Genomic DNA, 115,343 nt, shown 5'->3' with positions numbered 1-115,343 from the left:
TCTGATTCGTAATCAATATAATAGACAGCTTCTTTAACAGCTGTCTCTGTAAGAACAAAGGTTAAAGCATGTCCTTGTTCTCGCCATACAAATGACTCAGAAACAGATAGCTCTGCTATCCTTTCTTCTCCGTAGGAAATCAAGAGCCGGCCGTTCTTTTCAGATGACAGCGTCATTTGCCCCTTCTCAAACGGATAGGAAAACGTGAAAGTTTGATGCTGAGTGTTTCCTACCGTTGCTTGGCGAAAGGTTTTAAAATCTACAGGCAGCTGCTGATACGTTTGCCCACTAACTACCCAAAGCATATTCATACAACTACCTCCCTACTTCGATTGATCTTCCTGCTGTTTTTTCTGCTCTTCTTGTTTCTTTTTCTCGGCTTCTGCAGCTTTCTGTTCTTCTTCCTGCTGCTTGGCCGCCTGGGCCTCCTCAGCTTGTTTCTCTTCTTGCTGCTTGGCTGCTTCCGCTTCTTGCTGATCATTTTCTTTCTTAAATTCTTCAAGTTCGTTTGCTACTTTATCAAGCTCTTCTTGCTTTTTATCAGCCGCTAAATCGTTGTCTGTCTTTAGCTGACCTTCGTATTTCATTAGTGCATAGATAATTAACGAACGTTCTTCTAACAACCTGCTGACTTCTAGCGCTTTTTTGTTGTCTCCTCGGCCAATGTAAAACCAATAGGCAAAATACTGAGGATCTGACTGAAGCGTAATAGTCTTTAAAGCATTTGCTTTTTGCTCCTCCCCTAACTTTTCATTAACAAGATAGGAAGTTGCTATTTCGTATTGCACAATTTTAGGCATGCTCTCAATGTCATAATCTTCAAGTGTGTCGACTACTTTGCTGTAGTTTTTTTCAAGAAAGTATTCGTTGCTTTCTACAAATGCTTCTTGTTTCGGCTGAGCAAAAAAGTAAGAGTAAAAAGTATAAATAAGAGCTGGAATTAATAAGACAAGCATACCCACAGATGAAAATTTAAAAATGGTCCAGCGTTTTTGAGGAAGTTGAACGAGTGTCTTTTGATGCTTTTCAATTTGGGTTAGCTTATGCTGAACAAATTGACTCAACTCTTCCTCATTGCTGATATGCATTATTTTTTTAGCGTCTTCTTTTAATTGCAAGGTCTCATATAACTTAAAGTACTGTTCAAATGTATGCGATGAGTCAACGGCCGCTGCTATCGTAGCCTTTAACTCTTGAAAGCTTTGTTCCTCGTTAGACTCATAAGGAGGTAAACTTTCTTTCACTCCATAATGTAAAAAAGCCGGACTTAAACTTTTATCAAAAATGATATTTTCTGGACAAATCAACAAATGCAGCCTTGAAAAAGAATGCTGCTTTACTTGTTTGATAAGCTGATCTGCAAACAGCCACTTTTGCTGTTCTTCTTTTCCTCTTAATGCTGTAAAAGGTTGAAATTCAGAGGTAGGCTTAATTGTTATTTTAAGTTCATCATCGCTCATCATGATTTCTTTTTGAAAAGCCGTGTTTACATCCTTTAACATTTCAATTTCAACAGAACGATTAAGTCGAATTTTTTCTTTTTGAAAAACAAATGTATATTCATTATTATGACGTGTCATTACAGCTTCGAGCTGTTCTTCTAAGTAAGTCGGTTTCTTCTCTGACATTCTAATAGACTCCTTTAGAGAATTTCGATACAATCACCTGTGGTAATTCCGCAGTTAATCATCGTCTCATTTCCCGAGAAAATAAGATTTTTATTTGAAACACGTATCCACGCACCGTCCTTTGGTGATTGAGTAATCTTTTTAGCTTGCCAAACGATCTCGACTACTTTTTTGAGTGAATGATAGTTTGATAGTCGCAAATCGAACCGATCACCTGTATAGTGCTTTAAGTCTACTGTTACTTCTATATACATAGGGTTTCATCACCTCAAAACATAGAAAAAGCGCCTTCATCTTTTGAGAATAGGGCGCTCCTTTTATTACTTCACTTAGATTATTAGATGAAGTTAACCGCGGATTTGGCTAGCGATTTGGTTATCTGTATCTTCAAGAACATTTGCAGAATCATCTAATTGCTTAGCAATCTTTGTAAGTAGGTTAGACATTTCAACGAAAGAAGGCTTTAATTCTTCGTATTGAGCAGCAAACGCTTCGCTTGAAGCACCTTCCCACATGTCTTGAAGTTGATTTTTCATTGTATCAAGACGGCTTACTAATTCTTGGACTTGACCGCTTTCGTTAGTATATCGACCTGCCATGTCGCGAAGCTCTGCTGGTGTTACGCGAATAATTCCTGACATAGATATCTCTCCTTCGGTTTATATATTTACTATTATTGTAAGAAACTCTAGTGATAAGGTCAAAGGTTACTTGCAAAAGCCTCCAAAAATGAGAATATGTATCTACAAATACCCCTAAAAAATGCAAATAAAACCTAAACAACCAAGATTTTGTTCTCATTTAAACCTTTTCCATCTAATCTATAGGTACCTATTTAAAGGAAAATAAAAACTCTAAGACTATTAAATTACATTTTTGTTCATTATCTATAGAACTATTTACTAGTAATAAAAAAGCAGGAGCCTATTTAAGGCCCTGCCTCTTTATATATCTTCTATTTATTTAAGATTCAGACATGCTTTGAAAAAGCACATGCGCTTTTTATTGCTTTGGCTACTGCTTAAAATAATTTTGATCTTCTTTTAACATCCTTATTTCTTCGGGGATGAATAATTTTGAGAGAGGCGTGTCAGGGTTAAGTAATATCGCTATTTCTTCATTTAATACAGGCAGCATATCCTTAAATGATACGCATACGGTCTTTTCATCTTTCAGCATCTGTTCAATCGGATATTTTGACGAAAAAACAGGTAAATATCGGTACGCTGCGCTTTTCATCGTCTGAACGTAGTGCTCTGCAATTAATATATCTGATGCTCCATGCTCTGAACTAACAACTAGCCATAAATTGCTATTCATTAAAGTTTTATAAAATTGAGCAATTTTCTTATTATCTTTCATTGCTTCAATTAACGATTTTTCTAATAAGTTAAATGTATATTTCATTGCTGAGACAACCCTGTAAGGAACTGTACCATTTCGCTTCCAGCGCCATCATATACTTCATTCATTCTCTCTTCACTTCCTCTGTGCTGTCACTAAACGTAATGTTTGAAGGATTCATTTCCTGACTTAAAATGCCCAACCCCATTTGAATAACGCCATAAGTAAAAAATTCCGTTCGACTGCATGTAGAACCATTCACTACTTTTTCTTCCCAAGACATAGAAAGCGAATTCCACATAACATTAAGAGTACCTAAAGGTTTTTCAATTGTTCTATGCATATTGTCATACGTATTCCATTCTTTTAAGTTCTTTATATCATTCCACGTATCTTGTGAATGGGTGCTCCCATCGCTCCAGACGCTCGACCAAAACTCCGTCCAGCCTGAAGAGCCTTCTAGCTCTCCATCTGCTTTTCTCATTTGTTCTGCAGTGTCTTTTACTAATAAATGTGCGTTTTCCGTTAGCGAATCAAGTTTGCGAATCATATGCTGTAACTCTTCCTGCAAGTCCAGCACTTTATCAATATCTGCAACAGACAAGAAATGTAGATTTGTAGCTTCCCAGCTTAGTTTTTGAAGTGCATCAGCCGTCTGTGAATGAGACTGATGAATTCGCTCTGCAAATGTCTGCAGCACCTCTGGATTTACTTTTATCTCCATGTATGTCCGTCCCCCTATCTCTTGTAAGCCTTCAGTCATCATCCAAACATTTTTTAAGCCTATACGGAAAGACTCACTTTCTAAAGGAGTGAGTCGATAATGTTATTTATTACGCCGATGCTAACTCTCTTAATCGTGAAATTTCTAAGCGTAAAGTTTGAAACAATTCATCCCTTACGTCGTACAGATGAAAAGTAGATTGCGTAATATCATTATAAATATCCTCATATGAGCTCTTAGAACGCCCTGACCAATCTGACGCATATTGTTGGTGCGAATTTTGAAACAGATAGATACCCTCTTCAAGAAATTCCATGATACGTTGAACTTCATGTAAATATGATTCTAATTGATCTGCATCTCGACTATATTCTTTACTTTTTCTTCTTCGCTCTATGTCGTCAAAGAGATCATCAATTGCATCCATAAAATGTCCCCACGTCCTTCTTCCTCTTTTATTAGAAGTCTCTTAAAGTAATGTTAAAATAAGGTTACAAAAAACAAAATCCATCATTCAAACTATTTTCATACCTAGGAAAAAATATCTACATTTCTCTTTTTTTACTTATTTATACAGAGAAAATAGAGAAAATAAACAACGCCAGGCTGCTGTAATAAAGCAGTAGACGTTGCTTTTTAGGTTGTGACACTGCTGTTATAAAAAGGCAGAATACCTAGTTTACATTCAACCTTTTTGTTTCTTTTTCTTGTTAAATGGCTTTTTTGAAGGTTTTTTAGCTGTACGGGACTGCTCTTTTGTTCCTTCATCCACGATTTCACCCATATAAAGTTCTTTTTTCGCTAATGAAAGTTGAAGTTCACGTGCAATTTGTTTTAAATTTCGCTCTTCACGTTCAGTCACAAGAGAAATGACTGTACCTTCTGCTCCCGATCTGCCTGTTCTACCTGAGCGATGTACGTATTGATCTGCATCTTGAGGAACATCGATGTGAATTACATGCGTCAATCCCTTAATGTCTAATCCTCTAGCTGCGACATCCGTTGCTAATAAGACAGGGAAATCTCCTTTTCGAAACCCTTTAATCGTCGTAGCACGATCTTCTTTTTTCGTTTCACTGTGTAAAGAGCCTGCTTCTACACGCTTAAATGTTAATTTTTCTTCAAACTCGATGAGAGTATCAATCCCTTTAAAAAAGGCTAAAGCTTTCATTTGTTCTTGACGAACTAGTTTTCTAAGCACGTCCACTTTATCTCTAGCTTCACTTTTGATGTATACATGCTCTACCTTCGAAGCTGGAAGTTCGTCTCTTCCTACCTCTATTTCAAGAGGGTGGTTCATCATATCTTTCGCTAGGGATTTGGTACGTTCTGATACAGTAGCTGAGAAGACTAGGATTTGACGATCACTTAACGCCATTTTTACAATCTGTTGAACCGTTTGAACATGCTCAGGTACAAACAATTGATCCGCTTCATCAATCACAATTGTTTTGACTTCGTGCATTTTTAATTTCTTCATTTTAATTAACTCGTTCAAACGGCCTGGGGTACCAACAATGATATTAGGACGTTTTTTGAGTTTTTCTAATTGCCGTTTCATATTTGCTCCGCCAATAAACGCAGCGCTTGAAATACCGCTTCCCTGCGACCAAGTTTGAATTTCACCGTGAATTTGCATAACCAATTCATGGGAAGATGCTAAAATAACCGCTTGAATATGAGATGGTCCCGGCTGAATGCGATGTAAGACAGGCAACAAATATGCCAGCGTCTTTCCTGTTCCCGTTGGGGATTCTCCTATTACATCTTTATTAGCTAAAATCTCTGAAATAGCTTTCGTTTGAATGGCAGTAGGCTCATTGAACCCTGCTTTTTTCCACGCCTCTTGTAAAAAAGGCTGTAAAGTCTCTATAAATTGACTCATATCTATCTCCTTTTCCATGCTTTTCTCGATATTATAAACGATTTTTTCATTTCAATTAAACGAATGTATCAGTGGCCATGTGCGTTAATACTGACCTTAATTTCTATTTATAAATAAACCTTTCTTATCCCAAGGGACCCTGTCAATCCGTCAGTAGAAAAATCGGTTGTTGCCTTAACTTTTCTACATCAATATACATAGCTTCAACTATGATACACTATTGCTTCTATAGAAAACAATATGATCCTCTTTATTATGGGCGAAAACTTGTATAAGAAGGAGGTTTTATGTCCTATATGGATCCACACGCAAAGGGCTCAGCTGCTTACTTCCTCTTTTTCAAGAAAACAGCCGCCTCTCTGAACTATGAGAGGCGGCTGTTTCGTTCTATAATTGGCATATCAATAGTAACCGTTGTCCCTTTTCCTTTACCACTTTTAAAATGCATGGTACCTTGATGACGCTCCATGATTTTGTAACACACGGCCAGCCCTAAGCCAGTGCCAGCTTCTTTGGTAGAATAAAACGGGGTTCCTACTTGTTCAATCCTCTCTTGACTCATTCCGATTCCATTGTCTTCAAAGTGAATCAATGCTCGTGTATCTTTTTCTTCAACTGTTATTGTAATATGACCTTTCTCCATAATAGCTTCTACACCGTTTTTGATCACATTGATGAACACTTGTTTCAACTGATTTGCGTCAGCCGAAACATAAATAGGCCTTTTTGCTGTTTCTTTCAATAAAATAGAAACATTATTTAAATTGGCCTGCGCTTCCATTAGCGTAATAACTTGTTTTAAAATCTCGCATAAATCGGTCTTTTCAAAAGATACATGCTGCTTTTTTCCAAGAATGAGCATTTCACTGGAGATTAAGTTGATGCGGTCGATTTCAGACATCATGATATCTAAATATGTGTCATTTGTTTCCTTAGAGGCTTGCATAACCTGTACAAAACCTTTTAAAGAAGTAAGTGGGTTTCTAATTTCATGTGCGACGGCACCTGCCATTTGTCCAATAACCGACATTTTTTCCGAGGTTATCATAAGCTCTTCATCTTGACGGTATGTAGTAATATCGCGTGCAATCATAAATACACCTACTACCTGCTTATGAACGATGATAGGAAGCAAAGAACACCTAAGCACCCGTCTTTCTCGCTTTCTATTGATCACATTCATTTCGAACTTAGCACCTTTTCCATTCAGTACTTCTTTAAAATACTCTTTACACATATCAAACTCTTCAGCTGCGATAAGAGCTGAAGGTTTCATCTTTTGCAATTCTTCACTGGAGTATCCAACGATTGCTTCACCTTCTGGATTAGCAAGAAGAACTTCACCCGTTTTACTTATTTCAAAAACGCCATCGGGATTATGTTTGAATAAAGATTGATAGTGCTGATTGCTCGTTTGAAGTTCATGTTCTTTCACTACGAGCTCTTGCTGGGACTCCACTAGTTTATAAGCTCTCCTATATACCAACCCATACAAAATAATCCCCGTAGCTAAAATAAAAAACCAACCTTTGTATTGTTGAAAAAAAATATATACTTCAAAACGACCTTGCGCTAATGTTCTAGATATATTATCAGATATCAAGATCCATACAGCGCCAATAATGATATATATAATTGAAATTCTTAAAGCTACTTTACGCGCGTGTTTCACCAAATTTTAATCACCTGTTTATCAATATTGATCCCCTGTCTTATTGTCTTTATATGAAGTGTTCACTTTTTGTAGCCATTTCATGCCGTTGTAAAAAATTGATGAATGGCCTGACCTAAGTTACTAATAGATTTTACATTTGCTTGAAAATGATACTGGTGAAGCCATTGACTATGATCGGGTGTCACACCTGTTAAATAAATCTGTACACCCATTAGCTGAAATTCCCATATTAAATATTCTAGGGCTGCAACACCTCGTTCATCAATTTGACCTATTCCATTAAAGTCAATGATAACTCGATCAACCGTTTCCTCATCTATTTGTCTGAGCAGCCGATGTTCATTTTTCATGATGACTTCCTCAAATAAATCGCCAAACAGAGGTATAAGCACCATGTTGTTCGATAAATGAATAAACGGTCCCGACAGTTCTATAACTCGGTTCATTGCTTTTTCTAATCGTTCTTTTTGCAGCAGCAGTTCTAAGTCTGTTTCAGATAAACGCGCTGTATGTTGTTCGATTTTTTCTGAAAGAATTCTAATTTGAGAATCTTCCTCTACACATATTACATGCGCCTTATCTTGCTCCCATTTGCAATTCACGGTATAAAGAGACATCTTAGCTTTGCGCGAATGCATGACTAATTCTGTTTTTATTTTTTTCTTCTGCCCTAATCGTTTTCTAGCTTTGTTCTGACTATCTTCGTCAACAATTTCTAAAAAATGTTGAACCTCTCCAAATAAAGCGGCTGCTTCATCAGATTGCGCTAGAATATTCATTTCCTCATCCATAATAAAAACAGGAAGCGGAGCATATTTAATAGTCGACAACCTTAATCCCCCTAATTGATTGATAATGAAAAAACTCTTTCAACTCCTCTAACTGTGCAATAAATCGAACTTGATTTGTTTGAACAAGAGGAAACTTATAGTTTGAAACTACTCGGCCTCCAACTAAAATAAGCGGCTGATGTTTTGTCTTTTGTAATCCTTCTATATATGCGTTTGCTTTTTCTATATGATGAGTTAAACTGAACGAGATTCCTACTAAATCAGGTTTCCATTGTTCAACAGCGTGCGTTGCATGTAAAAGCGGAGAATCTGCTCCTAAAAGTTTCGTCTGCCATCCGTGCTCTTCAAAGAGAATGGAAATCATTTTTAAACCTAAAAAATGCTGTTCATTTTCTATACACAAAAACAGACCTTTTTTTTTCATTTTTAATAACTTCTTGTCTTATACACAATTGATAGCGTGACAAAACATAGTCACAGGTAGTAGTAGCTAAATGTTCATCAGCCACTGAAATTTCATCTTCTTCCCACATCATACCGATTTGAGCCATTGACACTGAAATGAATTGCTGAAAAATATAAAATGTATCGAAACCCTGCTGTCTTTTTTTCCACACAATATTCCAAGCTTCATCTTGATTCCCTGATAACAGTAATTCAGTCAAGCGTTCTAAGCTTCCAATCAAGAAACCACCTCTTTTTCAGTCAAACGACTTGTTTTTTTCCTTTGTTATTATCAACCATACCACTTAACTCGCCGGCACTCTACAGTAAAATATTCTCACACCGACAAAACAGCACCGGACGTCTCTGACAGGTCAATCTCTTTATTTTTCAAAGTCAACGAGGTAGTGATGCAGCAAGTGACGGTTTTGTTCATTGTATAAGTACGCATACACAGGACGTCCTATTGTGCCGTAAGTCATTCTTTCTCCAAGAAGACCTACATCTGTTAGAAATTTTAAATATTTCCGAATAGACACTCTTGAAATTCCCGTTTTTTCAGCTACATCATCGGTCGAAAAAGGGTGATCTTTAAGATACTCAATGGCTTCTACGATAACTTCTAATGTTCCTGTCGTTAAACCCTTAGGCAACGGCTCTACCGGAGCTTCTTTTATTTTTTTATTAGACAACAGCCCGTCCAATTCCTGTTGATTAAGCTGAGGTTGCTGTTTTAACGTACGAAATGTTTGTTTGTAAGCCGAAAGTGCTTGATAAAAGCGTTCAAATGTAAAAGGCTTAATCAAATAATCAATCGCTCCGTAGCGTAAAGCTTGCTGAATCGTTTGGGCATCCGAAGCAGCGGTGATAAAAATGACATCTATTTCCTCTTGTTTTGTTCGAATCTCTTGTAAAACTCTCAAACCATTTTGCCCGGGCATAAAGATATCAAGCAGCACTAAATCAACTTGATATTCATTTACCTTCACCAAGGCTTCATGACCCGAATGAGCAACAGCGACTACTGTAAACCCCTCTATCTCTTCAATGTACTTTTGATTAAACTGAGCAACCATGGGGTCATCTTCAACAATTAATACTTTAATCAACTTGATCTCTCCTTGTTTCGTACGGAATATCAATATAGAATGTGGTACCGCTATTTATAAATGAGTCAATGACGATTTGGCCACCTAGTTCATCAATCGTTTGCTTCACTAAATGCAGCCCAAACCCTCTGCTCGTTCCTTTTGTAGAAAAACCTTTCTTGAAAATCTGATTCATTGTATCGGAAGGAATGCCGCAGCCTGTATCCGTGACTTGAATCGTAAGTTTATTGTTTTTATACACAAGCATAACGGACACTTTTTTAGAGGCTTGATGACAAACTGAATCAATTGCATTATCAATTAAATTTCCAATAATGGTAATGAGATGATGAGTAACGTGTGGATCTGAAGGTTCTGGAATAACTTCATCAGCGGAAAACGTCAGTTCTACGCTTTCCTCTCTAGCATAACTCATTTTGCCCATGAGGAACCCTGCCAACGCATGATCTTTAATGGATTTAGTCACTGAACTAGATTCATCGACACGGTGATTAACAAGCTGATGAATATACGTTTTTAGCTCATCATAATAATTCATCTGCACCATTCCTAAAATCACATGAAGTTTATTCATAAATTCATGCGATTGTGCTCGAAGCGCTTCCACATACATTTTAACACCTGTTAGCTGTTCTGCTAAGATATTAACTTCTGTTTTATCCCGAAACGTAGAAAGTGCCCCTACAATCTCTTCGTTTACTACTAGCGGAACCCTATTAACCACAATGGCTACTCCATTTATGACTTGCTCTTCATCATAATGAGATTCCCCCGTAGACAAAACGTCGTCTAACCTGGAGGTTGGCATATATTCTCGAATAGACAAACCGATTGGCTCTGGTGCTAACCCTGCTTTAACAAATAAGCGGCGTGCAGAACGATTAGCAAGTGTAATATTACCTTCCTTATCAACAGCTATCACTCCTTCACGAACCGACTGCAGCATGGTGCTTCTCTCTTCTAGAATTTTAGCAATTTCAAAAGGTTCCAAGCCAAATAAAATTTTCTTTATGTAATTCGCTAATAAAATAGCACCAAGAACGCCTACAAGCAAACCAATTAATGAACCTAAAACAATTCGACGATGCCCATCTCTAATTGCTTCATTTACATTATTCAAAGAAATCCCCACAGCTACTGCACCAATTTGTTGATTTTTTTCATTATAAATAGGTGCAAAAGCGCGCAGAGATTTATCAAGCGTTCCTTTTGATACAGATACATAAGATTTCCCGTGCAATGATTTTTGCTCATCGCCTCCGGCAAACCTCTTTCCTATCTTTTTAGGATCTGGGTGAGATTGGCGAATTCCGTTCATATCCATAACAACGATAAACAAGACACTTGATTTTCCACGAATTCGTTTAGTAAATTCTTGAATTGACTGAGGTGTTTTTGTCTCTAGTCCTTCTTTCACGTTCGTTGATTCTGAAATAATCGTAGCAATAGTCCGAGCTTTTTCAGCCTGTTGATCTCGAATATTTTTTCCAATTGAACTGCTAACTAATAAATCCGTTAACAATAGCGATAGAATCACCACCATGCATACAAGCAGCACCGTGATGCTTCGCAGCCCCATTCTTCCGTGTTTCACATTCTTCCCTCGCTTCCCTGCTTTTCTTGTTTATAGCACAAGAAAAAGATCTTATCTAGAGCCAGATAAGATCTTCGCTTATTTAATTTCATTTTTACTGAGTTGATTAACATTTATACAGGAAGGTTAAAAATCCACTTTATAGTTTAGGTCCTTTTCGGTATTTGAACCATCCCATTTTATAAAAGGCGAATACCATCACGCCTACAAGCCCAATCATAATGCCCAGTACAATAAAATAATTATACTTTCCCGTAAGTTCCGGCATGTATGAAAAGTTCATGCCATAAAGACCAGCAATGAAGGTCAACGGTAAGAAAATAGCTGACATAAGCGTTAGCGTAAACATGATTGAATTCATACGGTCTGAGTTAATAGACATAAAACTTTCTCGAATATCATTTGACAAGTCTCTGCTTGCTTGCATAATTTCAATCATATTTAATAAATGGTCATAAATATCATTAAAATAGCGAACCTGCTCTTTTGCTTTTAACGCATTCGTTGACATAATACGATACATTAAATCTCTCATCGGATTCAAAATGCGGCGCATTCGTGACAAATCGCTTCGGATGTCATAAAGCTGCCTCATTAATTCGTCCATCGGCTCGTCTTTTGCATTGTCTTCAATGTCATCTATATGATCTTCAAATTTATAAAGCACAGGGAAGTATTCGTCAACCGTATGATCTAAGAGTTCATACATAATATCCCACGTTCCATCTTCGGTAGCCTCAGGGTCTTTTTTGATAAGCTCCCACACCCTAGCCACGCTCGTTAGCTTATCGAGGTGGTAAGTGACTAAAAAGTTATCTCCTACAAATGCAGACACTTCTAAGTGCTCAAGCTCTTCTTTATGAAGGGCATAATAGACTAAAAAATAATGCTCATCATACAACTCAAATTTAGCCCGCTGACCTTGATTTAAACAGTCCTCAACTGCTAAGGGATGAAAATTGAATTGTTCAAGCTGCTTTTTTCTTCCTCAGTGGGATTGTAAAAATCAACCCAATACCATTGAAAGTTATGGCTTGAACGAATCTCATTCATTTCTATTTCTTTAATAGCTCCTTCTTTGGTTTTAGCTAAAATTTTAATCATAAGATAACCTCTGTCTTTTTTGATACTATTCTCTGCACGTACCCTTTTTACCATTTTGTTAAACTTTTTTCTTTTAATGTACGCCTTTTCTTGTCTATACATACAATGATGGTGACGACAAGAGAACAAAACGGTGAGGAGGTATATCCATATGTACGAATTTTACTCCCGGCATGAAGAATATTGGGAAGATGATACAAGACTAGACGAACAGCTTCTAAGAGATATAAACAAAGCTGTAAACGATGAGTTTTCCGCTATTCACTACTATACACGCTTAGCAGAACTGGCTCCTAATAATCAGTTTCAACAAGCTATATTAGGTATTCGGCAGGATGAAATTAAACACTTTGACTGGTTTTCTAAAGCCTATTATGATTTATCAGGCAGCTACCCACAGATTTCATTAAACATAAAACTGCCAAATACTTTTCAAGAAGGGGTCTCTGAATCCCTTAAAGATGAAGTAGAAACCGTTCCATTTTATCAATCAATCGCTAGAAGAATCACAAATGCTCGAATTCAAAGCCGCATTGTTCGAGCTGCGAGCGATGAACAGCGCCACGGTCAAATTTTCCAAACCATTCAGTCCCACTTCTCATACTAAATAATACGCTTGCAGTCACAAGCGTATTATTTGGTATGGTTTTATCATTACCTCTTACTTTGTAGCATTAAATTCTTCTTTGATTTTTTGGAGCAACGCTTGATTTGTTAATACGTCATACCCTGTTAATGCCATTGTTTGTGCCCCGAGTATCATTGCTTCTCTTCCTTGCTCACTTAAAGCTGCTTCTCTAAATTCATGCGTATGACAAACAAAATAATCATCACAAATTTGAATATACGGATGAATAGCCGGAACAACCTGACTTACATTTCCCATATCTAAAGATCCATGATCGCCTTGGTCTTCCGTAATGCTTTGCTCGCTCACGCCTAATGAGATGAGATTATTTGTATAGACATCGGATAATGTTTGATTCGTTTGCATATCATCATAAGAAAACTCATAGTTTGATATTTTTAATTTTGTTCCCGTGGCTAAAGCAGCACCATTTGCACATGCCTTTACTTTCTCTGTCACTTCATCTACATATGCACGAGTTGAAGCGCGGACATAAAATTGCGCTACTGCATAATCCGGTACAACGTTGGCCGCCTTGCCCCCTCTGTAATGACTCCATGAATTCGTACATCCGGCTTCACATGCTGGCGAAGCGCATTAATGCTGTTGAACGTTTGTAATACGCCGTCTAACGCGTTGATTCCTTCATGAGGAGCTGCAGCTGCGTGCGCGGATTTTCCGAAGAACTCAAACTGAATAGCATCCATCGCAAGAGAACGTCCGCTTTTTTGGTGACAGTAATAAGGGTGTACCATCATAGCTACGTCTAAATGATTAAAAATGCCTTGCTCGGCCATCGTTACTTTGCCGCCTCGTGTTTCCTCTGCAGGCGTTCCGTATACGTATACTTTACCGCCTGTTTCTGCAACCGCTTTACTAAGACCAATACCAGCTGCAATCGACATGGTTCCAATTAAGTTATGTCCGCATGCATGTCCGAGATCCGGCAAAGCATCGTACTCAGCCATAAACCCAATCGACGGACCTGGCTTTTGACTGTCATAAACAGCAGTAAAAGCCGTTGGCAAGTCACATGTACCAATTTCAACTGTGAACCCTTGTTCTTTTAAAACATCCGTTAATGCTTTGCACGCTTTGAATTCTTCGTGACCAAGCTCAGGGTTTTGCCCAATATATTTGCTTACATCATAAAATGTATCCTGTAAGTTATTAATTGTTTCATTTATTAATTGTTTCATTAGTTGTACTCCTCATTTAAATATTCAAACAAATTATAGTATATTTATTCGTTTTTTAAAAGCTAGTTTTTAAGACGGGTTTTCCTATCACCTTAATATGCCTTATAATTAAATTACTAACTGTTTTAAAGAAGGTATGCATAATGATTAACATAAAAAAATTCAATTTTTTAGGTGGTCGTATTATTAAAACAGGCATTGCCGTTTTTTTAACTGCGCTCATTTGTCAGTCCATTGACTGGCCGTATATGCTCGCTGTTATTACAGCTATTGTTACGATTGAACCAACCGCTGCCGATTCTATTAAAAAAGCTTTAATCCGCTTTCCTGCTTCAGCAATCGGAGCTGCTTTTGCCATGCTTTACACATTTCTATTAGGAGTGACGCCGCTTACCTATATGCTTGTTGCTGTTTCTACTATTATATCCTGTTCTAAATTGCGTTTGCATGCAGGAACACTCGTTGCCACGCTAACAGGAGTGGCTATGCTGACGATTGTGCACGATCATTATTTCATCTCGTTTTTAATTCGCTTAGCGACCACCAGTATTGGGCTGCTTACTTCTTCACTTGTGAATATTATCGTTCTTCCTCCTAATTATACACCGATTATTACGAGGAAAATTCAAAATCTCTCAAAACAAATGAGCAGCGTTTTACAGCAAAGAGGAAGCGAACTTTCCCAAGTACATGCTTGTCATAAACAAACAAAGCTTCAATTTCAGCAGATTTCCGCTGAAATTGAAAAAATTGAGACGCTTTGTGAGTATCAGCGAAAAGAATGGAAGTTTCATCATTTCACTCGTCCAGCTATGAGAAAATTCCACTATGAATATAAGAAACTTTCTCTTATGAGGCAGCTTGTCTACCATATTGGTAATTTAATTTACTTGCCTGCTCATCAGCTGCAAAGTGCAAGGCATCAAGTAATATGGGATACATTCACTTCCTTTCATAACGTCTTACAAAATGAACAATATAAAAGCTCTTTGCAGCATCAAACGCTTGTTTTGACTTTAAAACAAAGGTTTTGGGCACATAAGCAGGAAGAAAACAGAGGAGATCAGCCTTTTTCAACAGAAACAACAATGCTTTACGAACTGCTTGCAATTCACCATCTGCTTGAAGAACTACACCGTATTCATTGTTTGAAGGATCGATATAACTTAAATAACTCATCTGTCTCACTTTCTTCATAAAAAAATCCTCACATATGTGAGGATTTTCTTGTTTACGAAACTTGTGACTCATCTTTCTTATATTCTTTCTCCCAGTAGTCTGCATTTTTAATTCCTAGCTTAACAGGATCAAACACAGGGTCTACCCCTTGTTTTTTCTGAGCTTCATAGTCTTTTAATGCAACTAACGCAGGCTTAGCTAAAATTAAGATAGCAATTAAATTTAGCCATACCATGATACCAAGTCCAGCATCACCTAACGCCCAAGCTAGTGATGCTTGTTTAACTGACCCGTAGAACGTAGCTCCTAGAAGGACAAGCTTTAATGCAAACATAGCCCACTTTCCGTTCTTTCCGCGAGTTAGGTAAGCAATATTTGTTTCAGCAATGTAATAATAAGCCATGATCGTTGTAAACGCGAAAAAGAATAGGGCTACTGCCACGAAGCCAGCCCCGAACCCCGGCAACACTGTTTCAATAGCAGCTTGTGTAAATCCAGGCCCTGCTTCTACACCTGGTAAATTTGAAATAATAAATGAACCGCCTGGTCCTTCCGTGTTGTACATACCTGTGAATAAAATCATAAACGCTGTTGCTGAACAAACGAACAGTGTGTCAATATAAACCGAAAAAGCTTGTACAAGGCCTTGTTTCGCCGGATGTGAAACTTCTGCTGCAGCTGCTGCGTGCGGTCCTGTTCCTTGTCCTGCTTCATTTGAATAAATGCCGCGCTTAACTCCCCAAGAAACAGCTAAACCAACGATTCCTCCAAAAGCAGAATCTAATGCAAAAGCACTTTTAAAAATAAGAGCGATAACTCCCGGCAACTCGGAAATGTTCATGGCAATAATAATAAGAGCTAAAATAATATACCCAAGTGCCATAAAAGGTACAACGAATTGGGCCACCCCTGCAATACGCTTAACGCCTCCAAAGATAATAAAAGCAAGAATAATAACTAATCCTACTGCTGTAACCGTTGGACTAACGCCAAATGCGTTGTCGATGCCAAGCGCGATGGAGTTAGACTGAACGCCCGGCATTAAGATACTCATCGCAACAAGTGCTGCAATAGCAAATAAAATGCCATACCATTTCATACCTGTTCCTTTTTCAATGTAGTACGCTGGACCACCTCGATATTGTCCATCTTGTTTAACTTTATAAATTTGAGCAAGTGTTGATTCGATGAATGCACTAGAAGCACCAATAAAAGCAACTGCCCACATCCAAAATACAGCTCCTGGACCTCCAAAAGCGATAGCTGTTGCAACTCCAGCAATGTTTCCTGTTCCGACTCGTCCCGACAGCGCTAAAGACAGGGCTTGGAAGGAAGAAACTCCTGCTTCTGAGCTTTTACCCTGAAACATCAGCATAACCATGTCTTTTAAGTGTCTTACCTGCAAAAACCTCGTTAAAATTGAGAAAAACAGGCCGATCGCAAGACACCCATAAATAACAGGTGTGCTCCATAGCACATTATTCAAACTCGTTACAAATTGCTCCAAACGATAACCCCCTTATTTTTTAATTCAGACTATTTTAAATTATAAGTTAAATTATAAATTTTAACAATAAAACTCTAAATTAAAACTCGTTTTTAGTTAAAATACACAAAAAACTTATAAAATTCTCAAAAACATCCAACGATAAACCGTTTACATTCCGTAATTATCGCTTTCAAAAGAGAGATATCTGCACCTTTCTTCTCAGGAATACATAGGCTATAGGAGTTATTTTCTATTAGAAGGTGTGAAAACAATGATGAGAATAGAGCCTTTATTTGATCGACCCTTAGCTTTAAACCTTCTTTATGCGTGCGTCTTAGCTTATAAGCAATATATACAGGGAGGCACATTTGATGTACCTGAAGACTACAGGCTTATTAAATCGTTTAAAGCTTCTGCCGTAGGGGTGCAAGAGTGGTTTGGTTTTATTTTAGAATCCGATGAAGCCATTGTGATTGCCTTTCGAGGAACTCAATCCGAGGCAGACTGGATTGCTGATGCTCGCATTCGGCAGCGCCCTTATCCATACAATCAACAAGCTGGTCTCGTCCACGAAGGTTTTTTAGCCGTTTACGAATCATGCCGCGATGAAATTTTTAAAACGTATCAGTCTCTCACCCCCAAGCCGCTTTATATAACGGGGCATAGCCTAGGTGGCGCACTCGCTGCTCTTCATGCCTTAGATGTCGCCACAAACGCATCTTTTCCGGAAGTTACAATGTACAACTACGGAGCTCCTCGAGTAGGTGATCCTCAATTCGTTCAAACATACACAAATCTTGTTTCAAATAGCCGCTGTTTTGTTAACACGACGGATACGGTTCCTAAAATCCCTCCGAAGCGACTTTATTCCCCTTCCACTAAGCAAACAATTTATTACGATCAAGATCCTCTCCAACTCTCGTTTACGATTCAAACGGGCTCTACCGTAGGAAACCATAATCCCCAAACATACAGTGTTGGTATTTGGATGATGTCGGACTATCCTATTTTGGTCCAAAAATAAAAAAACAGGCGGACTGCCTGTTTTTTATGCACCAATTGCCGTTTGGATTTCTTCTATTTGTTCTTGATGACGCTTTTCGGGATAGCCAATAAAATCAATCCATTGCTTTAAATCCATTAACCCAAATACAGGATGCGGAAACGATTTTTGCTTTAGCTTATCTTCACTCGCTGTCTCTTCTAGTTCTATTAAAGCAGCTCTTGACTCTGCCAGCTTACTCTTCATTTCTTCTAACGTTTGGTTTTCATTAGAAGGCGTAACTTGAGCCGGTGCATCTACTTTTCGTGAACGATCTACTGCTAAATGAAACGGCTTATCTTCAGTCGGCTGATCTACACCGTTTTCTAACTGATCTTTTACACGTGAAACAATCATGCGTTCCATCAAATATAAATGTTCTAATACTTGCATAACGCTCCATGTATTAGATGCTGGCTGTTGATTTAATTGTTCATATGTTAATGATTCTACACTGCTCAATACTTCGTTTCGAAACTGTTCATTTTTATTCATATTTAATCCTCCTCTAGGATTCCTCTAACTTATCGTACCAAAAAATTCTTCCCCATAAAAAAGATATCCCTTTGCTTAACTATATTTTAGCTGCAATTGTTTCACGTGAAAAAATCATATTTTCTATTTGACATAGATTAAATTAGGTGTTATATTTGTATTTCTGGCTTTTCTTTAAGAGCTAGACATAGTGAAAGTAACTTGAAAGGATGTATCGTACAATGCAAGGTAAAAATACTGGCATTCGACACATGTCTTTGAACAAAACTTATTCACACTGGATCGGCTTCGGAGCCGTAAGGATGCAAGAGAGGTAGGGCTTGCGTCGTTTAGGTTAATCGATCATGTGGAAAAACAAACCGCGGCAATGGATGAAATCCATGCAAGCACAATCAATGCTAATTGTGCCCTAACAACAACGAAACATACAAAAACCGTAATCATGGATTTTATAAAGAAAGTAATCATTTTGTTTTTACACTTGCAAAAAGCAAGTTACTGATAAGAAACACGAACAAAAGCGAGCAGATGCATCTGCTCGCTTTTTTAATAATTATTTTTTATTTACTTTATCATTTCTTTTTTTAGCGGATCTTATAAAAAAGCCAAAACCAATGTGGTTTCGGCTTTTTTCTTATTGCTCTGCTAGTACATCAGCAAATGCTTTTGCATAAGGAGGAAGGTCTGGCGGACGGCGGCTTGAAATGATGTGGCCGTCGATTACGACTGCTTCATCATGCCAAATAGCTCCCGCATTTTCCATATCATCTTTGATTCCTGGCGTACTTGTTACGTTTCGGCCATCTAAGATTTTTGCAGAGATTAATACCCATCCTGCATGGCAGATTTGGCCGATTGGCTTTTGCTGTTCATCCATATGACGAACCATTTCAATTACTTCAGGGTAGCGGCGCAGTTTATCCGGCGCCCAGCCTCCAGGTACTAAAATAGCGTCATATTCAGCTGGATCAACATCTTTAAACGCGTAGTCCGATAGAGCTGGAACACCGTATTTCCCCATGTACGTTTCGTTTGCTTTTTCTCCAACTAAATGTACTTCTGCTCCTTCTTCTCGAAGACGCATCACTGGATACCATAGTTCTAGATCTTCAAAGTCTGCACTAACAAGCGCAATAACTCTTTTATTTTCTAAGCGCATCATAACACCTCCGCCATCAGTATAGCATGTTGGTGAATAAGATTGAAAATAAGGTACTAACTTGTACATAATTAAAGGATTTTTCAAGTGCCCTTCAGAAAATTTTTGTATGCCAAATGGTCTAATTTTATATTTTTACTTGACTGGGGACAAACATCACACTACAATGTGTAGTGTGATGTTCATAATGTTGTAAAATTATCCAAATCAAAAAAACTTTCTGATTTAATTGCTAAATTTATTTTTTTGGGCTTTTACACTACATAACGTAGTGTTTTTCAAATACATTTAAAGGAGGAAGTAAAGTGAATAAAAACGTCGAAATTGGTTCACTTATTATTCGTTTAGTATTAGGTTTTACATTTTTAGTACACGGCTTTCAAAAATGGCAAGGCGGGATTGAAAATACAGTAGGGTTCTTCGATAGCTTAGGAATCCCTGGTTTCATGGCATATATTGTTGCAACCATTGAACTTGTAGGTGGGGTTATTATTATTCTTGGTCTAGCAACAAGAGTCGTAGCTGCTTTATTTGTGGCAGTTATGCTTGGCGCTATTTTTACAGCCAAGCTTAAAAGCGGATTTGTTGGCGGGTTTGAGTTTGATATTGCCTTAATTGCCATGTCTGCTCACCTATTCCTTGCAGGGAGCCAGTTCCTTGCTCTTGATGGAGTGGTATTCAAAAAGAAAGAAACTGCCTTTTCTCTTCAAGAAGAAAGCAGTAAATAAAAAAAGAACGCTTATACTCTCCCAATATAAGCTTTCAAATTCGTCCCCGCCGTTTGAGGCGGGCTTTTTTTTATATTTGCAGCAGCAAATTCGCAAATAAAGAAGAACGCTCGGATAATGTATCAATTTGAATATGTTCATATTCCGCATGTATTCCTTTTCCGCATGCTCCTAACCCATCCAACGTGGGAACGCCAATGGCTGCTGTAAAATTGCCATCACTTCCGCCTCCAACAGCTGCTTCTTCTAATTTCATACCCAGTTTGGCCGCGATTGACTGAGCGCATTCAAATAACTCTTCCGTTTGTTTAGACTTGACCATCGGAGGACGATTCATGCCTCCCGTTACTTCGAGCTTAATCCCTTTTAAAATGGGTGTTAAATTCAAAATAATATCCGTCATACGTTTTGCTTCTTCTGCTGTAGAAACACGTAAATCCACGTGCGCTTCTGCATATTCCGGCACTACATTTGTACCGCTGCCTCCCGTAAATGTCCCAACGTTCACCGTTGTACCTTTTTCATAATCTGTTAAGCCCTGCAAGAAAATCACTTGGCGCGCCAGCTCTTCAATAGCATTGATTCCTTCTTTGTGGTGATTACCCGCGTGTGCTGCTCGTCCCCATACTTTTACGGTGAAAATTCCCGCTCCTTTGCGCGACGTTTTTAACGCACCTGAACCCGCCACCGCCGGTTCCGCTACTAGCACTGCTTCACTTCTTTGTGCTTCTTCTTCTATATATTTTTTAGAAGAAATTGACCCAATCTCTTCATCCGAATTGCAGAAAAACACAATTTTTTTATCGAGCGATAAGCCAAGCTCTTGAATCGCTTTAATCGCCCATATAGATTGTACAATGCCGCCTTTCATGTCTAAAATTCCCGGACCGTACAGCTTGTTTCCCTCTGTTCTTAGACTCAGCCTTCCCTTTTCCCATACCGTGTCAAAGTGACCGATGATTAAAAGCTGCTTTTCTCCTTCTCCAATCGTAAATTTCAAGTGGTTTCCTACTTCTTTTTCTTCTATGATTTCGTATCCTACCCCTAAACGCTTTTGAAACAGCTGCGTTAAATACATTCCACACTGATCTACTAACTCTTTACTGTAGGACGGTGATTCTTTTTTCACAAATCCAACTAAATCTTCAAGCATCTCTTGTTCGTGTTCTTTTAAATAACTAAACACGCTTTGTTCTACCATTACCTGACTCAAATCAATTCCTCCTCCAAACAACCCCTGCTGCTTGCATTAAATGCTTTTATTTATCGCACGTATAACTATGTTCTACGTTTCACATAACGACCTTAAATTATCCTTAATTATAATGGTTTTCAGACAATTTTCCATCCTTTAAATACAGATAATACTTTAACTTATTCATAACCGCCCGAAAATAGCCATAAACTTCAACAAATTTATACAAAAAAGCTTCAATCTTCAACAGATTAAAGCTTTCGTTTGACTAATTGACATTTATTTTAATATTTTTCCCTTTTGACTTCACACTCACAAAAACAAACATAGACACTAAAAAAATAAACAGAATAATGCCAACCATTTCAAAGTTTACTTCGGCCCATGGGTTAAAGAAAGTGAATGCTAAATAGAATGACACACCATACGCGAGGACAACAATAACCCAGCCCATCAAGCGGGAAGCAGATTGTCCAAATTTACTCGATTCATTCACCATTTTATGTACAATCATCGAATCGATTGTATCTGTAAGCATCATACCAAACATAAACACTAGTCCTAACAAAAACGGCGTATACTTGCCTGCGTTCCCTACAGCTAGAGACCACACGGCCGTTTGACTGACCGTTTCGGCTGCTAAAGCGAACAATGCTCCCACAAGAATAATTAAAAAAGGATTAGTTGTTCCTTTTGCGATTTTCGGAATAAACTTCCCTTTTAACCCGCTCAGCTGAAACTCTTCCTCTTTATTTTTGGTTCGAAGCAAATGATATGTGTTTAGTGTCCCAATCAGAAAGAGAGAGATAATGGATACCCAAGATGCAAAATTATCGAAATATGATGGAAACGTAAAATTCTTCATCACCACGCCCAGCACCCCAGCCGTGACGGCCACCATTCCTCCATGACCTAGTGAAAACAGCGTTCCGACCCACGGGGCAAAACGGCTCCCCATTCGCCAATTATATCGAGTCTGGCCGTCAATAAAAGCTAAGTGATCTGCATCCAATCCATGCCTGATTCCTAATAAAAAGACAAGTAAAAAAACTGATAAACCTTCCATTTCCTACACTCCTTTTTTTTAAAATAAAATGTAAAAAAGCCTCAATTCTATAGAAATTGAGGATGTGTCGGCATATGAAAATAAACAGCAATTGCTCACTGCGTACCTTGATACACCGCCTCTTTCCTAGAAGAGTCAAGTGTACAGAATAGGTAGGTCTCCTGGCTTGAGATCATCATTTTCTACCGCCTTCCCCATTTTGAGTGACGATATGATAGAAAACTCCCTGCTTACAGTGGCTGGACCGCTCGAGACTTGCACTCGATTCCCTGTTACCTCTTACGCTATGTAAGAGCACCTAAACTGTGCGAATGATTCATTTTCTTCCTCATTATACTAGTACTGCCTACAAATGAATAGAGAAAATTCAAATAAAAAAGCCCTGCTAAGCTTTAGGGACTGACCCCCTATAGTGAGACAAATAAAAAACACCTTTAAGTTAAAAAACGGGTATATACTACCTAACAATCACTTGGAGGTGTTTTTTCTATGGGGACAAGAGTTAGTTATCCAGCAGAGGTAAAGATAAAAGCTATTGAGATGAGATTAGCTGGTGTACCTGTCAAAGAAGTGCTTTCCCAATTAAATATTCGCAGTTACACCCAATTAAAAAGGTGGATGAGATGGTATAAAAATGGAGAAATGCATCGATTTGAACAGCCTGTAGGCAAGCAATATTCATATGGAAAGGGACCTGGCTTTAAAGACGAAATATCCAAATTGAAAGCAGAAAACCGGTATTTAACACAACAGATTGAGGTCTTAAAAAAGTACAAGGAATTGGAGAGGAAGTGGTCCCAGAAATCGTAGTGAACGTAGTGGAAGAGTTAAAAGATAAGATACCAGTCTATCAAATCTGTCAGTACCTTGATATCCCTCGATCGACTTATTATCGCTGGAGGCAACAGGAACAATCAGAACGGACAAAGAAAAAGAAATGGATGGAACAACAGATTGGTAAGCAGTGTCGTAAACACAAGTTCCGATATGGCTATCGAAAAATTACAGCATTACTCAATCGAACGATGAAGATTAACCATAAATTTGTACAACGTGTCATGCAGAAATACGGTTGGCAATGTCGCGTAAAACGAAAAAAACGAAAGCAAACAGGGCAACCTTATCAGGTTGCAGAGAATGTATTAAATCGTGAGTTTCAAGCTGATCGTCCTCTTCAGAAATTAGTAACTGATATAACCTACTTGCCTTTTGGACCTAAACAGTTGTATCTTTCAAGTATTCAAGATTTATTTAATGGGGAAATCATTGCGTATTCGATTGGTGATTATCAAAACGTAGAATTTGTCTTAGATACGTTAAGCCAACTTCCTTCTTTACCTAAAGGATGTACGTTGCATAGTGACCAAGGCTCTGTGTACACATCGCATCTCTATCAACAAAAAATCAAAGAAAGAGGCATTACTATGAGTATGTCCCGTAAAGGGACACCCGCAGATAATGCCTCCATTGAATCGTTTCATTCCTCGCTAAAGTCTGAAACGTTCTACCTCGACGAGTTAACATATACGACGACCACCATCGTCGAACAAATCGTCGAAAACTATATTACCTATTACAACAATGCCCGTATTCAAACGAAACTAAACAACCAGTCACCAGTACAATACCGGCAAATGGTTGTTTAAAAGGTGCTTTGATTCCTGTCTCACAAACAGGGTGCAGTCCCTTACATGCTTAGCAGGGCTTTTTAAAGCAATTAAACTACTTCTACCGTTACGTCTACGTTGCCGCTGATCGCTTTTGAATACGGGCAGTATGAATGAGCTAGGTCTACGTATTTTTTAGCTGTTTCTAAATCTAAGCCTTCGATATGAGCTTCAAGCGCTACTCCAATTTTCACTCCTTGATCAGCTTTATCAGGAAGCAGCTGAACAGTAGCTTTTACTTCACTGCTTTTGATTTCTACGTTATGTTTTTTCAACATAAATTCTAACGCGCTGTTGAAACAAGCACTGTATCCAGCTGCAAATAGTTGCTCTGGGTTTGTTGCTGTTGTTGCTTCTCCACCAAGCGCTGGAGGTGTTGCAACGTCTAAGTTAAAGATGTTATCTAAAGAGTGAACTTCTCCTGTTCTTCCACCTGTGTTAACGACTGTTGTTTCATATAAAGCTTTCATGTATAAACCTCTCCTCTTTTTCGTTAATTTTATTAAAGGTTTTTTATTTCTCGTTTCTGTAATTTAATTGTACACAATCAAATTTTAAAAAACAAGTATTAAATACATTAAAAATTCCCCAATAAAAAAAGCCGCGTATTTGCGACTTTTTCTTAATAATATTGAGACTGTTCGTCATAAGCTGATTTTCGAAAAATAGACAAGTTGGTAATAGCCCTCATCAGTTTCGTATTAAAAATAACATAATGAATAAACAGCGCCAGCACGCAGCCTAAAACGGCTCCTGTTAACACATCGAATGGATAATGAACGCCAACCCATACGCGTGAAAAGGCAATGAGTATGCCCATGACAACCCACATGCGCCCTGAACGTTTGAAATGCAGCCAAATGGTAAAAGTGATAACTAATGCAGATGTAGCATGATCGCTTGGAAATGAAGAATTTGCGGCGTGATCAATAAGTTGATTCACGTGGTGAGAGATAAACGGACGATCTCGATAAGCAAATAAACTAATCACTTTATTGATAATGACTCCTGTGGCACAAGCACATAAAGCTTGAAATGCTACAACACGGCTGCCGTTTTTATTAATAAGTAAAAACAAGCCGAGTAAAACGATAAGTACATACTGGGCATAATCTGCAAAGAATACCATCAGCGAATCTAGAGGCTTTACGTGTGAGGCATACTGATTCACCGCGTGGAAAATGGTATAATCTACTGAATTAATAGCTGATAACATAATCGAAATCCTTTCTTATTTTTAAATGTCATTAGCTATCTTATCAGTTTCTTGAGAAAATGAACATGTTTTTGTCAGAAGCTTCCTAACTGGTATTTATAAATAATGTATTCAGGCTGAGTAGTAAACCAACGATCTTTCGCCCATTAACTCACCTGTGAGTGATCCACAATATTTTTTTGCAAAAAGATTTCTTCTAAAGAAGGTTCTTCGACGTGAACTTGATAAATGTCGATGCCGCATTGAATCAATTCGCGAATAATAAGAGGAATATTTCTTTCTTTTTGAAGCATCACTTTTGTGTACATGTGATGGTATTCAACTTCGGGACTCAACGTACGGAAAAACTGTTGAATGTATTCTTTGTGACTGTTTGGATAAGGATCATGTTTGATCATCACCGTTTTTTTCGCTTGATATTGAAAGCGCAGCTCTTCCATTGTACCTTCTATTAAAATGACCCCATTTTTCATAATTGCTACACGTGTACAAATCTTCTCGACTTCATTTAAATTATGAGACGTCATAAAAATCGTCTTGCCTTGATTTTGAAGTTCTCTTATTAATTCATGAATGCGAAGAGCAGATTCAATATCTACTCCAGAAGTTGGTTCATCTAAAAAGATAAGATCTGGGTCTGTTACAATTGCTTGAGCAATTCCTAACTTCTTTTTCATTCCAAATGAAAACTTTCCAACTTTCTGATGGTCATGTCCTTCTAATCCTACTTTCTTCAGTACATTACTACAGTGTTCTTTCGAAAAACGATGGCCGTTTATCTTTAAAAAATAGCGCAAATGATTGAGCGCTGTCATCTCATCATAAAAGTTAGCATAGTCAGGAAGCACACCTATTTTCTTCTGAAGCTCTAAATCAATATCACTCTGTCCCAGCAGCGTAAATTCTCCCGCTGAAGGAAATGAAACGCCGGTAAGCATATTAATAAAGGTAGACTTTCCTGCTCCGTTTCTCCCTAAAAATCCGTAAATTTCTCCTTGTGGTACCTGTAAATTAATACCGTTAACAACTATTGTAGATCCATATTTTTTAGTTAATTCACTTGTTTCAATAGCATACATATTATACTTCTCTCCTTTTAAAACTCCAAAGTGCCGTACATAAACAAAGTGCTGCAAAAATAAGAAGAACTGTTAGATAGCCTTTCTCCAACTTTAAATAGTAGTAGGGTGTCACATACTTAAACCATGCAATGTACGCTTTTGATGAAAATATGCTCCATCCACTCAGTACCGGTAGAACAAACGATAAAATAATCGATAAAAACATAGTATGAGTTGGGTTTGGCATTAAGGCTGAAAGCATTAAAACAAATGAAATGATACAAACGGTGAATAGTAGGCACTCTAAAAATATATAAAAAGAAAAATGATGCGAAATAAACGCAATCAGTAGAAATGAAATAGAGATACAAACAAGCCAGAAACAACAAATCCCTAAGAATTTCCCTAGTACAATGCGCTCTCTTGATGTTTTGGTAACTAAAAACCTTGCTGTTCTTGTTTTAATTTCTTGATTAATAACATTATGAGAAAGACTTGAGATAAACAAAGGTCCGAACCCGAGAAGCATCACCAAAATTCCCCCGTTGGCTCCATCTCGAATCTGTGCACTCGTCAGTTGACCTCCAAGTTGACTAACTATATGGGCGATTCCATAGGAAGCACCGCATACGATTAAAATAACGATAATTGATTTAATACTTTTAAATAAGCTTTGAAACTCTTTTATACTAATGGCCCACATTTTAAAAATCTCCTTTTTACATAAGTTTGACCGCTATCATCCAACAAAAGGATGATTTACTTCTGTCGGTAAAGCTTTTTTCTCTTTTGGCTTTTCACTCCAAGAAAAATTTGTCCATATGCGCAGCAGCTTTTCCACCGGTCCAGTTTTAAATTTTTGCACGTACATATAACTGCCGATAAGCTGAATTCCGTAAATACCGATGCAGACAAAAATTCCTGAAATCGTGTCAAGCTTTCCGAAATAGCCTAAGCCATAGCCATAAAAAATCGTCGTGCATATAACCGTTTGCATTAAATAATTGCTAAGTGATATTATTCCTACGCTTTCAAAAGCCTTCATCAAAAATGACTTTTCACATTTCGCATATAGCCAAGCAAAGCCTGCAATATAACCAAGAGATAGAAGACTTCCCCCTAACATATGTGTAGAACCAGCCCAATTAGCATCCGGCCACAGGTACATAGTTCCTTTTAACAGCAAGCCAAGCGGAATCAGAGCGGCCGCCCAACGGCCATACTGTTTTTGATTAGCTGAAACGTCGTAAAACCACTTTTCCTTTCCTGCATACATACCAAATAAAAACAAAGCCCCCATTATAAATGGCGTAAACAAGAAGGCAAAAGCAAATTTATATCCTGCCATATTCATCGGATCAACATTGTTGCGGTGGTCTTTAATTTGTTCATAAGTTCCACTTCCATACACGTGAATCGTATCTTTTACATATGTCGTAAGCGTTTGTTTATCGCTAAGAAGATACATATTATCGTTTAATGAACCATAACCAGCTGCTCCCGTAAGAATCAGCAAAATCGATGCCCACACCAATAGTGTTTTGGCTTTACGATTTAAAAAGAAAAGTAGTAAAAATACTCCCATCATTCCGTAAAACGTAAGAATATCTCCTTCCCATAAAAACACTCCATGCAGTAGGCCCAACCCTAGAAGCAGAAGAAAACGGCGAAAGAAATGCCTTTTCACGCCTAGCTGCCTTCTTTCTAAGCTTTCTTTCATCTTTACCATTGAATAGCCAAATAAAAAGGTGAAAATCGGCATAAAACTTTCTTCTACCGCGACTTTTAAAAAGACATAGGCTGCTGAATCACTTGGTGATAGCGAGAAGAGATGAATCATATCCTTTCCGTAAATGCCATATTGAAAAATCAGCATATTCGCTAGTAAAATACCAAACAAGCTGAATCCTCTCATACTATCAATTACTTTAACCCGCCTAAAATCATTACTCATCCTTTTAACTCCTTTACTATGTGTCTGTGCATTTAGTATATGAAATGAAGTTTTCAAGAAAATAACCGGGAGATTATCTTTTCCTTAACATTTTCCAATTTTGTTAATCTTTTTGTAATGTTCTTATGCTAAAATCGAATACGTATGAAATGAAACAGAGGTGATTTATGTTGGAAGATGCGTCTATATTGCTAGTTGATGATGAAATTGCCATCGTCAAAATGCTGGAGACAGTATTAAAAAAAGAAGGATTCAACCAAATTTATAAAGCTCACACCGCTCAAGAAGCGCTGGATGTTTTACATAATCAAACAATTGATATTATTTTGTTGGACGTAATGCTTCCCGATCAAAGCGGATTTGATATCTGTCCTAAAATTCGTGAGCTCTCAAACGCGTATATTTTATTCATAACAGCCAAAGTATCCGACTTGGATGTACTAACGGGTTTCGCCATGGGAGGAGACGACTACGTAACTAAGCCGTTTAATCCTTTAGAAATTGCAGCACGAATTAAAGCACGACTGCGCAGAAAGCAAGCGCTGACTGAAGGAACTTCTATAAGAACGGAACCACAATCGTCAAATCGCTATGAGTTTGATCGTTTTACTGTAGATGAATCGGCAGGAGAACTCATTGTGGACGGTCAAACGGTTTCTTGCCCCGCACAAGTGTTTTTATTGCTTCTTCACTTTTGTAAAAATATGAATATTGTTCTTTCTAAATCACAGCTGCTTGAAGCCGTCTGGGGATATAATCAGTTTGTAGACGACAATACAGTAACCGTACATATTCGAAGAATTCGAGAACGAATTGAAGATAATCCTAGCAGTCCAAAGCATTTAGTTACGGTGCGCGGACTTGGATATAAATTAGTGAACGGCAAAGCGCTATGAAATCAATTAAAAGAAGGTTGACCTTTCATTTTTCGTTTCAGTTCATTATGACTTCTATTTGCATTTGCTGTGTTATTTTTTGTTGTTTTATATTTATAGCTGTATATCTTACGAATCAAGATATAAGAAGAGACTTTCCTACAGGATCTCTAAGCATGTTAACAACTGATACAGTTATTGAAAATGGAAAAGCTACTATACCAAAAGATTTAACGAAAGAAATTAAAAGTGAAAACTTATGGTATCAAGTAGTAAACAAAAAAGGAGATGTAATTGGAGAAGTCAATACTCCTAAGAATATCCCTAAACATTATACAATTAATCAACTTCTCGATATTGAAAAACAGAAAAAATTTCGAGACTATCATATCGTCACAGAACTGGACACGTTTCTTGTACAACCCACATACTACATACTAGGCTATAAAAATGAATTAAAAGACCAATTATACGATTTATATAAAAATTACAGCCAAGGTGGCCTTCCAATAACGGAAAAAGTACCTCAATTGGAAAAACAGTTATTAAGTAAGGATGCTTCTCTGCAAGTTATTAACAACCAAGGTAAAGTTGTCTCTACCTTTCGAATGCCCAAAACAAAACAGCATTATGAGCCTTTAGACATTATTTCCCGAAAAATTGAAAAAGATAAATATGAATCTACAGCTACAATTTTTCATGATTCAAAGAAAAATTATTCATGGATTTTCCATACCCCTAACAAACATCAAACTATTTCTGACTACTCAATTATTAAAAAACTAGTAATGGGCGCAGTTATTGTTACTGCTTCAGTTCTTTTAGCAACTATATCTATTTCAATCTGGAACGCTTTTCGCTACGGTGGCCCCTTACTTCTCTTCACCAGCTGGCTCGGGCGCATGGGAAGCGGAAACTATTCAGAAGTGCTAACAGAAAAAGAACGGAAGCGCGTCTTTCGGAAAAATGGAAAAGTACGTTTTCAATATCGTTTGTATTCAGAAGTCATAAACGCCTTTTATGAGATGGCAGAGCAGCTTAGCTTAGCTGAAAAAGAACGAAAGCAGTTAGAAACCACTCGCGAAGAATGGATGACTGGAATATCACATGATTTGCGAACACCCCTTTCGACGATTCAAGGATATGGGCACATGCTGGAAAGCGGCCATTACAATTGGAACGAAGATGAGCTAAAAGAAATTGGCCAAACGCTGCGTGACAAAAGTGAATACATGGTGGAGCTTGTGGAAGATTTTTCACTGGCCTTTAAGCTTAAAAATAACGTGGTTGTTTTAGAAACAAAAAAAGTGGACGTTCATCAATTGCTTCAGCATATTGTTTTAAAATTCGTTAACGATCGAACCATTAAAAATGTTCAATTCTCTTATGTACCCGTTCACCTTCAACCTTTTATTCAAGCTGACCCGCGCTGGTTTGAACGAATGGTTGATAATTTAATTTTTAATGCTATTAAACATAACCCTAAGAACACTCCCATTACGATTTCGACCGCGATAAAAAGTGACCGCGTCTTGATTACGATTCAAGATGATGGAATTGGAATGGATGAAGAAACGCAGAAAAATTTATTTGACCGCTATTACCGCGGCACAAATACAACCGAAAAAACAGAAGGTGCTGGACTTGGCATGAGCATCGCAAAAGCTATTTGTGAACTTCATAAAGGCCATATCGAAGTAAGATCTACTCTTCACGAAGGTACTGCCATTATCTTGCATATTCCTCTTTCAACCAATGAGCAGCCGGACTAACCTCCGGCTGTTTTTATACACCTCCAATCTCTCCGTGCTATAATGTACGCAACTATACATAGACACAAGGGGGAATTTTTGTTGAGTAAAGGCAGAATTTTAATTGTAGAAGATGAGCGCAAAATTGCTCGTTTAATTCAGCTCGAGCTTGAACATGAAGGGTACGAAACGGGCATGGCTTACACTGGAACAGAAGGATTGGCAGAGTTTCAAGAACACGATTGGGATTTGCTGCTTTTAGATGTGATGCTTCCTGAACTGAGCGGACTCGAAGTACTTCGTCGCATTCGAGCAAATGATGATCAAACGCCCGTTATCTTATTAACAGCTCGAGACGCCCTTCCTGATAAGGTAAGCGGACTAGATTTAGGAGCGAACGACTACATTACAAAGCCTTTTCAAATTGAAGAGCTTTTTGCACGCATTCGCGTATGGCTTCGCCATCCTGCATCAGCATCGCCTGCTGAAAAAGAAGCGGATACTCTGCAGCTAGGAACTTTAGTTGTTAACGAAAAAACGCGAGAAGTCACGCGTGAAAATGAAGCTATTGAGCTGACTCCTAAAGAATATGATTTGCTTGTCTATATGCTTCAAAACAACAATCAAGTGCTGAGCTTTGAACAGCTTCTTACAAACGTGTGGGGATTCGATTACTACGGAGACACCAATATTGTATACGTATACATTCGTTATCTGCGCAAAAAGATTGATGCACCATTTTCAACTCCTTACATTCAAACAGTGCGCGGCGTTGGCTACATGCTGAAGGAGTAGCTTATGAAACTACAAACAAAGATTATTCTTACATCAACTGCACTGCTTTTTATTTTACTAGTAATTGCAAACAGTTCGATTTACTTCATTTTCAAGAAGACCATGGAAGACAACGCAATTGAACGTTTGCAAGCAGAAACAAGCAATGTAACAAATGGGCTAAAGCAAACGAGTGCGACGGTTAAACAAGCCAATTTGCTTCGTGCCTATTTGCCTCCTAACGGGATGATTCGTATTTTACCTAAATCCGGCAGTCCTTTAGTTGTATCCGTTACGGATCAAACGAAAGAGCTTCAGGACTTACCTTATTCCTATTATTCAAATGAACAAACAAGCATCAAAGAAGATGACGGCCATCTATACGCGATTTCACACACCCCTGTCATTTGGACGAACGGTGAAGTTGTTTCTTTAGAAGTCACGGAACAACTGGCAGATGTGGAACAATCTCTGCAGACATTAAAATTTATCTTGCTCATTGCCTCTCTTGTTATATTAATTCCAACTATATTTGCTGGACGGCTTTTAAGTAAAATTATTTTGCGGCCTATCAAATCTCTTATTCATACTATGGAAGAAATTCAAGTGTCTCGCACATTCAAAAAAATTGACCTCTCTTCTCCTTCTAAAGATGAGTTAGATCAAATGGCCAACACCTTCAATAATATGATGGATTTATTAGAGGAAAACTATAAAAAACAAGAGCAGTTCGTATCCGATGCTTCTCATGAATTAAAAACACCCCTTACCGTTGTAGAAAGCTATGCCAATATGCTAAAACGCTGGGGAATGAAGCGGCCGGATATTTTAGAAGAAGCCATCGAAGCTATTCACTCTGAGTCGTTACGCATGAAACAGCTTACGTCTCAAATGCTTGTGCTTGCGAAAGATGAGTCGCAGTGGGAGCTTCATATGGAACACGTAGATGTGGCGGCCGTCTGTAACCAAACAATCAAGCATCTAGAACAAGCCTTTGAACGAACCATTTATTTAAATATAAAAACGGATCATCCCGTCTTAACAGCCGATGAAAAACGCTTAAAGCAGCTGCTGTACATCCTCTTAGATAATGCCATTAAATATAGTGAAAAAGCGGTAGAGGTAACCATAACAAGAAGCGAAAGCTTTATGATTACGGTCACAGATCAAGGAATTGGTATTCCAAAAGAAGACTTATCAAACGTGTATGAACGCTTTTTTCGCGTAGATAAAGCACGAAATCGAGAAACCGGTGGTTCTGGACTTGGATTATCCATTGCTCGAAAGATTGTAGAAGCTCATAGCGGGCGTATTGAGATTAACAGCCAAGAAGGAAAAGGGACATCAGTAACGGTTTCCTTTCCTCTTTGATTTCTCGCCTTTTCTTAGAGATTTTTAAGAATTGCCTGCTATACTACTTTTTAAGATACTGGAGGTGAATGTATGAAGAAAACGGTGCTTTTTATACTTGTTTTTCTTGCTGTTGGTTCAGCTTGCTTTTACGGAATAGCAAAAGCAGTGAATCGGCCTGATACAATTTTATCCGAATCTGACGTCAGTAGTATGATTCAGCAAAAATATGGCGGCACTATTGAAAATGCAAGCTTTTCTCAAAAAGATGATGAACCGATTTATCGAATCACTTTGCTTAAAGATGATATTCCATACCACATCACAGTAAATGGAGAAAATGGAGAAGTCCAGTCATTAATCAAACAAAAAGTAGAGAAACAAACGTCTACTCAAACTAAAAATAATACAGAAGAAGAGCAAAAAAAGAGCGAGCAACCACCAGTTTCTCCTACATCCGACGAGCCTCTCATTTCAATGGAACAAGCAAGAGACATTGCTTTACAAAAAGTAAAAGGAACGTTTTCTTCAGTTGAAATAGAAGAGGAAGAAGGCCAAACCTTCTACGAAGTCGAAATTGATCAGTCTAAAACAAGAGAAGCTAAAGTGATGATAAATGCTTACTCCGGACATGTAGATTCCATCACCTATGAAAATGACGATGATTAAAAGTACAGCGGAAAGCTGTGCTTTTTCTTATCCATTTTTATTTATTTCTAAGAAAATTTTAAACTTCTTCTTCTTTTCCTTTAAAGTTCATTGGCTAAGATAGTCTTAACAACAAATCGAGGAGGCCATAACATATGAAAGTTATTACAACCGTTTTAGCCAGTGTAGTACTAGTCGGTGGATTAGGTGTAAGCGCGTATGCAATGAAAGACCAGTCCAAAAGCAATGATAAGAAACAAACCACAACGATTGAAGAAGCAAAGGCAAAAGACATTGCCCTTCAAAAAACAGATGGCGGCGACATTACAAATATCCAATTAGCCGTAGATGACGGCGTTAAACAATATGAAGTAGACATCACAAAAGGTAATAAAGAATACGATGTAGAAATTGACAGCAGCAGCGGTAAAATCATTGAATTTGATGAAGAGCAAAAAGACGATGAAGATGAGAAAGAAGAGGAACTTCAAAACGTTTCCCCTGCTATTTCATTAGATCAAGCGATAAAAACAGCTTTAAAGAGTGCTAAAGGAACCGTCAATGAAACGGATCTAGACCAAGAAAACAACCGTTTAGTATATGAAATTGAAATTGACACAGCCGATAAACGTGAAGCAACTGTTTCAGTAGATGCCAAAAACGGCGGTGTGATCAGTGTAGAAATAGATGATTAATAGAAAAAGCACACTCCAAAAGGAGCGTGCTTCTTTTTTTATACCGCTAATTTAATAACCGTTAATACAATACCAATCAAGAATCCGCATAGAGCTCCGTTCACTCGAATCCACTGCAAATCTTTTCCGACATTGTTTTCCATCATATCCACAAGTGTTTCATCATCTAATTTATCTAAGTTTTCTTGAACAAGCTGTCCAATTTTCGAATGATTCTCGTCTACAAAGCTCATGATTTGCTTTTGAATAGCCGTATCAATTGCTTCTTGACGCTGTGCATCCTCTTCAAGAGCATTCAGCCAGCTCTCTACGTAAGGAACGGCGTAGCTTTTCATAAATTCAGGGCTTTCAATGAATGCTGTCACTTTCGCTTTCATTTTATCGACGATTTCTGTTAATTTATTCGTTACATTTAATTCATTAATCGTTTTTTGTTTCCATGCTTCTAATTTTTCAAGAAGTTCTTCATTCTGCTCCAAGCCTTGCAGCTCTTTTCTAATTCCATTTACCAAAGTAAGGCGGTATTCATCATCTTCGTTACGAAGACGCCCTGTAATAGAAAGCAATAAATTTTGCAAAATAGACCCTAGCTTCTCTTCATTAATCATGCTTTGAAATGATTTGAGAGCAAATTGTAAAATACCATCAAGCTCAATATTATCAAGCGCATTTTTAGCAATACTTCCGAGCTGATACTGCGTTTCTTCTTTTTTAATCCAGCTCTCTCCTTTATTTAAAAGAACATCAAGCGCTTTTTCATCATACTGATTTTTTACCACTTCTCCAACAATCGAATGCACAATAGGCTTTAACTCTATTGCTGAAAGCGATGACTTGAGCTCTTTTTCAATAATAGGAACGACTTTCTCTGTATCCACACGATTAATCGCATCAACAAGCAGTGCTGTTCCTTTTTGTTGAATTGTTTCCGAATGAACACCTTTTCGAACAATCGGAAGCAAACGCTTTGTAAACGCAATTCTTTTTACTTTTTCTTGAATACTTTCTTTTGACAGCCAGTCGTTTTCAAGCGTTGAGACTAGCCCTCTTGTAATACTCTGTCTGTTTTTAGGAAGCAGCGCAGTGTGTGGAATAGGAATGCCTAAAGGGTGACGAAAAAGAGCCGTAACGGCAAACCAATCCGCTAATCCGCCGACTAATCCAGCTTCGAACCCACCTTGAAGCAACCGACCCCAAATTGAATCACCAAAAGGCATAGTGGCAACGAAGCCCACTCCCATAATCGCCAAAGAAATCACGGCTAAGTGCTTTGATTTCTTCTTTGGGTTTGTTGTAAATACATTATTTGATTCCATTGTAGTCCTCATCCTTTATTTATTTAACTAAACATTTCATCTAGAAATATGTAACGTGATACAGAAATTTCCGCAAAAAAAAGAAAGACAAGCTTTTACCCTCGTCTTTCTAGTATATTGCCTTTTTGCTATACTTCAAACTTTTTTTCTTTTCGACTTTTATTAATAAATGAAAAAATGAGGAGTACGACCAAGATAACCGCACATACGCTGGATCCAATCACATTGTTTTTATTAAACATAAATGATACAAAAATAACAAGCAGTGCTGCTGTTGCAAAGAGCGTTGTATAAGGAAACCACTTTAATGCGAAAAACGGCTTTTCTTTATACCCTTTACGCAGCTTTAATTGAGCTAAACAAATGCTTACCCAAATAAGAATAATCGTGAAGCCCGGAATGGTCATTAAATAACTAATTACATTATCCGGTGTTTTATAAGCTAAAAACACACCCATTAAAATACAAACAGCCGTAATCATTAAACCATTAATCGGAATACCGTTTTTTGAAACTTTCAAGAAGCGCTTAGATGCTTCTCCGCTTTGAGCCATAGCATAGAGCGTACGCGAAGTTGCATACATCCCTGAATTCGCTGCTGATAAAACGGCCGTTAATAAAACGAAGTTCATAATATGAGCCGCACCCGGCAGTCCGGTGATACTAAACACTTGCACAAATGGACTGTCTTGTCCTGATACAGAATTCCAGGGCATAAGGCCGCAAATAATTAAAATAGGCAAAATATAAAAGCCAATCACTCGCCATACTGTGCCTTTGATCACTTTCGGTAACACGTTTTTCACATCTTTTGTTTCCGTTACGGCCACACCAATTAATTCAGCTCCGCCGTAAGAGAACATCACAATTAAAAAGGCACTCAGCACACCGCTCATGCCGTGAGGGAAAAAGCCTCCATGAGCCGTATAATTTGCCCAGGGGTTTTGCACATCACTTGGAATCACACCGAATAAAATGAAAGCTCCCAAAATGATAAAAGCAGTAAGAGCAATTACTTTAATACCGGCAAACCAAAACTCAATTTCTCCGTAATACTTCACTTGAAATAAATTCATCCCTACAATCAGCACTGCACAGAGAAAGCTTAAGAGCCAAAGAGGTACAGAAGGGAACCAAAACTTCAAAAAGCTTCCTCCCGCAAGCAGTTCAACAACTGTCACGACAATCCAGTTCACCCAGTACAGCCACCCTACAATAAAAGAGGTTTGCGTACCGAATGCCTTATGCACTAAATTTTGTACGTTCATATTCGGATAGACAATTGCCATCTCCGCCAATGCTGTCATTACAATAAATAAGATAAGACCGCCAAGTAAATACGCCAGTACAACACTTGGTCCTGCAATACCTAGCGTATCAGCACTACCTTTAAAAATGCCTGTCCCAATCATACCGGCAAGCGCAATGAGCTGCACATGACGAGGCAACAGACCTTTTTTTAAATTTTGATCTTGTTTTTCCATGATGCCCGTCCCTTCTGTTCATTTTACGTGTTAGTTTAACCAAATCACTTCTTGCGCAAAAACCCCTACCGGATATTCAGTAGGGGGTGAACCAACACTGTTTTTCTTCTCTATGATGAATGAAAATGATCTGATTTTACCACTGTTACTTTAGTCATTTTATGCGTTGAATTAATACATTGTCAATGTTATTTATTTTCCAAAAATAAAGTCAAAAGAGTATCTACACCCTTTTGACTTCTAGTCTTCTTGCAATGATGGATAAAGCATAGTTTACAATAAAATACATCATCGCGATGATCAAAAACATTGGGACCACATAACTTTGTTTCTGTCCGTAAATGATTTGAGCGTTATGCAGCAAATCAGGAAGTGCGATCACTACTGCAAGCGACGTATCTTTTAATAAGGAAATAAATTGACTAACTAAAGGAGGTACCATTCTCCGCAAAGCTTGGGGCAGCACAACGAAACGAAGCGTTTGATAATAGTTTAAACCTGATGAACGCGCCGCTTCGATTTGTCCTTTTTCAATTGATTTTAATCCGCTTCGGATAATCTCTGAAATCATAGCAGATTCAAATACAGTGAGGGCCACAATCGCTGCTGACGTAATTTCCATATCAATTCCGATTTCAGGTAAAGCAAAGTATGTAAAAAAGATAATTAAAAGCAGCGGCAAATTCCGGATAATTTCTACGATAAAAGCGAGTACACGAGACAGAACTGGAATGCGGGCATACCTTAAAATACCTACTATACTTCCAATAAGAAAACTTAGCACAATCGAAATGAATGCTACTTTTAAAGTGACCCAAAATCCTTCCATTAAGAAGGAAAGGTGATCAGGAGAATAAGCACCCATAAAATCCATCACTTTCACTCCTTTCAGCTTGTTTTACCAAGACGTTTCTCAAGATAACCAACTCCTATGCTCAACGGAATGGTTAGAACTAAATAGAACAGAGCCACAAAAATATACACATCAAACACTACGTAAGTTTGAGAGGAAACAAGATCCGCCTGATACATTAAATCAAAACCAGCAACAATCCCTAACACGGATGAGTTTTTTACTAAATTAATAAATTGATTCCCAAGAGGAGGAATGACGATTTTAATGGCTTGAGGCAATATAATGAATCGCATCGCCTGACCGTACGTAAGGCCGGATGAACGTGCCGCTTCAAGCTGCCCTTTTGGAACTGCCATAATTCCTGCTCGTATAGCTTCGGCGATAAAAGCTGCCGTATAAATAGTTAGTCCCAGCACTCCGGCTGCTGTACCGCTGATTCCTGCCACGATAAAAATAAAAAAGACGATAACCACAAGTGGAATATTTCGAATGAACTCTACATAGACCGTACCAATTACATTTACTATTTTGAGAGGGGCTATTCGCATTACCGCAATGATTATACCAAGTACAAAACTGGCCACTAAAGCGATCAGACTGGCGATAATGGTGTACTTAAAACCTTCTAAATAAAGATCCACATTGTTCGTCAGAATTGAAAAATCCAACAATTTTCTTCCTCCTTTCAACTAAACAAGCAGGATGAGCATAATGCTGCTCATCCTGAGAAAAGAAAACTGTACGCTTATTGTTTGATCCACTTGTCGTGAATTTCATCATATTTTCCAGAGTCTTTTATCTTTTTAAGCGCATCGTTTAATGCATCTACCAGCTCTTTGTTTCCTTTTTTCACAGCAATGCCATAAGGCTCTTCTGTGAACGGCTTTCCTACCAATTCATAAGAAGGATCTTCATCAGCCATTCCATAAAGAATAGCATCATCAGTTGTTAAAGCATCTCCTTGCTTAGATTTTAAAGCTGTAAATGCTTCTGCATAGTTTTCAAACTCTAATACCGTTGTCTCTGGTGCTTTTTCGCGAATATTAATAGCTGAAGTTGATCCTTTAACAGCCAACACTTTAGTACCTTTCTTCAAATCATTAACGCTTTTAATTTTACTGACTTTTTTCACGAGCAGAGACTGTCCAGCTTGGAAATATACATCCGTAAAGTCTACTTCTTTTTTACGTTCATCTGTAATAGTCATTGTTGCAACAACAGCATCAATATCTCCTTTTTGAAGAAGAGGAACCCTTGTTTTGGACGTAACTTCTTTAAATTCTACCTTGTTTTCATCGCCTAAAATCTCTTTAGCCAGCTGCTTAGAAATATCAACATCAAAACCTTCTACTTCACCCGTCTTTGGATTCTTTAAGCCAAACAAACGCGTATCATTTTTAACTCCGATTACGATTTTCCCTCGGTCTTTGATTTCAGTGAGCGCATCTTTTTTAGCTGATGACCCACTCGTTTCTTCACTTTTCCCTCCACAAGCCGCTAACATCATAGCCGCTGCTAATGAAAGCACAGCTGCCTTTAAAAACGTTTTTGATTTCTTCATATTACTCCCCCTATTAAACAATTAATGATTTAAAATACGGCTAAGAAATAAACGTGCCCTTTCTTCTTGCGGGTTTTCGTAAAACTCAGCCGGAGTTGCCTCTTCTAAGATTTTTCCTTGATCCATAAATACAATGCGGTCCGCTACTTCTTTTGCAAACCCCATTTCATGAGTTACAACTACCATGGTCATTCCTTCTTTAGCCAATGTTTTCATGACATCCAGCACTTCTCCAATCATTTCTGGATCAAGAGCAGAGGTAGGCTCATCAAAAAGCATAATTTCTGGCTTCATCGCGAGTCCCCTCGCAATAGCTACACGCTGCTGCTGGCCGCCTGACAGCTGGGACGGGTAGGCGTTAGCTTTTTCACCAATTCCGACTTTATCTAAATAGTATAGGGCTGTCTTCTTAGCTTCTTCTGACGACTGTCCCAATACTTTCATAGGTGCTAAAGTGATATTTTCTAAAACCGTTTTATGCGGATATAAATAAAAATGCTGAAACACCATACCTATATTGCGACGCAGTTTATTAATATTTGTTTTTTTATCCGCGACCAATATATTATTTACCGTTAACTGTCCGTTAGATATTGTTTCTAAATAATTTATGCATCGCAACATCGTGCTTTTACCTGAACCCGAAGGTCCAATTACGACGACAACTTCACCTTTTTCAATTGTTAAATTGATATCTTTTAATACGTGAAAATCACCGTAATATTTATTTACTCCGTCAAAAACAATCATTTTCCCCCTCCTAATTTGCGAACAACAATAAATATTTAAATTTTTAAAATATTTAAAATATGTTAAAAATTATATTCTTACCCTTAAAGCAAAGTCAACAGTTGACAAATTATCTCTTTTTTGTAATCAAAATGAACTATCTTCAAATAAAATATGCTAGAAAAATAAAAGGCTTTGTTGGCATTTGCTGATATGTAAGCATACGTTCGCTAGGCTGAAGGTACTTGTATAAGCTTAATCAATAGATTATATTAGTTAACGCATATCTTTATACGAATTGTCTTTCATTTTTAGGGGGCATTTCTCTCTAATCACCCCTCTTTCTAATTATCCGTCTATATTTTTATTATATTAATATATATAATTCCCTTAACGGTAAATTAATAAAAAAAGAAATTACAAGCTTCTATTCGCGTTAGAGGTTCTGACATAGATATAGTGAAATTGTATTATCCCTCTAAAAAAACACACGCTTTATTAGCGTGTGTGGTTTTTTATATTTTCCGGACTCATTTGAAAATGCGGATAGTCTTTAAACCCTTGCCAATCTCCTCCCCATTCGAATCCTAAATTTTTTGCGATATCTACAACCTCCATCCAATCAGACTGATTGTTATTATTACCGTCATATTCCATGTCCCAAATAACTCGTCCGTCTTTTAACTGAATAGCAAAATCAATAGCTAGTCCATAGTTATGATAAGACTGGCCGCCCTTTGAATAGGTAACAATATTGCCTTCTTCCGTCCTGCCTTTTGCATAAAGCTTATCTTGTTCTTCTTTTGAACGAAAACCTTCCGTAATGACAATCGAGATTCCTTGGTCACTTGCTTGTTGAACAAGTTTATTTTTCTTTTCTTCTACGACAGGATGCAACTCAGTTGCTCCTGAAAAATCTTCTAGCGTTGGACCTGGCTTTAACTCATCGCGAAACAAAAATACCAGGCTTACCGCTATCGTAACTATCAAAGCTATTACCAATTTTTTAAGAACGTTCATCTATATAAAGTCTCCATTCTTTTTTGCTGTTGTTTAGATAAAATCATATCGAATTTCATTTTGTTATCCAATAAAAGAGCTGTATAGTTCAACAAACGTCTATATTTTTTCGTTTTTTATCTATTTTCACCATTTTTTAACTATTGGTGGTTACATTAAAAATTGTGGACAGCTCTGTACCACACCCCTATAACTTTTAAGGAGTGACAACAGCATGAAAAAGAAACTATTCGGTTATATCATGGCAAGCGGTTTAACACTAGGAGTTATGGCCGCTGCAAACTCCACGGCATTTGCAGCAAGCAAAGATGAAACAAGCTCTTCAACAGTTGTAGAGCGAACAAATGGCAGTACAACAAATACGGATGACGCAACACAACAAAAAGTTGATGATATTATGAAAAAAACACAGGAAAAATTACAAAAACTCGGCGTAAACTTGCCTCAGCACAAAGACGGCCCCTTCAACAATCTAGATGCGGCTACGAAGAAAAAAACGAAAGCTATTATGGATCAGTTCCGCGACGGCACGCTTACTAAGGAGCAAGCGGAAGCCAAATTAAAGGAACTTGGCGTGAATTTCCCTGAACATAGAGGCGGTCCTTTTAACAATTTAGATGCGGCTACAAAGAAAAAAGCGAAAGCTATTATGGATCAGTTTCGCGACGGCACGCTGACTAAAGAACAAGCGGAAGCCAAATTAAAAGAACTTGGCGTGAATTTTCCTGAACATAGAGGCGGTCCTTTTAACAATTTAGATGCGGCTACAAAGAAAAAAGCGAAAGCTATTATGGATCAGTTTCGCGACGGCACGCTGACTAAAGAACAAGCGGAAGCCAAATTAAAAGAACTTGGCGTGAATTTTCCTGCTAAAAAGAAAGATTTTCTAAGCGGGTTAGATGCTGAAACAAAAGCGAAAGCTGAAACCATTTTGGAAAATGCAAAAAAAGAAATTCAAAAGCTTGGCGTTACAATGCCGTTTGAAAATCACGAGCACAAAGCTCAATAACTAAAAAAGCTACTTGGCTGTTGAAAGCCAAGTAGCTTTTTTATGATGCAGTTTTCCTTCTCACTAACGTCATGTACACACCTAATGCTAATAAATCACAGACCATAATCACAATGCCCATCGGCAGAGCATTTTGCCCTCCTCCAAGACCAACAAGAGGAGCTACGGCTGCTCCGAGCAAGAACGGAAGCAACCCTAGAAGCGCTGAAGCACTTCCCGCGTTCGAAGCTTGATTTTCCATAGCCAGTGAAAAAACGGTTGTGTTCACAATTCCTACGCTCGATACTACAAAGAAAAGCAAGATGCAGACCAAAATAACGGTCATGTGAGTAGCAATCACGGCCACTAAAAGCACGCTTCCAACGGCTGCTTGAAGTAATCCATACATAAGAAGAGTAGCTTCTTTTATTTTACCCGCTAAACGTCCTGTCACTTGAGTAGCTATAATTAGTCCAAAACCGTTAATAGCAAAAACAAAGCTGAACATCTGCGGAGACAGGCCATAAATGTCTTGAAGGACAAATGTAGAACCTGAAATATAAGCAAACATGGCACTCATAATAAAACCTTGCGCCAGCGCATATCCCACAAAGACACCATCTTTTAGCAATACGCCAAATGTACGCAGTACTTCTGTTAATCCACCTTCTTTACGGCGTTCGAGCGGAAGCGTTTCTTTTAAACCAAATAAAACGGCAAAAAACATTAGTGCACCAATCACTGCTAACACACCAAATACTCCTCGCCACGACATAATCGTCAGCAGCTGTCCACCAGCAACCGGAGCTAAAATAGGAGCTAAGCCATTTACAAGCATAAGCATGGAGAAAAACTTTGTTAAATCCGAACCTGAAAACAAGTCTCGCACGCTCGCTCTTGAAATAACCATTCCTGCTGCTCCTGCCATACCTTGAATAAATCGCAAAACGATAAAAATCCAAATAGACGGTGCAAACACGCATAAAACAGATGCAACTGCATAGGTGATTAATGCTGCTACAAGCGGCTTTTTCCTGCCGCGAATATCACTGAATGGCCCCATGACCACTTGCCCAAATGCTAAGCCCAATAAGCAAGCTGTCAGACTGACCTGCGCTAAAGAAGCTGAAGTATGCAATTCTTTCGCAAGAGTCGGCAGCGCTGGCAAATACATATCGATTGATAACGGTCCAAATGCGCTCAGTGAACCCAAGATTAAAATAAATAAAATTCGATTTCCTCGGCTTAAAGACATTCCATGGGAAATACTTTGCTGATTCATCTATTATTGTCTCTCCCTTCAGCAGTTTTACAATAGTCTCATCTTAAACCCTCCAGCTACTGGATAGTCAAGACGTAATTCGAATTTGAATTTCCGTCAGCCGCTCTTCTTCATGATGAGAAATAAATGAATCTACAATTCGCCGAATTAAAAAAGGACCTTCTGCTTTGTATCCTTCCGCTTTAATAAAGTTCAGTAACGCATCGTAATAGACTCCTGTGGTATCTCTCTTTTCTCTCATATAAATAGATGCGTAATCGCCTTCAGGTATTAACGTAACGAGTTCATGCTTAAAAGAAACATCGCTTTCGACCAATAAAAAAATGCCATCGTAATCTGTAAATTGTTGTTTTTTCGTGTTTTCTACCGATAGCATAAATCCTACTTTCCCAATCATAATCGGGGTAATATGACTAATTTTCTTTTTTAAATCACGGAGAACGCTTTCCGTCCCATCTAACGTACCTACCTCTGCTTTTACTTGAACAACTTCACGAGAAGAAAGGTGTTTGATAAACGGAGCTCCTATTTGGTTAATATGTCTCGTCTGTTCTAATTCCTTCATTCGAGTTGTTAACTGCGCATTCACTCTTTGAAGGTGACGAATTTTTTCTTTTGTTACCTGCTGATATTCTGCTAAGGTTTCAATAAATTCATCCAAGCTGCTGTGCTCCATCTTTCTTTTAATTTCTTTTAACGGAACTCCCATCAGCTTTAAATAGACAATGATATCTAATTTCTTAAATTGTTCTAACGTATAATAACGATAACCAGTTTGTGGATCAACTTCGTAAGGCTCGAACAAGCCAATTTCATCATAATAGCGAAGTGTTTTAACCGGAATATTATGCAGTCTGGCCATTTGCCCAATCGAAAATTTGTTTTGCACTATAAGTTCACCTTCTTTATGTAAAGTTGCTTGCACTTAAAGCAAGCAACACCGTAATTCTCATCATTTATTTAGTTCTTGTACAAGCTCTTCCACAATAAGATGTGCAGGCAGTTCTTTTGCCAGCGTAAATCCAGTTCCTGCCCACAAAGAAGTGTACTCTGGATTATTCATTTGTGTAGCTTTTGTTCGAATAGGCTTTGTCATGTAATGAATATGAGGGTAGGCGGATAGTGCTGATTTATCATAGGAAATAAAAAAGGCATTCACAAATCCTCTAGCACGTTTCCCTGTAAAAGCTCGTGTGACACCTGTTTCATTAAAACGCTTTTGAAGAATGCTTTCTTTATGAAGAGCGCTCGCTCCGCTTTCTGGACAACAAATAAAAGCCGTACCTAACTGGGCAGCAGAAGCCCCTTCTTGTAACACACGTTTTATGTCAGACCCCGTCATCAACCCTCCCGCAGCAATCAATGGCTTTTTAGTGATTGAGCGAACTTCTTTCAGCAACTTCATAAGCGGGTAATCCACCGAACCCTCTAAAAAAGTAGATCGATGACCGCCGGCTTCAATTCCTTGCAAACATAGCGCATCTGCTCCTGCTCTCAAAGCCACTTCGGCTTCTTGAGGCGTTGTAATCGTAACGAAAACACGGCTTCCATTTTCTTTTAATCGTTCTATAATCTCTCGATCTGGACATCCAAATGTAAAGCTCACAGCAGATATCTGATGTTTTTGAATGATGTCGAGCTTAACACTCCATTCATCATCATCATTCTTTGGTATACCAACTTGACACTCCAAATATTCAGCTGCTTTTGACAGTTCTTTTTGATAACAATCAAGTGCATCAACTGCTACTTTTTCATTTGTCGGAACAAACAGATTCACTCCAAAAGGTTTTTTCGTAAGTGAGTGCGTCTCTATAATTTCCTGCTCCAATTCACGCGCGCTTTTATATCCCGCAGCTAAAAACCCCAGCCCTCCGCTATTAGATACTGCTGCAGCTAGTTTAGGCGTCGAAATTCCTCCCGCCATGGGAGCTTGTACAATTGGATACTCACATATATTTTCCACACTTATCACCTCAGCCTTTCATGCGTTCTCTCTTTATTCTACTATAATCCCAGAAAAAAAAGCCCTTCAAAAGGGCTTTTCTTCCATATATAGATTATGCTCGTTTCAAAAATTGGGATCATAAATCACGCTAAGAAGCTCGCACTACCTGACTATTCGTTCAAAGGTTCACCTATGCGGATGGCGCTAACCCCGCAAGGGGAGTGACAGCCGCTTAGGTTTAGACAATAAAGCATAATCGTTCTTTGATTATGCTTTATTGTCTACATCGATTACTTATAATGGAGGAACTTTACGCACACAGCTTCTGGAACCGTAACGTTAGATTGAAGAAGCGTTAGCTTTCCACTTTCTTGGTCTCTTTCAAACAGTACCAAGTTTCCTGTTTCTTGATTAGACGCTACAATAAATTGTTCCGTTGGATCCAAAACAAAATCGCGCGGCCAGTCGCCTTCAGTGCCCGTCCATTCTACGAATGTTAACTGTCCAGAATCCTGATCTACTTTGAATGTTGCAATCGAGTTATGTCCGCGGTTTCCTGCATAGACAAAGCGGCCATCTGAAGAAATGTGGATCGCACTCCCTTGATTATTTTCTGTAAAATCAGCCGGGATCGCTAAAGTAGCTTGTTGTTGAGTAAAGCTTCCTTTGCTTTCGTCATAAGTTAAAAATAAAACTTCAGAGCTGAATTCTGTCATTGCATACGCATAGCGGCCATTTGGATGGAACGTTAAATGTCTAGGGCCCGAACCAACAGATGTAGAAAGACTGTTGACTTCCTTCAATTTATTCTCTTCCACTTCATATGTCACGATTTCATCAATACCTAAGTCCACAACGGCCACGTGCTTTTCTCCAGGAGTAAAATCGGCATAGTGTACGTGTGGTTTTCCTTGTTGTCCTTTTTTGAAATCTGAATGAGGATGTTCCACTACGGATGCTACATATTCAATTTCTCCTGTTTCTTCATTAACAGAATACGTCTCAACGCTCCCTTTATGAAAATTAGCAGATAAAACAAGCGTATTATCTTCATTCACTGAAACATAGCAAGGAGGCGCCCCGTCTAGCAGCTGTTTGTTTACAAACTTTAGTTGCCCTGTGTTTGGGTCAATCTTAAAAGCAGCTACTCCGCCTTTTTCTCCTTCTTTAATAACTGTATAAAGATGTTCGTTGTCTTTGCTTGCATTTAAGTATGTAGGATTTTCAATTTTAGCCACGGCTTTTACTTCTACAATCTTTTTAGCCTTCGTATCTAACGTAAATGTATAGACACCTTCACTGCCTGCTTTTGTATATGTACCTGCAAATCCAATAAATTTTCCATGTTCACTCATTTTCCTATACCCCTCCTAAAGAATTGTTTTGTTTCATTTATTTTACTATATCATACCGCATTTGTTATAGAGAATGCTCCAATTCAACGTTCATTTATCAGTTTTCCCTACATGCCTATCGTCAAACCCTTCCTTTTTAAGCCTGCATCTTGCATTTTCCTACCATTGGGCGTTATGATTAAGGATGATTTTATATCGCCCCATAGCAGACGGCTTCTGTATTTCTTGGATTTTCAAATAAAGAAGAATGAACTGATGAATAGTCGACTTTCATCGCTATAACCGCTGCTCAACTTTTTTCGTAAAGTTACATCAAAAAAGGAGTGAACAACAATGATCACATTAAAAAGTGAACGCGAAATTAATTTAATGCACGAAGCAGGTAAATTATTAGCTTCTTGTCATAAAGAAATCGCTAAAATGATCAAACCAGGCATAACAACAATGCAAATTGATAAATTTGTTGAAGAATATTTAGCAAAGCACGGGGCAACGCCGGAACAAAAAGGATACAAAGGATATCAATATGCAACGTGCGCTTCTTTAAATGATGAAATTTGCCACGGTTTTCCCACAACTAAACCATTAAAAGACGGTGATATCGTAACCATCGATATGGTTGTAAATTTAAACGGAGGCTTAGCAGATTCCGCATGGACTCATACCGTTGGAGACATTTCAGACGAAGCACAGCTTCTAGTAGATGTTACATACGAAGCGCTTTTAAAAGGAATTGAGCAAGCACAGCCAGGAAATCGCACAGGTGACATTGGCCACGCTATTCAAAGCTATGTAGAAGGCGAAAAATTCTCTGTGGTACGCGACTTCACAGGACACGGAATTGGAAATACCATGCACGAAGCGCCTACAATTCTTCACTACGGAAAAGCTGGCAAAGGTACACGTTTAAAAGAAGGTATGGTTATTACAATTGAGCCAATGGTAAACGCTGGTACATGGCATTCTAAAATGGATAAAAACGGTTGGACGGCTCGTACAACAGACGGTAAATTATCCGCTCAATTTGAACATACGCTTGCGATTACGAAAAACGGTCCTCTTATTTTAACAGCACATTAAAAAAACAGCCCTTTTGAGGCTGTTTTCTTAATTTAGAGGAAATTTAATAACAAAAACTGTGCCGCGGGAAGAAGTAGATAATAATTTAATCTGTCCTCCGTGGCTTTCTAGAATACGCTGAGCAATTGGCAGACCAAGACCTGTTCCGCTATCTTTTGAAGTGGAAAACGGCTGGTACAGAGACTGCTGCATATGCAAAGGAATTCCTTTTCCAGTATCTTCAATGTATAGACAGTAGCTATCTTCATGAACCTGCGAGTAGATTGTAATGACTCCTTCTCCATCCATGGCTTCCATACTGTTTCGAATTAGATTATGAAGAACTTGTTTGATTTGTTTTTCATCTACTTTTAATATATACGGCTGCAGTTTCACATCGAAGATAAGCTTATCTTTTTCTGTAAATTTGCTTGAGTGAGTAATCAAAGGCAATAGCTCATTAATAATCTCCTGCATGCTGACTTTTTTCATCACTGGAGCCCCTGGTTTTGATAACAACAGCATTTCTTCAATGATGTAGTTAATCCTCTCTAGCTCTTTCATAAGCAGAGGCAGGTAAAAACGCTTTTTCTCCTCATCAGAAAGAGACTGATTCATAAGAGATATAAATCCATGAATCACGGCAAGAGGATTACGAATCTCATGAGCGGCTCCGGCTGCCACTTCTCCAACTAGAGCGAGTTTCTCAGACTGATGCATTCGCTTTTCTAATTCTTCAGTATCGGATATATCAATGAAATAAAAAATTCTTCCGATGCTTTCGTTCTGCTCGTTAAACAGCTGGGTTTGAGAGGCTAAAAAGCAATAGCACGTCTCTTTCGTTCCAAAAAATACTTTTTTATTTTCATGAATTTCTCCCGAATTCAACATGCTCCAAAATTCAGTATTATATTCAGGACATTCCTCCATATACCTGCAAATATCCTTTTCTTCGAGATCTAAAAACTGCTTTGCTGAGGTATTGGCAAATATACTATTTGTCTCATCTTCCATTGTAATAATTCCAACAGGCAGTGAATTTAAGATCTGCTGGCGATACACTTTATCTTTGATGATTTTCCAAAATGAATCTTCTAAACTAACCGACATTTGATTGATAGAAGCCGAAAGCTGCTTCAGCTCGATTTGCTTTGTGTCTTGAAGAACAAGACCGTATTCTCCGTCTGCAATGTCATTCACTTTTTCAATCATTTGTTCAATTGGTTTCGTAAGGCTCGCACTCATACGATAAGAAACATAAAGAGAAGCCACAATAGCACTTACTGTTAAAATTAATAGTAAAATTAATGAATCTTTAATAATGACAGACAGTGTATCTGATAGTGTATCAAGTGAATCAACCGTCTCTTCTTTTGAACTATTAATGTCTTTTTTTATCTGATGCAAATCCGGCAAATAATTTTCCTTAAGATACTCTTTTGCTCCCTCTATATCTCCATACTTCAGCAGTCCTTGTACGTTATTGGAAATCTTAAAATCCAGCAGCTCAATTTTTTCCTTCAGTGGAATCAACGATTTTGGCACAGGCTGCTTATATCTTTCATTATTTTCGATAACTCGTGTATCATATGATTGATATTCTTCTATCAAGGAGACAGTGGGGTTCTTTAGATTATTTTTCACAATGTATTCTTTTATGTTCAGCTGCTCTTCCCAATAAGAAAGCCACACCATTTGAGGAACATCTTCATCTTTAATTTCGTTGCTTACATGATTCATTTTATCAACGGCATGCACTAAAACTAAAGAGAACCCGCTTAACATGAATGTAATCAAAAGAAGAATCGTTAATATTTGGCTACGGAATGACATGTTGCGAAATAATTGATTCATAATCATCTCTTTCTTTTTCATAGTTACTTCGGCTGTGTAGACATTCTAACTTTCGAATATAAAATTTGTTTTTCCCGTTTACTGTACATCGGTCCAAAAGACGCTAGTTTATAAACACCGTCCCTGGCGTCAAGTCTAACTTCTCCAGTTGGAAGACCTGTTTTACTGAAATAGTCTTTCATAATCACGTTGTAAGCTTGAGGAACATCATTGATCACACTGGTTAAAATAACAGACCTACCCATGTACGCCTGATCATCTAAATATCCTATTACGTACATTCCTTGTGCTTTCGCTTCTTGAATAACTTCTTGATTATACGAATTTCCTTTAGCATAGATGATATCGACGCCTTCATCTTTTAACTCACGGAGCAGCTTTACTGCTTTTATCCCATCGTCTCGGCTGTTTACAACACGATAATAAAAAGCAATCGATGGATTATACGCTTTGATTCCTTGTTCAAATCCTAGATTCTTTTCTTTGGCAAATGTATCAATTAATCCAATTTTTTTCGTTTGTGTCTTCATGGCAGCTGCCGTGCCTGCCAAATACTCTATTTTTGTTTGATCAAATGTATATACAGTTTGGTTTTTATAACTTGAAGTACCGTGAATGGTGACGAAATGAACATGAGGATACTTAGGAGCGAGTTCTGTAAAAACGGTAGAAAATTCTCTTCCATGTCCAATTACGACTTTTGTTCCATTTTGAATAACTTTTTCAGCTGCTTCCTTCATTTTTTGGTTCGTATTTACTTCGCTAATAACTTGAGCGGAAACAGGATACTGCTGCTCGATGTTGATTTTCCCTTTATAAGCTAGACTGCCCCAGCTTTGATCTGTCAGTACATCAGAGGTGAGAATTGCAACGCTTGTGTTTTCTACTTTTTTTGTCGTTTGCTGACTTATAATCCCTTGTGTTTTCGAAATAATAATAATTAAAAACGCAGCCACAACAATCAGGGCAAGCAATAAAATCAGCCTTAACTGTCTTGATCGTTGCATAGACCTTCTCCTTTTTGTTTAGCATACTTTCATTATATAAAAAAAGCATCTAAAAAGACTACATCTTTAACGAAATTCCAACTTTTTTCGACATTTCTTTCATATCTTACCTTTTTTAACACTCTCATTCCAAAAGAAAAAAGCAGAAAACATCTGTTTTCTGCTTCTGCCTTCAATCTTCATCTTTTACGTCCATATCTTCAGGGATAGGCTCATTTAGGTATTCTTCAATTTGTTTTTTGTACTTTTCCATTTGCTCTAAATGGGTGTTGAACTGCTCTTTATTTAATAAGTAGTTTTCACCATCAAATATAGCTCGTACTTTTCCTTCTTGAATCAATTTCTGCACATATTCTTCAGGAAAAGATAGATACTCTGCTGCTTCTTTTATCGTTAAATACATCCTGCTCCACCTTTTATACGTTGTAGTGTACTTCTTCTGTAGCTTTAACCATTAGCTCATACTGACGCAAGCTCAGCTGGAATAATGTTAAAGGATCATAGTAAGCTTCAGGATTGGCTTTCATATGGCTTAACACGTCTTGATTTTCATTAATATGCGCCTGTGTTTCTTCAATCGTTTCTTTTAAAACCTCTTTTGGCTTTTCAAAGAATAGTTCAATATCAACTTCTAAATTTTTCTCAAATAAATTAAATTGCATAAAAAACTTTGCCAGCATTGATTCTGTGATATCTTGATAGTCTTGACTTTCAATGTACTTTTTATATTGATTATAAAGCAGCGTTTGGTTTTGAAGAATGGAAGAAAACAGTTTTCCTGCTCCTTTTAACAAGAGTTGCGTTGGATTAACGCGAAGTAAAATATTTTCTTCATCCAGCTGAACCCGATTAGCCATACGATTAACGTCGCGGCGCCAGTCGTCCAGTACTTTAAAATCGCAGGCTAACGTTAATTTTTGCTCATTGTACATCTTATTTAATGACTCTGCTACTTCTTCAATATCTACTTGACTCGCAATCAGCTCTTCATTTGATGTAGCAATCCAGTCCTTTAAAGAAATGCGGAACTTGGGCAGAACATCTTGCTGCAAGTGCTCTTCCACGCGCATATTCATTTGTTTATTCAGCTCAATATGAACCGTACTAAAATCACTGTCTTCCTTCACTAATTCTGAAGACTTTTTGAGTAAACGAGGAATTTTATTTTTTAGCTTTTTGCTAATATCCTCTTTGATGCCGTGATAAGCCGAAACAATACTACTCGCTTTTTCTTGTTCTAAGTCATCCACTCGATGCAAGAAGCCATTTAATCGCACAAGCATATCTTCGTTCCATTTAATGCTTTCAATCAAATGATTTTCTGTTTGATTTCTCTTCTCCACTAAGCTCTTTAGCATACTTTGAATGAAGAACAGCAGTCTGCGCGCACGTTCTTCTACTCCAACGTCGTTTGGATCGTAATAGAAATTAGCTTTAATAAACTGAGCCAAGTCTCCGTGGTGCTGACTCGATACGTAGTGAGGCGTATAGGCTAATACATGTGCCTGCGGGAAATCAGCTCCAATGCTTGCTTCAAATTCTTTTGTAATTCGCTCAATCGTTGCTTGATTATAAAGACTGTCCATATTGTTGATGACAAAATGAACTGGCGTATTTGGCGCATGCTCTTTAATCTCCAGCAATAATTCTCTTTCTTCATCAAGCAGCGATTCTTTTGCATCAAGCACAAACAGTAAACCATCTGCTAAAGGAGCATATTTAAATGCATCCTGCTCACGTGCCTCTTGTTCTGTAAAGCTTGGCGTAACAATGCATGAACAATTATGCTTATCAAGGAACGCAAAAGGTTTTTTCACTTCTACAAGCACCTGGTGAAGAGATTGCTCCGCTCCGTCAATCGTTTCCATCGGAATGATTTCTTGATCAGCGATTTGCTGGACAGATTCTTCCTCATCATGAATGAATACAAAGGTTGTTTCGTGATTTTGCGGTACCTTTTCTTCTGTAATCGATCCCACAAATGAAGACGTTGCAGCATTTGTTCCTGTAATTAATAAGTGTGTCGTATGAGCATCTAATAAAAAATCTACCCACCATTTAAAGGTGTGCCCCACTTCTAAACCATTTTCATTAGCCCATTTAATAATCCCATGGCAAAGCTTGTAGTGATATTCAAGACCGTCAATGTCGTTACGCGCCTCAAAAATTAATCTGCCTGCATTTTCGATTGTAATAGTATCAATAGTTGACGGAAACTTTTCATTCCATGAAAGCACGGCCGCAGACGGAAATAACGCACGTGACTTATTGGTAATTTTAAGCCAGTTTGTTAATACGTTCGGAATGACTTCATGCAATTCCTTTACAGAATGATCACTTTCCATCAAGTCGGTATACGTCTCTTGATAAAGAGTTGAAATCTCTTGCCAATAATCATAGAGGCCCACTTCAATATTCAAGAAAATATCATTGATGGTTTTAATCCAAGCAAGATAAGGAGGCTGGCTCTTATATTGTTTCCATAAAGCTGAGACAAGCTGTTTGAAATACACTTGATCCACTTTGTAAAATGCAATCATCACTTGATAAAAATAGTTAGGGATAAAGTTTGCTGTATATCCTTTATCTACGTAAGTCTTTAATACCGCAAACCAATTTAACGATTCTGTCCGAATACACTCATCTACCGCAAGCTCTACTGCGCTGTTAAAGTCTTCTTGCTCTTCATAAAATCTGCGTGCAATCGCCGTGACGTTTGGATAATCCGGCTGAGAAGCAACCAGCTCGTTAATGACTTCATAAGCTCGTTCAATATTGTTATGGTCCGTATAAAGCGAAAACAGCTTTAGCGCTATTTCAGCTTTTAATACTTTTGAATCCGTTTCGATGGATAGGTAAAGCTCTTCAGCTAGCGTAGACAACCCCAATTCATAATGCGCGTCGGCTGTATTTTTCTTCGCCCACAGCTTAAATTCACCATTTACATTCTCCCACTTAAAAATCGCGGACTCAAAATCTTGATTATGGAAGTACACTTCTCCCTGGGCTAAGCGAACGAGCGATAAGTCGTACCACTCTTTTTGCTGCTCTTCGTAATAAGCTTGTCCAAGGACCTTTACAGGCGGCTGATTTTCATTTTCTTGTATAAACGTTTCGTAATATTTCTTTTTCGTTAACTGATATTCTACCGTCATATAGTCTCTCCTTTTTGATGTCAATATTTTATGTACTCTATCAAATTCCCTTTTTTATACTTTTCATACACAATATTTTCTTAATCATATTTTACGCAAAAAAAGCCTCAAGAACTACTCTTAAGGCTTTTTTTATAACTTTTATACTATAAAAATGGCTATTTATCATAAATGGGGGCTGAAATAACAAATATATTAATAGGCATCCCGTCGAAACAGCCCCATTACTTCTACCGTTTCCGTAATATTTACGAAAGCTTCAGGATCCACCGATTGAATTAACTGCTTGAGGTTTGCAAGCTCATAGCGTGAAATCACCGTCATTAATATTTTACGGTCTTCTCTTGAATAAGCTCCTTCACCGTTCATTAACGTTACGCCGCGCACCAAATTCGTAAGAAGCTGCTGCTTCATTTCTTCGCCTTTTCTCGTAATAATGGTTAACGTGAGCTTAATATGACGAGTATGAATCGCATCCACTACTTTTCCTGTGACGAAAATCGAAAGCATCGTATATAAAGCCGCGTCCCAATTCACAAAAAAACCTGAAACAAATACAACCACGGCATTCATCGCTGATAATATAGCACCAAGCGGAAATTCTTTTTTATGCGTAAGAAGCATCGCAATAATATCAAATCCACCTGTCGAAGCTGACTGACGAAAAACAAACCCTACGCCAATTCCAGTTAAAACTCCTCCAAAAACAGCTGACAGAATAGGATCTGTACTAACAGCTCTCAAGGGAATCACGTATAAAGCAATTGATAAAGCCACAACGGACAGCAGCGTATGTAAAACAAACCGCTTTCCTAACTTCATAAAACCAATAATTAAAAGGGGTAAATTCAACAAAAAATTCATTGTTCCCGTGCTTGCAGGCGTTAAAATTCCTATAATCATAGCAATACCGCTAATCCCGCTGCTTAACACTTTATGGGGGATTAAAAACCAATTGTATGCAAATCCAATTAACACAGAACCTGCTATAATAGCAATTGCTCTATACATGATGTCCCTTCACCTCTTACTACAAATATAATGTTTTCATTTATTGCTTCTTTATTATAATTCCTAAAATATTGAAAACCTTAAAAAAAGTATATTCAGAAATTTGCTGTGTTGGTGGGGTGGACAAACGGCAAAATAAAACGGACATAACGGCAATTAGCTCTTTTATATCGAGCTTTATCTGCTTTTGGTATGAGCACTCTAACTTTGTCTTTTTCTTGCTTATTCAAAATAAAAAGCTGCTATCTTTACTAAGATAGCAGCTTTGATGAAGAGTTATTTTAATTTTAAGACCGCCACATTCTCTACATGTGTCGTATGCGGAAACATATCAACAGGCTGAACTTCAACCGTCTCATATCCGCCTTTTTCTAAAATAGCTAGGTCACGTGCAAGAGTTGCTGGTCCGCATGAAACATAGACAACTTTTTTCGGCTTCATGTCAATGATGGTATTCAATAGAGCTTCATCGCATCCTTTTCGCGGCGGATCTACGACGATGACGTCCGCTTTGATGCCTTGTTTGTACCAGTTTGGAATGACGACTTCTGCTTCGCCTACTTCAAATTCAGCGTTGTGAATCCCGTTTAGCTCAGCGTTGCGCTTTGCATCTTCAATCGCTTCAGGCACGATTTCAACGCCATATACTTTTTTCGCTTTTTGAGCGAGAAATAATGAGATTGTTCCGATTCCACAGTAGGCATCAATTACCGTTTCTTCTCCTGTTAAATCTGCATACTCAAGCGCTTTGTCATAAAGCACTTTCGTTTGCTTAGGGTTTACTTGGTAGAATGATTTTGCTGAAATGGCAAATTTAACGTCACCGATATAGTCGTAAATATATTCTTCTCCCCAAAGTACGTTCGTTTGGTTCCCTAAAATGACGTTAGTGCGCCTGCTGTTTACGTTTTGAACAATTGATTTCACGCTGGGTACGGCTTCGATAATGTCTTCTATAATACGCTTTTTGTTTGGCAGCTCAGCTGTACGAGTCACAATTACAACCATAATTTCACCCGTTACAAGTCCGTAGCGCGCCATGATATGACGAAGTGAGCCTTTATGTTTTTGTTCCTGGTAAGCAGAAACGCCATGCTTTTCACAGATTGATTTGACAGCTTGAACAACATCATCATTTGCCTGCTGCTGAATCAAACAGGCATCCATATTAATGATGTCGTGGCTTCGCTGCTGATAAAACCCAGCGACCAACCCGCCTTCTCGTTCTGCTACGGGAACTTGAGCTTTGTTTCGATAGCGCCAAGGATCGTTCATTCCTAGCGTCGAATGTACCGGAACGTCGGGTAAATGACCAATTCGCGCCATGACGTCTTTTACTTGCTTTTGTTTAAATTGCAGCTGTCCTTCATAGCTTACATGCTGCAGCTGACAGCCTCCGCACTGCTTGTAGACCGGACAAGGTGCTTCAACACGCTGTTCACTAATTGTATGGTGCTTGATAAGCTTGCCAAACGCATAGCCTTTTTTTACTTTAATGACTTTTACTTGGCCGCTTTCGCCGGGCAGCGCATTTTGAACGAAAACAGGAAATCCGTTCACTTTCGCTACACCCGCTCCGTCATGCGTTAAATCTTCAAACGCAACATCTATATATTCATTTTTTTCTACAGGTGGTTTTAATTTTTCCATTTATCGTTACATCCTTTTAGTCATTTGAAAATGCTGAACTGATTGTACCATAAGAGCGAAAGCCAAACAAAGAAAAGCATGAAAAAAGATCGCAATTAGGCGATCTCATTTTTTTCCATCAATTCAGCTGTTGCTTTTGGAACAAAGATTTCTACATGGCGATATAAGTTTACAAATTCCCCAGGCAATAATCCGCCGTACTCGCCATCTAGATTTAACTGCATCTTATCATTTGTATGAATTTTAACACGGTTCGCTTTTGTGTAGATAATATGAGGATCATTGATGTGTTCTCCTCGCAGCGCAAGTGTCGCAATTCGAATAAACTCAGCTAAATTTGCTTTTTTTAAAATAATTAAATCAAACATGCCGTCATCTAAAGAAGAATCTGGTGCCAGCTTTTCAAAACCGCCGACTGAGTTCGTTAAGGAAACGAGGAAGAACATAATCTCGCCGCCAAAGAATTTTCCGTCATACTCAATTTCAACAGATGTTGGTTTAATAGAAGGAAGCATTTCCATGCCTTTTAAATAGTAAGCTAGCTGTCCAAGCATTGTTTTTAACTTGCTTGGCACTTCATATGTTAATTCAGTTAAACGGCCGCCTCCGGCGATATTTACAAAGTAATGCGTTTCTCCGTCGTTTGTTACACAGCCCAAGTCAATTGGCTTTGTTACGCCTTCTACAATGACATCAATAGCGCCTTCAATCGTGCGCGGCACATTAATGGCACGAGCAAAGTCATTGGTTGTTCCAACAGGAATAATACCTAGCTGCGGGCGATAGTCTTGTCCGGCAATACCGTTTACGACTTCATTGATGGTACCGTCTCCACCGGCTGCAATTACAACGTCAAAACGACGTTCTACCGCTACTTTAGCAGCTTCTGTTGCATCACCAGCACAAGTTGTAGCATGACAAGATGTTTCGTAGCCTGCTTGCTCTAGCTTTTGCAAGACTTCCGGTAAGTTTTTCTTAAAAATTTCACGGCCCGATGTCGGGTTATAAATAATTCTCGCTCTTTTCATATTCATCATCCTAATAATGATAATTTGTCACAAATCTTTGCCTACTTTTATCAGTGAAAGAATGCCCCCTCACATTACATCATCAACAAGAGGGGGCATGAACAAACATATTATAAAGAAATTAACCTTGATATACAATATTCACGTTTCGGTTTTTATTCATACCTTCAGCGCGATCGCCCTTACTCATAATAAATGTGAGATGGATATCCACCTCACATTTAGTTATCAAATTTAGCGTTTATTAATTTCTTCTAAAAGAATTTTATTAACCATCGGTGGGTTCGCTTGGCCTTTTGAAGCTTTCATAATTTGACCAACTAAGAAGCCAATTGCACGATCCTTACCGTTTTTGAAATCTTCAATAGATTGAGGGTTTGCATCTAATGCATCTGTTACGAATTTACGTAAAGTTGCATCATCAGAAATTTGTACAAGACCTTTTTCTTTTACAATTTTCTTTGCATCTCCGCCATTTTCAATTAATTCTTTGAATACTTTTTTCGCAATTTTAGACGAAATTGTACCTTCTTGAATTAATTGAATCATACCAGCTAGACCTTCAGGTGTTAAGGCTACATCTGAAAGTTCTTTTTGGTTTGAGTTTAAGTAAGCAGAAACTTCACCCATTAACCAGTTAGAAGATAGCTTCGCGTCTCCGCCTGCAGCAAGTGTTGCTTCAAAGAAATCAGACATTTCTTTTGTTAGCGTTAATACCATTGCATCATAAGCAGGTAAGCCAAGCTCTTCTACATAGCGCTTTTTACGAGCATCTGGAAGTTCAGGAATCGAAGCACGAACGCGTTCTTTCCACTCTTCGTCAATGTGTAATTCTAATAAGTCAGGCTCTGGGAAGTAGCGGTAGTCGTCAGATCCTTCTTTTACACGCATTAGAATTGTTTCGCCCGTAGACTCGTCAAAACGGCGTGTTTCTTGCTCGATTAAGCCACCAGACAATAACACTTTTTCTTGACGAATTTCTTCGTGTTCAAGACCGCGGCGCACGTAGTTAAATGAGTTTAAGTTCTTTAACTCAGCTTTTGTACCGAACTCTTCTTGTCCAACTGGACGTAAAGAAATATTGGCATCACAGCGAAGTGAACCTTCTTCCATTTTACAATCAGATACGCCTGTATATTGAATAATTGATTTTAATTTTTCTAAATAAGCATATGCTTCTTCAGGAGAACGCATATCTGCCTCTGATACAATCTCAATTAGAGGTGTACCTTGACGGTTGAAGTCTACTAGTGAATAGCCATCGCCTGTATGCGTTAACTTACCAGCATCTTCTTCTAAATGAAGTCGGTTGATACGAATACGCTTCGTTTCACCTTTAACTTCTACTTCAATCCAACCGTTCTCGCCAATTGGTTTATCAAATTGAGAGATTTGATAAGCTTTTGGGTTATCCGGATAAAAATAGTTTTTACGGTCAAACTTTGTATCTGTTGCGATTTCACAGTTTAGCGCAAGCGCTGCTTTCATTGCAAAATCAACTGCTTCTTTGTTTAACACAGGTAATACTCCAGGATAACCTAAGTCAATTACACTTGTATTAGCATTTGGAGCCGCACCAAATGCGTTTGGACTTGCTGAGAAAATTTTAGATTTTGTCTTAAGCTCAACGTGTACTTCAAGACCAATAATCGTTTCAAAGTTCATCTTTATCTCACCCCTTACAGTGCTGGTTTCGCTTTATGATGCTCAGTTGCTTGTTCGAATGCATGAGCAACACGATAAATTGTGCTTTCGTCGAAATGCTTACCGATAATTTGTAACCCTAATGGCAATCCATTTGATAAGCCGCAAGGCACAGAAATACCAGGTACTCCAGCAAGGTTTACTGGGATTGTTAAAATATCGTTTGCATACATTGTTAATGGATCGTCTGTTTTCTCACCAATTTTGAATGATGGAGTTGGTGTAGTTGGTCCAATGATAACGTCATAGTTTTCAAATACAGACTCAAAGTCTTGCTTAATTAACGTACGTACTTGCTGTGCTTTTTTGTAGTAAGCATCATAATAACCAGAGCTTAACGCAAACGTTCCAAGCATGATACGGCGTTTTACTTCGTTTCCAAAGCCTTCACTTCGAGACTGCTTGTACATTTCGATTAAGTTCTCAGCATTATCTGTACGGTATCCGTAGCGAACGCCGTCAAAACGAGATAAGTTAGCAGACGCTTCAGAAGAAGATAATAGATAATACGTAGCTAATGCGTATTTAGAGTGTGGAAGCGATACTTCTTCCCAAGTTGCGCCTAGTCCTTCTAACACTTTTAGTGCATCTAAAACAGACTGGCGAGCTTCTTCGCCCACACCTTCGCCTAAGTATTCTTTCGGAACAGCAATTTTAAGACCTTTTACGTCACCTGTTAAAGCAGATACATAATCCGGTACATCAACATTAGCAGAAGTAGAATCCATTGGGTCTACGCCTGAAATTGCTTGAAGTAAGTATGCATTATCTTCAACAGAATTTGTGATTGGTCCGATTTGATCTAAAGAAGATGCAAATGCCACTAATCCGTAACGAGATACGCGACCATACGTTGGTTTTAATCCGACAACACCGCAATAAGCAGCTGGCTGACGAATTGAACCACCTGTATCAGAACCTAAAGAAAACGGAACTTCGCCTGCTGCTACAGCTGCAGCTGAACCACCGCTAGATCCACCTGGTACGTAATCTAAATTCCATGGGTTGCGCGTTAACTGAAGACCTGAGTTTTCAGTTGAAGAACCCATTGCGAATTCATCCATATTTAATTTACCGATTGTTACCGCTTCAGCTGCCTGCAATTTTTGAACAACTGTTGCATCATAAATCGGATCAAAGTTTGCTAGAATTTTACTAGAACAAGTTGTACGTAAATCTTTTGTGACAATATTATCTTTTACACCGATTGGCATACCAAATAATAGGCCAAATTCATCTTTTGTTTGTAGTGCTTCATCTAGCTCTTTTGCATAAGCACGAGCATTGTCTTCATTAAGCGCTAAGAACGCACCTACTTTATCATCTACTTCATTAATACGTTTATATGATTCGTCTACTAAATCTTGTACACGTACTTCTTTCTTGTGTAAAAGGCTATGTAGTTCTGAAAGTTTACGATCGAATAAAGACATCGTAAAGCCTCCTTCCTTATTCTAAAATAGTTGGTACTCGAATGTAGCCATCCTTGTGGTCTGGCGCATTTTTTACTACGTCTTCAATTGGTAAACCTTTAGCTGGCTTATCTTCACGCATTACGTTTTTCATATCCAATACGTGAGAAGTTGGTTTTACATTTGTAGTATCTAACTCATCTAATTGTTCTGCATATGTAATAATAGCATCTAATTGTTTTGTAAATAATTCTGCTTCGTCATCCGTCACCGCAAGTCTCGCTAAGTTTGCAACGTGTTTTACTTGATCAACAGAAATTCTTGACATGTTCCTTCACCTCCGAATATTCGTCCCACTACAATATACTGATAATACCAAACTTCACTAGCAACAGGCAACATTTCTGAGACTAGTTCCTAAAATATTAAAAACCCCGCCAGGCAAGACAGGGCTTACATTTATCACTTCTATTTTATACCAAATCTATTTCATTCAAACAACATTCCATACTTTTCCTTCGTCATAAAATATTTCTCTCTTGCATAGGTATAAAATAACCTTCTTTTTAGAAAAGATAGATAGAAAGAGAAACATGCTTCAGGTGAACACACCACCATGTTTTAATTTCACTAGTCTTTGGGAAAGTAAAGAAAACGAATAACTACTTTACCGTAAAAGAGGTGCTATAAAAATTGAATAAAATACTTATACAGTCAGTCATCCACCAGCGCCCTGTGTATCAACAAAGCGGAAGATGGTTTGTATTAGATGAAGAATTCAAGTGGGATTTGTCCACCTTGCAAAAAGATGTTTTTGCTTGTTTAAATAAAGCCTTTCATATTCCTATAATTTTTTGTGATTCATGCGAAGCCAATAAAATTGTCTCTGCTCTTGGAGAAGAAGAAGCAGAATATCTGCAGTTTGCATCAGGCGTTTACTGGCGAGAAGTCGGCATTATATTTATTTTTAAATTTGATGACTATCTTCCGCTTATTGAAACGATCTTTCACGAGCTGCGCCACTATATTCAAGACCACATCCCTTATTATCAGAAAGAATTTGAGCTGGATAAAAAGCGCCCGTATGAAGAGCGGACAACCGAACAAGATGCATTTGCATTTGCTGCTTATTATCTTGCTAAGTTTAAAAGACAAAATTTTCACGCCATTCCTTCATAGGAGGCAATTTCATAGAATTAAAAAAAGACACTGCTTGAGCAGTGTCTTTTTTGCTTACTCTTCGTAAATATGAACGAACGGCTTGTCTTCATCCGCTTTTCTAACAATGAGAGCTTCCGGTCCGCTTACTGAGTTAATAGAGATACTCGTTTCCATATATGAAGGGAAATGATCAAGCATTAAACCAGCAACGTACTGAGTAAATCCTACAATTTCACCTTTTCCGTAAAATTGTACGGGAATATCAATGGTCATTTTTTGAAGCTGTCCATCTTTGTAATACCCTTTCCCTACTACGCTTGTAAAGTTCGGGAAGTAGTCTTCGATTTGCGCTTTAAACTCATCAAATTTCATCGCATCGTCTCGGTGATCTTTTGTTGCATCTGATGATGGGAATAAATAATATTTCTCGTCTAAATCATCCCAGCTGCCAACGGCCGTATCGTTTGAACCTGCATTTCCTACAGCCATAAAGTTACCTGGCGTTAAAGAGGCCTTAGCACTTTGTTTAAATAACGCTACTCGAATTGGAACGTTTTCTAAGCCCTTGATATTACGCATACGCTGCACAATTTCATCGGCCATCTTTTTGCCTTGCTCTTCAATATTTTTATCAGTTAGCTGTTTTTCACGAGCATAGCCATTTTCTTCTGTATAATAATGAACAGAATTCATCGCCAGGCCGATTGTGACGCCTCCAAGTTTCACCTTGTCGTCTCCGTCTTGAATAAGGTAGTCTTGCTCAGTAATGTTCGCTAAGTACATTGGGCTTGTTTCGTTACGAGTTTTCAAATCGCCTTTTTCCGTATCGATTGGATTTAACCCATTGTTTTTAAGCTTCTTTTTCGCCGTAGCATCTTTTGTTTTGCTTTGAAGATCTTTAAACTGTTTATCACTCAGCTTACGGCTTAACCATGAGCGAATAGTATCTTTATCAAGGTACTGGCCTTCTTGATACACATATTTTTTCGGAGAATAGCTATCTGTCGATAAGCGCATTAAGCCTGTTTCAAATTCTTGCGCATCCAAGCGGTTGTTTAAGTTTGCTGCTACTAAGCCTCTTGCCACTCCCGCTTTAAATGGAAGAATTGTTCGGTAATAATCATCTGAAATACTATACTTCGGAATAACTGCTTTTTCTTTCTTGTTGTTGGTTTGTTGAACAGTCTCTTTATCGTCCGAAAGATTCGGTGCACACGCTGAAGTTACAAGCATGACCGCAAGAGAAAGTAACAATATCTTTTTCAACTACACACACCTCTTATTTATTTAATTCCGTAAGTAGCCTTGCCTCATCCCATACTTCAATTTCAAGCTCGTTAGCTTTTGTCAGTTTGGAACCAGCCTCTTCCCCTGCCACAACAAGGTCTGTCTTTTTACTTACGCTTCCTGTGACTTTACCGCCAAGTGCTTCAATTTGTGCTTTTGCCTCATTGCGAGATAGCTGTTCAAGCTTACCTGTTAATACAACGGTTTTACCAGCAAAAACAGAATCTACATTTTCTACACTTACAAGTTTGGGTCCTTTGTATGTAAGGTTTACTCCATACTCTTTTAATTCATGTATAAGTTCTTGAACCTCTTCTTGTGTAAAGTAAGCGACAATAGCATCAGCCATTTTGGCACCAATTTCATTAATTGCCACTAATTCATCATACGTTGCTTTTGTTAACTTGTCTATGGTTTCAAAGTGCTGAGCTAACGTCTTTGCAGCTTTTGCTCCGACATGGCGAATGCCCAAACCAAAAAGCAAACGCTCAAGCGAATTTTCTTTCGATGCTTCGATGGCCGCAATCAAATTATCAGCAGATTTCTCACCCATGCGCTCAAGCTCGATTAACTGCTGTTTTGTCAGCGTATAAATATCCGCTACATCTTTAATTAACTGTTCGCGAAATAATTGCGATATAACTTTTTCACCAAGTCCATCAATGTTCATCGCATTGCGGGACACAAAATGAATAAGTCCTTCACGAATTTGAGCAGGACAGCTTGGATTAATGCAGCGAAGCGCAACTTCTCCTTCTAAACGCACCAGTTCACTTTCACATTCCGGGCAGTGAGTAGGCATCGTAAACTCTTGCTCTTCTCCCGTTCGCTTCTCCTCAATCACATTCACTACCTCAGGAATAATATCTCCTGCTTTTTTCACTACGACATAATCTCCGATGCGAATGTCTTTTTCACGAATCAAATCTTCATTGTGAAGAGACGCACGCTGTACCGTCGTACCTGCTACTTGAACCGGCTCCAAAATAGCTGTTGGCGTAATGACACCTGTCCGGCCTACCGTCAGCTCAATATTTACAAGCTTGGTTACAACTTCTTCAGCAGGAAACTTATAAGCAATAGCCCAGCGTGGACTTTTGGCCGTTGTTCCAAGCTCAGCCTGCTGATCAAATGAATCTACTTTTACAACAATGCCATCAATATCATAAGATAGTTCTGGACGTTGCGTCTGCCAGCTTTCGATGTAAGCAATCACATCATCAATGGTTTCACATGTCTGTCTTTCTCTATTTGTTTTAAAACCAAGCTCATCGAGTAAATTCAAACTTTCGCTGTGAGAGTCGATTTCTAATTCTCCTGTATCAGTCATGGCATATACAAAGATATCTAAATTACGTTTTGCCGCAATTTTAGGATCTAGCTGACGCAGTGAGCCTGCAGCTGCGTTACGTGGGTTAGCAAACGGAACTTCATCCCTTTCCATTTTTGCTTTATTAAGTGCTTCGAATGATTTTCTCGGCATAAATGCTTCTCCGCGAACTTCCATTGATAACGGTTCTTTAATTCGCAGTGGAATAGAGCGAATTGTTTTTAAGTTTTCAGTAATATTTTCACCAGTCGTACCGTCTCCGCGCGTAGCCCCCAGCACTAAGTATCCATCTTCATAGCGAAGAGATACAGCAAGGCCGTCAATTTTAAGTTCGCATACATAAGAAAACTCATCTCCAACGGCTTGGCGCACTCGGCGATCAAAATCCCGAAGGTCTTCTTCATTAAATGCATTTCCTAAACTTAGCATAGACGTTTGATGCTGAACCTTCTCAAACGCATCGAGCACTTGGCCGCCGATGCGCTGAGTAGGTGAGTCAGCTGTTTTTAATTCTGGAAATGATTCTTCTATCTCAATTAACTCATTCATTAATTTATCGTATTCTGCATCTGGAACAGATGGCTGATCTAACACATAATATTCATAGCCATATTGATTTAATAAGTCACGTAATTCTTGAACGCGTGATTTTGCTGTCTCAAACTCCATATTCTAGCTCCTTTTCACGATTACACTTTCGTAACCGGGGCAAATTTAGCAAGCAGTCTTTTTACACCTGTAGGACTAGGAAAAGCAATGTCTAATTCTTTTGAATCTCCTTCTCCTTTTACACTTACAACTGTACCAATTCCCCATTTTTTATGCTCGGCCTTATCTCCAACGCTCCATCCAATTGATTCACTGCCTGTTGACACAAGCTTCGTTTTTGCCACGGCCGCTTGTCGGCGCGCTGCAAACGACGAAGCTGAAGCCCCTGAACGACCAGCAGCAGGTTTGCGCATTGCTTCATTTAAAGATTCCACAAGCTCGCTTGGGATTTCTCCAATGAAGCGCGATTTTGGATTAACGTTTGTTTTACCAAATAGTGTGCGCATTTGAGCATTTAATAAATACAATTCTTGTTCAGCACGTGTAATCCCTACGTAGGCTAAGCGTCGTTCCTCTTCCATTTCATTATCTTCGAATAATGATCGGCTATGAGGGAATACGCCTTCTTCCATACCCATTAGAAAAACAACCGGGAACTCTAGACCTTTTGCCGAGTGAAGCGTCATCAGAATCACTTGTTCGTTCTCTTCTTCTTCCTCGTCGTCAAGCTTATCGATATCAGCAACAAGTGCTAAATCGGTTAAAAATGCTACTAAGCTTTTATCTTCACTTGCTTCTTCAAACGTTTTTGTGACAGATAAAAACTCATCAATATTCTCTAAGCGGCTTTGTGCTTCAATTGTTTTTTCCACTTTAAGCGCTTCACGGTATCCTGTTCTTTCTAATACTTGTTCCACAAGCTCTGTAACAGACATATAGTCTTGCATTTGAGCTAAGTTCGAAATCATCGATTGGAAATCACGAAGGGCTTTTGTTGCTTTGCCTGTTAACCCCATTAATTCTACTTCATCCAGCGCTTTGAAAATAGAAATGTCATGAACGTTTCCGTAATTGGCCACTTTATCGACTGAAGTAGCTCCAACTCCGCGCTTTGGAACGTTCACAATACGAGCTAAGCTAATGTCATCATCTTGGTTGGCAATTAAGCGCAAGTACGCAAGCAAATCTTTAATCTCTTTGCGGTCGTAGAACTTAATGCCGCCGACAATTGTATAATTAATATTGGATTTTAACAGCACTTCCTCCATCACACGAGACTGTGCATTTGTACGATACAAAATGGCAAAATCACTGTATTTACGCTTTCCGCTGTCTACTGCTTCTTTAATTTTACGTGCTACAAACTGTGCTTCATCATGCTCACTCATTGCTTGGTAATGATAAATCTTCTGACCTTCATCGTTTTCCGTCCATAAGTTTTTCACTTTACGATTCATATTGTTTGCGATGACGCCGTTTGCCGCAGCCAAAATCGTTTTAGTTGAACGATAATTTTGTTCAAGCAAAATGGTTTTGGCTTTTGGGTAATCTTTTTCAAATGACAAGATATTTGTAATATCAGCCCCGCGCCAGCGGTAAATAGACTGATCTGAATCCCCTACTACGCATACATTTTCAAATCTTGCAGCTAGCAAGCGAACCAGCATATACTGTGCATGGTTTGTATCTTGATACTCGTCCACATGAATATATTGAAACTTGCGCTGATAGTAAGTTAACACTTCAGGAACTCGTTTAAATAGCTGAATCGTTGTCATAATCAAATCATCAAAATCGAGCGCTTGGTTTTTCTTTAAACGCTTTTCATACTCTTTGTAGACTTTGCTTACAACTTCTTCATATGGTCCCGCTGCTGTTTTATCAAATTCTTCCGCTACTTTCAGTTCATTTTTAGCTGAACTAATGCTTCCTAATAACGAGCGCGGATCGAATTTTTTTGGATCGATGTTTTGATCTTTTAAAATATTTTTAATAACGGACAGCTGATCCGTTGAATCTAAAATCGTAAAGTTACGATTAAAGCCAATACGATCAATATCTCTTCGTAAAATACGCACGCACATCGAGTGGAACGTTGAAATCCAGATATCTTCTGCCACTCCTCCAACGATACTTGCCACACGCTCTCTCATTTCACGAGCTGCTTTGTTTGTAAAGGTAATGGCTAAAATACTCCAAGGTGCAACTTCTTTTTCTGCCATTAAAAACGCAATTCGATGCGTTAATACACGTGTTTTTCCACTTCCTGCACCGGCCATAAGTAATAGTGGTCCGTCTGTTGTTTTAACTGCCTCTTGCTGCTGAGGGTTTAATCCTGTTAATAATTTTCCACTTAAAAAATTCACGTTTTCACCGCCTATATCGAACGTATATTCTCTATTCTACTTTATTTATTTTTCACTGTGCAATATTCTTTTTTACTGCTTTTACAGTTTTTAACGCTTCCGATAAATTTGTATAAATAACATTTCCTACAAGAACCGTATCGGCTAGCTCTCCCATCTCACTCGCTTGCTCTTTTGTCTCAATACCTCCCCCGTAAAATAACTTCGTCTCATTTAGCGAATTTTTTACTTCTGCCACTAATGCAGGGTCTCCATATTTTCCGCTGTATTCTAGATAAAAAACGGGCAAATGAAACATGCGTTCAGCCATACGAGCATACGCTACAACGTCTTCTGCGTTCAAATCAGTTTTCGCTTCCGTTAGCGCAGCTACTTTTGCTTCGGGGTTAAGTACGCAGTATCCTTCTACAAAAATTTCATCCCAGTCCATGATCTCTCCGTATTCCTTCATCGCCGCGTGATGTAAATCAACAATCCACTTTGGATCCTTGCTGTTTAAAACGGTCGGAATAAAATAAGAATCAAAACCAGGTGTTACAGAGTCAATTGTTGATACTTCAAGCGCACACGGCACCGTGTAGCGGCGAATCCGCATTAACAGCTGCAGTACATTGTCTAGAGTCACTCCATCAGATCCTCCGACAAGAACCGCATCCGTGCCGGATTCGCAAATTTTCTCCAAATCTGCATCTGAAATCTCTTTATTAGGATCTAATTTAAAGACATGTCTCCACTCTTTAATATCATACATATATGTTCCTCCATTTCTTTACACTTAAAAGTTCGCGCTCGTCCATTTGTTCATTATAACAAAACTAAGAGGGTGAAATGAAAGGAAAACCGAACTTTTCATCACGTTTTTTGTTTTCAAAAAATATGTATAAAAGATATGGTTTTATCCTCAAATTTCGGAAGAAAACCTCACAAAAAAATCCCATTTTGCACAAGGTTATTGTTTCTCTGCATAGGATATGCTAATATATAGCTACTAAAATTCATATGATATACGCTGAAGGATCAATAGTACTTAAATCCTCTTCACAAAGCGAACTAGGGACGGTGGGAGCCTAGAGAATGGTTTAAGGAAAAGGCAATCTGGAGTATATACAGACGAAGGTGGATACATTTTGTATCAACCAGGGTGGAACCGCGGGAAAAACTCTCGTCCCTGGGCATATTGTTGATATGCCCAGGGACGAGAGTTTTTTTTGTACCCGCTCTTTTTGTTTCGCTTGAATCACTACCATTTACAGGAGGAATTAGAATGTCAAAAACAATGGATCAAATCGTATCTCACGCTAAACACCGCGGCTTTGTATTTCAAGGATCTGAAATTTACGGCGGTCTTGCAAATACATGGGATTACGGCCCGCTTGGCGTAGAATTAAAAAACAATATTAAAAAAGCATGGTGGAAAAAATTCATTCAAGAATCTCCATACAACGTTGGTTTAGACGCTGCGATTTTAATGAATCCAAAAACATGGGAAGCTTCTGGTCACTTAGGAAACTTTAATGACCCAATGATCGACTGTAAGGATTGTAAAGCTCGTCATCGTGCCGATAAATTAATTGAAGAAAAACTTCAAGAAAAAGGTATTGAAATGATCGTAGACGGCCTTTCATTTGATGCAATGGCTGACTTAATTAAAGAACATGAAATTACATGTCCTGAGTGTGGTTCAGCTAACTTCACTGAAATTCGTCAATTTAACTTAATGTTCAAAACGCACCAAGGTGTAACTGAAACATCAACAAATGAAATTTACCTTCGTCCTGAAACAGCTCAAGGTATTTTCGTAAACTTTAAAAACGTTCAGCGCTCAATGCGTAAAAAGCTTCCGTTCGGTATTGGCCAAGTAGGTAAAAGCTTCCGTAACGAAATTACACCTGGTAACTTCACATTCCGTACTCGTGAATTTGAACAAATGGAACTTGAATTCTTCTGTAAACCAGGCACTGAATTAGAGTGGTTTAACTACTGGAAAGAAACATGTAACAAATGGCTTCTTTCTCTTGGTATGAAAGAAGAAAACGTTCGTCTTCGCGACCATGATGATGATGAACTTTCTCACTACAGCAATGCAACAACAGACTTTGAATACAAGTTCCCATTCGGCTGGGGAGAACTATGGGGCGTAGCTTCTCGTACAGACTATGACTTAAAGCAGCATATGGAACACTCTGGAGAAGACTTCCAATATGTTGATCAAGAAACAAACGAACGCTATGTACCTTACTGCATCGAACCTTCTTTAGGCGCTGACCGTGTAACATTAGCTTATATGATTGATGCATATGAAGAAGAAACGTTAGAAGATGGCTCTTCTCGTACAGTTATGCAGCTTCACCCTGCTTTAGCACCATTTAAAGCTGCTGTATTGCCACTTTCTAAAAAGCTTTCTAACGAAGCTCGCGCTGTCTTTGAAGATTTAGCAAAATACTTTATGATTGACTATGATGATGCTGGTTCAATCGGTAAACGTTACCGTCGCCATGATGAAATCGGTACGCCGTTCTGTATTACATTCGACTTCGATTCATTAGAAGATAATCAAGTAACAATCCGTAACCGCGACACAATGGAACAAAAACGTGTAGCAATTAGCGACCTTAAAAATATCATTGAAGAAGCAACTCAATTTTAATTAAAAAATAAGCGTATGGCTGCTTCAGCCATACGCTTTACTTTTGATTTGAATCTTCTTGAAGGCGTTCTAACACCATTTGATACGCATCGCTTCCATAATTCAAGCAGCGTTTAACACGGGAAATAGTCGCTGTGCTTGCTCCAGTTTCCGTCTCAATTTTATGGTACGTGTTGCCTTCTCTCAGCATTCTTGCCACTTCTAAGCGCTGTGCTAATGATTGAATTTCATTAACTGTACATAGGTCATCAAAAAATTGATAGCATTCTTCAATGTTTTCTAATGATAAAATCGCTTGAAATAGCTGATCTAATTCTTTTCCTCGTAGTTTGTTGATTTGCATCGTATCGAACTCCTTTATCATTGGCTTTCTTTACTGGTTGTTTCTATCTATAAAATACAGTTTCTATATTTATTTGCACATACATTCATTCTGTATGAAGACAGCCAATTTCATACAAATTTCAAATTCCTTTGATACTTTTATATTTTAACGCATTATAGACGGAAAAAGTACTTTTTTATTCATAACATCATAAATTCCTACTGGCGTGATACGAATATAAGGCAAATGTGTAGACGAAAAGAACAGCAGTGAATAGACAGGATCATCGTGCTTGTATCCTCGCTCACCCAGCACTTTCTTGAGTTCTACCTCTCGTTTACTTAACTCCTCCATTGGCAGATTCGACATGACTCCTTTCAACGGAAGATCCAGTTCATATACTACTTTCTCATCTTCTGTAATGACAATACCGCCTCCAATTTCTTTCATACGTTTAAATGCACACATCATATCTTTTTTCGATTTTCCAATTAAAATAAAATCACCTGTATTTGAAAATGAACTCGCCAGTCCCGACACATTTGTCGCAAATCCTTTTAACAGTGTATTGATCCGCCACTTGCCTTCTCGGTCCACCAGCACTAAAAAGCTTTCATCATGATCAGAGGCTAATACATCTCCGCTCACATTCAAGTGAATTGAATACGGCTCCATAATAACAGCATTTTTCATTTTTACGCCTACTGGCATTGAAAATTGAAAATCATCCATCGTTAAATCAAAGTCCAACTTTAACGGTGAAAAACCAAACTTTCCCCAAGGAAATTCTGCTGAGGCTAATGCTTGTTCTTTTCCTTCTTTTTTCATCCACTTTCCTTTTGCTAGCACAGAGACCGGAGTAGGCCGCATAGGATCTTCTAAAATATTAATATTAGCCACACAGCCTGTTGCTACATGCCCGTGCAAATGTTCCATGTTATAATAGCGAGCAATATTTACAGACACCATATTATAAGCATCTAACACGGGAACCCCTTCTGAAATAGCTAATGTAATTAACATATCTGACACGCCATTTTGGTAAAAAGAAGGGGGAGAACCGTCTGTATTCATCGTAATATGGTCAAAATAATCTACCTGCAGCTCTTTTAACCCCTGCAGCAATTTTGGCAAATCCGGCCGAATTGAAGAGTGGCGCAAAGCAACGTCATAGCCTTGCGTTAACCGAGCAACAACATCTTCCCCCGTCATAGACTCATGATCGCTGTCTGCCCCGAGCAATTTCATTTTTGCCAAGGTAAATGCTGACGCCCCCGGGAAATGTCCTTCAATGTGCTTTCTCATCCGTTTTGTCTCTTGAACCCAGTGAAGCATTAAATCATCTCCGTCTAAAAGCTTCGGCCAACTTGTCAGTTCGCCTCCTTGTAAGACAGCTTCATTTTGTAGCCAAGAAGTAATGTTCGTATGTGAGAAGATGTCAGCCTCTTCATCAATTTCCGTCTGCGAATCAAATCTGCACCACCAGTACAGCGATTGTGGTAACGTTTTCATTTCTTCAATCAATGAAAATGCCGTTTTTTGTTCAAGCTGTAAAGCGAGAATTAAATTATCATTAAATAAAGTCGTTGTTCCGTGCTTGGCTGCATATTGGGAAAAAGTCTGGGGATTATATAACTGAAACGGGTGAACATGCGGCTCAATATACCCAGGAACCACATATTTATCACTGCAGTCTATAATCTCTGTAGAAGCGTCTGTGTGCTTAGGCATCTCTGAGCCAACGTATACAATACGATCTTGGTAAACCCAAATATGTGCTTTTTTCCACTGCTTCATTCGAGCGTTCAAATATGTTGCATCTTTTAAGACAATAGTTGGTGCTTTTTGACCGTTTAATACTAAGAGCTGCTGTCTAATATGTTTGCTTTTCCAGCGGTATCTTTGTTCCGGCATGCTAAATTCCCCCTAATTTACTATGTATTTTTATCGTAACACATCCGTGATGTAAACGCATTCAGAAACTGTTATTAATTTTATGAATAAAGGTGATAAAACATGAAACCAAATATCGGCATTGTTAACGCATTAATTCGACTTACACTGGGCTTTACCCTTCTTTCTTGGACAACATCTCGTTTATCTCGCAGACCGTACAAAGATTCATACATCTTCTTAGGGTTAATGGGAGCTTTAAAAGTTGCAGAAGGCATCACGCGTTTTTGCCCTCTTACGTACGCATATGATTCATGTCAAAAACATGATGAACATGAACACCATCCAAATGGAAATGAAGAAACGTATAATCCTTCATAAGGTAAAAAGGAGAGCCGGAGCTCTCCTTTTTTATTTTAAAGCTGCTTTTGTTAATGCACGATGGCCGATGTCTTTGCGGTAGAAAAAACCTTTTTCTACATCGATATGAGCCATTTGCTTGTATACTTCTTGCTGCGCTTCTTGAAGAGTTGCTCCTTTAGCACCTACTAATAGAACACGGCCGCCGTTTGAAACGTATGTGTCGTTTTCTAAAGCTGTACCAGCGTGGAAAACAAGCGAGTCTTCACTAATCGCATCCAATCCGTTAATTGGCGCACCCTTTTGATAATCTTCTGGGTAGCCTGCTGCTGCTAATACGATTCCGATAGCCGCTTCATCATCCCATTCAATTTCTACTTTTTCTTCTTTCAAAATGCGAAGAAGCACATCGACTAAATCGCTTTTCATACGCGGCAGTACAACCTGTGTTTCGGGATCTCCAAAACGCGCATTAAATTCAATAACTTTTGGTCCTTTTTGTGTTTGAATCAGACCAGCATATAGAATTCCTGTATACTCACAGCCTTCTTCAGCTAATCCTTTAGCCATTGGAAGTAAGATGTTTTCTACAGCCTCTTGTACTTCTGCATCACTGATTTGCGGAACAGGAGAGTAAGCTCCCATGCCTCCTGTGTTCGGTCCTTGATCGCCGTCAAAAGCACGCTTATGATCTTGTGCAATTACCATTGGATATACATTTGTACCGCGTACAAATGCCATTAATGAAAATTCTTCACCATCCAAAAATTCTTCTACAACTACTTTTGCGCTTGCTTCTTTAAATTTTTGGTCAACTAGAAAATCACGTAATGTATCTACAGCTTCTTCCACTGTTAAAGCAACAGTTACACCTTTACCAGCCGCTAAGCCGTCTGCTTTAATAACAATTGGAGCGCCTTGCTTTTCCACATATGCTTTTGCTTCCTCGTAAGACGTAAATGTTTCATACGCTGCGGTTGGAATATCATACTTTTTCATGAGCTCTTTTGCAAAGCTTTTGCTTCCTTCAATCATCGCTGCTTGTTTGCGCGGTCCAAAGACTGGAAGACCTTCTTGTTCAAATCGATCAACAATGCCTTCAATTAGCGGATTTTCTGGTCCAACAATTGTTAATCCGATCTTGTTTTCTTTTGCAAATAGCACAAGCTCTTCTTGGCTGCTTTCATCGATTGGTACAATCGTTGCCACATCTCTCATGCCCGGATTTCCTGGTGCTACAAACACTTCGTTAACAAGTAGACTTTTTGAAGCTTTCCATGCAATTGTATGCTCTCTTCCGCCTTTTCCAATAACTAAAACATTCACGTTCTTCACCTCATTAATGTTTAAAATGTCTTACGCCTGTAAATACCATTGCAATGCCGTATTCATCTGCTTTTGCAATTGACTCTTCATCACGAATTGATCCGCCTGGCTGAATAATAGCTGTGATTCCTGCTTTAGCTGCTGCTTCTACTGTGTCCCCCATTGGGAAGAACGCATCTGAACCTAAAGCTGAACCTTGTGCTTTTTCACCAGCTTGTTCAATCGCAATTTTTGCAGCGCCTACACGATTCATTTGACCAGCCCCTACGCCGATTGTCATGTCATCTTTTGCAAGTACAATAGCATTAGACTTAACATTTTTAACAACTTTCCATGCTAATTTTAAATCTGCCCACTCTTTTTCTGTTGGCTCGCGTTTCGTTGGGACAGTAATCGTTGCATCATCAAATCCGAACACATCTTCATCCTGAACAAGAACGCCGCCTTTTACAGATGTTAAGAAAGCTTCTTTTTCTGCTTTTTCATCAAGCTCTATCGTTAGTAAACGAAGGTTTTTCTTAGCTGTTAATATATCTAATGCTTCTTGATCGAACGCAGGAGCAATGATGATTTCTAAGAAAATTTCTTTTAACTGAATAGCCGTTTCACGATCGATAGGACGGTTAGCTGCTACGATGCCGCCAAAAATAGATGTAGGATCCGCTTCGTATGCTTTTTGATAAGCTTGAGCAATTGTTTCACCCACACCTACACCGCAAGGATTCATATGCTTGATCGCTACGATAGCCGGCTCTTTGAATTCTTTTACGATTTGAAGAGCTGCATTTGCATCGTTGATATTATTGTATGATAACTCTTTTCCATGCAGCTGCGTAGCTGTTGCAATAGAACCTTTTTGTGTTAACGGCTTTTTATAGAAAGAAGCTTGTTGGTGAGGATTTTCTCCGTATCGTAAGCCTTGAACACGCTCATACGTTACTGTTAATTTCTCAGGAGTTGTTTCACCTGTAATGTTTGTTAAGTATTCAGCGATTAATGCATCATAAGCTGCCGTATGACGGAATACTTTTGCTGCTAATCGTTGATTGGTTTCAAATGAAACATTGCCATCAGCTTTTAACTCTTCTACTACGGTTGCGTAATCGCTTGGATCTACTACAACTGAGACAGAACGATAGTTTTTCGCAGCTGAACGAAGCATTGTAGGTCCACCGATGTCAATATTCTCAATCGCTTCAGCAAGCGTTACATCCTCTTTTTCAATTGTCTTTTTAAATGGATATAAGTTTACAACTACAAAGTCGATTGGCGAGATATTATGCTCTTTCATTTGTGCTTGATGCTCTTCATTATCGCGTAACGCTAATAAAGCACCGTGAACGTTAGGATGCAATGTTTTTAAACGGCCGTCTAAAATTTCTGGGAAATCAGTTACTTCAGAAATTCCGATAACGTCAATGCCGTTTTCTTCTAGGGTACGCTTTGTACCGCCAGTTGAAATAATTTCTACTCCTAAGTCCTTTAATTCTTGTGCAAATGAAACAATACCTTCTTTATCAGATACGCTAATAAGTGCGCGTTTTGCTGTCATTTTGTAAACTCCTCCTGATCCGATCTCTCATTTAAAATCTTTCTTTCACTACTACTCTACCATAGTAAAGGATTAAAACTTTTTTGACAAGTTACATCCTATTTATTTAACTGCGGCTTGTTCAAATAATTCATTTAGTACCGCGGGATAAAATTGATGTTCAATTTCATGAATGCGGGCCTCAACGGTTTCTCTTGTATCGCCTTTTTCAATGCGAATAGCCTGCTGATCAATAATTGGCCCTGTATCCATTCCTTCATCTACAAAATGCACGGTAATTCCAATCACTTTTACTCCTGCATCAAAAGCTTGACCAATAGCATCAATCCCAGGAAATGCAGGTAAAAGTGACGGATGAATATTAACAATACGATTTTTGTATGGCTTAAGCAACGTCGAACCAACTAATCGCATATATCCTGCTAAAACAAGAAATTCTACTTTAGCTGATGTAAGCTCTGCAAGAATTGCTGCTTCATACGCTTCTTTATTTTCATAGTTTTTAGGCGAACAAACAAAGCATGGTATTCCACATGCTTTTGCTCGTTCAATTACGTATGCATCCGGTTTATTACAAACAACAAGCGCAATATTTGCTTTTAATCGACCTGACTGAGTTGCTTCGTAGATGGATTGAAAGTTACTGCCGTTTCCAGAAGCAAACACTGCAATATTTATCATGCAAACGTCCCTCCAGCAAATTCAACACCTGTTCCTTCTTTTACACGTCCGATAACAAATGCTTTTTCGCCTTCGTTTTCAATTGCTTCAATGACTTTATTCATATCTTCAGGTTCAACAGCTAAAACAAATCCGATTCCCATGTTGAATACTTCAAACATTTCTTTACGGTCCAGCTTGCCTTGCTCTTCAAGGAAATCAAACACGTATGGAATTGGCCAAGAACCGTAATCGATTTCTACACCTAAACCTTCAGGAAGCATACGAGGGATATTTTCAACAAATCCGCCTCCAGTAATATGAGCCATACCTGCAATCTTAGCTGCATGTAATGCTTTTAGGACCGGCTTCACGTATATTTTTGTTGGCGTTAATAACTCAACTCCGAGCTTTTCATTAAAACCAGCGTAAGTTTCGTGAAGATTTAATCCTTGATCATCAACGATTTTACGTACAAGAGAGTAGCCGTTGCTGTGAATACCGCTAGATGAAATACCGATCAACAGCTGTCCAGCTTTAATCTCATCTCCAGTAATAATTTCTGACTTTTCTACTGCTCCTACTGTAAACCCTGCAAGATCATATTCATCTTCTTCGTATAAACCTGGCATTTCAGCTGTTTCTCCGCCAATTAACGCACAGTTGGATTGTTCACAGCCGTCTGCAATTCCTTTTACAATCGACTCAATTTTTTCAGGAACTGCTTTCCCGCAAGCAATATAATCTAAGAAGTAAAGAGGCTCTGCTCCTTGTGCTAAAACGTCGTTTACACACATGGCCACTGCATCCACACCAATTGTGTCATGCTTATCCATTTGAAAAGCAAGTTTCAATTTTGTTCCTACTCCATCTGTACCAGAAACAAGAACAGGCTCTTTTAAATTCAATGTAGATAAATCGAACATTCCGCCAAAGCCGCCGACTGTTCCCATAATACCTGCACGAGCAGTGCGTTCTACGTGCTTTTTAATACGTGAAACAGCTTCATATCCTGCTTCTAAGTCAACTCCAGCTTGTTTATATGAATATGACATGTTGTCACTCCTTTTTTACGTTAAAACTAACAAGTTACCTTTTCATGAGGGTGTACAGTATCTGGATAAATTTCAGTTGGATACTTTCCAGTGAAACATGCCATACACTGTCCGCCGTTACCTTCATACTGTCTGCCGATTGCATCTACTAACCCTTCGTTGCTTAAGAAAACAAGTGAATCAGCTTCAATCAATTCACGAATTTCTTCAACAGAGCGCGTAGCAGCAATTAGCTCAGAGGATGACGACGTGTCAATTCCATAAAAACATGGATTTTTAATAGGGGGTGAACTGATGCGTACATGTACTTCAGTTGCTCCTGCTTCTCGAAGCATCCGAACAATGCGACGGCTTGTTGTGCCGCGAACGATAGAATCATCTACCATGACAACACGTTTACCCTCTACAATTTTACGTACAGGAGACAGCTTCATTTTTACACCTTGTTCACGCAATTCTTGTGAAGGCTGAATGAATGTACGGCCTACGTATCGATTCTTAATTAAACCTAATTCGTATGGAATTCCTGACTGTTCTGCAAAACCGATCGCTGCTGAAATACTCGAATCCGGAACGCCTGTTACAACGTCTGCTTCAATCGGTGACTCAACTGCAAGTTGTTTCCCAAGGTTTTTACGAGCAGAGTGAACATTGATTCCATCAATATTGCTATCTGGTCTTGAGAAATAAATATATTCCATACTGCAAATTGCGCGGTTTACGTTTAATGTGAAACGTTCTGATTGAATACCTTCATCGTTAATAATGAGTAATTCACCCGGCTCTACATCACGCTCATGAACTGCTCCAACAATATCAAACGCACATGTTTCAGAAGCTACTACATAAGCATCACCTAATCGCCCAATTGATAACGGACGCAATCCATGAGGATCAAGTGCAACCATCATCGTATCTTCTGTTAAGATAACGAATGCGTATGCGCCTTTAACCATGGATAAAGCATTTTTTACTTTATCTTTCATATCTTCATAGCCGCTTCGTTTAATTAAATGAGCAAGTACTTCTGTATCCGATGTTGATTGAAAAATACTCCCTTGGTTTTCCAGCTGATGCTTTAATGCATTTGCATTAACCAAGTTTCCATTATGAGCTAACGCAAGGCTTCCGCTATGAGAGCGGAAGTGAAGGGGTTGAACATTTTCAAACCCTCCCCCTCCAGCTGTTGCATAACGAACGTGTCCAATTGCTGCTTTACCGTTTAGTTGCTCTAACTCTCCGTGGCCAAATACTTCGTTAACAAGACCGACACCTTTCATTACTGTCACTTTTTCTCCGTCTGTTACAGCAATACCAGCGCCTTCTTGTCCGCGGTGCTGCAAGCTATGCAAACCGTAATAAGCAATCTGGCTTGCATTTTCATGTCCCCATACACCGAATACGCCACATTCTTCGTTTAAGCCTTTGATTTCAGCAAGCATGGAAGCGCTCCTTTCCAAGCAGTAGTTAATTCTTCAACTGATAATTGAACAAGAACATTTTCTTGATGTTTAACAGTTAATGTTGCGTCTTCTGTTACGCGTCCTACTAATGTTCCATCTTGTACAAGCATTTCGAATTTTTCTTTATTCTCTGGAGAAACCGTTACGATAAAACGTGATTGTGTTTCACTGAATAGCTCTGCTGTTGCTTCGCCGTCTACCGTTACGTCCACACCTAATCCGCTGCCGTTCATCACTTTTTCAGCTAGGGCTACCGCGAATCCTCCTTCTGCAATATCGTGAGCAGATTGAACTGCACCTTCACGAATTGCTTGAAGAAGCTGATCTTGACGTGTTTTTTCAACTGCTAAATCTAATTTAGGTGAATGCCCAAATACCGTACCGTTTTCTAGTACTTTTTGAAGCTCAGTACCTGCGAATTCTGCTTCAGCTTTACCAATAACATAGATTAAGTCATCTTTTTGCTTCGCATATTGAGTTGTAATATGGTTGATATCGTCGATCAAACCAACCATTCCGATAACAGGAGTTGGGTAAATTGCTTCACCTTTTGTTTCATTGTAAAGAGATACGTTACCGCCGATAACCGGAGTCGATAGCTCACGGCAAGCGTCGCTCATACCGTCTGTTGCTTTTTCAATTTGCCAGAAGATTTCTGGTTTTTCAGGGTTACCAAAGTTTAAGCAGTCTGTAATTGCAAGAGGCTGTGCACCTGAACATACAAGGTTACGAGCAGCTTCTGCCACTGCAATACGGCCGCCTACTTCTGGGTCTAGGTATAAATAGCGAGAGTTACAGTCTGTTGTCATCGCTAATGCTTTATTTGTATCACGTACACGAACAACCGCCGCATCAGATCCAGGAGATACAACTGTGTTTGTACGTACTTGATAGTCATATTGGTTGTAAACCCACTCTTTGTTTGCAATAGTAGGCTGTTTTAAAAGTGTTACTAACATATCACTGTGATTTTCAACAGTAGGAGCATATGCTGATTGCTCTTGGAACTCACGATAGTATGCTGGTTCTTGAGATGGCTTGTGGTATACCGGTGCATCTTCTGCTAATGCATCTACAGGAACATCTGCTACTACTTCTCCGTTATGAGTTAAACGAAGGCGCTTATCGTCGGTTACGTGACCAACTGAAACAGCTTCTAATCCGTATTTTTCTACGATTTCTACGATTTCATTTTCACGGCCTTTTTCAACAACGATGAGCATGCGCTCTTGAGATTCTGAAAGCATCATTTCATATGGCGTCATACCTGTTTCACGCTGAGGTACAAGATCAAGGTTCATTTCAATACCAGAACCTGCTTTACTTGCCATCTCTGCTGAAGAACTTGTTAAGCCCGCAGCACCCATATCTTGAATACCGACTAGAGCGTCACACTTGATAAGTTCTAAGCACGCTTCAAGAAGAAGTTTTTCCATAAATGGATCTCCTACTTGTACAGCAGGACGTTTTTCATCTGACTGATCAGATAGTTCTTCAGAAGCAAATGTTGCGCCGTGGATGCCGTCGCGGCCCGTTTTTGCTCCTACGTACATAACCGTGTTGCCAACGCCTTTAGCTTGACCTTTTTGAATGTCTTCGTGATTAATTAAACCCACACACATAGCGTTAACAAGCGGATTTCCTTCATATGAAGCTTCAAACTGAATTTCTCCGCCTACTGTTGGGATTCCTACACAGTTACCGTAACCTGCGATTCCCGCTACTACTTCCTCAAACAAATGACGAACCTTTGGAGATGTTAATTCACCAAAACGCAAAGAGTTTAAAAGTGCAATCGGTCTTGCTCCCATTGAAAAGACGTCACGAATGATACCACCTACACCAGTTGCTGCTCCTTGATAAGGTTCAATCGCTGATGGATGGTTATGACTTTCGATTTTAAATACAACGGCTTGGTTGTCACCAATATCAACGATACCAGCTCCTTCACCAGGACCTTGTAATACTTTTTCACCCGTGATAGGGAATTTTTTCAGTACAGGCTTAGAGTTTTTATAACTGCAGTGCTCTGACCACATAACAGAGAATAAGCCTGTTTCTGTATAATTAGGAGTACGACCAAGCAGTTGCTCTACATTCGCAAACTCTTCGTCTGTTAATCCCATGTCTCGATATAACTTTTGTTCTTTAATTTGCTCTACATTTGGTTCAAGAAGTAACGACATTTTGTTCCCTCCACTGCTTTACGATTGATTGAAATAATTTAAGTCCGTCCGCGCTTCCTAAAAGATCGCTTACCGCTCTTTCTGGGTGAGGCATCATTCCTAATACGTTGCCTGTTTCGTTCGTAATCCCTGCAATATCTTGAAGACTTCCGTTTGGATTATCACCTGCGTATTGGAAAAGAATCTGGTTGTTTTCAATCAATTTTTGTAACGTGTGTTCATCACAATAGTAGTTGCCTTCACCGTGTGCCACTGGAATAGCAATTACTTCATCTTTGCCATAAGCATTTGTAAACATTGTTTCATTATTAGCTACTTTCAAATTCACTGTTTTACAGATGAATTTTAAGTTTTCATTACGGCGCATAGCACCTGGCAGTAATCCTGCTTCTAATAAAATTTGGAATCCATTACATACACCTAGTACTGGCTTTCCTTGGCTTGCTGCTTTCTTTACAGCGTCCATTACATTTGAGAAGCGAGCGATAGCACCTGAACGAAGGTAATCTCCATATGAGAAACCACCTGGAAGCAAGATACCATCATATTGATCTAATGATTCTGTATCGTGCCAAACGTAATCTACTTCTTCACCAAGCTCATCTTTGATGGCATGATACATATCGACGTCACAGTTTGATCCTGGAAAAACAATTACAGCAAATTTCACTGTACGACAACCTCCTCAACCTCGTAACGGTAATCTTCAATTACTGTATTAACTAAAAGCTTTTCACACATTTCTTTTACGCGTTCATCTAATGAATCTGTGCTGTCGATTGTTAGCTCTAAAAATTTACCGATGCGTACTTCTTCTACTTCTTCATAAGACATACGGTGCAATGAATTTTTAACGGCTACTCCTTGAGGGTCTAATACACTTTCTCTTAATGTGACAAATACTTTTACTTTATACATGGTTGGGTTATCCTCCGATTCGCTGTAAGATTTTTTCATATGCTTCTGTTAAACCGCCTAAATCTCTGCGGAATACATCTTTATCTAATTTTTCGTTCGTATGAACATCCCAGAAGCGGCAAGTGTCAGGTGAAATTTCATCTGCTAAAATAATGTCGCCTTGAGAAGTACGGCCGAATTCTAATTTAAAATCCACTAAGAAAATGTCTTTATCTTTGAAAAATTTCGATAATATTTCGTTGATTTGAAGTGCTTGTGCCTTTAAACTATCAATCTCTTCTTGAGTTGCAGCTTTAAGGAAAATCGCATGTTCTGCAAGAATTAATGGATCCCCAAGCGCATCGTCTTTGTAGTAAAGTTCAACGATTGGCTGTTCAAAACGAATACCTTCTTCTACGCCAATTCGCTTCGCAAGGCTTCCTGCTGTAGCATTTCGTACAACAACTTCAAGCGGAACAATTTCTACTTTCTTAACCGCTTGTTCATGATCTGAAAGCTGCTTCACAAAGTGAGTTGTAATCCCTTGCTCATGTAACATTGAAAATAGTAAACTACTAATTTGATTGTTCAACTGTGCTTTTCCGCTAATCTCCGCTTTTTTCTGACCGTTGAATGCTGTAGCTTCATTTTTATAAGCAACCCACAATACATCTTGCTCATCAGTAGCGTAAATCTTTTTCGCTTTTCCTTCATAAAGTAACTCTTGCTTTTCCATGCTGTCACCTCTACATACAGAATATTCAGATACACTTTCTTAGATAAAGGCAAGGACGTGCCTTGCCTTTTTTATTAAAGACCTAAACGTTCAAAAATCATATCTACATTTTTTAAATGGTGCTTATGATCGAAACAATCTTCAATCTCTTCTGGTGATAAGTGGCGAGTAATGCGTTCTTCGCCTTCAATTAAAGAACGGAAAGGAACTTGCGTTTCCCATGCTTCCATTGCTTTTGGCTGTACTAAGTCGTATGCTTCTTCGCGTACCATGCCTTTATTGATTAGTGTTAACAGTACACGCTGTGAGTAAATTAATCCTAGTGTACGATCCATGTTGCGCTTCATGTTGTCAGGGAATACTGTTAAGTTTTTAACAATGTTTGCAAAACGATTTAACATGTAATTTAAAGCAATCGTTGCATCAGGTAAGATGACACGCTCTGCCGATGAATGAGAGATGTCACGCTCATGCCAAAGCGGTACATTATCATAAGCTGTAACCATATAGCCGCGAATTAAGCGAGCAAGTCCCGTTACGTTCTCAGAACCGATTGGATTACGTTTATGAGGCATTGCAGATGATCCTTTTTGACCTTTTGCAAAGTACTCTTCAACCTCACGTGTTTCACTCTTTTGAAGACCGCGAACTTCTACTGCAAATTTCTCAATAGATGTCGCAATTAACGCTAGTACTGACATATAGTGTGCATGACGGTCACGCTGTAATGTTTGCGTAGAGATTGGTGCTGGTGAAATTCCCAACTTCTCACATACGTATTTTTCAACGAAAGGATCGATGTTAGCGAACGTTCCAACTGCTCCTGACATTTTACCGAATTCCACTTCAGCTGCAGCACGTTTTAACCGCTCTAGGTTACGCTTCATTTCTTCGTACCATAATCCCATTTTCAAACCAAATGTCGTTGGCTCAGCGTGTACACCGTGCGTACGTCCCATCATAACCGTATACTTATGTTCTTGAGCTTTTTCCTTTAGTACTTCTACAAAGCGCTCTACGTCACTTAGCAAGATTTCATTAGCTTGCTTTAATAAATAAGATAGAGCTGTATCAACTACGTCAGTTGAAGTCAAACCGTAGTGTACCCACTTGCGCTCTTCACCAAGCGTTTCAGATACTGCACGAGTGAAAGCTACTACGTCATGACGCGTTTCTAGTTCAATTTCATTGATGCGGTTAATATCAAAAGATGCATTTTGACGAATTAACTTCACATCTTCTTTCGGAATATGTCCTAATTCTGACCATGCTTCGCAAGCTAGAATTTCAACTTCTAACCAAGCTTTAAATTTATTTTCTTCTGTCCAAATAGCTGCCATTTCTGGTCTTGTATAACGTTCAATCATGTTGTTACTTCCTCCGTTCTTTCCCAAATTCCTAGAGATTCGGCTTTTTCTATCGCCTCATCTATCTTATCAGCTAATACCGTGATATGTCCCATTTTTCTCTTCTCTTTTGCAACTTTTTTTCCGTACAAATGCAAGTGCATATCATCTAAACATTCGATTTTTGCCATTGTGTTCTCAATGTGTTCCCCTAATAGGTTAACCATAACAGCAGGTTTTAATAAAGTCGGCTGTGCTAGGGTCCAGTTACAAATGGCTCTTACATGCTGCTGAAATTGAGAAAGATCACAAGCATTGATTGAATAATGACCTGAATTATGAGGTCTAGGTGCCATTTCATTTATATAAAGCTGACCTTCTTCAGTTAGGAACATCTCAACTGCTAATGTACCAACTAAATCTAATCCTTTTGCTATTTCTTGCGCATATTGAAGAGCTTTCGCTTCTTGATCTGCTGTAATACGTGCCGGAACAATCGTTTGGTGCAAAATATGATGCTTATGAATGTTCTCAGCTACTGGTAAACATACCGTTTCGCCTTTTGCATTGCGGTGTACAATAACTGATACTTCTTTATCTAAGTTCATCCACTGTTCTACAATGCATTCCGACTGTGCTAATAGTTCAGCTGCTTCACGAATATTATTCTCATTTTTCACTAGAACTTGCCCTTTACCGTCATATCCGCCTCGGCAAGTTTTTACGACACATGGATAACCAATTGTTTCGACAGCTTTTAAAAGTTTTTCTTCAGTCGTAACGATTGCGTAATCAGGAACGTCTAGATTAAGCTTTGTAATCATTTCTTTTTCTAAACGACGATTTTGTGTAACGGCTAGTAAATGACTGCCCTGTGGCACGTAGCATTTTGTTTCTAGCCATTTCATCATCTCAACATCAACGTTTTCAAATTCATAGGTGATGACATCTGACACTTCAGCAAGCTGTTCAACCGCTTTTCTATCATCATAGTTGCCAATGACTTTAATATCTGCTACTTGACCGCAAGGAGAATCTTCTGTTGGTTCAAGCACTGCAATGTAATAACCCATTTCTTTAGCAGATAGTGCAATCATTCTTCCTAGCTGTCCACCGCCCACGATTCCAATTGTTTTACCAGGAGGTATAAGTAAATTAGACAAGTTGATCACTACTTTCTAACACAGATGATTTAATAGACTCTCTACGATTTTCAAGTTGATCACTTAGCGTTGGATCCTGTGTTGCTAAGATTTGTGCTGCTAGCAGGCCAGCGTTCGTAGAACCAGCTTTTCCAATAGCTACAGTAGCTACCGGTACGCCGCCTGGCATTTGAACAATCGATAAAAGTGAATCTAAACCATTTAAGTTACTTGATTTAACCGGTACACCTATTACAGGTAAAATTGTTTTTGCAGCAATCATACCAGGTAAGTGAGCAGCGCCACCAGCGCCAGCAATAATAACTTTAATTCCTCGTTCTTTAGCAGTTTCAGCGTACTCAAACATATAATCCGGCGTTCGATGTGCTGATACAACTTTCTTTTCATATTCAATATTTAATTCATCTAAAATGTCACACGCATATTTCATAGTGCTCCAGTCTGACTGACTGCCCATTACAACAGCAACTTTTACATTCATGAATAAAAGCTCCTTTTTCACGTTATAAAAAAACCTAGGGTACGTTATGGCTCACTAAAGGAAAGCCACAACTACCCTAGGTTTCATGTATCAACATTCCTTTTGAAAAGGAATCATGTTTACCTATTTAGTAATTGTACTCTCCTCATAGTCCAATGATTTACGGTCATCGGGTAGAAACTCGTGGGCCATATTCCCACTATTATATGAGGTTTCGGATATCTCAATTGACAACTTAATAATAACAGCCAAACCAGAAAAAAGTCAACCCAAAAATCGAATGTTTACTATTTTTATCATTAAAATGTTCGTATTTAGAGACTTTTGCCCTCGAAAACAATCTGTTGTCTTACTGGAACGTACTCTTTTTTACCATTTATTTCTTTTTCTTCAAAGATAGGCTTTTCCATGCGTCGAACGGGCATATACCCATCTTTTTTCATCCGATCTAAACAACTTGCGATTGTTTCATTTTCCTGTAATTCGTATAGTACTTTTTTTGATTTCTTACCCAAAATGCAGCCTCCAGTTCGAAAGAAGTTTCTTACAACGTCAAAAAGAACTTTTATAATAAAAAATTAAATGAATCCACTATAGTGTAACATAATTTAAAAGTTAAATTCACGCTGTAATTTTTAGAAACAAAAAAGACTAGTCATTGAATGACTAGTCTTTTTATTGGCCTGGCAACGTCCTACTCTCACAGGGACAAAGTCCCAACTACCATTGGCGCTAAAGAGCTTAACTTCCGTGTTCGGTATGGGAACGGGTGTGACCTCTTCGCTATCGCCACCAGACAAGAGATTGTTCTCTCAAAACTAGGTAACAGTTTGCTGAGTAAAGCTTACGCTTTTAAAAGTTTGGTTAAGTCCTCGATCGATTAGTATCAGTCAGCTACACATGTCGCCACGCTTCCACCTCTGACCTATCAACCTGATCATCTTTCAGGGATCTTACTAGCTTGCGCTATGGGAAATCTCATCTTGAGGGGGGCTTCATGCTTAGATGCTTTCAGCACTTATCCCGTCCACACATAGCTACCCAGCGATGCCTTTGGCAAGACAACTGGTACACCAGCGGTGTGTCCATCCCGGTCCTCTCGTACTAAGGACAGCTCCTCTCAAATTTCCTACGCCCACGACGGATAGGGACCGAACTGTCTCACGACGTTCTGAACCCAGCTCGCGTACCGCTTTAATGGGCGAACAGCCCAACCCTTGGGACCGACTACAGCCCCAGGATGCGATGAGCCGACATCGAGGTGCCAAACCTCCCCGTCGATGTGGACTCTTGGGGGAGATAAGCCTGTTATCCCCGGGGTAGCTTTTATCCGTTGAGCGATGGCCCTTCCATGCGGAACCACCGGATCACTAAGCCCGACTTTCGTCCCTGCTCGACTTGTAGGTCTCGCAGTCAAGCTCCCTTGTGCCTTTACACTCTACGAATGATTTCCAACCATTCTGAGGGAACCTTTGGGCGCCTCCGTTACATTTTAGGAGGCGACCGCCCCAGTCAAACTGCCCACCTGACACTGTCTCCCGGCCCGATCAGGGCCGCGGGTTAGAATTTCAATACAGCCAGGGTAGTATCCCACCGACGCCTCCACCGAAGCTAGCGCTCCGGTTTCTCAGGCTCCTACCTATCCTGTACAAGCTGTACCAAAATTCAATATCAGGCTACAGTAAAGCTCCACGGGGTCTTTCCGTCCTGTCGCGGGTAACCTGCATCTTCACAGGTACTATAATTTCACCGAGTCTCTCGTTGAGACAGTGCCCAGATCGTTACGCCTTTCGTGCGGGTCGGAACTTACCCGACAAGGAATTTCGCTACCTTAGGACCGTTATAGTTACGGCCGCCGTTTACTGGGGCTTCGATTCAGAGCTTCTCCCAAAGGATAACCCCTCCTCTTAACCTTCCAGCACCGGGCAGGCGTCAGCCCCTATACTTCGCCTTGCGGCTTCGCAGAGACCTGTGTTTTTGCTAAACAGTCGCCTGGGCCTATTCACTGCGGCTCTCTCGGGCTATACACCCTACCAGAGCACCCCTTCTCCCGAAGTTACGGGGTCATTTTGCCGAGTTCCTTAACGAGAGTTCTCTCGATCACCTTAGGATTCTCTCCTCGCCTACCTGTGTCGGTTTGCGGTACGGGCACCTCCCGCCTCGCTAGAGGCTTTTCTTGGCAGTGTGGAATCAGGAACTTCGGTACTATAATTCCCTCGTCATCACAGCTCAGCCTTTATGATGAGCGGATTTGCCTACTCATCAGCCTAACTGCTTGAACGCGCATATCCAGCAGCGCGCTTACCCTATCCTACTGCGTCCCCCCATTACTCAAACGGCGGGGAGGTGGTACAGGAATATCAACCTGTTGGCCATCGCCTACGCTTTTCAGCCTCGGCTTAGGTCCCGACTAACCCTGAGCGGACGAGCCTTCCTCAGGAAACCTTAGGCATTCGGTGGACAAGATTCTCACTTGTCTTTCGCTACTCATACCGGCATTCTCACTTCTAAGCGCTCCACCAGTCCTTACGGTCTGACTTCGCTGCACTTAGAACGCTCTCCTACCACTGACATCTAAGATGTCAATCCACAGCTTCGGTGATACGTTTAGCCCCGGTACATTTTCGGCGCAGAGTCACTCGACCAGTGAGCTATTACGCACTCTTTAAATGGTGGCTGCTTCTAAGCCAACATCCTGGTTGTCTAAGCAACTCCACATCCTTTTCCACTTAACGTATACTTGGGGACCTTAGCTGGTGGTCTGGGCTGTTTCCCTTTTGACTACGGATCTTATCACTCGCAGTCTGACTCCCATGGATAAGTCTTTGGCATTCGGAGTTTGACTGAATTCGGTAACCCGTTGGGGGCCCCTAGTCCAATCAGTGCTCTACCTCCAAGACTCTTACAACATGAGGCTAGCCCTAAAGCTATTTCGGAGAGAACCAGCTATCTCCAGGTTCGATTGGAATTTCTCCGCTACCCACACCTCATCCCCGCACTTTTCAACGTGCGTGGGTTCGGGCCTCCATTCAGTGTTACCTGAACTTCACCCTGGACATGGGTAGATCACCTGGTTTCGGGTCTACAACCACATACTAAACGCCCTATTCAGACTCGCTTTCGCTACGGCTCCGCCTTATCAGCTTAACCTTGCATGGGATCGTAACTCGCCGGTTCATTCTACAAAAGGCACGCCATCACCCGTTAACGGGCTCTGACTACTTGTAGGCACACGGTTTCAGGATCTCTTTCACTCCCCTTCCGGGGTGCTTTTCACCTTTCCCTCACGGTACTGGTTCACTATCGGTCACTAGGTAGTATTTAGCCTTGGGAGATGGTCCTCCCAGCTTCCGACGGAATTTCACGTGTTCCGCCGTACTCAGGATCCACTCAAGAGGGAACGAAGTTTCAACTACAGGGTTGTTACCTTCTTCGACGGACCTTTCCAGGTCGCTTCATTTACTTCGTTCCTTTGTAACTCCGTATAGAGTGTCCTACAACCCCAAGAGGCAAGCCTCTTGGTTTGGGCTAATTCCGTTTCGCTCGCCGCTACTCAGGAAATCGCATTTGCTTTCTCTTCCTCCGGGTACTTAGATGTTTCAGTTCCCCGGGTCTGCCTTCAATATCCTATGTATTCAGATAAAGATACTGCTCCATTACGAACAGTGGGTTTCCCCATTCGGAAATCTCCGGATCAAAGCTCACTTACAGCTCCCCGAAGCATATCGGTGTTAGTCCCGTCCTTCATCGGCTCCTAGTGCCAAGGCATTCACCGTGCGCCCTTTCTAACTTAACCATTAGCGAATAAATGGTACAACATAATGTTGTGTTATTTATTGGTTTGATTAAAGAAAAGTTTCACTTTTCCTCAGCAATTACTGTTATCTAGTTTTCAAAGAACAATCGCAACCAAAATTCTTCTTATCTAATAAGAAGAAAGTAGTGTGCTTTCTATAATTGAGAGATTGAACTCTCAAAACTGAACAAAGTGTCAAAACGTACGTCATGTAAAAATCCTTAGAAAGGAGGTGATCCAGCCGCACCTTCCGATACGGCTACCTTGTTACGACTTCACCCCAATCATCTGTCCCACCTTAGGCGGCTAGCTCCTTACGGTTACTCCACCGACTTCGGGTGTTACAAACTCTCGTGGTGTGACGGGCGGTGTGTACAAGGCCCGGGAACGTATTCACCGCGGCATGCTGATCCGCGATTACTAGCGATTCCAGCTTCATGTAGGCGAGTTGCAGCCTACAATCCGAACTGAGAATGGTTTTATGGGATTGGCTTGACCTCGCGGTCTTGCAGCCCTTTGTACCATCCATTGTAGCACGTGTGTAGCCCAGGTCATAAGGGGCATGATGATTTGACGTCATCCCCACCTTCCTCCGGTTTGTCACCGGCAGTCACCTTAGAGTGCCCAACTAAATGCTGGCAACTAAGATCAAGGGTTGCGCTCGTTGCGGGACTTAACCCAACATCTCACGACACGAGCTGACGACAACCATGCACCACCTGTCACTCTGTCCCCCGAAGGGGAACGCTCTATCTCTAGAGTTGTCAGAGGATGTCAAGACCTGGTAAGGTTCTTCGCGTTGCTTCGAATTAAACCACATGCTCCACCGCTTGTGCGGGCCCCCGTCAATTCCTTTGAGTTTCAGTCTTGCGACCGTACTCCCCAGGCGGAGTGCTTAATGCGTTAGCTGCAGCACTAAAGGGCGGAAACCCTCTAACACTTAGCACTCATCGTTTACGGCGTGGACTACCAGGGTATCTAATCCTGTTTGCTCCCCACGCTTTCGCGCCTCAGCGTCAGTTACAGACCAAAAAGCCGCCTTCGCCACTGGTGTTCCTCCACATCTCTACGCATTTCACCGCTACACGTGGAATTCCGCTTTTCTCTTCTGCACTCAAGTTCCCCAGTTTCCAATGACCCTCCACGGTTGAGCCGTGGGCTTTCACATCAGACTTAAGAAACCGCCTGCGCGCGCTTTACGCCCAATAATTCCGGATAACGCTTGCCACCTACGTATTACCGCGGCTGCTGGCACGTAGTTAGCCGTGGCTTTCTGGTTAGGTACCGTCAAGGTACGAGCAGTTACTCTCGTACTTGTTCTTCCCTAACAACAGAGTTTTACGACCCGAAAGCCTTCATCACTCACGCGGCGTTGCTCCGTCAGACTTTCGTCCATTGCGGAAGATTCCCTACTGCTGCCTCCCGTAGGAGTCTGGGCCGTGTCTCAGTCCCAGTGTGGCCGATCACCCTCTCAGGTCGGCTATGCATCGTTGCCTTGGTGAGCCGTTACCTCACCAACTAGCTAATGCACCGCGGGCCCATCTGTAAGTGATAGTCGAAACCATCTTTCAATCATCTCCCATGAAGGAGAAGATCCTATCCGGTATTAGCTTCGGTTTCCCGAAGTTATCCCAGTCTTACAGGCAGGTTGCCCACGTGTTACTCACCCGTCCGCCGCTAACGTCATAGAAGCAAGCTTCTAATCAGTTCGCTCGACTTGCATGTATTAGGCACGCCGCCAGCGTTCATCCTGAGCCAGGATCAAACTCTCCGAAGAAATGTTTGACTTGCTCAATTTAAAAAATAAAAATTAACGTTGACGTTTGTCGCTTTGTTCAGTTTTCAAAGTTCAACCGCCGCTCTTAAGCGACTTTACTATCTTATCAAGTTATTAACGTAATGTCAACAACTTTTTTAAAAGAAAAGAAATCTTTTCCAGCCTGGCAACGTCCTACTCTCACAGGGACAAAGTCCCAACTACCATTGGCGCTAAAGAGCTTAACTTCCGTGTTCGGTATGGGAACGGGTGTGACCTCTTCGCTATCGCCACCAGACAAGAGATTGTTCTCTCAAAACTAGGTAACAGTCTGCTGAGTAAAGCTTACGCTTTTAAAAGTTTGGTTAAGTCCTCGATCGATTAGTATCAGTCAGCTACACATGTCGCCACGCTTCCACCTCTGACCTATCAACCTGATCATCTTTCAGGGATCTTACTAGCTTGCGCTATGGGAAATCTCATCTTGAGGGGGGCTTCATGCTTAGATGCTTTCAGCACTTATCCCGTCCACACATAGCTACCCAGCGATGCCTTTGGCAAGACAACTGGTACACCAGCGGTGTGTCCATCCCGGTCCTCTCGTACTAAGGACAGCTCCTCTCAAATTTCCTACGCCCACGACGGATAGGGACCGAACTGTCTCACGACGTTCTGAACCCAGCTCGCGTACCGCTTTAATGGGCGAACAGCCCAACCCTTGGGACCGACTACAGCCCCAGGATGCGATGAGCCGACATCGAGGTGCCAAACCTCCCCGTCGATGTGGACTCTTGGGGGAGATAAGCCTGTTATCCCCGGGGTAGCTTTTATCCGTTGAGCGATGGCCCTTCCATGCGGAACCACCGGATCACTAAGCCCGACTTTCGTCCCTGCTCGACTTGTAGGTCTCGCAGTCAAGCTCCCTTGTGCCTTTACACTCTACGAATGATTTCCAACCATTCTGAGGGAACCTTTGGGCGCCTCCGTTACATTTTAGGAGGCGACCGCCCCAGTCAAACTGCCCACCTGACACTGTCTCCCGGCCCGATCAGGGCCGCGGGTTAGAATTTCAATACAGCCAGGGTAGTATCCCACCGACGCCTCCACCGAAGCTAGCGCTCCGGCTTCTCAGGCTCCTACCTATCCTGTACAAGCTGTACCAAAATTCAATATCAGGCTACAGTAAAGCTCCACGGGGTCTTTCCGTCCTGTCGCGGGTAACCTGCATCTTCACAGGTACTATAATTTCACCGAGTCTCTCGTTGAGACAGTGCCCAGATCGTTACGCCTTTCGTGCGGGTCGGAACTTACCCGACAAGGAATTTCGCTACCTTAGGACCGTTATAGTTACGGCCGCCGTTTACTGGGGCTTCGATTCAGAGCTTCTCCCAAAGGATAACCCCTCCTCTTAACCTTCCAGCACCGGGCAGGCGTCAGCCCCTATACTTCGCCTTGCGGCTTCGCAGAGACCTGTGTTTTTGCTAAACAGTCGCCTGGGCCTATTCACTGCGGCTCTCTCGGGCTATACACCCTACCAGAGCACCCCTTCTCCCGAAGTTACGGGGTCATTTTGCCGAGTTCCTTAACGAGAGTTCTCTCGATCACCTTAGGATTCTCTCCTCGCCTACCTGTGTCGGTTTGCGGTACGGGCACCTCCCGCCTCGCTAGAGGCTTTTCTTGGCAGTGTGGAATCAGGAACTTCGGTACTATAATTCCCTCGTCATCACAGCTCAGCCTTTATGATGAGCGGATTTGCCTACTCATCAGCCTAACTGCTTGAACGCGCATATCCAGCAGCGCGCTTACCCTATCCTACTGCGTCCCCCCATTACTCAAACGGCGGGGAGGTGGTACAGGAATATCAACCTGTTGGCCATCGCCTACGCTTTTCAGCCTCGGCTTAGGTCCCGACTAACCCTGAGCGGACGAGCCTTCCTCAGGAAACCTTAGGCATTCGGTGGACAAGATTCTCACTTGTCTTTCGCTACTCATACCGGCATTCTCACTTCTAAGCGCTCCACCAGTCCTTACGGTCTGACTTCGCTGCACTTAGAACGCTCTCCTACCACTGACATCTAAGATGTCAATCCACAGCTTCGGTGATACGTTTAGCCCCGGTACATTTTCGGCGCAGAGTCACTCGACCAGTGAGCTATTACGCACTCTTTAAATGGTGGCTGCTTCTAAGCCAACATCCTGGTTGTCTAAGCAACTCCACATCCTTTTCCACTTAACGTATACTTGGGGACCTTAGCTGGTGGTCTGGGCTGTTTCCCTTTTGACTACGGATCTTATCACTCGCAGTCTGACTCCCATGGATAAGTCTTTGGCATTCGGAGTTTGACTGAATTCGGTAACCCGTTGGGGGCCCCTAGTCCAATCAGTGCTCTACCTCCAAGACTCTTACAACATGAGGCTAGCCCTAAAGCTATTTCGGAGAGAACCAGCTATCTCCAGGTTCGATTGGAATTTCTCCGCTACCCACACCTCATCCCCGCACTTTTCAACGTGCGTGGGTTCGGGCCTCCATTCAGTGTTACCTGAACTTCACCCTGGACATGGGTAGATCACCTGGTTTCGGGTCTACAACCACATACTAAACGCCCTATTCAGACTCGCTTTCGCTACGGCTCCGCCTTATCAGCTTAACCTTGCATGGGATCGTAACTCGCCGGTTCATTCTACAAAAGGCACGCCATCACCCGTTAACGGGCTCTGACTACTTGTAGGCACACGGTTTCAGGATCTCTTTCACTCCCCTTCCGGGGTGCTTTTCACCTTTCCCTCACGGTACTGGTTCACTATCGGTCACTAGGTAGTATTTAGCCTTGGGAGATGGTCCTCCCAGCTTCCGACGGAATTTCACGTGTTCCGCCGTACTCAGGATCCACTCAAGAGGGAACGAAGTTTCAACTACAGGGTTGTTACCTTCTTCGACGGACCTTTCCAGGTCGCTTCATTTACTTCGTTCCTTTGTAACTCCGTATAGAGTGTCCTACAACCCCAAGAGGCAAGCCTCTTGGTTTGGGCTAATTCCGTTTCGCTCGCCGCTACTCAGGAAATCGCATTTGCTTTCTCTTCCTCCGGGTACTTAGATGTTTCAGTTCCCCGGGTCTGCCTTCAATATCCTATGTATTCAGATAAAGATACTGCTCCATTACGAACAGTGGGTTTCCCCATTCGGAAATCTCCGGATCAAAGCTCACTTACAGCTCCCCGAAGCATATCGGTGTTAGTCCCGTCCTTCATCGGCTCCTAGTGCCAAGGCATTCACCGTGCGCCCTTTCTAACTTAACCATTAGCGAATAAATGGTACAACATAATGTTGTGTTATTTATTGGTTTGATTAAAGAAAAGTTTCACTTTTCCTCAGCAATTACTGTTATCTAGTTTTCAAAGAACAATCGCAACCAAAATTCTTCTTATCTAATAAGAAGAAAGTAGTGTGCTTTCTATAATTGAGAGATTGAACTCTCAAAACTGAACAAAGTGTCAAAACGTACGTCATGTAAAAATCCTTAGAAAGGAGGTGATCCAGCCGCACCTTCCGATACGGCTACCTTGTTACGACTTCACCCCAATCATCTGTCCCACCTTAGGCGGCTAGCTCCTTACGGTTACTCCACCGACTTCGGGTGTTACAAACTCTCGTGGTGTGACGGGCGGTGTGTACAAGGCCCGGGAACGTATTCACCGCGGCATGCTGATCCGCGATTACTAGCGATTCCAGCTTCATGTAGGCGAGTTGCAGCCTACAATCCGAACTGAGAATGGTTTTATGGGATTGGCTTGACCTCGCGGTCTTGCAGCCCTTTGTACCATCCATTGTAGCACGTGTGTAGCCCAGGTCATAAGGGGCATGATGATTTGACGTCATCCCCACCTTCCTCCGGTTTGTCACCGGCAGTCACCTTAGAGTGCCCAACTTAATGCTGGCAACTAAGATCAAGGGTTGCGCTCGTTGCGGGACTTAACCCAACATCTCACGACACGAGCTGACGACAACCATGCACCACCTGTCACTCTGTCCCCCGAAGGGGAACGCTCTATCTCTAGAGTTGTCAGAGGATGTCAAGACCTGGTAAGGTTCTTCGCGTTGCTTCGAATTAAACCACATGCTCCACCGCTTGTGCGGGCCCCCGTCAATTCCTTTGAGTTTCAGTCTTGCGACCGTACTCCCCAGGCGGAGTGCTTAATGCGTTAGCTGCAGCACTAAAGGGCGGAAACCCTCTAACACTTAGCACTCATCGTTTACGGCGTGGACTACCAGGGTATCTAATCCTGTTTGCTCCCCACGCTTTCGCGCCTCAGCGTCAGTTACAGACCAAAAAGCCGCCTTCGCCACTGGTGTTCCTCCACATCTCTACGCATTTCACCGCTACACGTGGAATTCCGCTTTTCTCTTCTGCACTCAAGTTCCCCAGTTTCCAATGACCCTCCACGGTTGAGCCGTGGGCTTTCACATCAGACTTAAGAAACCGCCTGCGCGCGCTTTACGCCCAATAATTCCGGATAACGCTTGCCACCTACGTATTACCGCGGCTGCTGGCACGTAGTTAGCCGTGGCTTTCTGGTTAGGTACCGTCAAGGTACGAGCAGTTACTCTCGTACTTGTTCTTCCCTAACAACAGAGTTTTACGACCCGAAAGCCTTCATCACTCACGCGGCGTTGCTCCGTCAGACTTTCGTCCATTGCGGAAGATTCCCTACTGCTGCCTCCCGTAGGAGTCTGGGCCGTGTCTCAGTCCCAGTGTGGCCGATCACCCTCTCAGGTCGGCTATGCATCGTTGCCTTGGTGAGCCGTTACCTCACCAACTAGCTAATGCACCGCGGGCCCATCTGTAAGTGATAGCCGAAACCATCTTTCAATCACCTCCCATGAAGGAGAAGATCCTATCCGGTATTAGCTTCGGTTTCCCGAAGTTATCCCAGTCTTACAGGCAGGTTGCCCACGTGTTACTCACCCGTCCGCCGCTAACGTCATAGAAGCAAGCTTCTAATCAGTTCGCTCGACTTGCATGTATTAGGCACGCCGCCAGCGTTCATCCTGAGCCAGGATCAAACTCTCCGAAGAAATGTTTGACTTGCTCAATTTAAAAATAAAATTAACGTTGACGTTTGTCGCTTTGTTCAGTTTTCAAAGTTCAACCGTTGCTCTGGAGCAACTTTATTAGTATAACATTCTATCTTTTTGATGGCAACATCTTTTTTAAGATGTTTCTCTCAACTGCGCTGTTCATCAGCGACATTTAATAATTTACCATATATAATATATAGAGTCAATCGTTTTTCTAAAAAACTTTATAAATAAAAAAGTTAATGAAGTAAACCTTCAGTAAAATGATTGAATACTCTCTATTACAATAGCAATCTAGCCGCTATGCAGTTTTCTTATCTTACCATAAAAAAAAGCCCAGTCATTAAACTGAGCCTTTTTTTAAAACTATTCTGCTAAGAACGCAAAATAGAGTATGAAGATGATACAGAGAGCATACATAATTGGATGAACTTCTTTTCCACGCTTGCTGCATAACATTGTAATAGGATAAAAGATAAAGCCAACCGCAATACCTGTTGCAATACTGTATGTTAATGGCATCATAATTACCGTGAAGAATGCAGGAACTGCTACTTCGAACTCTTTCCAATTAATTTCTCCTAAATTTGACACCATCAGAGCTCCTACCGTAATTAAGGCTGGCGCAGTAACAGCTGGTGTTACGACCGCTAATAATGGAGAAAAGAACAGTGCAACTAAGAAGAACGCTGCCGTTACGACTGCAGTAAATCCTGAGCGTCCCCCAGCTGCTACTCCAGCCGTAGACTCTACATAAGCTGTTGTTGACGATGTACCAAGAACGGCACCAACTACGATCGCACTAGAATCCGCCAATAAAGCTCTGCCCGCTCGCGGAAGCTTATTATCTTTCATAAGCCCAGCTTGACTTGCTACAGCAACCATCGTGCCTGCTGTATCGAAGAAGTCAACGAATAAGAACGTTAAAATGACGACTAGCATCTTTACAGTAAAGATATCCCCGATATTTTGAAAAGCTGCGCCAAACGTCGGGTCAAGACTAGGAACTGATGAAACAACTGCTTTAGGTGTATCAATTAAACCAAAAGCCATACCCGCTACAGCCGTTACAATCATACCGATAAATACAGCTGCATTTACTCGAAGCACCATTAATACAATAGTAATGACAATTCCAAAAACCGCTAGTAACGTTGTTGGGTTCGTTAAATCACCAAGTCCAACAAATGTGGCATCATCTTTGACAATGATTCCGGCGCCTTTCATACCAATAAAACTAATAAATAAACCAATACCTGCTCCAACAGCCATTTTTAATTCAATAGGAATTGAATTAATAATTTTTTCTCGCAGGCTTGTTAATGTTAAAAGAATAAAAATAACACCTGATATCATAACACCCGTTAAAGCCGTCTGCCAGGGAATTCCCATTGTCAGAACAACTGTATAGGCGAAAAATGCGTTTAATCCCATACCTGGAGCTAATGAAATTGGATATCTACCAAGCACTCCCATAACAATCGATCCCACAGCTGCCGCCAAAGCAGTCGCTGTAAACACAGCACCTTGGTCCATTCTCATACTATCAGGTAAATCTTTTATATCACTTAGTGATAGCACGGATGGATTAACAAATAAAATGTAAGCCATAGATAGAAAAGTTGTAAGTCCAGCTATAAACTCTTTTCGGTAGCTAGTACCCAGCTCTTCAAAACGAAAATACTTCTTCACGTTTTTTCCTCCCTTTATAGAAGCCGCATGCACTTAGGCAAGCCATAAAAAATGCCTCTACACTATGGCGCGTAAAGGCATAAAATCGACTAAAAGAGAAATGTATGAGCAAAAAAAAACAAAAGATTTTTATACATACATGTATTACTTTCTCGTAGTCAAGCCATTTACGGTAGCTCGGTAGAAACTTTTGGGCCTTATTCCCAAGATTATACGACATTAAAGCTATATCTCGCTGTTTTATGTTACTATCCTACCATTAACTTTTTAAAAAAGTCAACAAAAAACGAACATTCTTATAAAAGAATGTTCGTTTGTTCGGTTTTCTTACATGTTATTCCCATTCAATTGTTGCAGGTGGCTTACTTGTAATATCATACACTACGCGGTTAATATGCTTAACTTCGTTTACAATGCGCGTGGAGATAACTTCAAGCACATCCCAAGGAATACGCGCCCAGTCAGAAGTCATACCATCAATCGATGTAACAGCACGAATACCGATTGTGTAATCATACGTACGAGCATCTCCCATTACACCTACACTGCGGATGTCAGGAAGAACCGTAAAGTATTGCCAGATATCGCGCTCTAAGTCAGCTTTTGCAATCTCTTCACGTAAAATAGCATCCGACTCACGTACAATTTCTAACTTCTCTTCCGTAATTGCACCAAGTACACGAATACCTAGACCTGGTCCTGGGAAAGGTTGACGCCAAACGATGTTATCAGGAATACCTAATTCAGAACCTAATGCACGTACTTCATCTTTGAATAGCGTGTTTAACGGTTCGATTAGTTTAAACTGCATATCTTCCGGTAATCCACCTACGTTGTGGTGAGATTTGATCGTTTGAGCTGTAGCTGTCCCACTCTCGATAATATCTGTGTATAGCGTACCTTGAGCTAGGAAATCAAACCCTTTTAATTTAGCAGCTTCGTCATCGAATACATAAATAAATTCATTACCGATGATTTTACGCTTTTGTTCAGGATCTGATACGCCGTTTAATTTTTCTAAGAAGCGATCTTTTGCATCGATTTTAATTACGTTCATATTAAAGCCTTCGCTAAATGTTTCCATTACGCTTTCCGCTTCACCTTTACGTAATAAACCGTGATCTACGAACATACATGTTAACTGATCACCAATTGCTTTGTGAATTAATACAGCTACGACTGAAGAGTCTACTCCGCCGCTAAGTGCGCAAAGTACTTTTCTATCTCCAACTGTTTCACGGATTTTATCCATTTCAACTTCAATGAAGTTCTCGATTGACCAGTTTGCTTCAGCATGACATACTTCAAACACGAAGTTCTTTAAGATATGGTTACCGTGCACTGAATGGCGAACTTCTGGATGGAACTGCACGCCGTACATATTCTTTTCTTTGTTACTCATTGCGGCAATTGGACAAGATGGGCTAGTTGCGTCCACTTCAAAACCAGCTGGTGTTTCTACAACTAAATCACCGTGACTCATCCAAACAACTTGTTCTTTTGGCAACTCATGGTACATTAATGAATCGTTTTGTACGTTAATCGCTGCTTTACCATATTCACGATGGCTAGCACCTTCTACCTTCCCGCCAAAATGATGAGTCATTAATTGCATTCCATAACAAATACCTAAAACAGGAATACCTAATTCAAAAATGTTTTCATCGCAGTGAAATGCGTTTTCACCGTACACACTGTTTGGGCCTCCAGAGAAAATAATTCCCTTTGGATTTAATGCTTTAATCTCTTCTGCTGTAATTGTGTGCGGATGCAATTCACTATATACTCCGAACTCGCGAATGCGACGCGTAATCAGTTGGTTATATTGACTACCAAAATCTAATACAACAATCATGCCTTCCATCTTGTTCACCTCTCCGAATGTGTAAATAATCACTTGTTATTATGCCCTAAAATATAAAAAAAACTAGACTTCTCCCTAAAAAAACAAAGGCAGAAGTCTAGTTGAGCACGACGTTTATCGTCAAATAGACTGTTCTGCCTTCATAGTCAGATCGTTTAAGGTGACCCGGTAGAGACTCTCGAACCATATTATCGAGGATATATGAAGGTATACGAAACATTTATAGTAAGTTCGAGAATATTCTATCAATCCGCGAAACAATGGTCAAGAACTCGTTTTTTTGATTAAATTTTCCCACAATTCAATCGACTCTTTCCATTCTTTTATGGAATCTGCATTTCGATACAAAACCCGCTCATATTTTTCCGTTAATTTTAGCATATTTACCGTATTTAATTTTTCGTCTACTTCTCCTGCAAAGTCGCGCAGCGTTTGACTTTCTTGCCGCTTTAGTCCATTTGCAGCGAGTCTTTTAAGTAAAAAAGCATACGCTGATTCAAAGGTTTCCACTCTCTCTTTCTTTTTATAAAAAGAGATATAAAAAGGTAAAAACCATTTAAATCGATTGAGATATATTACTATTAACATAACTACAATCAGTCCGTAGAAAAGCACTTTCCACTTCATAGACAACTTAACGTTTTGAAGAGAAGCTGTTTTTTCTTTCGCTCTTTCTTCTTGTGCCGGAAGCTCTCTTTTCTTAGGCTGCTCCTTCACTTGCATTTCTTGTTTCTCTTCTTCCCTTTGAATATTTTCACTAGAGTTGTTAGGTTGGCTATCTACAAAATCATAAGGATTAGAAAAACTTTTTGTTGGTTCAAAAGGTACCCAACCCCCTCCTGGAAAATAGACTTCGACCCAAGAATGAGCATTATTTTGTGTGATTTCATAGGTTGTCCACTTACTACTTCCTGAAATGACGGTGGCATCACCTTCTGTATAGCCCTTTACCCACCGAGCAGGAATATCTAATGAACGAAGCAGCACGACCATAGAGGTAGAGAAGTTATCACAGTACCCTCTTTTTGTATCAAATAAAAATTGATCCACATAATCTTTATTTTTCGGAGGAATTGGAACATTTTCAGTATCATATACATATGGATTTGATCGGAAGTATTCTTCAACGGCTTTCGCTTTTTCATAACGATTGTTCTTATTTTTTGTTACCTCACGAGCTAAATCCTTTACTCGTTTCGGCAAGTTAGCAGGAAGTTGTGTATACCTTGCTATAAATTCGTTATTATTCTCTAGACTCTCTGCCTTTTTTTCCTCTGCTTGCTGAAGAAGTCCAATATCAAATACAGGATATTTACACGTCAACTCATACGATTGAACAGTAACAAGCTTGTCATTTTGATAAGGATATAATTTTTCATTTGTCGGTGTAATATAGGTTTGAATGCCATTTTTTAAGGTTAGCGACAGCAGTTGAGGAACATGCATAAGATGTACAGAAGGCTGCGAATAGGTAACTTCTGCTTTTCTTACTTGTCCTGCTACACTTGAGTCATATTGAGGGAGTAAGTTTTCATTTCCTTTAAAGGGCACTTTTTCTTCCTCTTTAGACAGCTCCCACCCCTTACCTGTATAAACATCCTTCGTTTCAATACGCCAATAGTGCTCATCCTCTACTTTGGCTGTAAACACAACCGTATCATCATTGACAAACGATCCTCCCAATTTAGAATCGTCCATATCATAGCCAATTCGTTGACCGCTTGCAGATTCTCCCTGTCCTTGATTTGTTGTATGCGCTGTGATAAAAGGTACGGGATCTGGCCACTGCGGCCCTGGTTTAGGAGCGAGATAAGCCAGCACAATGACGATAGCTAAAAAGCTCCCCAGAAAAAGAAACGATCGTTTTCTATTTTCTAAACGCTCAGTGCTCGCAGCTTTTATACGTTCAGGATTTATGCGAAGCATGGCTACTAATAAAAATCCGATAATCGTCACGCGAATAATAGCAGCTCCCGCATCGTAAGTAGAAAAGGTATCCAACACGGTAATATACAAAATGGTTAAGAAGAAAAAGAAGAAAATTCTTTTTTGATAAAAGATCCAATATCGAATTAAATAAGCCATAATCCAAAGCAGTACAAAAAATAAAGTGCTCCTCATTTCAAACGATAAATTCGCTATATTCCACTCCATGATACTTTGTGCGTCTGACTGAAGAATCTCCAAAAGTCTCGGAAGCCAGTCTGAAGAAAAGAAGGCTCCTTGGAAATAGAGATTGTGAAGCGAAAACAAAATAAACAATATACTCCCTAACATCATCACGATAAACGGCAAGCGAAACGTTAAACACAAAAAACAGTAAGCAACAAACAAGATAAAGTACTGAATTTGATTGGTATCCGTCACTTCATTTAAAGGAAGAAGCCATTCCACTAATAAAAAGAATGCTCCCGCGTACAATAAGATGTTTTTTACATACAAAGCTGATTTATTCACTTATTTCCGCCCTCACTTCCTTTAAATGGTAGAGGAAGAAGAATATTAACGACTTCAATCGTTAAAGCAGAAGATTGTATTCCATTTACAATAACCGTCTCTTCGTCACTAAGCCCTGCTCCTTCATCTTTAACGACAATTATTGATGCCTTAGCATGCAGACTCAGCTTAGATTGAACCTGCCCAATGAGAGTTCCTGTAACTTGACTGACAATGACCATAAAAGAATGCTGCTTTTGAATGGCAATACTCTTAAATTCTGTTTCGAATGCTCGGTTGTTAACAGGCTTTGCACGCGCTAAGTGATACAACAGGTTATCAGTCTCACTTTGTTCAAAGGTTTTTTGTGAAAAAAGTGCATCTCCAGCTAAAAGAAAATCGACTTTTTTACGCTTGGTTTCTTCATGAATGAGCATGGATGCCAGAAAGCTCATTCGTTCTTCAAAGTATAGAGAGCTTATAACATCTGCAATGATAATCATACTCCGTTCATGATAATGACCGAACTCTTTAGAAATTAACGTAGCTTTACGAGCCGTCGCCTTCCAATCAATAGACCCTAATCGGTCACCCGGCTGATATTCTCTAATGCCTGTCACTAACGTAGTAGATTGATTCCCCGTCGAAACTTCATTTTTTCCTTCTTCTATTCCCGCTAAAAGAAACGGGATATCTATCTTATGAATCTGAGGATACACGATAAACCGCTGCTGCAGCGGATAATATGCCTTCTTTTTTACAATTCCTAATAAATCACTCATTTCAATCGAAATCGTAAAAAATTCATATTCTCCTCTTTCTACAAACGATCTTTCATACGGAATAACGGCGTTTCGTTGAAAAAGCGGATAAATTGTTCTTTCTTCTTGATCTAAAAGGTTATTCTCCTCTTTCACTGCTGCCATATAAACAGGAAAAGCCGAGGAGCGTGTAATGTGAATGTCATACGAAAGATGATCTCCAGCGAATCGAGGCTGTAGCTTCACATCACGAGTAACATTCCACTTCTTTAACGGATAAAGCAAAACGACTACCGCATATAACCCAAAAGGTAAGAAGCTATAAAATAAAAACCAGCTGACAAAGCCCCCTTGAAACATGGCGTAAGAAAACGTAGCAGCAAAGATGCAAAATAAAACGAACCAGTCTCTACATTTATTCCATATCACTTTTATATACTGTTTCATAAAGTACCCTCTTACCTTTTAACAGGTACTTTCGTATCAGCCATAATTTGCTTCATCACATCACTCGCTGTTAAGCCGCTGTACTGGGTATCAGGTCTTAGCGTTAATCGATGTGCACACACATACGAAGCAAGCTCTTGAACATCATCAGGAAGACAGTAATCTCTTCCCTTCACTAAAGCATATGCTTGAATGGCCTTCATAAATGAAACCGTTCCACGAGGACTGATACCTAACGAAACATGTGGATGAGAGCGCGTTTTGCGAATGATTTCAATGATATAGTGCTTGATCGCATTATCTACATAAATACTGCTTACAGCTTTTTGAGCCTGTACTAATTCTGGAATGCTCATGACGGGTTTGACATCTTCAAGATTGATCTGGGTGGATACGCCATTTAAAATTTGAAGCTCCTCTTCTTGCGTAGGATACCCCATGCTTAATTTGAATAAAAAACGATCCAGCTGCGCTTCCGGCAAATGATAGGTCCCCTCAAAATCAACAGGATTTTGAGTAGCCATCACAAAAAAAGGCGCTGGAATTTCCCGGGTGATACCATCGGTTGTTACATGATGCTCAGCCATTGCTTCTAAAAGCGCCGATTGTGTTTTAGGAGAAGTCCTGTTAATCTCATCAGCGAGTACAATGTGGCTCATAATAGGACCTGGACGAAAATGAAATTCCATGTCTTTTGGACTGTAAATAGAAACACCTGTTACGTCGGATGGCAGCAAATCAGGCGTGAATTGAATTCGTTTAAATTCTGCATCAATTGATTTGGCCAGTGCCTTCACGAGCATCGTTTTCCCTACACCCGGCACATCTTCAAGTAAAATATGCCCCTCTGCAAGCAAAGCAACCAAACTCAACGTAGATACCTGACGTTTTCCAATCACAATTTGATCAATGTTTTCTAATACTTGGTTTAATTTACTATTAATATGATCCAGCTGAATCAATAAAGCTCCCCCTTAAAACTCAGTTAAACCTTGAGTTTAATAAGTTTTCCAATAAACATAGTACTATCTTAACAAATTTTAAAAAAATCTGAAAATATTAACGCACGCAAAAAAGCGACCAAGTGATTACTTGGTCGCTTTTTTAGGTAGGGCAGTGATTACATCATGCCGCCCATTCCACCCATGCCGCCCATGTCAGGCATTGCAGGAGCTGCGTTTTCTTCTGGCTTGTCAGCAACAACTGCTTCAGTTGTTAAGAACATAGCCGCTACAGAAGAAGCATTTTGAAGAGCTGAACGCGTTACTTTTGTTGGGTCAACGATACCAGTGTCTAGCATATTTACCCACTCGCCAGTTGCAGCGTTAAATCCAGTTCCAACTGCTTCGCCTTTTAGACGCTCAACGATTACTGATCCTTCTAAACCAGCGTTGTGAGCAATTTGACGTACAGGCTCTTCAATCGCACGTAATACGATGTTGATACCTGTAGCAGTGTCACCGTCAGCTTCGATGCTTGCTACTTTATTATAGATATTTACTAATGCAGTACCACCACCAGCTACGATACCTTCTTCAACCGCAGCACGCGTAGAGTTTAATGCATCTTCAATACGTAATTTACGTTCTTTTAACTCAGTTTCAGTTGCCGCACCAACTTTAATTACAGCTACGCCGCCAGCAAGTTTTGCTAAGCGCTCTTGTAATTTTTCACGGTCAAACTCTGAAGTTGTTTCTTCAAGCTGAGCTTTGATTTGGTTTACGCGTGCTAGGATATCTTCTGCGTTTCCTGCACCGTTTACAACTGTTGTATTTTCTTTTGTTACAACAATTTTAGAAGCGCGACCTAATTGATCGATGCTCGCTGTTTTTAAGTCAAGACCAAGCTCTTCAGTGATTACTTCTCCGCCTGTTAGGATTGCAACGTCTTGTAGCATTGCTTTACGACGATCACCAAAACCAGGAGCTTTAACAGCTACAGCTGTAAATGTACCACGAAGTTTGTTCACAACTAATGTTGCTAAAGCTTCGCCTTCTACGTCTTCAGCGATGATTAATAGAGGCTTGCCTTGTTGAACAACTTGCTCTAATACCGGTAAGATTTCTTGAATGTTACCGATTTTTTTGTCTGTGATTAAGATGTATGGATCATCTAATACAGCTTCCATTTTATCTGAATCAGTTACCATGTAAGGAGATGCATATCCACGGTCAAACTGCATACCTTCTACCACTTCTAATTCAGTTGTGAAACCTTTTGATTCTTCAAGTGTGATAACGCCGTCGTTACCAACGCGCTCCATTGCTTCAGCAATTAATTGACCTACTTCTTCGTCAGCTGCTGAGATAGCCGCTACTTGAGCAATTGAATCTTTACCTTGAATTGGCTTAGAGATTGCTTTTAGTTCTTCAACCGCTACAGCTACTGCTTTTTCCATACCTTTACGGATACCCATTGGGTTAGCACCAGCCGTTACGTTTTTAAGACCTTCTCTGATCATTGCTTGCGCTAAAACTGTTGCAGTAGTTGTACCGTCACCAGCAACGTCGTTTGTTTTGCTAGCAACTTCGGCTACTAATTTAGCACCCATATTTTCAAATGCGTCTTCTAATTCGATTTCTTTTGCAATTGTTACACCGTCATTTGTAATAAGCGGTGAACCGAATTTCTTTTCTAATACAACGTTACGACCTTTTGGTCCAAGCGTTACTTTTACAGCATTTGCCAATGTATCTACACCACGTAGCATTGCGCGACGTGCTTCTTCGCTAAATTTAATGTCTTTTGCCATGTTCTTTGACCTCCTCAAGATGTTCTTAATAATCTATTTTTTACGTATGATAAGTTTGTGGTTAAAATTAGCCGATTACAGCTAAAATATCGCTTTCGCGTAAAATTAAGTATTCAGTACCTTCGTATTTCACTTCAGTACCCGCATATTTTGAGAAGATGATACGATCGCTCGCAGCTACTTCTAAAGCTACACGCTCACCGCTTTCTAATACTCGGCCTGTACCAACAGCAACAATTTTACCCTCTTGTGGCTTTTCTTTTGCACTGTCCGGTAACACGATACCGCTTGCTGTTTTTTCCTCAGATTTTACAAGTTCAATCACTACGCGATCACCTAATGGCTTTAACAAGTGAAACAACCTCCTCAAATAATATGTTTGCATTTTTATTAGCACTCAACATCAACGAGTGCTAACACAATTATTATATTAAAACAAAGTGGGTTTTTTTTGCAAGTATTAAACAAAAAAAATTTAAAATTTATGACAACTACATATAATAGTCTTAGATTTCGACGATTTTGAGAAATAAAGCATTCTTTTCTCTGTTCAATAATATGTATGTTACAATACGAGCAAGAAGAAATTACTAACTTTACAGTACTTCTTCGACATATATACATAAAAACCTTTTAAAGGAGTATAGAAGATTGGAAAAACGTTATTGGTATGTTATCCTCACCTACATCCTTATGCAGTTTTCAGGAGTTGTTGGTATACCGCTGTTAAAATTAACGGGAATGTTTGATCACTATCCAGTTCGAACAGCGAATGTCATGCTTTTGACTTATTGGACCATCATTAGCTTTATCCTTGGCTTACTTATTGTCTTACTGCTGCTGCGCCGTGACATGTCCATGCGTATAGAACATGCGGGAACAACGGTAACTGTTGTCTGGTCAGTCCTTGGGGTGTTCCTGGCTATGGCTGGTCAAGCTGTAGCAGGTATGATTGAGCACGCTCTTGGCATTACCCAAGTATCTGAAAACACACAAAATATTGTTAATCTTGTTAAAGCAACGCCGTTCCTCATTGTCGTTACGTCTGTTATTGGACCAATTCTAGAAGAGATTATTTTTCGAAAGATTATTTTCGGCTCTCTTCACAAACGATACAATTTCTTTATCTCTGCATTTATTAGTTCCCTTATTTTCGCTGCCGTACACTGGGATTTTAAACATTTGCTCGTGTATACAGCCATGGGATTTGTATTTGCATTCCTTTATGCAAGAACAAAACTAATTATTGTACCCATTATTGCACACGTGTTGATGAATACAATCGTTATTTTATCTCAAACTATTTTTGCAGATAAAATTATAGAAATGCAAAAGCAAGCAGAACAAATGCAGTTTATTTTTGGAGGCATGTTTTTATGAAGAATATCCCTTTAACACGAGGGTTTATTTATATTATTATGGGGATTTTATTTACCTACCTGGCTATTCAAAATGCTCAGGAAACCGTGTGGAACTTCCCTACGATCTTATTTGCACTCGTAGCCGCATTCGATTTCAGATTTGCGGTTCGCATCTTTATCTTGCACTATAAAATTAAAAAGTTGCAGCAGCAATATAAAAATCAAGATGATTCATCTAAATAAAAAAACCACTGTTTCAGTGGTTTTTTTACATACTAACATCTTCTCTTTCTTGCTCTGCCCTTGCCTTTAACACTTTGCGATACGAAATGCGGGAAATAATGATGCTGATTTCATACAAAATTAAGAGCGGCACTGTCACCATCATGTGCGAGAGCAATTCCGGTGGTGTAATAAGTGCGGCAATAACTAGCAGTACGAAATAGGCATATTTTCGAATTTGAGATAAAAACATAGGCGTTATAATTCCTAATCGCGTCAAAAACATGACGACGACAGGAAGCTGAAACAACAGGCCAAAAGGCAGTGTGAGCTGCATTAAAAAAGAAAAGTATTCATTAATACCAATCACTTGGTTTACATTCAGCTCATCAGAAACGCGCGTCATAAAATCGACGACAAATGGAAACAACACAAAATAAGAAAAAGAGACACCGCCGATAAAGAGAAAAATGGAAACAGGAATATATCCAAGCGTTACCTTACGCTCTTTTTCATATAAACCAGGACTAATAAATGCCCAAAGTTGATACAGTGCAACAGGAGCTGCAAGTACACAGCCGATAATAACAGCAAACTGCATATAAATCTTAACTGAATCTGTTAGCCTAAATGCATTCATCGTTAAATTTTTTGCCTCATCAGCATGCTGTAAATAGACAATAACCTTATCCGCTATAAAAAAGCCGCCAATTGTGGCAATGACAAAGAAAAATAAAACAATTAAAATGCGCTTTCGCAGCTCTCCTATATGATCATATATTGACATTTCTTGTTCGGTCATACTATGATCACCCTTTTACTCTTTGTCATCTACTTGACGCTGTTTATCTTTTTCACGATCTTCTGATGCACCGCTAGCGGCATGCTTAAACTCCCTAAGCGTTTGCCCGACTGACCTTCCTAGCTCCGGTAACCGTTTCGGTCCAAAAATAAGCAGTGCTACAATCGCAATAATAATCCAACTGCCTGCTCCAATCCCCATATTCCCACTCTCCTTATTAATTTAGACTTAAGGAAATCGTAACACAGTCCACCTTATTCAACAGGATAATTTTTCAAAAAATAGACAAGCGACTGTAATTCTACAGCCAGATCAATATGATGCAGTCGAATCTCATCCGGTACGTTTAAGCGTGCAGGAGTGAAGTTTAGAATCCCTTTAATTCCGCAATTCACTAAACGATCGGTAATTTGCTGAGCAACAGTGGCAGGAACGGTTAAAATCGCCACTGAGATATCATCACTCATATAATCTTCCAATTGGTCAAGGTGATAAACCGGCACGTCACCTACTTTTGTACCGACTTTATCTTCTATCACATCAAAAGCGCACTCAATTTTGGTGTTATTATTTTTAATAAAATTATAATTTAAAAAGGCCGTTCCCAGATTCCCTACGCCAATCAGTGCTACTTTCGTTACTTCATCTTGGTCTAACGTTTTACGGAAAAATGTAAGTAAATAATTCACATTGTAGCCGTATCCCTTTTTCCCTAATGCTCCAAAGTAAGAAAAGTCCCGACGAATAGTAGCAGAATCAACTTTCACTGCCTCACTTAACTCTGCTGACGAAACACGCTGTTTACCAGAAGCATGCAAGTTTTTTAAAAAACGATAATAAAGCGGCAATCGTTTAGCCGTTGCTTGTGGTATTTTTAATTGTTCAGTGTTCACGTTGTACCCCCTCAGTTCATGTATGTCATTACTAACATTTTCAAGTCATATTGCATTACCTTTCATAAAGCATTAACCGCTTTGAGGTAGCGCTTCCAATTCTCTCTCTTTTCTCTTGTTTTATATATACTCCGCTTCACACCCCGACGGCTTTTGTCTATCCAGCACTACTTAAAGTCGGTAGCTAGAACGAAGCAATTAGCCCTTCAAAGGATCCGTTTGTTAGTCATGACGGATTTTCTACATCCATCATATATAAGTTCAGAGATGCACTTATCTCTTATTTTAACATAGTATCCTGTATAAAATGTGTAGGTAAAATCATTTTATTTCATGAATCAAAACATTCGCTTCATCATTTGTCCTTGTCCCTCTACAAATTACAAACGCTTGTAGGAAGAACTTGTAGTTGAAAATATGTTAAAATACACTATGGATATACTACTAGAGGTGAAAAAATGATTATTCTACAATTGAACGGTATTACAAAATACTATGGGGCAGAACCCATTTTATCGAATATAAAGTTAGAAGTACAATCAAAAGACCGCATTGCCCTAGTGGGACGAAACGGTGCTGGTAAATCAACTTTATTAAAAATTATTGCTGAGCAGCTTTCTTATGACAGCGGAGAAATTATTAAACCTAAAGGTGTTTCCATTGATTATATGGGACAAGATACAGTTCTTGAGTCAACACTCTCCATATGGGAAGAAATGATGACGGTCTTTGCTCCGTTAAAGAAGATGGAAAAAGAATTACGTACGCTTGAAACGAAGATGGGCGATCCAGACATTTTTAATGATTCAGTTCAATACGAAAAACTAACCAAAGAGTACGATCAGCTTCAAGTAACGTTCAAAGATTTAGGCGGCTATCAATATGAAGCGGATACACGGTCTATTCTTCACGGTTTCCGTTTTTCAAACTTTGACTATAGCACCCCTATTTCCTCCTTGAGCGGTGGACAAAAAACGCGCTTGGCTCTTGCAAAACTGCTTTTAACAAAGCCAGACTTGCTTATTCTCGATGAGCCTACCAACCACTTAGATATTGAAACTTTAGCATGGCTGGAACAGTTTCTGCAAGGGTATGAAGGAGCTATTTTAATTGTTTCACACGATCGTTACTTCCTTGATAAAGTCGTAAATCAAGTGTATGAAGTCACACAAAAAACAACGGTGAAGTACACGGGCAACTACTCTAAATACCTTGTACAAAAAGCAGAGCGATATGAAAAAGAGTTGCGTCAGTACGAAAAGCAGCAAGATGAAGTTGCAAAACTGAATGATTTTATTCAGCGAAACATCGCCCGCGCATCGACTACAAAACGTGCGCAAAGCAGACGTAAACAGCTCGATCGAATGGAGTTAATAAATCGACCTAACGAAGGCGAAAAATCAGCTAGTTTTTCGTTTGAAATTGAGCGTCAAAGCGGAAATGAAGTCTTAAATCTTGAAAACGTGTCTATCGGATATGATGAACACAAATATATCGTTCAGCAGGCAAACCTTCGGATTAAAAAAGGGGAAAGCCTTGCGTTGGTTGGCCCTAATGGAGTTGGGAAATCTACTTTATTAAAAGGTATTGTGGATAAACTAAGCTTCAAGACTGGAATCATTTCCTTTGGCTCAAACGTAATGGTTGGTTATTACGACCAAGAGCAAGCCAATTTAACGTCTAATAAAGCCGTTTTAAATGAGCTTTGGGATGAATACCCATCCAAACCTGAAAAAGAAATTCGTACAGCGCTTGGAAATTTTCTGTTTTCAGGTGATGATGTACTGAAAATCGTTTCGACGCTTAGCGGTGGTGAAAAAGCACGTTTGGCTCTTGCGAAGCTTATGCTTCAAAAAGCTAATTTCTTAATTTTGGATGAACCTACTAACCATCTTGATTTAGATAGCAAACAAGTACTCGAGAATGCGTTAATTGATTACCCAGGGACTCTATTATTTGTTTCACATGACCGTTATTTTATTAATCGTATTGCAAACAAAATAGCAGAGCTATCTCCTGAAGGGGTAGAAGAATTTCTTGGAGATTATGACTATTATGTAGAAAAGAAAGCAGAAATAGAGGAAATCAAAGAATTAGAAAATATAAAAGCAAACGAAGAACGTACGGTAAAAGTAGATAAACAGTCCTATAAACAAGATAAAGAACAAAAGAAATTGATGAGGCAGCGAACGCGCCGAATTGAAGAAATTGAAACTGAAGTAAACAAATTAGAAGCCGCACAAGCGGAGAATGAAGAACTTCTTTGTGACCCTGAAATTTATCAAAACCATGAAGAAGTATCAAGATTAAACGGTGAAAATGAAAAAATTTCTTCACAGTTATCCACATTAATGGAAGAGTGGGAAGAATTACAGCTGCTTCTAGAAGAATAGCTTATATTTTTTCGTATTTATTCGCCCTATTTACTTGTTCGTGCGCTTTAGGACAAGCTTTATCCACTCTGTGAATAAATAGTGGATATCTGTCTGATTTTCATAATTAAAACTTGTTGATAACAGGTCCGTGTACTGAGTACACGGACTTTTCCACATAATTATCCACAGTTAATTCTAAATTTATTGAATATTGTTGATAAATTATTTTTATCCACAAAAAAGACGAATGAGAACTAAATCTCATTCGTCTCTTACTCTTCCAAGTCTAAACCGGGGTTTGCGTTTAATGACATATCTGAGCGTTTTCCTTGAGCAAATCGTACACTTGCTGCTGCTCCAATCATTGCGGCATTATCCGTGCATAGAGATAGCGGCGGGATAATAAGTTCAATGTTTGATAATGGTGCAAATGCGTCTTCTAGCGCTGCTCTAAGCCCTTTATTAGCAGCAACTCCTCCTGCTAATAAAACTTGCTTAACGTTATATTCCTTTGCAGCTTTAACGGTTTTAGTTACTAACACATCAATAACACTCGCTTGAAAGCTAGCAGCAAGCGTTTGTGGAAGAATTTCTTCACCTTTTTGCTTCGCGTTGTGGACAGTGTTAATAACTGCTGATTTTAATCCACTGAAACTAAAATCATAGGATCCTTCTTCTAGCCAAGCACGCGGCAAATCAATTAATGGCTCTCCTTCATGTGCAAGGCGGTCAATATGAGGTCCGCCTGGATATGGAAGGTTTAACGTGCGGGCTACTTTATCATAGGCTTCTCCTGCTGCATCATCTCTCGTTTCACCAATCACTTTAAACTGACCGTGACTTTCCATGTATACAAGCTCCGTATGCCCTCCAGATACAACTAGCGATAAAAGCGGGAATTCTAATTTTTTGATTAACTGATTTGCATAAATATGTCCTGCAATATGATGAACACCAATTAATGGCTTTTGATGTGCAAATGCTAGCGCTTTGGCTGCATTTACGCCAATAAGAAGTGCTCCCACAAGCCCAGGTCCTTCCGTTACAGCTATTGCATCAATATCTGCAAACGTCAAGTTCGCTTGATTTAAAGTTTCTTCCACTACTAACGTAATTTGTTCCACATGATGGCGAGATGCAATCTCCGGTACGACACCGCCAAATCGTTTATGGCTTTCTATTTGTGATGCCACCACATTGGCTACAATTTCATGACCGTTTCGAATCACGGCTGCTGCTGTCTCATCACAGCTTGTTTCTAATGCTAAAATTAATTGATTTTCACTCATAAATTCACCCACATAACTAATGCATCCTCATTGTTATCAGAATAATAATTCTTACGAATACCTCCAGGTTTAAAACCTAGCTTTTGATACAATGATTGTGCAATATGATTAGATACCCTAACTTCTAATGTCATTGACGTAGCACCTAGTTTTCGAAGAACGTCCATCACGTTGCGCAGCAGCAATTCACCGAGTCCCTTGCCTCGGTAGTCTGGCAATAGCGCAATGTTGGTTACATGTGCTTCGTCAATAACAATCCACGTTCCGCAATACCCAATAATATTTTCTCCTTCCTCCATCACAATGTAAGTTGAAAATTGATTATTGGTTAACTCATTTTGAAACGCTTCTGAACTCCAAGGTGTCGTAAAAGACTTCTCTTCGATTTTCACTACTTGATCAATATCTTTAACTTCCATTAAACGAAACTTAATTGTTAGTTTCATGTTATACCTTCTTTTATTCTTTTTGCTGTGAAGCAAGCCAGTTGGCTTCGGCTTCAGCTAAACGAATGTAGTTCGGAACAAAAGTATGCACAGACTGCGGCTCTTTCTGCATTCCTAAAAAAGACAATTCACTTGGTCTTGGATTAAACTGCTGAACATGGGCAAATACAGCTTGTTCACCCAACACTTCTTTTAACGCCTCTTCATGCATGGGAAGATCATTGCCTATGAATAAAATAGATTTGTTGTATGACTTTAAATGTTCCGCCCAGTCCTTATTAATAACAAGTCGATCACTTTCAACTTCTAGAAGACCTCGTTCGTTATTCCATTCATATAGTCCTGTATAAAGCTGTTGGCGGCGTGCATCAAATAACGGAGCAATATATCCATCAAAATAGCGACCGTTTGCTGCTAGTGCCTCAAGGCTAGATACACCTATTAAAGGAATATTTAAAGTCCAAGCAAGTGTCTTGGCAATGGTAACGCCAATGCGTACACCTGTATAAGACCCAGGACCGTGCGCCACTACAATGCGGTCTAGCTCGCTTGGCGCAATATCACAATCTTTTAACAAAGATTCCACAGCGTTCATCACACGAACGGAGTGATTCTTTTTTAGATTCGTAATAATTTCTCCCATTACTTTGTTTTCTTCAACGACAGCAACACCCATGACAAAATTGGATGTATCAATGGCTAACATTTTCATCTTTTAAAAAGCTCCTTACATATTTCAACGTACCGACTCCCTATCGCTTTTACAAGGATTTTACGAGTCGTTTCGTTTTCATGGTAAATATTGATTTGAATATATTCATTAGGAAGCTGCTCTTCAATCAGATGAGCCCACTCCACGACCGTCACGCCATCTCCTTCAAAATACTCATCGAACCCTAGGTCTTCAAATTCATCCCCTAGACGGTACACATCCATATGATAAAGAGGAAGGCGACCGCTTTTGTATTCTTTAATGATAGTAAATGTCGGGCTATTCACATTGCGTTCAATTCCTAATCCTTTAGCTAAACTTTTTGTGAATGTTGTCTTTCCAGCCCCCAAATCGCCTTCAAGCAGCAGCACGTCACCAACTTCTAATAAAGTTGCTAGACGAGCAGCCAGCTGATTAGTTTCATCAGGAGACGTAGACATAAACGTAAATTCGTTAATCTCTGTCATTCATTCAGAACCTCATTTCAATCTGTATATATATATTGTAAACGTTGTGGACTATACATATCCAGTAAGAAATCCAACAATCTTTAACATCGCCATTCTATAAAGAAATTTCTTTGTATATAAAAAATTCCTTAGGATTGCTCCTAAGGACGGTAAAGTTTTATATAAAAATGGTTCAAACAATAAAAAAGACGAAACACATTGTTTCGTTTCTAAAACATGGCGGTCCCGACGGGAATCGAACCCGCGATCTCCTGCGTGACAGGCAGGCATGTTAACCGCTACACCACGGGACCATGTTGGTTGCGGGGACAGGATTTGAACCTGCGACCTTCGGGTTATGAGCCCGACGAGCTACCGAACTGCTCCACCCCGCGATGATAAAAAAGCAAAATAAAAATGCCTAGCGATGTCCTACTCTCACAGGGACAAAGTCCCAACTACCATCGGCGCTAAAGAGCTTAACTTCCGTGTTCGGTATGGGAACGGGTGTGACCTCTTTGCCATTATCACTAGACATTTAT

Annotated in this window: 98 protein-coding genes, 2 tRNA genes, 7 rRNA genes, 2 pseudogenes and 4 riboswitches (1 of these 113 only partly in view); of the genes and pseudogenes, 19 read left to right on the top strand and 90 right to left on the bottom strand. The window is 39.6% G+C overall.

Going from position 1 to position 115,343, the window contains the following annotated elements; translation table 11 throughout:
- The 16 genes and pseudogenes from essC to Q5794_RS01725 all read right to left on the bottom strand — a co-directional run.
- Nucleotides 1–311 carry the 5' portion of a type VII secretion protein EssC gene (gene essC / locus Q5794_RS01800; RefSeq protein WP_374988623.1) on the bottom strand. 4,168 nt of this gene lie to the left of the window's left edge, so 311 of the gene's 4,479 nt are visible here — the first part of the coding sequence; its start codon is at nt 309–311; its stop codon lies off the left edge, out of view.
- Between the two features lie 12 nt (nt 312–323).
- Nucleotides 324–1,628, bottom strand: coding sequence for a type VII secretion protein EssB (gene essB / locus Q5794_RS01795; RefSeq protein WP_214986984.1), 1,305 nt, complete (start codon nt 1,626–1,628; stop codon nt 324–326).
- A 14-nt stretch (nt 1,629–1,642) separates the two neighbouring features.
- Complete coding sequence (locus Q5794_RS01790) at nt 1,643–1,882, bottom strand: EsaB/YukD family protein (RefSeq protein ID WP_013055106.1); 240 nt, start codon at nt 1,880–1,882, stop codon at nt 1,643–1,645.
- Between the two features lie 93 nt (nt 1,883–1,975).
- Nucleotides 1,976–2,269, bottom strand: coding sequence for a WXG100 family type VII secretion target (locus Q5794_RS01785; RefSeq protein WP_013055105.1), 294 nt, complete (start codon nt 2,267–2,269; stop codon nt 1,976–1,978).
- Nucleotides 2,270–2,642: 373 nt separating this feature from the next.
- Nucleotides 2,643–3,035, bottom strand: a complete 393-nt coding sequence (locus Q5794_RS01780) for an SseB family protein (protein ID WP_013055104.1) — start codon at nt 3,033–3,035, stop codon at nt 2,643–2,645.
- 61 nt (nt 3,036–3,096) lie between these two features.
- Nucleotides 3,097–3,696: a hypothetical protein gene (locus tag Q5794_RS01775; RefSeq protein ID WP_214986985.1), complete on the bottom strand. Its 600-nt coding sequence runs from the start codon at nt 3,694–3,696 to the stop codon at nt 3,097–3,099.
- Nucleotides 3,697–3,805: 109 nt separating this feature from the next.
- A complete protein-coding gene (locus Q5794_RS01770) occupies nt 3,806–4,123 on the bottom strand; it encodes a hypothetical protein (RefSeq protein ID WP_013055102.1) in 318 nt (105 codons plus the stop codon).
- A 258-nt stretch (nt 4,124–4,381) separates the two neighbouring features.
- Nucleotides 4,382–5,581: a DEAD/DEAH box helicase gene (locus tag Q5794_RS01765; RefSeq protein ID WP_214986986.1), complete on the bottom strand. Its 1,200-nt coding sequence runs from the start codon at nt 5,579–5,581 to the stop codon at nt 4,382–4,384.
- 364 nt (nt 5,582–5,945) lie between these two features.
- Nucleotides 5,946–7,253 carry an ATP-binding protein gene (locus tag Q5794_RS01760; RefSeq protein WP_241262645.1) on the bottom strand — a complete coding sequence of 436 codons (1,308 nt, stop codon included), beginning with the start codon at nt 7,251–7,253 and terminating at the stop codon, nt 5,946–5,948.
- 80 nt (nt 7,254–7,333) lie between these two features.
- Nucleotides 7,334–8,086, bottom strand: a complete 753-nt coding sequence (locus Q5794_RS01755) for an STAS domain-containing protein (RefSeq protein WP_214986987.1) — start codon at nt 8,084–8,086, stop codon at nt 7,334–7,336.
- Nucleotides 8,073–8,471: a B12-binding domain-containing protein gene (locus Q5794_RS01750; RefSeq protein ID WP_374988622.1), complete on the bottom strand. Its 399-nt coding sequence runs from the start codon at nt 8,469–8,471 to the stop codon at nt 8,073–8,075. The genes Q5794_RS01755 and Q5794_RS01750 overlap by 14 nt, the downstream gene beginning before the upstream one ends.
- Nucleotides 8,434–8,733, bottom strand: coding sequence for a B12-binding domain-containing protein (locus tag Q5794_RS01745; RefSeq protein WP_374988621.1), 300 nt, complete (start codon nt 8,731–8,733; stop codon nt 8,434–8,436). Before Q5794_RS01745 ends, Q5794_RS01750 begins: the two co-directional genes overlap by 38 nt.
- A gap of 141 nt (nt 8,734–8,874) precedes the next feature.
- Entirely contained in the window at nt 8,875–9,600 is a 726-nt protein-coding gene (locus Q5794_RS01740; RefSeq protein WP_192997827.1) for a response regulator, read from the bottom strand.
- Nucleotides 9,593–11,179 (bottom strand): DcuS/MalK family sensor histidine kinase, encoded by a 1,587-nt coding sequence (gene dcuS, locus Q5794_RS01735; protein WP_374989195.1) that lies wholly within the window; start codon nt 11,177–11,179, stop codon nt 9,593–9,595. Before dcuS ends, Q5794_RS01740 begins: the two co-directional genes overlap by 8 nt.
- A gap of 154 nt (nt 11,180–11,333) precedes the next feature.
- A pseudogene (gene corA / locus Q5794_RS01730) lies at nt 11,334–12,107 on the bottom strand (magnesium/cobalt transporter CorA); the annotation flags it as partial.
- A gap of 32 nt (nt 12,108–12,139) precedes the next feature.
- Nucleotides 12,140–12,298 carry a hypothetical protein gene (locus Q5794_RS01725; RefSeq protein WP_374988620.1) on the bottom strand — a complete coding sequence of 53 codons (159 nt, stop codon included), beginning with the start codon at nt 12,296–12,298 and terminating at the stop codon, nt 12,140–12,142.
- A gap of 151 nt (nt 12,299–12,449) precedes the next feature.
- On the opposite strand from Q5794_RS01725, the gene Q5794_RS01720 reads away from it, so the two are divergent.
- Entirely contained in the window at nt 12,450–12,905 is a 456-nt protein-coding gene (locus Q5794_RS01720; protein ID WP_214986990.1) for a ferritin-like domain-containing protein, read from the top strand.
- Between the two features lie 54 nt (nt 12,906–12,959).
- Here the strand turns inward: Q5794_RS01720 and Q5794_RS01715 are convergent.
- Nucleotides 12,960–14,125: pseudogene (locus Q5794_RS01715) on the bottom strand (M20 family metallopeptidase).
- Between the two features lie 143 nt (nt 14,126–14,268).
- On the opposite strand from Q5794_RS01715, the gene Q5794_RS01710 reads away from it, so the two are divergent.
- A complete protein-coding gene (locus tag Q5794_RS01710) occupies nt 14,269–15,324 on the top strand; it encodes an aromatic acid exporter family protein (RefSeq protein WP_374988619.1) in 1,056 nt (351 codons plus the stop codon).
- A 32-nt stretch (nt 15,325–15,356) separates the two neighbouring features.
- Here the strand turns inward: Q5794_RS01710 and Q5794_RS01705 are convergent, their stop codons facing one another.
- A complete protein-coding gene (locus tag Q5794_RS01705; protein WP_028412486.1) occupies nt 15,357–16,811 on the bottom strand; it encodes a sodium:alanine symporter family protein in 1,455 nt (484 codons plus the stop codon).
- 253 nt (nt 16,812–17,064) lie between these two features.
- Here Q5794_RS01705 and Q5794_RS01700 point away from each other — a divergent pair, with 253 nt between their 5' ends.
- A complete protein-coding gene (locus Q5794_RS01700) occupies nt 17,065–17,817 on the top strand; it encodes a lipase family protein (protein ID WP_214986992.1) in 753 nt (250 codons plus the stop codon).
- Between the two features lie 24 nt (nt 17,818–17,841).
- Here Q5794_RS01700 and Q5794_RS01695 read toward each other — a convergent pair whose 3' ends face one another.
- A complete protein-coding gene (locus Q5794_RS01695) occupies nt 17,842–18,330 on the bottom strand; it encodes a DinB family protein (protein WP_214986993.1) in 489 nt (162 codons plus the stop codon).
- A 634-nt stretch (nt 18,331–18,964) separates the two neighbouring features.
- The gene (locus tag Q5794_RS01690; protein ID WP_129705818.1) at nt 18,965–19,489 is read right to left on the bottom strand and encodes a type 1 glutamine amidotransferase domain-containing protein; all 525 of its coding nucleotides are present in this window, start codon (nt 19,487–19,489) and stop codon (nt 18,965–18,967) included.
- Between the two features lie 305 nt (nt 19,490–19,794).
- On the opposite strand from Q5794_RS01690, the gene Q5794_RS01685 reads away from it, so the two are divergent.
- Entirely contained in the window at nt 19,795–20,217 is a 423-nt protein-coding gene (locus Q5794_RS01685; protein ID WP_192997821.1) for a DoxX family protein, read from the top strand.
- A gap of 70 nt (nt 20,218–20,287) precedes the next feature.
- On the opposite strand, the gene Q5794_RS01680 is transcribed toward Q5794_RS01685, so the two are convergent.
- Together Q5794_RS01680 and Q5794_RS01675 are read right to left on the bottom strand one after the other, a co-directional pair.
- A complete protein-coding gene (locus Q5794_RS01680) occupies nt 20,288–21,451 on the bottom strand; it encodes a M20 family metallopeptidase (RefSeq protein WP_192997820.1) in 1,164 nt (387 codons plus the stop codon).
- Nucleotides 21,452–21,680: 229 nt separating this feature from the next.
- On the bottom strand, nt 21,681–22,478 hold the full coding sequence (locus tag Q5794_RS01675; RefSeq protein WP_214986995.1) for a sodium:proton antiporter: 798 nt from the start codon (nt 22,476–22,478) through the stop codon (nt 21,681–21,683).
- 133 nt (nt 22,479–22,611) lie between these two features.
- Nucleotides 22,612–22,795, bottom strand: a riboswitch (cobalamin riboswitch).
- Nucleotides 22,796–22,967: 172 nt separating this feature from the next.
- Here Q5794_RS01675 and Q5794_RS01670 point away from each other — a divergent pair.
- A protein-coding gene (locus tag Q5794_RS01670) for an IS3 family transposase (protein WP_374988241.1) occupies nt 22,968–24,124 on the top strand; the annotation gives its coding sequence in 2 pieces (ribosomal slippage) (nt 22,968–23,238 and nt 23,238–24,124; 1,158 coding nt in all).
- Nucleotides 24,125–24,195: 71 nt separating this feature from the next.
- On the opposite strand, the gene Q5794_RS01665 is transcribed toward Q5794_RS01670, so the two are convergent.
- The 5 genes from Q5794_RS01665 to Q5794_RS01645 all read right to left on the bottom strand — a co-directional run bounded on the left by Q5794_RS01665 (nt 24,196) and on the right by Q5794_RS01645 (nt 28,376).
- Nucleotides 24,196–24,615 carry an organic hydroperoxide resistance protein gene (locus Q5794_RS01665; protein ID WP_013055083.1) on the bottom strand — a complete coding sequence of 140 codons (420 nt, stop codon included), beginning with the start codon at nt 24,613–24,615 and terminating at the stop codon, nt 24,196–24,198.
- A gap of 152 nt (nt 24,616–24,767) precedes the next feature.
- Nucleotides 24,768–25,361, bottom strand: coding sequence for an undecaprenyl-diphosphatase (locus Q5794_RS01660; protein ID WP_374988618.1), 594 nt, complete (start codon nt 25,359–25,361; stop codon nt 24,768–24,770).
- 146 nt (nt 25,362–25,507) lie between these two features.
- Nucleotides 25,508–26,440 (bottom strand): ABC transporter ATP-binding protein, encoded by a 933-nt coding sequence (locus tag Q5794_RS01655; RefSeq protein ID WP_214987515.1) that lies wholly within the window; start codon nt 26,438–26,440, stop codon nt 25,508–25,510.
- Nucleotide 26,441: 1 nt separating this feature from the next.
- A complete protein-coding gene (locus tag Q5794_RS01650; protein WP_214987516.1) occupies nt 26,442–27,125 on the bottom strand; it encodes an ABC transporter permease in 684 nt (227 codons plus the stop codon).
- A gap of 36 nt (nt 27,126–27,161) precedes the next feature.
- Nucleotides 27,162–28,376 carry a DUF418 domain-containing protein gene (locus Q5794_RS01645; RefSeq protein ID WP_374988617.1) on the bottom strand — a complete coding sequence of 405 codons (1,215 nt, stop codon included), beginning with the start codon at nt 28,374–28,376 and terminating at the stop codon, nt 27,162–27,164.
- 170 nt (nt 28,377–28,546) lie between these two features.
- Between Q5794_RS01645 and Q5794_RS01640 the strand changes: the two genes are divergently transcribed.
- From Q5794_RS01640 to Q5794_RS01615, 6 genes are all read left to right on the top strand, one after another.
- Nucleotides 28,547–29,272, top strand: a complete 726-nt coding sequence (locus tag Q5794_RS01640) for a response regulator transcription factor (RefSeq protein WP_057245292.1) — start codon at nt 28,547–28,549, stop codon at nt 29,270–29,272.
- Between the two features lie 155 nt (nt 29,273–29,427).
- A complete protein-coding gene (locus Q5794_RS01635; protein WP_374988616.1) occupies nt 29,428–31,023 on the top strand; it encodes a sensor histidine kinase in 1,596 nt (531 codons plus the stop codon).
- Between the two features lie 42 nt (nt 31,024–31,065).
- Nucleotides 31,066–31,797, top strand: coding sequence for a response regulator transcription factor (locus Q5794_RS01630; RefSeq protein WP_374988615.1), 732 nt, complete (start codon nt 31,066–31,068; stop codon nt 31,795–31,797).
- Between the two features lie 3 nt (nt 31,798–31,800).
- A complete protein-coding gene (locus tag Q5794_RS01625; RefSeq protein WP_164796894.1) occupies nt 31,801–33,147 on the top strand; it encodes a HAMP domain-containing sensor histidine kinase in 1,347 nt (448 codons plus the stop codon).
- Nucleotides 33,148–33,219: 72 nt separating this feature from the next.
- Nucleotides 33,220–33,795 (top strand): PepSY domain-containing protein, encoded by a 576-nt coding sequence (locus Q5794_RS01620; RefSeq protein WP_374988614.1) that lies wholly within the window; start codon nt 33,220–33,222, stop codon nt 33,793–33,795.
- Between the two features lie 134 nt (nt 33,796–33,929).
- Nucleotides 33,930–34,469, top strand: a complete 540-nt coding sequence (locus Q5794_RS01615; RefSeq protein WP_374988613.1) for a PepSY domain-containing protein — start codon at nt 33,930–33,932, stop codon at nt 34,467–34,469.
- A 38-nt stretch (nt 34,470–34,507) separates the two neighbouring features.
- On the opposite strand, the gene Q5794_RS01610 is transcribed toward Q5794_RS01615, so the two are convergent.
- From Q5794_RS01610 to Q5794_RS01580, 7 genes are all read right to left on the bottom strand, one after another.
- Entirely contained in the window at nt 34,508–35,785 is a 1,278-nt protein-coding gene (locus Q5794_RS01610) for a DUF445 domain-containing protein (protein WP_374988612.1), read from the bottom strand.
- 128 nt (nt 35,786–35,913) lie between these two features.
- Nucleotides 35,914–37,269, bottom strand: coding sequence for an amino acid permease (locus tag Q5794_RS01605; RefSeq protein WP_374988611.1), 1,356 nt, complete (start codon nt 37,267–37,269; stop codon nt 35,914–35,916).
- Nucleotides 37,270–37,492: 223 nt separating this feature from the next.
- Nucleotides 37,493–38,143 carry an amino acid ABC transporter permease gene (locus tag Q5794_RS01600; protein WP_192997810.1) on the bottom strand — a complete coding sequence of 217 codons (651 nt, stop codon included), beginning with the start codon at nt 38,141–38,143 and terminating at the stop codon, nt 37,493–37,495.
- Nucleotides 38,144–38,157: 14 nt separating this feature from the next.
- The gene (locus Q5794_RS01595) at nt 38,158–38,796 is read right to left on the bottom strand and encodes an amino acid ABC transporter permease (protein ID WP_374988610.1); all 639 of its coding nucleotides are present in this window, start codon (nt 38,794–38,796) and stop codon (nt 38,158–38,160) included.
- A gap of 74 nt (nt 38,797–38,870) precedes the next feature.
- Complete coding sequence (locus Q5794_RS01590; RefSeq protein WP_374988609.1) at nt 38,871–39,686, bottom strand: transporter substrate-binding domain-containing protein; 816 nt, start codon at nt 39,684–39,686, stop codon at nt 38,871–38,873.
- A 21-nt stretch (nt 39,687–39,707) separates the two neighbouring features.
- Nucleotides 39,708–40,436, bottom strand: a complete 729-nt coding sequence (locus Q5794_RS01585) for an amino acid ABC transporter ATP-binding protein (protein ID WP_013055072.1) — start codon at nt 40,434–40,436, stop codon at nt 39,708–39,710.
- Between the two features lie 477 nt (nt 40,437–40,913).
- Nucleotides 40,914–41,435, bottom strand: a complete 522-nt coding sequence (locus Q5794_RS01580; RefSeq protein WP_374988608.1) for a M15 family metallopeptidase — start codon at nt 41,433–41,435, stop codon at nt 40,914–40,916.
- A gap of 214 nt (nt 41,436–41,649) precedes the next feature.
- Between Q5794_RS01580 and Q5794_RS01575 the strand changes: the two genes are divergently transcribed.
- Nucleotides 41,650–42,444 carry a hypothetical protein gene (locus tag Q5794_RS01575; RefSeq protein ID WP_374988607.1) on the top strand — a complete coding sequence of 265 codons (795 nt, stop codon included), beginning with the start codon at nt 41,650–41,652 and terminating at the stop codon, nt 42,442–42,444.
- 40 nt (nt 42,445–42,484) lie between these two features.
- Here Q5794_RS01575 and Q5794_RS01570 read toward each other — a convergent pair whose 3' ends face one another.
- The 4 genes from Q5794_RS01570 to Q5794_RS01555 all read right to left on the bottom strand — a co-directional run bounded on the left by Q5794_RS01570 (nt 42,485) and on the right by Q5794_RS01555 (nt 47,008).
- A complete protein-coding gene (locus Q5794_RS01570) occupies nt 42,485–43,705 on the bottom strand; it encodes a multidrug effflux MFS transporter (RefSeq protein ID WP_374988606.1) in 1,221 nt (406 codons plus the stop codon).
- Nucleotides 43,706–43,772: 67 nt separating this feature from the next.
- Nucleotides 43,773–44,594, bottom strand: a complete 822-nt coding sequence (locus Q5794_RS01565; RefSeq protein ID WP_193426956.1) for a MerR family transcriptional regulator — start codon at nt 44,592–44,594, stop codon at nt 43,773–43,775.
- Nucleotides 44,595–44,657: 63 nt separating this feature from the next.
- A complete protein-coding gene (locus tag Q5794_RS01560; protein ID WP_214987526.1) occupies nt 44,658–45,671 on the bottom strand; it encodes a nitronate monooxygenase family protein in 1,014 nt (337 codons plus the stop codon).
- Between the two features lie 272 nt (nt 45,672–45,943).
- Nucleotides 45,944–47,008: a lactonase family protein gene (locus Q5794_RS01555; RefSeq protein WP_214987527.1), complete on the bottom strand. Its 1,065-nt coding sequence runs from the start codon at nt 47,006–47,008 to the stop codon at nt 45,944–45,946.
- Between the two features lie 333 nt (nt 47,009–47,341).
- Between Q5794_RS01555 and map the strand changes: the two genes are divergently transcribed.
- The gene (gene map, locus Q5794_RS01550) at nt 47,342–48,088 is read left to right on the top strand and encodes a type I methionyl aminopeptidase (RefSeq protein ID WP_374988605.1); all 747 of its coding nucleotides are present in this window, start codon (nt 47,342–47,344) and stop codon (nt 48,086–48,088) included.
- Nucleotides 48,089–48,115: 27 nt separating this feature from the next.
- Here the strand turns inward: map and Q5794_RS01545 are convergent, their stop codons facing one another.
- The 10 genes from Q5794_RS01545 to gatC all read right to left on the bottom strand — a co-directional run bounded on the left by Q5794_RS01545 (nt 48,116) and on the right by gatC (nt 61,216).
- Nucleotides 48,116–49,921, bottom strand: a complete 1,806-nt coding sequence (locus tag Q5794_RS01545) for an ATP-binding protein (protein WP_214987528.1) — start codon at nt 49,919–49,921, stop codon at nt 48,116–48,118.
- 23 nt (nt 49,922–49,944) lie between these two features.
- On the bottom strand, nt 49,945–50,928 hold the full coding sequence (locus Q5794_RS01540; protein WP_374988604.1) for a BMP family ABC transporter substrate-binding protein: 984 nt from the start codon (nt 50,926–50,928) through the stop codon (nt 49,945–49,947).
- 172 nt (nt 50,929–51,100) lie between these two features.
- Nucleotides 51,101–51,331 (bottom strand): helix-turn-helix domain-containing protein, encoded by a 231-nt coding sequence (locus tag Q5794_RS01535; RefSeq protein WP_013055062.1) that lies wholly within the window; start codon nt 51,329–51,331, stop codon nt 51,101–51,103.
- Nucleotides 51,332–51,344: 13 nt separating this feature from the next.
- On the bottom strand, nt 51,345–54,083 hold the full coding sequence (locus tag Q5794_RS01530; protein ID WP_192997800.1) for a GTPase domain-containing protein: 2,739 nt from the start codon (nt 54,081–54,083) through the stop codon (nt 51,345–51,347).
- 195 nt (nt 54,084–54,278) lie between these two features.
- The gene (locus Q5794_RS01525; RefSeq protein WP_013055060.1) at nt 54,279–55,094 is read right to left on the bottom strand and encodes a YitT family protein; all 816 of its coding nucleotides are present in this window, start codon (nt 55,092–55,094) and stop codon (nt 54,279–54,281) included.
- Between the two features lie 276 nt (nt 55,095–55,370).
- On the bottom strand, nt 55,371–56,744 hold the full coding sequence (gene rlmD / locus Q5794_RS01520) for a 23S rRNA (uracil(1939)-C(5))-methyltransferase RlmD (protein WP_374988603.1): 1,374 nt from the start codon (nt 56,742–56,744) through the stop codon (nt 55,371–55,373).
- A gap of 95 nt (nt 56,745–56,839) precedes the next feature.
- Complete coding sequence (locus Q5794_RS01515; RefSeq protein WP_016762783.1) at nt 56,840–57,772, bottom strand: diacylglycerol kinase; 933 nt, start codon at nt 57,770–57,772, stop codon at nt 56,840–56,842.
- 234 nt (nt 57,773–58,006) lie between these two features.
- Nucleotides 58,007–59,437, bottom strand: coding sequence for an Asp-tRNA(Asn)/Glu-tRNA(Gln) amidotransferase subunit GatB (gene gatB, locus Q5794_RS01510; protein WP_013055057.1), 1,431 nt, complete (start codon nt 59,435–59,437; stop codon nt 58,007–58,009).
- 14 nt (nt 59,438–59,451) lie between these two features.
- The gene (gene gatA, locus Q5794_RS01505; RefSeq protein WP_013055056.1) at nt 59,452–60,909 is read right to left on the bottom strand and encodes an Asp-tRNA(Asn)/Glu-tRNA(Gln) amidotransferase subunit GatA; all 1,458 of its coding nucleotides are present in this window, start codon (nt 60,907–60,909) and stop codon (nt 59,452–59,454) included.
- 16 nt (nt 60,910–60,925) lie between these two features.
- A complete protein-coding gene (gatC, locus tag Q5794_RS01500; protein ID WP_013055055.1) occupies nt 60,926–61,216 on the bottom strand; it encodes an Asp-tRNA(Asn)/Glu-tRNA(Gln) amidotransferase subunit GatC in 291 nt (96 codons plus the stop codon).
- A 365-nt stretch (nt 61,217–61,581) separates the two neighbouring features.
- On the opposite strand from gatC, the gene Q5794_RS01495 reads away from it, so the two are divergent.
- Nucleotides 61,582–62,067 carry a DUF3920 family protein gene (locus Q5794_RS01495; RefSeq protein ID WP_214987531.1) on the top strand — a complete coding sequence of 162 codons (486 nt, stop codon included), beginning with the start codon at nt 61,582–61,584 and terminating at the stop codon, nt 62,065–62,067.
- A 54-nt stretch (nt 62,068–62,121) separates the two neighbouring features.
- Here Q5794_RS01495 and Q5794_RS01490 read toward each other — a convergent pair whose 3' ends face one another.
- The 4 genes from Q5794_RS01490 to Q5794_RS01475 are packed head-to-tail and all read right to left on the bottom strand — an operon-like array spanning nt 62,122 to nt 68,332.
- Nucleotides 62,122–63,315, bottom strand: coding sequence for a CamS family sex pheromone protein (locus Q5794_RS01490; protein WP_013055053.1), 1,194 nt, complete (start codon nt 63,313–63,315; stop codon nt 62,122–62,124).
- A 13-nt stretch (nt 63,316–63,328) separates the two neighbouring features.
- A complete protein-coding gene (gene ligA / locus Q5794_RS01485) occupies nt 63,329–65,335 on the bottom strand; it encodes an NAD-dependent DNA ligase LigA (RefSeq protein ID WP_374988602.1) in 2,007 nt (668 codons plus the stop codon).
- Nucleotides 65,336–65,355: 20 nt separating this feature from the next.
- The gene (pcrA, locus tag Q5794_RS01480) at nt 65,356–67,581 is read right to left on the bottom strand and encodes a DNA helicase PcrA (protein WP_374988601.1); all 2,226 of its coding nucleotides are present in this window, start codon (nt 67,579–67,581) and stop codon (nt 65,356–65,358) included.
- A gap of 52 nt (nt 67,582–67,633) precedes the next feature.
- Nucleotides 67,634–68,332: a heptaprenylglyceryl phosphate synthase gene (locus Q5794_RS01475; RefSeq protein ID WP_374988600.1), complete on the bottom strand. Its 699-nt coding sequence runs from the start codon at nt 68,330–68,332 to the stop codon at nt 67,634–67,636.
- A 513-nt stretch (nt 68,333–68,845) separates the two neighbouring features.
- Between Q5794_RS01475 and Q5794_RS01470 the strand changes: the two genes are divergently transcribed.
- Complete coding sequence (locus Q5794_RS01470; RefSeq protein ID WP_013055049.1) at nt 68,846–70,228, top strand: glycine--tRNA ligase; 1,383 nt, start codon at nt 68,846–68,848, stop codon at nt 70,226–70,228.
- 37 nt (nt 70,229–70,265) lie between these two features.
- On the opposite strand, the gene Q5794_RS01465 is transcribed toward Q5794_RS01470, so the two are convergent.
- Together Q5794_RS01465 and Q5794_RS01460 are read right to left on the bottom strand one after the other, a co-directional pair.
- Nucleotides 70,266–70,571, bottom strand: a complete 306-nt coding sequence (locus Q5794_RS01465; protein WP_013055048.1) for a YerC/YecD family TrpR-related protein — start codon at nt 70,569–70,571, stop codon at nt 70,266–70,268.
- 147 nt (nt 70,572–70,718) lie between these two features.
- A complete protein-coding gene (locus Q5794_RS01460) occupies nt 70,719–72,467 on the bottom strand; it encodes an adenine deaminase C-terminal domain-containing protein (RefSeq protein WP_192997793.1) in 1,749 nt (582 codons plus the stop codon).
- Between the two features lie 102 nt (nt 72,468–72,569).
- Between Q5794_RS01460 and Q5794_RS01455 the strand changes: the two genes are divergently transcribed.
- Nucleotides 72,570–72,827, top strand: a complete 258-nt coding sequence (locus Q5794_RS01455; protein ID WP_016762773.1) for a DUF2892 domain-containing protein — start codon at nt 72,570–72,572, stop codon at nt 72,825–72,827.
- Nucleotides 72,828–72,857: 30 nt separating this feature from the next.
- Here the strand turns inward: Q5794_RS01455 and purD are convergent, their stop codons facing one another.
- From purD to groES, 26 genes are all read right to left on the bottom strand, one after another.
- Nucleotides 72,858–74,132, bottom strand: coding sequence for a phosphoribosylamine--glycine ligase (gene purD, locus Q5794_RS01450; RefSeq protein ID WP_374988599.1), 1,275 nt, complete (start codon nt 74,130–74,132; stop codon nt 72,858–72,860).
- Between the two features lie 13 nt (nt 74,133–74,145).
- Nucleotides 74,146–75,684 (bottom strand): bifunctional phosphoribosylaminoimidazolecarboxamide formyltransferase/IMP cyclohydrolase, encoded by a 1,539-nt coding sequence (gene purH, locus Q5794_RS01445; protein WP_328249391.1) that lies wholly within the window; start codon nt 75,682–75,684, stop codon nt 74,146–74,148.
- 102 nt (nt 75,685–75,786) lie between these two features.
- Nucleotides 75,787–76,365, bottom strand: a complete 579-nt coding sequence (gene purN / locus Q5794_RS01440; protein ID WP_014461934.1) for a phosphoribosylglycinamide formyltransferase — start codon at nt 76,363–76,365, stop codon at nt 75,787–75,789.
- On the bottom strand, nt 76,362–77,399 hold the full coding sequence (purM, locus tag Q5794_RS01435; protein ID WP_028412529.1) for a phosphoribosylformylglycinamidine cyclo-ligase: 1,038 nt from the start codon (nt 77,397–77,399) through the stop codon (nt 76,362–76,364). The genes purN and purM overlap by 4 nt, the downstream gene beginning before the upstream one ends.
- Nucleotides 77,400–77,425: 26 nt before the next feature.
- Nucleotides 77,426–78,841 carry an amidophosphoribosyltransferase gene (gene purF / locus Q5794_RS01430; RefSeq protein ID WP_013055041.1) on the bottom strand — a complete coding sequence of 472 codons (1,416 nt, stop codon included), beginning with the start codon at nt 78,839–78,841 and terminating at the stop codon, nt 77,426–77,428.
- Nucleotides 78,817–81,048, bottom strand: a complete 2,232-nt coding sequence (gene purL, locus Q5794_RS01425) for a phosphoribosylformylglycinamidine synthase subunit PurL (protein WP_214987538.1) — start codon at nt 81,046–81,048, stop codon at nt 78,817–78,819. The genes purF and purL overlap by 25 nt, the downstream gene beginning before the upstream one ends.
- The gene (gene purQ / locus Q5794_RS01420; RefSeq protein ID WP_013055039.1) at nt 81,032–81,718 is read right to left on the bottom strand and encodes a phosphoribosylformylglycinamidine synthase subunit PurQ; all 687 of its coding nucleotides are present in this window, start codon (nt 81,716–81,718) and stop codon (nt 81,032–81,034) included. Before purQ ends, purL begins: the two co-directional genes overlap by 17 nt.
- Entirely contained in the window at nt 81,715–81,966 is a 252-nt protein-coding gene (purS, locus tag Q5794_RS01415) for a phosphoribosylformylglycinamidine synthase subunit PurS (protein ID WP_013055038.1), read from the bottom strand. Before purS ends, purQ begins: the two co-directional genes overlap by 4 nt.
- Before the next feature lie 7 nt (nt 81,967–81,973).
- Nucleotides 81,974–82,681 (bottom strand): phosphoribosylaminoimidazolesuccinocarboxamide synthase, encoded by a 708-nt coding sequence (gene purC, locus Q5794_RS01410; RefSeq protein WP_013055037.1) that lies wholly within the window; start codon nt 82,679–82,681, stop codon nt 81,974–81,976.
- A gap of 74 nt (nt 82,682–82,755) precedes the next feature.
- Entirely contained in the window at nt 82,756–84,048 is a 1,293-nt protein-coding gene (gene purB, locus Q5794_RS01405; RefSeq protein ID WP_013055036.1) for an adenylosuccinate lyase, read from the bottom strand.
- Complete coding sequence (gene purK, locus Q5794_RS01400; protein WP_192997790.1) at nt 84,045–85,190, bottom strand: 5-(carboxyamino)imidazole ribonucleotide synthase; 1,146 nt, start codon at nt 85,188–85,190, stop codon at nt 84,045–84,047. The genes purB and purK overlap by 4 nt, the downstream gene beginning before the upstream one ends.
- Nucleotides 85,183–85,671 (bottom strand): 5-(carboxyamino)imidazole ribonucleotide mutase, encoded by a 489-nt coding sequence (gene purE, locus Q5794_RS01395; RefSeq protein ID WP_013055034.1) that lies wholly within the window; start codon nt 85,669–85,671, stop codon nt 85,183–85,185. The genes purK and purE overlap by 8 nt, the downstream gene beginning before the upstream one ends.
- Nucleotides 85,672–85,799: 128 nt before the next feature.
- A riboswitch (purine riboswitch) is annotated at nt 85,800–85,901 on the bottom strand.
- Between the two features lie 84 nt (nt 85,902–85,985).
- Nucleotides 85,986–86,186, bottom strand: coding sequence for an NETI motif-containing protein (locus Q5794_RS01390; protein ID WP_057240125.1), 201 nt, complete (start codon nt 86,184–86,186; stop codon nt 85,986–85,988).
- A 166-nt stretch (nt 86,187–86,352) separates the two neighbouring features.
- A 5S ribosomal RNA gene (rrf, locus tag Q5794_RS01385) occupies nt 86,353–86,468 on the bottom strand.
- Between the two features lie 63 nt (nt 86,469–86,531).
- Nucleotides 86,532–89,467 (bottom strand): 23S ribosomal RNA (locus tag Q5794_RS01380).
- Between the two features lie 225 nt (nt 89,468–89,692).
- Nucleotides 89,693–91,244 (bottom strand): 16S ribosomal RNA (locus Q5794_RS01375).
- A gap of 161 nt (nt 91,245–91,405) precedes the next feature.
- A 5S ribosomal RNA gene (rrf, locus tag Q5794_RS01370) occupies nt 91,406–91,521 on the bottom strand.
- Nucleotides 91,522–91,584: 63 nt separating this feature from the next.
- Nucleotides 91,585–94,520 (bottom strand): 23S ribosomal RNA (locus Q5794_RS01365).
- Between the two features lie 225 nt (nt 94,521–94,745).
- A 16S ribosomal RNA gene (locus Q5794_RS01360) occupies nt 94,746–96,297 on the bottom strand.
- The 16S, 23S and 5S rRNA genes sit together here, the layout of an rRNA operon.
- A 369-nt stretch (nt 96,298–96,666) precedes the next feature.
- Nucleotides 96,667–97,992: an NCS2 family permease gene (locus Q5794_RS01355; RefSeq protein WP_192998719.1), complete on the bottom strand. Its 1,326-nt coding sequence runs from the start codon at nt 97,990–97,992 to the stop codon at nt 96,667–96,669.
- Between the two features lie 135 nt (nt 97,993–98,127).
- A riboswitch (purine riboswitch) is annotated at nt 98,128–98,229 on the bottom strand.
- Nucleotides 98,230–98,326: 97 nt separating this feature from the next.
- On the bottom strand, nt 98,327–99,856 hold the full coding sequence (guaA, locus tag Q5794_RS01350; protein ID WP_028410369.1) for a glutamine-hydrolyzing GMP synthase: 1,530 nt from the start codon (nt 99,854–99,856) through the stop codon (nt 98,327–98,329).
- A gap of 123 nt (nt 99,857–99,979) precedes the next feature.
- Nucleotides 99,980–100,081, bottom strand: a riboswitch (purine riboswitch).
- A gap of 39 nt (nt 100,082–100,120) precedes the next feature.
- On the bottom strand, nt 100,121–102,313 hold the full coding sequence (locus Q5794_RS01345) for a DUF3488 and DUF4129 domain-containing transglutaminase family protein (protein WP_374988598.1): 2,193 nt from the start codon (nt 102,311–102,313) through the stop codon (nt 100,121–100,123).
- Complete coding sequence (locus tag Q5794_RS01340; RefSeq protein WP_214989185.1) at nt 102,310–103,500, bottom strand: DUF58 domain-containing protein; 1,191 nt, start codon at nt 103,498–103,500, stop codon at nt 102,310–102,312. Before Q5794_RS01340 ends, Q5794_RS01345 begins: the two co-directional genes overlap by 4 nt.
- A gap of 11 nt (nt 103,501–103,511) precedes the next feature.
- Nucleotides 103,512–104,462: a MoxR family ATPase gene (locus tag Q5794_RS01335; RefSeq protein WP_214989184.1), complete on the bottom strand. Its 951-nt coding sequence runs from the start codon at nt 104,460–104,462 to the stop codon at nt 103,512–103,514.
- 158 nt (nt 104,463–104,620) lie between these two features.
- A complete protein-coding gene (gene groL, locus Q5794_RS01330; protein ID WP_013055027.1) occupies nt 104,621–106,252 on the bottom strand; it encodes a chaperonin GroEL in 1,632 nt (543 codons plus the stop codon).
- Between the two features lie 67 nt (nt 106,253–106,319).
- On the bottom strand, nt 106,320–106,604 hold the full coding sequence (gene groES, locus Q5794_RS01325) for a co-chaperone GroES (RefSeq protein WP_214989183.1): 285 nt from the start codon (nt 106,602–106,604) through the stop codon (nt 106,320–106,322).
- A 299-nt stretch (nt 106,605–106,903) separates the two neighbouring features.
- Here groES and Q5794_RS01320 point away from each other — a divergent pair, with 299 nt between their 5' ends.
- Both Q5794_RS01320 and Q5794_RS01315 read left to right on the top strand, forming a co-directional pair.
- Nucleotides 106,904–107,632 carry a CPBP family intramembrane glutamic endopeptidase gene (locus Q5794_RS01320; protein ID WP_214989182.1) on the top strand — a complete coding sequence of 243 codons (729 nt, stop codon included), beginning with the start codon at nt 106,904–106,906 and terminating at the stop codon, nt 107,630–107,632.
- Entirely contained in the window at nt 107,629–107,856 is a 228-nt protein-coding gene (locus Q5794_RS01315; protein WP_013055024.1) for a YdiK family protein, read from the top strand. Before Q5794_RS01320 ends, Q5794_RS01315 begins: the two co-directional genes overlap by 4 nt.
- A 25-nt stretch (nt 107,857–107,881) precedes the next feature.
- On the opposite strand, the gene tatC is transcribed toward Q5794_RS01315, so the two are convergent.
- Genes tatC through Q5794_RS01300 form a run of 3 tightly spaced genes read right to left on the bottom strand, consistent with a single transcriptional unit; the run spans nt 107,882 to nt 109,530 of the window.
- Entirely contained in the window at nt 107,882–108,637 is a 756-nt protein-coding gene (tatC, locus tag Q5794_RS01310; protein ID WP_214989181.1) for a twin-arginine translocase subunit TatC, read from the bottom strand.
- Between the two features lie 15 nt (nt 108,638–108,652).
- A complete protein-coding gene (tatA, locus tag Q5794_RS01305) occupies nt 108,653–108,838 on the bottom strand; it encodes a twin-arginine translocase TatA/TatE family subunit (protein ID WP_013055022.1) in 186 nt (61 codons plus the stop codon).
- Between the two features lie 53 nt (nt 108,839–108,891).
- A complete protein-coding gene (locus tag Q5794_RS01300) occupies nt 108,892–109,530 on the bottom strand; it encodes a redox-sensing transcriptional repressor Rex (protein WP_013055021.1) in 639 nt (212 codons plus the stop codon).
- Between the two features lie 458 nt (nt 109,531–109,988).
- On the opposite strand from Q5794_RS01300, the gene Q5794_RS01295 reads away from it, so the two are divergent.
- The gene (locus tag Q5794_RS01295; protein WP_374988597.1) at nt 109,989–111,923 is read left to right on the top strand and encodes an ABC-F family ATP-binding cassette domain-containing protein; all 1,935 of its coding nucleotides are present in this window, start codon (nt 109,989–109,991) and stop codon (nt 111,921–111,923) included.
- Between the two features lie 254 nt (nt 111,924–112,177).
- Here Q5794_RS01295 and tsaD read toward each other — a convergent pair whose 3' ends face one another.
- From tsaD to rrf (Q5794_RS01260), 7 genes are all read right to left on the bottom strand, one after another.
- Nucleotides 112,178–113,194 carry a tRNA (adenosine(37)-N6)-threonylcarbamoyltransferase complex transferase subunit TsaD gene (tsaD, locus tag Q5794_RS01290; protein ID WP_374988596.1) on the bottom strand — a complete coding sequence of 339 codons (1,017 nt, stop codon included), beginning with the start codon at nt 113,192–113,194 and terminating at the stop codon, nt 112,178–112,180.
- The gene (gene rimI / locus Q5794_RS01285) at nt 113,191–113,640 is read right to left on the bottom strand and encodes a ribosomal protein S18-alanine N-acetyltransferase (protein WP_013055018.1); all 450 of its coding nucleotides are present in this window, start codon (nt 113,638–113,640) and stop codon (nt 113,191–113,193) included. Before rimI ends, tsaD begins: the two co-directional genes overlap by 4 nt.
- 13 nt (nt 113,641–113,653) lie before the next feature.
- Nucleotides 113,654–114,352: a tRNA (adenosine(37)-N6)-threonylcarbamoyltransferase complex dimerization subunit type 1 TsaB gene (gene tsaB / locus Q5794_RS01280; RefSeq protein WP_214989178.1), complete on the bottom strand. Its 699-nt coding sequence runs from the start codon at nt 114,350–114,352 to the stop codon at nt 113,654–113,656.
- Nucleotides 114,349–114,819, bottom strand: a complete 471-nt coding sequence (gene tsaE, locus Q5794_RS01275) for a tRNA (adenosine(37)-N6)-threonylcarbamoyltransferase complex ATPase subunit type 1 TsaE (RefSeq protein ID WP_192998729.1) — start codon at nt 114,817–114,819, stop codon at nt 114,349–114,351. The genes tsaB and tsaE overlap by 4 nt, the downstream gene beginning before the upstream one ends.
- A 220-nt stretch (nt 114,820–115,039) precedes the next feature.
- Nucleotides 115,040–115,115, bottom strand: a tRNA-Asp gene (locus Q5794_RS01270).
- A 4-nt stretch (nt 115,116–115,119) separates the two neighbouring features.
- A tRNA-Met gene (locus Q5794_RS01265) sits at nt 115,120–115,196 on the bottom strand.
- A 24-nt stretch (nt 115,197–115,220) separates the two neighbouring features.
- Nucleotides 115,221–115,336, bottom strand: a 5S ribosomal RNA gene (rrf, locus tag Q5794_RS01260).
- Nucleotides 115,337–115,343: the final 7 nt, after the last annotated feature.

Source organism: Priestia megaterium (assembly GCF_041941685.1).
Lineage (GTDB): Bacteria > Bacillota > Bacilli > Bacillales > Bacillaceae_H > Priestia > Priestia megaterium_C.
Note: the sequence above shows the minus strand (reverse complement) of the source record. Positions and strands in the feature narration are given on the sequence as shown.

Excerpts from the sequence above, each read along its gene's own strand:
- essB (WP_214986984.1), bottom strand. The coding sequence starts at position 1,628 with ATGTCAGAGAAGAAACCGACTTACTTAGAAGAACAGCTCGAAGCTGTA.
- Q5794_RS01790 (WP_013055106.1), bottom strand. The coding sequence starts at position 1,882 with ATGTATATAGAAGTAACAGTAGACTTAAAGCACTATACAGGTGATCGG.
- Q5794_RS01785 (WP_013055105.1), bottom strand. The coding sequence starts at position 2,269 with ATGTCAGGAATTATTCGCGTAACACCAGCAGAGCTTCGCGACATGGCA.
- Q5794_RS01780 (WP_013055104.1), bottom strand. The coding sequence starts at position 3,035 with ATGAAATATACATTTAACTTATTAGAAAAATCGTTAATTGAAGCAATG.
- Q5794_RS01775 (WP_214986985.1), bottom strand. The coding sequence starts at position 3,696 with ATGGAGATAAAAGTAAATCCAGAGGTGCTGCAGACATTTGCAGAGCGA.
- Q5794_RS01770 (WP_013055102.1), bottom strand. The coding sequence starts at position 4,123 with ATGGATGCAATTGATGATCTCTTTGACGACATAGAGCGAAGAAGAAAA.
- Q5794_RS01765 (WP_214986986.1), bottom strand. The coding sequence starts at position 5,581 with ATGAGTCAATTTATAGAGACTTTACAGCCTTTTTTACAAGAGGCGTGG.
- Q5794_RS01750 (WP_374988622.1), bottom strand. The coding sequence starts at position 8,471 with ATGAAAAAAAAAGGTCTGTTTTTGTGTATAGAAAATGAACAGCATTTT.
- dcuS (WP_374989195.1), bottom strand. The coding sequence starts at position 11,179 with ATGGGGCTGCGAAGCATCACGGTGCTGCTTGTATGCATGGTGGTGATT.
- Q5794_RS01725 (WP_374988620.1), bottom strand. The coding sequence starts at position 12,298 with ATGATTAAAATTTTAGCTAAAACCAAAGAAGGAGCTATTAAAGAAATA.
- Q5794_RS01720 (WP_214986990.1), top strand. The coding sequence starts at position 12,450 with ATGTACGAATTTTACTCCCGGCATGAAGAATATTGGGAAGATGATACA.
- Q5794_RS01710 (WP_374988619.1), top strand. The coding sequence starts at position 14,269 with ATGATTAACATAAAAAAATTCAATTTTTTAGGTGGTCGTATTATTAAA.
- Q5794_RS01700 (WP_214986992.1), top strand. The coding sequence starts at position 17,065 with ATGATGAGAATAGAGCCTTTATTTGATCGACCCTTAGCTTTAAACCTT.
- Q5794_RS01695 (WP_214986993.1), bottom strand. The coding sequence starts at position 18,330 with ATGAATAAAAATGAACAGTTTCGAAACGAAGTATTGAGCAGTGTAGAA.
- Q5794_RS01690 (WP_129705818.1), bottom strand. The coding sequence starts at position 19,489 with ATGCGCTTAGAAAATAAAAGAGTTATTGCGCTTGTTAGTGCAGACTTT.
- Q5794_RS01675 (WP_214986995.1), bottom strand. The coding sequence starts at position 22,478 with ATGGAAGGTTTATCAGTTTTTTTACTTGTCTTTTTATTAGGAATCAGG.
- Q5794_RS01665 (WP_013055083.1), bottom strand. The coding sequence starts at position 24,615 with ATGAAAGCTTTATATGAAACAACAGTCGTTAACACAGGTGGAAGAACA.
- Q5794_RS01660 (WP_374988618.1), bottom strand. The coding sequence starts at position 25,361 with ATGTTATCAGCTATTAATTCAGTAGATTATACCATTTTCCACGCGGTG.
- Q5794_RS01655 (WP_214987515.1), bottom strand. The coding sequence starts at position 26,440 with ATGTATGCTATTGAAACAAGTGAATTAACTAAAAAATATGGATCTACA.
- Q5794_RS01650 (WP_214987516.1), bottom strand. The coding sequence starts at position 27,125 with ATGTGGGCCATTAGTATAAAAGAGTTTCAAAGCTTATTTAAAAGTATT.
- Q5794_RS01645 (WP_374988617.1), bottom strand. The coding sequence starts at position 28,376 with ATGAGTAATGATTTTAGGCGGGTTAAAGTAATTGATAGTATGAGAGGA.
- Q5794_RS01635 (WP_374988616.1), top strand. The coding sequence starts at position 29,428 with ATGTTAACAACTGATACAGTTATTGAAAATGGAAAAGCTACTATACCA.
- Q5794_RS01630 (WP_374988615.1), top strand. The coding sequence starts at position 31,066 with ATGTACGCAACTATACATAGACACAAGGGGGAATTTTTGTTGAGTAAA.
- Q5794_RS01625 (WP_164796894.1), top strand. The coding sequence starts at position 31,801 with ATGAAACTACAAACAAAGATTATTCTTACATCAACTGCACTGCTTTTT.
- Q5794_RS01620 (WP_374988614.1), top strand. The coding sequence starts at position 33,220 with ATGAAGAAAACGGTGCTTTTTATACTTGTTTTTCTTGCTGTTGGTTCA.
- Q5794_RS01615 (WP_374988613.1), top strand. The coding sequence starts at position 33,930 with ATGAAAGTTATTACAACCGTTTTAGCCAGTGTAGTACTAGTCGGTGGA.
- Q5794_RS01610 (WP_374988612.1), bottom strand. The coding sequence starts at position 35,785 with ATGGAATCAAATAATGTATTTACAACAAACCCAAAGAAGAAATCAAAG.
- Q5794_RS01605 (WP_374988611.1), bottom strand. The coding sequence starts at position 37,269 with ATGGAAAAACAAGATCAAAATTTAAAAAAAGGTCTGTTGCCTCGTCAT.
- Q5794_RS01600 (WP_192997810.1), bottom strand. The coding sequence starts at position 38,143 with ATGGATTTTATGGGTGCTTATTCTCCTGATCACCTTTCCTTCTTAATG.
- Q5794_RS01590 (WP_374988609.1), bottom strand. The coding sequence starts at position 39,686 with ATGAAGAAATCAAAAACGTTTTTAAAGGCAGCTGTGCTTTCATTAGCA.
- Q5794_RS01585 (WP_013055072.1), bottom strand. The coding sequence starts at position 40,436 with ATGATTGTTTTTGACGGAGTAAATAAATATTACGGTGATTTTCACGTA.
- Q5794_RS01580 (WP_374988608.1), bottom strand. The coding sequence starts at position 41,435 with ATGAACGTTCTTAAAAAATTGGTAATAGCTTTGATAGTTACGATAGCG.
- Q5794_RS01575 (WP_374988607.1), top strand. The coding sequence starts at position 41,650 with ATGAAAAAGAAACTATTCGGTTATATCATGGCAAGCGGTTTAACACTA.
- Q5794_RS01570 (WP_374988606.1), bottom strand. The coding sequence starts at position 43,705 with ATGAATCAGCAAAGTATTTCCCATGGAATGTCTTTAAGCCGAGGAAAT.
- Q5794_RS01555 (WP_214987527.1), bottom strand. The coding sequence starts at position 47,008 with ATGAGTGAACATGGAAAATTTATTGGATTTGCAGGTACATATACAAAA.
- map (WP_374988605.1), top strand. The coding sequence starts at position 47,342 with ATGATCACATTAAAAAGTGAACGCGAAATTAATTTAATGCACGAAGCA.
- Q5794_RS01545 (WP_214987528.1), bottom strand. The coding sequence starts at position 49,921 with ATGAATCAATTATTTCGCAACATGTCATTCCGTAGCCAAATATTAACG.
- Q5794_RS01540 (WP_374988604.1), bottom strand. The coding sequence starts at position 50,928 with ATGCAACGATCAAGACAGTTAAGGCTGATTTTATTGCTTGCCCTGATT.
- Q5794_RS01535 (WP_013055062.1), bottom strand. The coding sequence starts at position 51,331 with ATGTATTTAACGATAAAAGAAGCAGCAGAGTATCTATCTTTTCCTGAA.
- Q5794_RS01530 (WP_192997800.1), bottom strand. The coding sequence starts at position 54,083 with ATGACGGTAGAATATCAGTTAACGAAAAAGAAATATTACGAAACGTTT.
- Q5794_RS01525 (WP_013055060.1), bottom strand. The coding sequence starts at position 55,094 with ATGTATAGAGCAATTGCTATTATAGCAGGTTCTGTGTTAATTGGATTT.
- rlmD (WP_374988603.1), bottom strand. The coding sequence starts at position 56,744 with ATGGAAAAATTAAAACCACCTGTAGAAAAAAATGAATATATAGATGTT.
- Q5794_RS01515 (WP_016762783.1), bottom strand. The coding sequence starts at position 57,772 with ATGAAAAGAGCGAGAATTATTTATAACCCGACATCGGGCCGTGAAATT.
- gatB (WP_013055057.1), bottom strand. The coding sequence starts at position 59,437 with ATGAACTTTGAAACGATTATTGGTCTTGAAGTACACGTTGAGCTTAAG.
- gatA (WP_013055056.1), bottom strand. The coding sequence starts at position 60,909 with ATGTCTTTATTCGATCGTAAACTTTCAGAACTACATAGCCTTTTACAC.
- gatC (WP_013055055.1), bottom strand. The coding sequence starts at position 61,216 with ATGTCAAGAATTTCTGTTGATCAAGTAAAACACGTTGCAAACTTAGCG.
- ligA (WP_374988602.1), bottom strand. The coding sequence starts at position 65,335 with ATGGAGTTTGAGACAGCAAAATCACGCGTTCAAGAATTACGTGACTTA.
- Q5794_RS01475 (WP_374988600.1), bottom strand. The coding sequence starts at position 68,332 with ATGTATGATATTAAAGAGTGGAGACATGTCTTTAAATTAGATCCTAAT.
- Q5794_RS01470 (WP_013055049.1), top strand. The coding sequence starts at position 68,846 with ATGTCAAAAACAATGGATCAAATCGTATCTCACGCTAAACACCGCGGC.
- Q5794_RS01465 (WP_013055048.1), bottom strand. The coding sequence starts at position 70,571 with ATGCAAATCAACAAACTACGAGGAAAAGAATTAGATCAGCTATTTCAA.
- Q5794_RS01460 (WP_192997793.1), bottom strand. The coding sequence starts at position 72,467 with ATGCCGGAACAAAGATACCGCTGGAAAAGCAAACATATTAGACAGCAG.
- Q5794_RS01455 (WP_016762773.1), top strand. The coding sequence starts at position 72,570 with ATGAAACCAAATATCGGCATTGTTAACGCATTAATTCGACTTACACTG.
- purH (WP_328249391.1), bottom strand. The coding sequence starts at position 75,684 with ATGACAGCAAAACGCGCACTTATTAGCGTATCTGATAAAGAAGGTATT.
- purN (WP_014461934.1), bottom strand. The coding sequence starts at position 76,365 with ATGATAAATATTGCAGTGTTTGCTTCTGGAAACGGCAGTAACTTTCAA.
- purM (WP_028412529.1), bottom strand. The coding sequence starts at position 77,399 with ATGTCATATTCATATAAACAAGCTGGAGTTGACTTAGAAGCAGGATAT.
- purF (WP_013055041.1), bottom strand. The coding sequence starts at position 78,841 with ATGCTTGCTGAAATCAAAGGCTTAAACGAAGAATGTGGCGTATTCGGT.
- purL (WP_214987538.1), bottom strand. The coding sequence starts at position 81,048 with ATGTCGTTACTTCTTGAACCAAATGTAGAGCAAATTAAAGAACAAAAG.
- purS (WP_013055038.1), bottom strand. The coding sequence starts at position 81,966 with ATGTATAAAGTAAAAGTATTTGTCACATTAAGAGAAAGTGTATTAGAC.
- purC (WP_013055037.1), bottom strand. The coding sequence starts at position 82,681 with ATGGAAAAGCAAGAGTTACTTTATGAAGGAAAAGCGAAAAAGATTTAC.
- purB (WP_013055036.1), bottom strand. The coding sequence starts at position 84,048 with ATGATTGAACGTTATACAAGACCAGAAATGGCAGCTATTTGGACAGAA.
- purE (WP_013055034.1), bottom strand. The coding sequence starts at position 85,671 with ATGAATGTAAAAGTTGCTGTTGTAATGGGCAGTCAGTCAGACTGGAGC.
- guaA (WP_028410369.1), bottom strand. The coding sequence starts at position 99,856 with ATGGAAGGCATGATTGTTGTATTAGATTTTGGTAGTCAATATAACCAA.
- Q5794_RS01340 (WP_214989185.1), bottom strand. The coding sequence starts at position 103,500 with ATGAAACAGTATATAAAAGTGATATGGAATAAATGTAGAGACTGGTTC.
- groL (WP_013055027.1), bottom strand. The coding sequence starts at position 106,252 with ATGGCAAAAGACATTAAATTTAGCGAAGAAGCACGTCGCGCAATGCTA.
- Q5794_RS01315 (WP_013055024.1), top strand. The coding sequence starts at position 107,629 with ATGAAGAATATCCCTTTAACACGAGGGTTTATTTATATTATTATGGGG.
- tatC (WP_214989181.1), bottom strand. The coding sequence starts at position 108,637 with ATGACCGAACAAGAAATGTCAATATATGATCATATAGGAGAGCTGCGA.
- tatA (WP_013055022.1), bottom strand. The coding sequence starts at position 108,838 with ATGGGGATTGGAGCAGGCAGTTGGATTATTATTGCGATTGTAGCACTG.
- Q5794_RS01295 (WP_374988597.1), top strand. The coding sequence starts at position 109,989 with ATGATTATTCTACAATTGAACGGTATTACAAAATACTATGGGGCAGAA.
- tsaD (WP_374988596.1), bottom strand. The coding sequence starts at position 113,194 with ATGAGTGAAAATCAATTAATTTTAGCATTAGAAACAAGCTGTGATGAG.
- rimI (WP_013055018.1), bottom strand. The coding sequence starts at position 113,640 with ATGAAACTAACAATTAAGTTTCGTTTAATGGAAGTTAAAGATATTGAT.
- tsaB (WP_214989178.1), bottom strand. The coding sequence starts at position 114,352 with ATGAAAATGTTAGCCATTGATACATCCAATTTTGTCATGGGTGTTGCT.
- tsaE (WP_192998729.1), bottom strand. The coding sequence starts at position 114,819 with ATGACAGAGATTAACGAATTTACGTTTATGTCTACGTCTCCTGATGAA.